Annotated in this window: 60 protein-coding genes, 1 tRNA gene and 1 other RNA gene (1 of these 62 cut by a window edge); 5 read left to right on the forward strand and 57 right to left on the reverse strand. The window is 44.6% G+C overall.

Annotated elements, in window-relative coordinates:
* From BC643_RS06085 to BC643_RS06150, 14 genes are all read right to left on the reverse strand, one after another.
* A protein-coding gene (locus tag BC643_RS06085; protein ID WP_170154474.1) for a FecR family protein crosses the window boundary here: on the reverse strand, nucleotides 1-725 show its 5' portion. Its footprint begins 349 nt before the window's first position; the window shows 725 of its 1,074 coding nt (coding positions 1-725); the start codon lies at nucleotides 723-725; its stop codon lies beyond the left edge, outside the window.
* 136 nt (nucleotides 726-861) lie between these two features.
* Entirely contained in the window at nucleotides 862-1,467 is a 606-nt protein-coding gene (locus BC643_RS06090) for an RNA polymerase sigma factor (RefSeq protein ID WP_120272251.1), read from the reverse strand.
* 166 nt (nucleotides 1,468-1,633) lie between these two features.
* Nucleotides 1,634-3,202 carry a GH39 family glycosyl hydrolase gene (locus BC643_RS06095; protein WP_120272252.1) on the reverse strand — a complete coding sequence of 523 codons (1,569 nt, stop codon included), beginning with the start codon at nucleotides 3,200-3,202 and terminating at the stop codon, nucleotides 1,634-1,636.
* Between the two features lie 11 nt (nucleotides 3,203-3,213).
* Nucleotides 3,214-5,553, reverse strand: coding sequence for a beta-glucosidase (locus BC643_RS06100; RefSeq protein WP_120272253.1), 2,340 nt, complete (start codon nucleotides 5,551-5,553; stop codon nucleotides 3,214-3,216).
* 173 nt (nucleotides 5,554-5,726) lie between these two features.
* A complete protein-coding gene (locus BC643_RS06105; protein WP_120272254.1) occupies nucleotides 5,727-6,998 on the reverse strand; it encodes a BACON domain-containing protein in 1,272 nt (423 codons plus the stop codon).
* Between the two features lie 70 nt (nucleotides 6,999-7,068).
* A complete protein-coding gene (locus BC643_RS06110; RefSeq protein WP_120272255.1) occupies nucleotides 7,069-8,673 on the reverse strand; it encodes a RagB/SusD family nutrient uptake outer membrane protein in 1,605 nt (534 codons plus the stop codon).
* A 17-nt stretch (nucleotides 8,674-8,690) separates the two neighbouring features.
* A complete protein-coding gene (locus BC643_RS06115) occupies nucleotides 8,691-12,083 on the reverse strand; it encodes a TonB-dependent receptor (RefSeq protein ID WP_170154475.1) in 3,393 nt (1,130 codons plus the stop codon).
* A 130-nt stretch (nucleotides 12,084-12,213) separates the two neighbouring features.
* Complete coding sequence (locus tag BC643_RS06120; RefSeq protein WP_120272257.1) at nucleotides 12,214-13,182, reverse strand: FecR family protein; 969 nt, start codon at nucleotides 13,180-13,182, stop codon at nucleotides 12,214-12,216.
* A 99-nt stretch (nucleotides 13,183-13,281) separates the two neighbouring features.
* Nucleotides 13,282-13,818, reverse strand: a complete 537-nt coding sequence (locus tag BC643_RS06125) for an RNA polymerase sigma-70 factor (RefSeq protein ID WP_120272258.1) — start codon at nucleotides 13,816-13,818, stop codon at nucleotides 13,282-13,284.
* Between the two features lie 999 nt (nucleotides 13,819-14,817).
* The gene (locus tag BC643_RS06130) at nucleotides 14,818-17,313 is read right to left on the reverse strand and encodes a sugar-binding domain-containing protein (protein WP_120272259.1); all 2,496 of its coding nucleotides are present in this window, start codon (nucleotides 17,311-17,313) and stop codon (nucleotides 14,818-14,820) included.
* 22 nt (nucleotides 17,314-17,335) lie between these two features.
* Complete coding sequence (locus BC643_RS06135) at nucleotides 17,336-19,540, reverse strand: family 43 glycosylhydrolase (RefSeq protein ID WP_120272260.1); 2,205 nt, start codon at nucleotides 19,538-19,540, stop codon at nucleotides 17,336-17,338.
* A gap of 194 nt (nucleotides 19,541-19,734) precedes the next feature.
* A complete protein-coding gene (locus tag BC643_RS06140) occupies nucleotides 19,735-21,588 on the reverse strand; it encodes an NPCBM/NEW2 domain-containing protein (RefSeq protein ID WP_147377152.1) in 1,854 nt (617 codons plus the stop codon).
* Between the two features lie 198 nt (nucleotides 21,589-21,786).
* Nucleotides 21,787-24,573 (reverse strand): RICIN domain-containing protein, encoded by a 2,787-nt coding sequence (locus BC643_RS06145; RefSeq protein WP_120272262.1) that lies wholly within the window; start codon nucleotides 24,571-24,573, stop codon nucleotides 21,787-21,789.
* Nucleotides 24,574-24,622: 49 nt separating this feature from the next.
* Entirely contained in the window at nucleotides 24,623-27,055 is a 2,433-nt protein-coding gene (locus BC643_RS06150; RefSeq protein WP_120272263.1) for a sugar-binding domain-containing protein, read from the reverse strand.
* Nucleotides 27,056-27,562: 507 nt separating this feature from the next.
* On the opposite strand from BC643_RS06150, the gene BC643_RS06155 reads away from it, so the two are divergent.
* Complete coding sequence (locus BC643_RS06155; RefSeq protein WP_120274169.1) at nucleotides 27,563-31,663, forward strand: hybrid sensor histidine kinase/response regulator transcription factor; 4,101 nt, start codon at nucleotides 27,563-27,565, stop codon at nucleotides 31,661-31,663.
* Between the two features lie 13 nt (nucleotides 31,664-31,676).
* Here the strand turns inward: BC643_RS06155 and BC643_RS06160 are convergent, their stop codons facing one another.
* From BC643_RS06160 to BC643_RS06230, 15 genes are all read right to left on the reverse strand, one after another.
* Complete coding sequence (locus BC643_RS06160; protein ID WP_120272264.1) at nucleotides 31,677-32,699, reverse strand: nucleoside hydrolase; 1,023 nt, start codon at nucleotides 32,697-32,699, stop codon at nucleotides 31,677-31,679.
* A gap of 173 nt (nucleotides 32,700-32,872) precedes the next feature.
* A complete protein-coding gene (locus BC643_RS06165) occupies nucleotides 32,873-34,348 on the reverse strand; it encodes a glycoside hydrolase family 30 protein (RefSeq protein ID WP_120272265.1) in 1,476 nt (491 codons plus the stop codon).
* A 138-nt stretch (nucleotides 34,349-34,486) separates the two neighbouring features.
* Nucleotides 34,487-35,542 (reverse strand): PKD domain-containing protein, encoded by a 1,056-nt coding sequence (locus tag BC643_RS23670; protein WP_120272266.1) that lies wholly within the window; start codon nucleotides 35,540-35,542, stop codon nucleotides 34,487-34,489.
* Nucleotides 35,543-35,567: 25 nt separating this feature from the next.
* Complete coding sequence (locus BC643_RS23505; protein ID WP_211337996.1) at nucleotides 35,568-36,983, reverse strand: DUF3823 domain-containing protein; 1,416 nt, start codon at nucleotides 36,981-36,983, stop codon at nucleotides 35,568-35,570.
* A gap of 34 nt (nucleotides 36,984-37,017) precedes the next feature.
* The gene (locus tag BC643_RS06180; protein WP_120272267.1) at nucleotides 37,018-38,832 is read right to left on the reverse strand and encodes a RagB/SusD family nutrient uptake outer membrane protein; all 1,815 of its coding nucleotides are present in this window, start codon (nucleotides 38,830-38,832) and stop codon (nucleotides 37,018-37,020) included.
* A gap of 15 nt (nucleotides 38,833-38,847) precedes the next feature.
* Entirely contained in the window at nucleotides 38,848-42,105 is a 3,258-nt protein-coding gene (locus tag BC643_RS06185) for a SusC/RagA family TonB-linked outer membrane protein (RefSeq protein ID WP_211337997.1), read from the reverse strand.
* 515 nt (nucleotides 42,106-42,620) lie between these two features.
* Entirely contained in the window at nucleotides 42,621-43,982 is a 1,362-nt protein-coding gene (locus BC643_RS06190; protein WP_120272268.1) for a glycoside hydrolase family 28 protein, read from the reverse strand.
* A gap of 188 nt (nucleotides 43,983-44,170) precedes the next feature.
* Nucleotides 44,171-45,781 carry a RagB/SusD family nutrient uptake outer membrane protein gene (locus tag BC643_RS06195; RefSeq protein WP_120272269.1) on the reverse strand — a complete coding sequence of 537 codons (1,611 nt, stop codon included), beginning with the start codon at nucleotides 45,779-45,781 and terminating at the stop codon, nucleotides 44,171-44,173.
* A gap of 14 nt (nucleotides 45,782-45,795) precedes the next feature.
* Nucleotides 45,796-49,227, reverse strand: a complete 3,432-nt coding sequence (locus BC643_RS06200; RefSeq protein ID WP_120272270.1) for a SusC/RagA family TonB-linked outer membrane protein — start codon at nucleotides 49,225-49,227, stop codon at nucleotides 45,796-45,798.
* A 143-nt stretch (nucleotides 49,228-49,370) separates the two neighbouring features.
* Entirely contained in the window at nucleotides 49,371-50,438 is a 1,068-nt protein-coding gene (locus tag BC643_RS06205; RefSeq protein WP_120272271.1) for a FecR family protein, read from the reverse strand.
* 80 nt (nucleotides 50,439-50,518) lie between these two features.
* Complete coding sequence (locus BC643_RS06210; protein ID WP_170154476.1) at nucleotides 50,519-51,112, reverse strand: RNA polymerase sigma-70 factor; 594 nt, start codon at nucleotides 51,110-51,112, stop codon at nucleotides 50,519-50,521.
* Between the two features lie 120 nt (nucleotides 51,113-51,232).
* Nucleotides 51,233-53,983, reverse strand: coding sequence for a beta-galactosidase (locus tag BC643_RS06215; protein WP_120272273.1), 2,751 nt, complete (start codon nucleotides 53,981-53,983; stop codon nucleotides 51,233-51,235).
* Nucleotides 53,984-54,024: 41 nt separating this feature from the next.
* Nucleotides 54,025-57,360: a DUF5107 domain-containing protein gene (locus BC643_RS06220; RefSeq protein WP_120272274.1), complete on the reverse strand. Its 3,336-nt coding sequence runs from the start codon at nucleotides 57,358-57,360 to the stop codon at nucleotides 54,025-54,027.
* Nucleotides 57,360-60,248, reverse strand: a complete 2,889-nt coding sequence (locus BC643_RS06225; RefSeq protein WP_120272275.1) for a glycoside hydrolase family 2 protein — start codon at nucleotides 60,246-60,248, stop codon at nucleotides 57,360-57,362. The genes BC643_RS06220 and BC643_RS06225 overlap by 1 nt, the downstream gene beginning before the upstream one ends.
* A 12-nt stretch (nucleotides 60,249-60,260) precedes the next feature.
* On the reverse strand, nucleotides 60,261-61,646 hold the full coding sequence (locus BC643_RS06230) for a sugar porter family MFS transporter (protein ID WP_120272276.1): 1,386 nt from the start codon (nucleotides 61,644-61,646) through the stop codon (nucleotides 60,261-60,263).
* Nucleotides 61,647-61,866: 220 nt separating this feature from the next.
* On the opposite strand from BC643_RS06230, the gene BC643_RS06235 reads away from it, so the two are divergent.
* The 3 genes from BC643_RS06235 to ppgK all read left to right on the forward strand — a co-directional run bounded on the left by BC643_RS06235 (nucleotide 61,867) and on the right by ppgK (nucleotide 64,103).
* Nucleotides 61,867-62,736, forward strand: coding sequence for an AraC family transcriptional regulator (locus tag BC643_RS06235; RefSeq protein ID WP_120272277.1), 870 nt, complete (start codon nucleotides 61,867-61,869; stop codon nucleotides 62,734-62,736).
* Between the two features lie 215 nt (nucleotides 62,737-62,951).
* Nucleotides 62,952-63,134 carry a helix-turn-helix domain-containing protein gene (locus BC643_RS06240; RefSeq protein ID WP_120272278.1) on the forward strand — a complete coding sequence of 61 codons (183 nt, stop codon included), beginning with the start codon at nucleotides 62,952-62,954 and terminating at the stop codon, nucleotides 63,132-63,134.
* Nucleotides 63,135-63,368: 234 nt separating this feature from the next.
* Nucleotides 63,369-64,103 carry a polyphosphate--glucose phosphotransferase gene (ppgK, locus tag BC643_RS06245; protein WP_120272279.1) on the forward strand — a complete coding sequence of 245 codons (735 nt, stop codon included), beginning with the start codon at nucleotides 63,369-63,371 and terminating at the stop codon, nucleotides 64,101-64,103.
* Nucleotides 64,104-64,206: 103 nt separating this feature from the next.
* On the opposite strand, the gene BC643_RS06250 is transcribed toward ppgK, so the two are convergent.
* The 25 genes from BC643_RS06250 to BC643_RS06370 all read right to left on the reverse strand — a co-directional run bounded on the left by BC643_RS06250 (nucleotide 64,207) and on the right by BC643_RS06370 (nucleotide 106,337).
* Complete coding sequence (locus tag BC643_RS06250; protein ID WP_120272280.1) at nucleotides 64,207-64,782, reverse strand: hypothetical protein; 576 nt, start codon at nucleotides 64,780-64,782, stop codon at nucleotides 64,207-64,209.
* Nucleotides 64,783-64,942: 160 nt separating this feature from the next.
* Nucleotides 64,943-67,759 carry a M16 family metallopeptidase gene (locus tag BC643_RS06255; protein ID WP_120272281.1) on the reverse strand — a complete coding sequence of 939 codons (2,817 nt, stop codon included), beginning with the start codon at nucleotides 67,757-67,759 and terminating at the stop codon, nucleotides 64,943-64,945.
* 221 nt (nucleotides 67,760-67,980) lie between these two features.
* Nucleotides 67,981-69,330: a thioredoxin family protein gene (locus BC643_RS06260; protein ID WP_120272282.1), complete on the reverse strand. Its 1,350-nt coding sequence runs from the start codon at nucleotides 69,328-69,330 to the stop codon at nucleotides 67,981-67,983.
* 22 nt (nucleotides 69,331-69,352) lie between these two features.
* On the reverse strand, nucleotides 69,353-70,681 hold the full coding sequence (locus BC643_RS06265) for a thioredoxin family protein (protein WP_170154477.1): 1,329 nt from the start codon (nucleotides 70,679-70,681) through the stop codon (nucleotides 69,353-69,355).
* Between the two features lie 38 nt (nucleotides 70,682-70,719).
* Complete coding sequence (locus tag BC643_RS06270; RefSeq protein WP_120272284.1) at nucleotides 70,720-71,955, reverse strand: thioredoxin family protein; 1,236 nt, start codon at nucleotides 71,953-71,955, stop codon at nucleotides 70,720-70,722.
* 185 nt (nucleotides 71,956-72,140) lie between these two features.
* Nucleotides 72,141-74,870 (reverse strand): M16 family metallopeptidase, encoded by a 2,730-nt coding sequence (locus tag BC643_RS06275; RefSeq protein WP_120272285.1) that lies wholly within the window; start codon nucleotides 74,868-74,870, stop codon nucleotides 72,141-72,143.
* 116 nt (nucleotides 74,871-74,986) lie between these two features.
* Nucleotides 74,987-76,456: a hypothetical protein gene (locus tag BC643_RS06280; RefSeq protein ID WP_120272286.1), complete on the reverse strand. Its 1,470-nt coding sequence runs from the start codon at nucleotides 76,454-76,456 to the stop codon at nucleotides 74,987-74,989.
* A 21-nt stretch (nucleotides 76,457-76,477) separates the two neighbouring features.
* Nucleotides 76,478-77,569, reverse strand: coding sequence for a hypothetical protein (locus BC643_RS06285; RefSeq protein WP_147377153.1), 1,092 nt, complete (start codon nucleotides 77,567-77,569; stop codon nucleotides 76,478-76,480).
* A gap of 35 nt (nucleotides 77,570-77,604) precedes the next feature.
* Entirely contained in the window at nucleotides 77,605-79,056 is a 1,452-nt protein-coding gene (locus BC643_RS06290) for a RagB/SusD family nutrient uptake outer membrane protein (protein ID WP_170154478.1), read from the reverse strand.
* A gap of 12 nt (nucleotides 79,057-79,068) precedes the next feature.
* Nucleotides 79,069-82,707 (reverse strand): SusC/RagA family TonB-linked outer membrane protein, encoded by a 3,639-nt coding sequence (locus BC643_RS06295; RefSeq protein ID WP_170154479.1) that lies wholly within the window; start codon nucleotides 82,705-82,707, stop codon nucleotides 79,069-79,071.
* A 144-nt stretch (nucleotides 82,708-82,851) separates the two neighbouring features.
* The gene (locus BC643_RS06300) at nucleotides 82,852-84,069 is read right to left on the reverse strand and encodes a FecR family protein (protein ID WP_120272290.1); all 1,218 of its coding nucleotides are present in this window, start codon (nucleotides 84,067-84,069) and stop codon (nucleotides 82,852-82,854) included.
* A gap of 90 nt (nucleotides 84,070-84,159) precedes the next feature.
* Nucleotides 84,160-84,717: an RNA polymerase sigma factor gene (locus BC643_RS06305; protein WP_120272291.1), complete on the reverse strand. Its 558-nt coding sequence runs from the start codon at nucleotides 84,715-84,717 to the stop codon at nucleotides 84,160-84,162.
* A gap of 427 nt (nucleotides 84,718-85,144) precedes the next feature.
* Complete coding sequence (gene bglX, locus BC643_RS06310; protein WP_120272292.1) at nucleotides 85,145-87,403, reverse strand: beta-glucosidase BglX; 2,259 nt, start codon at nucleotides 87,401-87,403, stop codon at nucleotides 85,145-85,147.
* 30 nt (nucleotides 87,404-87,433) lie between these two features.
* Nucleotides 87,434-88,903, reverse strand: a complete 1,470-nt coding sequence (locus BC643_RS06315; protein WP_211337998.1) for a glycoside hydrolase family 30 protein — start codon at nucleotides 88,901-88,903, stop codon at nucleotides 87,434-87,436.
* Nucleotides 88,904-89,091: 188 nt separating this feature from the next.
* Nucleotides 89,092-90,432, reverse strand: coding sequence for a DUF5125 domain-containing protein (locus tag BC643_RS06320; protein WP_245994873.1), 1,341 nt, complete (start codon nucleotides 90,430-90,432; stop codon nucleotides 89,092-89,094).
* A gap of 11 nt (nucleotides 90,433-90,443) precedes the next feature.
* On the reverse strand, nucleotides 90,444-91,940 hold the full coding sequence (locus BC643_RS06325; protein WP_120272294.1) for a glycoside hydrolase family 30 protein: 1,497 nt from the start codon (nucleotides 91,938-91,940) through the stop codon (nucleotides 90,444-90,446).
* A 3-nt stretch (nucleotides 91,941-91,943) separates the two neighbouring features.
* Nucleotides 91,944-93,332: a hypothetical protein gene (locus BC643_RS06330; RefSeq protein WP_120272295.1), complete on the reverse strand. Its 1,389-nt coding sequence runs from the start codon at nucleotides 93,330-93,332 to the stop codon at nucleotides 91,944-91,946.
* Nucleotides 93,333-93,365: 33 nt separating this feature from the next.
* Nucleotides 93,366-94,904, reverse strand: coding sequence for a RagB/SusD family nutrient uptake outer membrane protein (locus BC643_RS06335; protein WP_120272296.1), 1,539 nt, complete (start codon nucleotides 94,902-94,904; stop codon nucleotides 93,366-93,368).
* An 11-nt stretch (nucleotides 94,905-94,915) separates the two neighbouring features.
* Entirely contained in the window at nucleotides 94,916-98,128 is a 3,213-nt protein-coding gene (locus BC643_RS06340; RefSeq protein ID WP_245994876.1) for a SusC/RagA family TonB-linked outer membrane protein, read from the reverse strand.
* Nucleotides 98,129-98,268: 140 nt separating this feature from the next.
* Complete coding sequence (locus BC643_RS06345) at nucleotides 98,269-99,246, reverse strand: FecR family protein (protein WP_120272297.1); 978 nt, start codon at nucleotides 99,244-99,246, stop codon at nucleotides 98,269-98,271.
* Nucleotides 99,247-99,313: 67 nt separating this feature from the next.
* Nucleotides 99,314-99,931, reverse strand: a complete 618-nt coding sequence (locus tag BC643_RS06350) for an RNA polymerase sigma-70 factor (RefSeq protein ID WP_120272298.1) — start codon at nucleotides 99,929-99,931, stop codon at nucleotides 99,314-99,316.
* Between the two features lie 136 nt (nucleotides 99,932-100,067).
* Nucleotides 100,068-101,288: a mannonate dehydratase gene (gene uxuA, locus BC643_RS06355; RefSeq protein ID WP_120272299.1), complete on the reverse strand. Its 1,221-nt coding sequence runs from the start codon at nucleotides 101,286-101,288 to the stop codon at nucleotides 100,068-100,070.
* Nucleotides 101,289-101,550: 262 nt separating this feature from the next.
* A complete protein-coding gene (locus BC643_RS06360; protein WP_120272300.1) occupies nucleotides 101,551-104,658 on the reverse strand; it encodes a glycoside hydrolase family 2 TIM barrel-domain containing protein in 3,108 nt (1,035 codons plus the stop codon).
* A gap of 269 nt (nucleotides 104,659-104,927) precedes the next feature.
* Nucleotides 104,928-105,000, reverse strand: a tRNA-Pro gene (locus BC643_RS06365).
* 125 nt (nucleotides 105,001-105,125) lie between these two features.
* Entirely contained in the window at nucleotides 105,126-106,337 is a 1,212-nt protein-coding gene (locus BC643_RS06370) for an NAD(P)-dependent oxidoreductase (RefSeq protein WP_120272301.1), read from the reverse strand.
* Nucleotides 106,338-106,498: 161 nt separating this feature from the next.
* On the opposite strand from BC643_RS06370, the gene ssrA reads away from it, so the two are divergent.
* Nucleotides 106,499-106,896, forward strand: a transfer-messenger RNA (tmRNA) gene (gene ssrA, locus BC643_RS06375).
* 80 nt (nucleotides 106,897-106,976) lie between these two features.
* On the opposite strand, the gene porK is transcribed toward ssrA, so the two are convergent.
* The 3 genes from porK to BC643_RS06390 all read right to left on the reverse strand — a co-directional run bounded on the left by porK (nucleotide 106,977) and on the right by BC643_RS06390 (nucleotide 115,111).
* On the reverse strand, nucleotides 106,977-108,317 hold the full coding sequence (porK, locus tag BC643_RS06380; protein WP_120274174.1) for a T9SS ring complex lipoprotein PorK/GldK: 1,341 nt from the start codon (nucleotides 108,315-108,317) through the stop codon (nucleotides 106,977-106,979).
* Between the two features lie 71 nt (nucleotides 108,318-108,388).
* Nucleotides 108,389-109,318, reverse strand: coding sequence for a PorP/SprF family type IX secretion system membrane protein (locus tag BC643_RS06385; protein ID WP_120272302.1), 930 nt, complete (start codon nucleotides 109,316-109,318; stop codon nucleotides 108,389-108,391).
* A 63-nt stretch (nucleotides 109,319-109,381) separates the two neighbouring features.
* Nucleotides 109,382-115,111: a PKD-like domain-containing protein gene (locus BC643_RS06390; RefSeq protein ID WP_120272303.1), complete on the reverse strand. Its 5,730-nt coding sequence runs from the start codon at nucleotides 115,109-115,111 to the stop codon at nucleotides 109,382-109,384.
* Between the last annotated feature and the right edge of the window lie 232 nt (nucleotides 115,112-115,343).

A 115,343-nucleotide genomic window follows, 5' to 3' on the forward strand; every position in this document is an offset into this window, starting at 1 on the left:
TGTTCACCTGGAATCATTTCACAGACCTCTTTTGCGTCATCTTTGGAGCCATTTAAAATGATCACTTTCCCTGACTCCAGCGAAGTTTCAAACTTAAGATCCTCTCTAAATGACTTTACATTAAAGGAAGTTCCAACAGCCTTAACCGCTAAATTTCCGGCCTGTACGACAAAAGGAATTTCTTTATTTGTCGCAACTTCGAAATAAGCTTCTCCATCTAATTGAACAGATCTCGTACTTCCAACAAAATGATGAGGATAAGTCAGTTTGCTCCCCTGGTTCAACCACACGACAGTTCCGTCAGATAATTCAAACTGTGTCCTCGAATTGGGGGGAGCAACAACTTCATATTTCGAAGAGTCGCTTAAATAATCAAAGCGATCTGACTCAAAAAACTGAATGTAAACATACAAAGTTAACACTGGGAGCACCAGGACTGCTGCTACTTTTGAAACCAGCCGCACTAATTGCCGTGTCTTTCCGGATAGAGTGTGCTTTCTTTCTGCTAGTCTCTTTGATTGATTTAGATTTATGGTGTGGTGAACTTTATCTAGCCGAGACTGTGCTAACTGGAGATCTGGATTCAATTCAACGCCAATTTCATCCCAAACGCTGCGAAACAAATTGACATCGGTGTTCCCCTGAGTTATTTCAGCATAGAATTCATCAACTTCCGTCGCGTTACATTTATTTAATCGGAATTTATTTAAAAGGTCTTTTGTCATAGCCATTCATTTTCAATTGATCTTAATAAAGCTATTAAAATCACTTGACTAAACAGAAAATCCAAAGATGATTTCTGCGGTCAACTAATGGTTAGACGTCCAAGCTTAAAAAACCACTATTCCACTAGTGATTTTTTTATAAAAAAAGATGAATAAAGAATAGCATCGCCAAATATGACTTGCCCATATGCTCTTTCAAAAAGCGATGGGCTTTCACGATGTGATTTTCGACTGTATTTACAGATATATTGAGGGCTTCAGCAATCTCTTTGTAGGAACAATTCTCAAAATGTTTCATTTTAAATACCTCACGTTGACGCTCCGGCATTTTTTCCACTAGAACGTTCAGTGCTTCCCTCATTTCTTCGGTATCCAATTGCTCCACCAGATCAACCTCATCTGTCTCAACTTGTACTGACTTTACGTATTCGACATAGCGTGTATCGTGCACCCTTCTTCTTAAAAAGCTGATCGTCGTATTATAGCCAATCGTAAATAAATAGGAGTTGAATGCAGAATGCGCTTTTAACTTTTCTTTGTTTTCCCAGACCTTCACAAAAACCTCATGGACAAGATCTTCTGTATCTGTAGGATTCTTGACAAGAGAAAAAATAAATTTCTGCAACTTGTAATTAAACATTGAATAGATTTCATCAAATGCCTGCATATCTCCGAGAGTAAATCTTCTGACTAAAGATTCGTCAACGCGATGCATATTATCTTTCAGTGTTTTATCTGCCATAAAAAGTGAGACCAACTAGCAGACACGAATGTACAAAAGAATGTTCGTAAACCAAATTGCAATCACTATTTAGCCCCATCCATGGTTCGTAGATGTTAGTCGCCACTTATTCCGTCCGGGCATCCGGACAAAAAAGTGACGACTCTCCTTTAATAGACAAATATTTCTACTGCTCAAGCACGACAAGCTGTAATGTATTTGGTTCTAACTCCAAAGACATGCTATAATCTTTACCTCCGTTGAGATATCCCTCTTGAACCAATTGAAGATTGCAATTATCCGGATTTGCATGATAATTGCTCGTATTTCGGTCGATTCGATAATTTCTAACCGTTAATTTTTTACCTCTTAATGATTCGGGCAAATTCGAAATATTTAGTTCACATTTAAATCCTTCCGTCAATTTACCTTGATAATTCCAAACCATCACAGCAACACCTGAAGAATCCAAAGACGCCATTGAATACAGCCCTTTCCCTTCTGTCGGTTCAGAGGAAATCTCCGCAGCGACCCTCGTATCTTTCATTTTAGAAAGCATAACCATCATATTACCATAAGGGGTGAATTTTTCTGTTTGGACAAAAGGTAGTCCAAGATCAGTCCTTGTAACCAATTGGTCCTTCCTACCTTCACTGCGATGGCGCATTACCCAATTGAAAGGGTAAGTATTTTTACTTTCCATATACCAATACAGGATTGACGCCATCCCCGCCGCCTGACGGAGATGATCGTTTTTCATGGAAGTAAAATCGTCGAAAGCCGGGCCTGGGTACATCCCCATTTCTGTAATAAATACGGGAATATCAACACTGATATTCCTGCTCGCAAGTTCTTGATTCAAGATTGCACGCTGATCCTTTACGAGTGAAGGATCGTCTTTAAACAGAATATACGCTGCATCCGGTTTTGTATAATACCCATGAAACGATATAAAATCGATCCTTTTATCGGACGATGGATCTTCGAGATAGGCATCAAGAAAAGGTTGCAGCCATGTAAGCGAAAATTGTGAAATTGACGGTCCTCCAACCAACAATGGGGTTTCAGGATTCAAGTCTGCATTAACTTTATTTACGGCCTTATAATAGATTTTATAATACTGATAATAGTTTGCGGGGGTCACTCCCTCGTTGGCATAATCTGGTTCATTAGTAGCCTCAATATATTTTATCTTAGGGAAGTTCGTTTTTAATTCCTTCAGAATTCGAGCCAGACGTTCGATTTTTTCATCATCACTAACGTCCCATCCACGCACGACTCCAAGATGACTGCAATTGACCATCACATCATCCGAGATTCTACAGGCATCTGATAAGTAGTCCGACATTTCACGAATATCAACTTTACCCGTCGTATCATTGTAGTACTTGTTCCCAATAAACCAAACACGATAGATCGTTCCGTGTAATCCATTTTTGTTGTAAAAGTCAACATCTGAATCTCGCTGCTCGACAAACACGCCGCTACTTTCAAAGTTATTATATCTTTCTGCATGCAAGAATTCACCATTTGAATTCGCACAATTGACGTTCACCGTTGCATTTGTCTCGCGGGTTGCGAGCATTGGCACAATGGGTGCATTTATATCAATTCCTTGCTGCTTCAAATATTGTTTAACCTCTTCCGATATTGCTGGTTGACTCGTTTTTTGTTCTGGTTTCGATTGTTGAGCATTTGTACAGTTTGAAAAAGCCAACATGGAAAACAGAAATATTAGTATTTGTAGGTTTTTCATTTTTCAGATTTTTACAGTTCGTTTTTCATTTCGTTAATTTCAACTTTCGGCACGAGTGACTTGCTTACCGCCTCAATCAGAATATCATTTTTCAGATTGAATTTTTGTGACAATCTAATATCCTCGCATGAAGCACCGATTTTCACAGTATACTCTCCCGCATCAGCTATCCATGCAGACTTCTCGGAATAAAAAGACGCCAGTTTATTTCCATCGATGTTGAAGGAAATAGTTTGTGACTCACCAGGTTGTAACAATTTAGTTTTTGCGAAACCTTTGAGCTCTTCAGCTGGTTTATCGAGTTTATTTTTCGGGGCACTAATGTACAGCTGAACAACCTCTTGACCAGCCACTTTACCGTTGTTGCTCACTTTAATACTGACCTCAATTTGATTTTTAAATTTTGGAGAGCTCAATTTTAAACCGCTGTAGTTAAACTCGGTATAACTTAGCCCATACCCAAAGGGGTAAGCAGTTTCTACATTGTACGTATTGTAATATCGATAACCGACATAAATACCTTCTTCATAAACAACCTCTTCCGGCTTATAGGCTGGTGATCCGGGAAAATTTCTTGCAGAAGGAACATCTTCATATTTGACAGGGAATGAAGCAGGAAGCTTTCCCGATGGATTAATTCTTCCACTTATTATGTCTGCGACAGCATTTCCTGCTTCCTGTCCGGGCTGCCAGGCTATTAAAATAGCATCCGGCATATCTTTCCAACTTGTTGTTTCAATCACACCGCCGACATTCAACACAACGACTACTCTCTTCGCCTTTGCGTGAAAAGCTTTCGTTATGGTTTCAATATTGCCTACTTCTGTTTCCGTTAGATTAAAATCTCTTTCAATTTTTCGATCCTCCGTTTCGCCTGAATTACGACGAATGGTTATTAATGCTACCTCTGCATTATCTGCAATCATCTCTGCAAATTCCTTGGTCACAGGCATCTCTGCTGCTCTTTTTATCCGACCTCTTATAGCATCCATCATGTTTTGCTTGGGTGTGTTTTCTTGGATGAAGTTGGTATATGCCTGTTTAGATACATTCTCGATCGAATAACCGCTATTTATCAGGCCATCAATAATATTTACTGTTGGGCCTGCACGCATTACAAATCCACTACCTGAACCTCCTACATTGGTAACATACGATCCGTTTCCAAACAATGCAATGTCTTTGTCCTTGTCTTTTAAGGGCAGAGTGTTGACATCATTTTTCAATAAAACCATCCCTTCTGCTCCAGCGTTGCGGGCTATTTTAGCGTTATTGTCCAAATCAGGTTTATTCGAATAGTTGTATCCCCTGAATTTTGGTGACCTCATTGTATTTTTCAAAATCCATGCGATATTTTTATCCAACACTTCTTCTTGCAGTTTTCCACTTTTAACTGCTTGAATGATTACCGTATCCTGATATGGACCGGGCATTATCAGGTTCAAACCTGCCTTCATTTGTTCGACAGGATCTTTGCCTGTATCCCAATCCGACATGATTATTCCCTCATATCCCCAATCGTTCCTAACGATAGTTGTCAGCAAATCGTAATTTTCAGTTGCTGTCACGCCGTTCACCGAATTATAAGAAGCCATCAGAGTCCAAGGATCTGATTCTTTTAATGCAATCTCGAAGCCCTTCAGATAAATTTCACGGAGAGCCCGTTCACTAATTACAGCATCTACCGCTATACGGTTAGATTCCTGATTGTTTGCTACAAAGTGCTTAACCGAAGTTCCAACACCTTGCGATTGGATTCCGGTTACCATCGCTGCACCTATTTTGCCGGAGAGTAACGGATCTTCAGAATAATACTCAAAATTTCGCCCTCCCAACGGATTTCTATGAATATTCATACCAGGTGCCAGCAATAAATCAAGTCCGTATTCCAAGACTTCATTGCCCATACATTTCCCAATTTCACAGACAAGGTCGACGTCCCATGTTGAGGACAAGTTAATCGCTATCGGATATGCAGTTGTCCGTGAGCCAAAACTAGGGCCAGCGGGACCATCAACCATTTCAATGGTTGTAACACCCAAGCGTTGTATTTCCAGGGTTCTTCCCACTGCTCCTGAAACATAAACCTTTGTTTTATCAGCTAAACTACCGGGAATCGGTTGGTTGGGAATCTGAAAACCCATATTCTTTTCTTTCTCCCCCATTTTTAAACCAGTACCAACAACAAGTGCAGCTTTCTCTTCTAGCGTCATCGAAGCAATTACATCTTCAATTGTTGATTTCCCCAATTGAGAGAGGTTTGAGGCATCTTGTCCGTACATGTTTTCAAAAGGCACTAGATTACCTGTAAGCAAACAAAGACCGGCTATCATCAATTTGAATCGTTTCATTTCTTAAGTGTAAGATTAAACAGCCTCCAAGTCAGCTCCGAATAATGGATTAGAACCGTTTGGTTTCTGGCTAATGATAAAATTTGACATTGGATTGTTAAATTCTGTGTTTTAGAACTTAACAGCACTTTTGAAAAGAGGTGGCCATTCGACCACCTCTTAATTTATGACAGTTAATTGTGACAATGCATGCCGCTTACATCAAAGCCATCACGAAGGATGCCTGTAGTAATTCCTGAGGCCGCAGTGATTGTAGCTATTTCTTTGGTCCAAATAAAGCTAAACTCTCCGTTGACAGGACTTCCTCCTGCATATTCGGTATAGGTTGCATCTAGTAACGAAATGGTGCCGGCATCACTTGGACATTCAAGAACAACTGTTGCTCCAATAGGAATTTTAGCACATTCTTCAAGCGATACAGAAAAAATAGTATAACCACCACTTTCAACTATCGAATATTCAAGATCTGTATTCATGTCAATAAAGAATAGGGATGAAATGTCAAAACCGTCTCGAATAACTCCTGTCGATATCCCACCTTCAGCAGTAATTGTTGCAATCTCATTTGTCCAGCCGAAACTGAATTTGCCGTTGACCGGACTCCCTCCAGCATATTGAGTGTATGTAGCATCCAGTAGTGAAATCGATCCATCGTCGCTCGGGCAAGAAAAATTAACCGTTGCACCAACGGGTATTTTCTCACATTCTTCAGCAGTAACTGAGAATATTGTATACCCTCCTCCGGAAGTAATTGTGTATTCGAGGCTGGTTTTCGAATACAAGGCATAAGCACCTGAAATCTCAAATCCGTCACGAAGGACGCCTGTTGTTATTCCGCTCCCTGCGGTTATATTAGCAATCTCCTGGGTCCAAACAAAACTGAATGTTCCATCTACAGGAACACCTCCTGCAAATTCAGCATAGCTTGCATCAAGGAATGAAATTGATCCTGATTCTCCGCATTCAAAAACGATTGTCGAGCCAATTGGAATTTGGTCACAATCTTCGTCTGGCACACTTAGAATAGTATATCCTCCACCTGTAGTTACTGTATAATTTAAATCGACTTTGGTTACACTCGATGATGGGAAACCGTCCTGCTCCACATATAAAAATCTCATAACATCATCATTTATTATAATCAGACGACTTTTTCTCACAAGAGTGCTATCGTTTTGGATATATGAGACCTTAAGGGAATCTCCGCTCTCAATTATTTCATAAGTTAACCAATCTGTTCCGGTCTCATCAACGGTAACAGTATATTCGTTATTTGCTGAAACACCTATGGTAAAGCTTCCGGTTGTATACGGAACTATTGTTTCTGATGTCTCCAATTCAAGGGTGGCCTTAATAATTACTTCGTCATCGTCACTACATGAGGTAAAAACACAGGCTGATGAAAAGATTATTAAAACAGCTAATATTATTTTAATTTTTATCATTATGTTCAGTTTGATTTGTTAAAACTATATACTTAAAAAGCATCTCATAATTGTTTAACAATGGCTCTTATTACCAACCATTATTTTGTACCAAGTTGGGATTAAGAAGGGTTTCGGAATACGGATAAGGGAAAAGCTCATCACGCCCTGATTGAAAACCCGAAGCTCCTGCAAAATCCTCTGCATCGACATCGTAGTCGCTTGTTCCCGAAACATATCCGTAAAAAGTATAGGTTGTAATTCCTCGGTTTGCGAGTGCTGTGGGTGCATCCCCCCAACGTATAAGATCCAAATAACGTTCTCCCTCAAAGGCAAGTTCTGCTCTCTTTTCATCTTTTACGTCCTGAAGATCCAAAGATCCCAGCGCACTAAGGCCGGCACGGACACGAACCTGATTCAGTGCTGCCAATCCTTCGGAGATTTTTGTTCCTGATTCAGTACATGCTTCGGAATAGAGTAAAAGTACTTCTGCATATCTCATTCCCGGCCAATTGGTATAGGTATAAGGTAGCCCAGCTTCTCTTGAATCAGGCACCACTTCGTCGGACCAGGCAAGCATCTTACTTCTGAAATATCCCTGACAATTAATCATCGATGCATCCGTCTTCCAAAATTTAGAAACTGCGTCTTCTGCGTCAGTGGCTAAATCAAGATCAACGAATCTCTGCAGAATATCTTCATAATCCCAAATAGTCCCGAAGTAGCGAGATTTTCCTTTTTCGCCCCTGGCAACCATAAAGTCATAAAAGTCCTTATTCAGGTCAGCTCCGCTTACCCCCTGCTCCGTAATACCTCCAGGAACCGTAACATTGGCAGTATTCCAAGTAAATCTCATAAATCTGAAGTCTCCTTCATTCATATAAGTGCTTGCCGTGGAGTTATCGTCAACATTCCACTCCCACATATATTCATCACAAAAATCTGCAGACATATGGTACAACTCCGTAAAATCATCTATCAAGTCATATTTCCCCGAGCTAATAACCTTTTCCAGACTTGCTATTGCACCGGTATAATCTCCTTTAAGTAATTGTGCTTTACCCAAAAGTGCATGAGCAGAATGCAAGGTTACCCGGCCTCCAATCTCCTGTTGACCACCAAGTCCTGATTTTTCAGGCAGCCTGGTGATTGCCTCTTGCAAACTTGTTTCTACATAATTCCACAGCTCTTCCGTAGTTCCATTCTCAGGAGTCAATTCACTAGCGGTCAAAACATGATCTACCAATGGAGGGTTACCCCATAAGCGGATTAGGTTAGTATAGGCATATGCTCTCCAAAAGTATGCTTCACCAATAATCTGCGTCTTAACTTCTGAATCTGGTTCCAGCTTTTCAATTATCAGGTTACAGAGATAATTGATATTGTAAAAGTTCGTAAAATACTGGTTGCCTGTATGATTTGACGCATTAACATTAATGTTAGAGTAGAGTCCGCCTGTTGAAGGGGAATCATCAGACAAGGAGTTTAACAAGTTCACCCAAAAATATCCGGTTACATTATACACATCTGCATAGACATATGCGATTAGAGATTCCGCATCGGCGTCAGTCGCATTTGCATAATAACTGTCTAAGTTGGCAACACTTTGCTGATCAATATCCAAAAGATCCTCGTTACACATGGTAAATAACAACCCGGTAACCAGTAGTGCTACTATTGTATTGAATTTTCTCATTGTTGTAATACCTTAAATTAGAATGATACATTAAGACCAAATAACACCTGTTTCATTGCAGGATAGCGCACCCTGTCAACTCCCATTCCTCCACCTTGAGACATACCGTTTGAACTTCTTGGTTCATCTCCTTTTGAAAGGCCAGACATAACTTCAGGATCATTACCTGGATATTTCGTAAACGTGAAGAAATTATCCATTGACAAATAAGCTCGAAGTGACGACATCTTTAGTTTAGAGATCAACTTCCTTGGGAAGGTATAGCCCAGCTGTATTTGCTTAATCTTAAAATATGATGAATTAAATACGAAGTCATTCGATGAGCCGTAATAATATAAGCTCGTCGTATTATTCCATAAACTTGGAGCGGGGTGTACTCCGTCAATGTTATCCATCGACCAGTGATCTTTCGTAATTGCTGTCGGTAAATTGCCTTTGGGTTGGTCCAAACGTGCTATAGCCCAAAACAGTTTTGATCCTTGAACACCAGAACCAAAAACTTTCAAATCGAAGTTCTTATATTCTGCAGTTAACGTTATTCCGTATGTATAGTCTGGAATGCTTGATCCGACATAATCTTTTCCATCATCTGTCCCGAGTTCCTCACTTGTCTTATAAATTGGCTGACCGGTCAAATAGTCGATGTGGTCGATAATATTTGTTCTGAGGTACCATATCGGATAACCAACTTCAAAATAGGTAGCTTCTGTGAAAAAACCACCACCTCCAGGGTAACGACCTTCTTCATAAGGACTTTCCAAAACCTCATTATGAAGTGTGGAAATATTTCCTTGTATTCCATAGCTAAATTTACCAATTCGATCTTTCCAATCGAGTTCAAATTCCAAACCTGAGTTTTTTATTTTACCGAGATTCACCCATTGGCTTGAAGTTCCGGAAACTGCAGGAGCAGTCATCTCGGTAAGTAAATTCGTTGTTATTTTGTTGTAATAGTCGAATGAAAAAGACAAACGATCGCTAAAGAATCTAACATCAGCACCAATGTCATACTGTTTAGACTCTTCCCAGGTTAAATCCTCATTTGGAAGAACATCTGATGGTGCAGATCCGGCTATAAGCGCATCATTAAAGTTATAATAATCACTTGCTAGAGTGACATATGTTGTGTACCTGTAATTACTAAGTGAATTAACGTTACCGTTTATCCCCCATGAACCGCGAATTTTTAAATAGGAAAGTATGTCCTGATTCTTTTCCTGCATGAAATTTTCATTCGAAACAACCCAGCCGGCAGACACTGAAGGGAAATATCCCCAACGATTAGATTTCGAAAGTCTGGAAGCATCATAAGCATCCGCTCGGAAGTTAGCCTGAAGAATGTATCGATCCGCATAACTCCATCCAAGTCGCCCAAAGTAAGATATATTGCTCGTTTTATCGGAACTTCCACCAATAGCATCATTTGCATCTGTAAATGAACTGTCTAAATTATGGAAATTCGGTAAAGTACTAACTAATTCGTCCGTACTTGCCGACATGTATTCCATAAGATTCTGAGTATACTGCATACCTGCCATGGTCGTGAATTCACTATTGCCTCTGGAGAAACTGTAATTCGCAAAATTTTCCCATTGGTAATAAGTGGATTGATACATGCTCTCGCTGAGCGCTGGATTTATAAGGTATTTTGTTGCACTCCACCAATAAGGCTCCCGATAGGTTTTTGTATGTGTAGATCCCAGTCCATACCCCAATCTTGAGGTAAAAGAGAAATTTTGAAAAGGAGTCAATTCTGCATAAAGTGTGCCGCCTAATGAAGAATTTCGCTTCAAATTATCGGAGTTATGTATCATCCCCAAGGGATTCTGTGGTTCTATAATAAACCGGGAAGTACCGTAAAGTTGGTTCTTGTCATTTCGAAGAACGTTATAACCTGCGGCTTCCGCTTCCAACAAGTTGTAGCCGTTTTCCGTAGGTGCGTCGGCATCATTTTCATAGAAAGTGGGTACAGTCGGATCGAAAAAATAGGCACTTCCGATTACACTATTAACAGAATTATAGGCATTTTGAGATACTGATATCGTAGTGCTGTGCTCAATGGAGTTTGTTGTCCCTACCTTTATCCAATCATTTATTTTGTAGGAAGCGTTTAACTGTCCAATGTATCTTTTGTTGACATCCTTATCGCCAACAACCATACCGTCGTTTTTACTGTATTTAACAGATGCGAAAAACAAACCATCATCGTTACCTCCCTCAAATCCTATTATATGACTTTGTGTTTCTCCATTTTCAAAAACTTCGTTCTGCCAATCTGTATTAGCACTTTGAAAAGCACCTTGAGAAACACCTGCATCCGACCAAAACTGTTTAAATTCATCCGCATCCATCATGTCAACCTTATTTGTCATAGATTGAATGCCAAACTGCGTATTATAGAAAACACGACTTGTTCCCCTTTTACCGGTTTTAGTTGTTATGAGTACAACACCATTACCTGCTTCGGTTCCGTAGATTGCACCGGATGCAGCATCTTTTAATATTTCGATAGATCCGATATTTTCAGGATCAAGGAAATCAATATTATCTACTTTTAATCCATCAACAATAAATAAAGGATTAGATAAACCATTACTTGAATACCCCCTGATTCGAAAGCTTGTACCTGATCCAGGAGCTCCACTCAAAGCCATAATCTGAACTCCAGCAACTTTACCTTGAATCGCACGTCCAACATCACCTGTTGACCTATTTTCCAAAGCTTCTGCTTTTACCGATGCGATCGCTCCCGTGACATTACTTTTCTTTTGTGTACCATATCCAATGGCAACAACTTCATCTAGTTCATTAATTTCTTCATCAAGAACAATATTTATTTCTTTTCGACCTTCAACTAAGACCAATTGATCATTATACCCAATGAACTTTACGAATAACCGCCCCGCACCTGGAATATTGCTTAAATTAAACTTCCCATTGGCATCTGAAATTGTTCCTATAGTCGTCCCCTCTAAAATAATCGTCGCACCTGGCAACGGATCTCCTACGCCGTCTGTGATCGTCCCTTTAACTGAGATGTTCTTTGAAAGGTTCTCTTGGTTAGAACTATCTCCCCTCTTTAAAATCGTAATTATTTTGCCGTTTACTTTAAAGGTTAGATCATCAGGTAAAATCTCTCTAAGCAAGTTCTCTACGGACTGGTTACTAACTTTGACTGACACTTGCTTATTGACATCGATGTCACTATTGTTATAAAAAAAAGCACAACCACTCTGCCTTTCGACTTCCCGCAATAACTCCTTTATAGATATATTATCATTATCTATTGTTACACTCTTTATTTCCTGCGCCATAACGTTTAAAGAGAGTATGGTACAAATGAATAATAGAAATAAAATCCTCCCCGGCTTCTTAGCTGTAAAAGCCTCGAATAAAACGTTTTTTTTCATACAGATTAAATTAGGTTTTATTTTCATAGTTTAGATACTATTAAATTTATTAATTGGAATGGTTAGGTAAGTGAATTGTAAAGACTATGTTCATCGGCGTACTATTTAGATTATTCTGTATATAGATTTTCTATTCTGAATGATAGTAAACAACGTTATTTGAAATCTTGTACTTAAAAGGAGTCAACATCGCAATCTGCTCTAACACGTTATCCAAGCTTTCATTATAGACCACAAATGTAAGACGGGGACTCGGGTCAAATTTGCCGGTTACCTCAAACTCCACGTTGTACCAGTGCTCAAGGTTCACAAGAATATCTTTTAAAGGTAGGTTATCAATGAGCAATTGTTTACCCGTCCAACTGGTATAATTGGGCACATAGACCTCATTTAACTCAACTGATTTATCAATAACTAATCTTTCACCTGGAACCATTCGAATTGGCTTGAATATACTTTTCCCGGTAACTTCAACCAGTCCACGCTCTAGAACCACTTCAGCATATTCACTCGACGAATAAGATTTCATATTAAAAATTGTCCCTACAACTTTAATATCAACATGCTCTGAAGCGATATTAAACGCGTGATCCGGATCTTTTTTGATATTGAAATATCCTTCGCCATCGAGATGCACGTGTCTGTTATTATCGCTGAAATCAGCTGGCACCTCCAAACGGCTGGAAGCATTCAATATGACTTTTGAACCATCTGGTAACTGGAACTCTCCTTTTGAATGGGAAGAGGTTATAAAAACTTCATTGTTGGCTACAGCTGCATATTTAACAGTTAAAAGGTATGTGGAGACAATCAACACCAAGGATGCAGCAGCAATGGATGAAATCTGAATAAACAAGCGCTTGTTATAACGATTTTTTTTCCGGTCAATAGTCTCATTAACCTTTTGCAACTTTTCACTAAATAACTGATGATCAAACTCTGGATTTAATCCAGTAGCATATTTCATCAGCGCATCATCCTTCTCCTTCCTGTTCTGAGAATTCAAAATCCACTCCTGAAATTCGAGTTGAATCTCCTCCGGGTATTCATGATCCAGGAACTCATTCACAATATTCTCAATTATTTTCTCTTCGGCCATTTCTGATATATTTTCTTTTTATTCTAATTTCACACACCCAGCCAACATCGATTAGTATGCAGTAAAACCAATGATATTGATCTTTGCAAACACCCGATCTCAAGATATCACCCTACGAATCTCTTCTCTAGCCTGGGCTAAATGATTTTCGACTGTTCTCGTACTTATATTCAGTTTCTCAGCTATCTCCTTGTGCGATAAACCTTCCTTGCGGCTCATCAAAAACACAATCTTCCTCTTCGGAGGCATTCGGTTAATTGTCAAATCGATCAACATTGACAGATCTTTTGTATGAATCTCTTCTTCTGACTCAGTTCTTAGAACAGAGAAACTACCTTTGCTCTCAATTGACTTCTTATACCTCATTTTTATTAAATTATGATCAAAAAGGTCAAATACTGAATTCCGAGCCATCTTAAAAACATACTGATTAAATGAATTTACCTTTGATATAATGTCCTTCTTCTCCCAAACCTGGAGGAAAACATTATGGGTAATATCCTCTGCAGTTTCTTTATTCTTCACCAACTTCTCGACAAAAACTTCAACTTTAGGTGCATACATTAAATAAAGTAAGTTATATGCCTGTCGATCGCCTTTAGCCAAAGATTCCAGTAGATTACGTTCATTATACATTGTCGACGCTTTTTCTTAGTCAATTCAGTGAGTTCTTTTTCAACGATTCAATTATTTAGACGGCTGAGAAATAAACTTCCCCTACTCCACATTAAAAAATTGATAATATTCGCACTAATTGAGATCGTAAATTCGATTCAGTTTTGCAATAAGTTCATGCAGAATGAGACGCATAAATCTGGAATTCAGACTAATTACACGTTTGACAAAGAAGAGGCAAAACCATCCAACATCCGCATACTAATTAGTTAATCAACACTGCATCAACAAATTTTAGCGATGACATTGACAGTCGCGACAAAATGAATAAAAAATCAGCATTGAAGAATAGTACTGCATGTATTCACCTTATCCGCTGACATTTGAAGCTTTATTTTGAGCTGAAAAATTCTTGTCTCCATCTTGAAAATAACATTCAAATGATCTAACTTTTGTACCTTTGAGCGGAAACAATAAGACGTTCTTTAAATGTGAACAAAACGGTGAACCAAAGAATTCACAAGAATATAAATATTTGATATATAGACCATTTACAAGTCGGGTTCAAATTTTGTCATCCCGACAATTAAAAATAAAGGAGTTAAAGCAATGCTTTAGCTCCTTTATTTTTTGCACGAGGGCGTTTTGAGGGCTATTTCGTAAAACTAATGACAGCCTCTAATATCACTGTTTCTCAGCGAAAACACTACCCAATAGGGACTTTTGCTTAACACTACTTTGAAAAAAAATGACTCAAAATGCACAAAAACCTGAAAACGAGTTTTTTTCAAAAAAAGTGAATAAAAATCGTCCGAAAAGTGTTAATCAAAATCGCTTCTGAAGACAGATTGTTAACCACAATTGTTAATCTAGTTTACACTGGGGATAAACAAGAGAAATAAACTTGACAACATCACATATTAACAGCCCTAACAACAATAGAATTCATCTTCGAATTAGACTATACAACAAAAAATAACAAGATTACTTTTAAAACCTTGTTATTACTCTTTGTCTATTCTATTCCACTGTAAATTGTGTTTCAGCTGCCTTCAACCAATTGGCTGAGAATTTAAATTTCACCTCACCCGGTTGTTCGCCAGCACGGACATAGGCAATCAAGCGTCCGTGGAATACACGCTGCTTGTTATCGGTGTAATCACCCATATCTTCGTTGTTACTGGCCTCGAGACCGAGTAGTTTGGCATCACCCAAAATCTGGCAAGTAACATCGTCGTCCGACAACATTACAGGGACGCCATTTTCGTCAACAATCTGAATGGCAATCTGGGCTACACCGTTCTTGCCGACGGTTTTATCTCCTTCGATAACTTTGATGGCATATGGCCGGCCTGAAGATTGAATTGCATCGCTACTCACTTGTTGGCCATCGGCATCCAAACCAATCACTTCGAGCTTGCCATCCTGGTAAGGAATATCCCAGAAAATGATTCCGGTTTCGGAATTGTAGGGTTTCTTCTCTCCAACAACTTTACCATTCAGATGTAGTTCGGCTTGTGCTGCATTGGTATAGCAAACCACGCGAATCAATTCGCCTTTCGGGTAGTTCCAGATTGGCCAGGCGTCCATCGAAGGTACTTTCTCTTCGTAATCTCCGCTCACATTTTCAGCATCCAGTTGCGACCAAACATCTTTCATCTGGCTCTTGCTGCCATGTCCCGGTGTTGGGTAGGTTCCCAGGTAAGCCATGGGTTTGTCCGACCATAGCGACTGACGGTAATAACCACGAGGCTTAATGAAACCACCGAAATCGAGCAGTCCTGAATAGAAACCACGTGACGGCCAACTGCCGGATTCGCCGAGGTAATCGATTCCTGTCCACAAGAATTGGCCAAACACAAAATCACGAGATGTTACCGCTTTCCACGCCGCCAAATCATGACGGTTCTCGCTTCCAAACAACACGCGGTTCGGATATTTGGCGTGATCGTGATCGTACAAACTTTCGGTGTAATTATATCCGGTGATATCCAACGCAAATGGGTAGCCGGTTTGGTTTGACATGGCCACACCCGCTAAACCGGCAGTCGTCGGGCGCGATTGATCATACTGCTTCACCACTTTCACCAGGCGCTCGGCAATAACTCCAAGTCGCATGGCATCGGGTGCATCCTTCTTATAACCTCCGAAAATTGGTTGGGTGAAACCCGTTTCCGCACCGCCGGCCAGCACCGGGTGCGAATAAGGGTCATTCGGGTAATCGACTTCGTTACCAATGCTCCAGGCGAAGATAGAAAGATGGTTTCGATCACGTTTTACCTGATCCACTAAATCTTTCTCACCCCATTCATCAAAGAAATCGAACGTTCCCTCGAAACCGGGAGTACCAACATTCCAGCCTTGCAGCCATTTGCGTTTCGGATATTCCCACTCATCAAATGCTTCATCTAAAACAAGTAAACCAAGCTCATCGCACAACTCATATAAATCCGGAGCTTGTGGATTATGACTGGTGCGGATGGCGTTTACGCCAATTTCTTTTAAGGTGATCAGTCTTCTTTTCCATACTTCACGAGGAACGGCCGATCCCAACACACCGGCATCGTGGTGTAAGCAAACACCTTTCACTTTCATCGATTCGCCATTCAACGCAAAACCTTTATTCGCATCGAAGGTAAAATGGCGGAAACCGGTTGTTGTTTTAGTTTCGTCAATTAAATCTTTTCCGCGGTAAACGGATGTTTTCAGCGTATATAAATTCGGTGTATCCAGTGACCAAAGTTCAGGGCTTGCCACTTTCAATGCAGTTTGAGTTTTGCCCGACTGGCTGGCGTCAACCTTCAATTTGCCGGATGACCTGGCAACCAGTTTGCCTGCTTTGTCAAACAGTTCGTTTTTCACTGTCAAAGCAGAGGACTCAGAAGAACCGTTGTCAACGTTCACTTCAACCTGCAGCTGATAGCCTTTCCCTAGTTGCTCCGGGTAAGCATAAACGCCCCACTCGGCAATATGAACCGGGTTGGCATACACCACCCAAACGTCGCGATAAATACCAGAGCCGGTGTACCAGCGCGAATCGGCCGACTGGCTGTGATCCACCCGAACAGCAATCACATTCTCCTCCCCAAAATTGATGTAAGGCGTTGCATCGTACATGAAAGAAATGTACCCGTTGGGCCGCTTGCCCAGCGATACACCGTTCACGAACACCTCGCTTCTATTGTAAACGCCCCCGAAAAACAGGTATACTTTTTCACCTTTTTTATCGGCGGGAATTTCCACGTGCTTGCGATACCAGCCAATACCTCCTGGTAAATAGCCGGTAGCACTGGCCAATGTCGGACTTAACTGTCCTTTCACGCTCCAGTCGTGAGGCAGATCAATGGATTGCCAACGGCTATCGTCCAAACCGGGCTGCTGCCCGTTTTCGACATCCTTCAGCACAAATTTCCAATCTTTGTTTGTGAGCATCGCTTCGCCAAATCCGGGTTGAGCGTGCAACGAGCCAATGCCAAGCAGGCAAAGCAAAAGCGGGAATATTAATTTCAGCTTCATATCTTTTCGTCTATCTAGTTTCTTATTCAACAGGAGAAATTCCTTTTACAGTAGGTGATACTTGTTTAATTGTACCGTCGGCATTGAATTCCATTTTGTCAATGCAAACTTCGCGGTGGTATCCGGGACCATCACTTAAATGTTTGTTATTGATGCGGTGATAAACGATGTACCATTCATCTTTACCGGGAACCTTTACGACGGAGTGGTGACCAGTACCGTAAATGCCATTGGCGGCATCCTGAATCAACACAATTGGTTTTTCTGCTACTTTAATTGGCCCCATTGGTGATTTGGAAGTACCGTAGGCCACATGATAGTTTGCGGAACCGGTATCGTCAACCGACCACATAAAGTAGTAAGTTCCTTCGCGGTAAATGACGTATACTCCTTCACGGAAAGCATAGTCTTCGAGTGTACCTCCGTCGGGCGTTAAAACCTTGATTGTTTTTGGCTTTATCGAAATCATATCGTCATTCAGCTCAGCTGCTGCCAGGTAACCGTTGCCCCAGTAAATATAGGACTTTCCGGAAGCCGGATCGATAAAGGCGCAAGGGTCAATTTGCTGTCCCCAACCAACAGGAGATTCGGTAATCATAGGCTCTTTTTCAGCCACGAACGGACCAGTTGGATTGTCGGCTACTGCCACGCCAATTTGCTTCCCGCCGCCCGCAACATAGTTCCCACTGAAATAATAGTAGTACTTATAGTCGTCACCCACTTTCTTTTCAACAATGGTTGGCGCCCAGGAGCTGCCATCAGCCCATGGCACGTCGCCAGCTTTCATATCCAGGATTTTACCTTCATCTTTCCAGTTCACCAGGTCATCAGATGAAAACACCTTGAAGTAGTAACCTGACCATCCTGTAAAACCATCAGAAGTTGGATAGATGTAATATTTGCCTGTCTTTTGTGAGTACAACACTTGCGGGTCGGCATAAAAGCCAACCAATGCGGGGTTATGATCTTCTGCAGCTGTAAGCAAGTAGGTCACCGGATCCTGTCCGACAATGGTGAAGGTATATTCAACCGGACCTTTGGAGAAATCCTGCGGACCTTCCGGTGCAACAGTGATGCCTTTCCAGGCTGTGATCATTGGGTCGAACGCGGTTAGATCGGTTCCAACTTTCACCGGAAGGTGAATGGTCTTTTTCTCGCCGTTGATTGCCACATTGTTCTTTTTCAATTGATCAGAAGTGGCTGCGATAAACAAATCGTCCGCTTTGCCATAAGTTGTCATCAACCGGTTGTATTCTTCCGTAGTAATCGGCAATACCGTGCCGTGCCGCGGGTGAAAGTTCATCGAGATTTCTTCGTCAATTACAGAAAAGTGTTGCAGATCCGCACTCTTTGTAAACTGGTAGCGACCGCTGGTGTACATGTCGTACATCAGAATGTACTCGTTCGTATTATTCAGTTTGAAAATACCACTACCCTCAACAGGCACCGTTTGGCTATCTACACGTTTGTCGCTTACCAGCTGGTAACCTTCCGTCAGCTTATCGGAAATAGCCAGTTTAATTCCGGGGTCTCCATCTTCTGCCTTGTGAAACAGGTAGAATTTACCTTCATAAGGAATGATATCGCCATCGATACACGCTTTGGTATTGCTTTCAACTGGTGGGAAATACAGCTGTTTGGGTGCTTCCTCCAAGCCTGTAAAATCCTTGTTGGCATAAGCGTAATAAATGATATCCGGGTGATTGCCTTTGTCTTTCATCGAAAAGTAAACCATGTACTTGCCAGTAACTTCATCGTAAATGGTTTGTGGGGCCCAAACACGGTCCACATCAGCAAACTGATCGGGGTAAGTATTCGGAATGTTAATCACCGACGTTTCCCAGTTTATCAGGTCTGTCGATTTCATCAGGATCATGGCAAAATTGTTCCAGCCCTGTTCCGGCACGTACAAATCGGTAGCCACCATGTAAAAGGTTTTATCATCGGCACCGCGCAGAATATGCGGGTCGCGTACACCACCCGAGGTGCTGATTTTCTTTGAATCCAATACTGGTTGATTGTCATTTAATGCCCGGTAGTTGTAGCCATCGGTACTAACCGCATAGCGGATCGCTTCCTCACCCGGACCATTTCCGGTGAAATAAACAAATAAGTAAGCATCAGTTTGAAGGGGCTGTGTCTTGCACGAAACAAACGAAATAAGTCCCGCGAAAACCAGGAAACATTTTGTAATTGCAGTTATTAATCCGGTCTTTGATTTGTCCATTTGTATTTATTCTTTATTTAAACTTCATGATTGTCTCAAAGTTATTCAACAGATGTAATCAGCAAGGTCACTGATTTGTCAAAATAGGTAACAAATTCAACACTAAAACGGAAATGTCCGCTTTTAAAGGTCGATGGTTCTAATCCCAGTTGTATTTCGTTGCTATTCTACCGAATCCTTCATTCAACAATTTCTTATTTCGACAAAGGCGAGATGCGATACAATCCGGCACCATGATAGTTAATCGTAGGAGCAAATCCTGAACCGGAATAGGTACCCAAGTCCTTTTTCGCCCACAGGTCGCGAATTTTACATTCGCCTGTAAACCCGAGCTCCTCCATGTTAATCGGAATAGCAACCGCATCAACCTCTCCGGGAGCCGGGTCTTCTGTTGAGATCATAAACTCGACTGTGGCTCCTCCGTGCTGGCTGGTACCTCCCTGATCCAAGCCGGCAAAAGCTTTAAATCGCACCGTGTTCTCCGGAATCTTGTATTTGATAATCGATTGCGAATGCGTTCCAATTCCTTTTTCGTAAGTGGTTTCCTTGACCTGTAGTGGATTACCTGATAGACTTTTATTCAAAGCCACCTCTCCCCATCCAGCCGAAGCGAACTCCCAGTTCAGACTGGTCAGGCTGATCGAATCACCGTTATCCTGGTAGATTGTTGGGTTGATCCAATCGGCGTGGTCGCAGGCATGACCGTCACCGCCATCATTCACAATCAGGTATAACTGAGTACTTCCTTTAGGAAGATCAATATCGATCTTTTCTCCATATCCGTCGGTCAGCCTCGAAACGGTGCCGCTGCGATACAACAAATCTTTTGTTGTAATAAAACCATCGCCGGCACTATTGAATACGGCTACTAACTTATCACCGGTATCCGGATCGTCTGCCGTCCAGCCAATCAGGTCATTCTCGTTAAACCATTGCTTGTTGTTCACAGAGTGGGCATGTACATCCAGAACTTCGCGGTTGGTTAATAGTGAATTTGTGAATTCATCGTTATCCGGCATGTTACCACCAAACATCAATGGCGACTTGAACATCGTCCAAAGTGTCATCAACGTATATTGCTCGTCTGCAGTGAACTTTGTGTAACGGTCGGTGGCTCGTTCGCCACGAATGAATTTCCCCATGGGAAGCATATCTGCATCAGGCCAGGCACCGGGTTGGATGTAGGGTGCCCATTCGGCACATTTTTCAAATGAATAGTTCAGCTGCGCCCAGTTATCCCAAAAATCGTCGATGGTGCGCCACATGTTTGCATGCGCTGTAGCATGTTCATGCTCTTCAACGGGAGTTGCACCAGGTGACATGCTGAACACAATCGGACGTCCAGTTTGATCGATGGCTTTGCGAATCATCTCAATTTCATTTGCGTGGTAAGGGCGCGAAAGATCATCAACCTTGACGAAATCCAATCCCCACGAAGCATATAAATCGAAAATAGAGTTGTAATATTCCTGTGCTCCTTCTTTACCGGCAACAACGGTGTAATTATCCTGCAGCCAGGTACATTCCGTGTCGATCGAATAAATATCAGCTGCAGTTTTATCTGTTCCTTTGATTGGCATTTTATTAAAAACGGCTTCTTTCGGTACACCCCGCATAATGTGAATCCCAAACTTTAGTCCAAGGCTATGGATATAGTCAGCCAGCGGCTTAAATCCTGCTCCATTCGCTGCCGAAGGGAACCGTGTTGGCGACGGCATATAACGTCCGTATTCATCCAGAATAAAGGTTGAATTGTCGTAGGCGTTGTAATGCCCTGTCGTCTGGTTATCAACATACCAACGGATATCCACAACAACATATTCCCAGCCGTAATCCTTCAGGTTGGCAGCCATGTAATCTGCATTCGCTTTTACCTCATCTTCAACTACCGAAGGGCCAAAGCAATCCCAGCTGTTCCACCCCATTGGCGGCGTTATCGCCCATTGATGAAAGGAATCTGTTTTATCTCCTGGCGTTTTCGTATTCGAACAAGAGAACAGAGAAAGTATAATTATTAAAAACGTGCTTAAAAAAATAACTCTTTTCATTTTTATTTTATTTGTTTTCTGAATCCAAATCACGAAGAATCCAATTCAAAGCCAGATCTTTCCGACTTGTTCTAATGGATCTGATTTGATCTGCAAATCGGCCTAATTTTGCTTTCACTTGTTGTATAAAATATCTCATTGTTTTCATCGCAGTCAGAATAAAGTAACCTAGCTAAGTTGATACAGGTCTCGTGCCTGTTAATGCTTTATCACAATCTTCTTTGTGATTGTTCCTTCACTTGTCGTTAATCTGAGCAAGTAAACTCCGGTAGCAATATTCGACACATTCAAGTCGGTATTTCCACTCGACTGAATATCGATATTCATCACCACTGCACCACTCATGCTTAACAGTTGCAAGGTGGAGAAGTCACGTTTACTAAATTCCATGTAGTTGATGTGTAGGATATCATTCGCAGGGTTAGGCCATACTGAAAGGTCGCTCTCTTCCATCACCATATCGTACACATCGGTTGTGAGGTCGTTGTATAATTCTGTTACTTGCGTACCGGACAACTGATAATTGTATATTCTAAAATCGTCAATTGCTCCGCCGAATAATTTTTTGGTCGACGAATTGACTCCAATGTAATTCATGAAAGGGTTAAAATCGGATGGCCTGATTGTCATCGTTGCTGACTCCGCAACCAACGCACCATTAACATACATGGAGGCTCCGTTGTCTCCAAGAGTTACAACCAAGTGGGCCCATTCAGCAACTGGCAAAGTCGGAGCTGTCAAGGTTTGCTCTGTGCCATTATACTTGATTCCCAATTGCATTTGACCACCTGTTGCTTCCGACAGATACATGTATTCGTCGTTGACTGAACTAAATTCGAAAATATGTCGATCAACTGTATAACCATTTCTCTTCACCCAAGCTACAACCGAAATTTGAGGATGGTTGGCAACATCTTCGGGAAGCTGAACAAAATCGCTTGAACCATTAAGTGATAACGCTCCCGTACCTTGTCGGCCGGTAATAAAGGTCCCTCCTTTGGCGACGGCATGGTTAAGGTTTAGCGAATTATCCTTGGTATCACCCTCAAATTTGAGGTATTCAACCAAATCATTCTCGCCAGTAGAAGCAGCTGACGCTTCATCAGAATAACCGGAACGGTTGAGAGCCTTATCTACAGCTCTGATTTTATAGAAGTACGAAACACCAGCTAACGTTGTATTATCAACACAGGATGTCGCATCAACATTCCTGGCTATCGTTTTGTAGTCGCCACCTGATGAACTGGCACGTAAAATATCGTAACCAGCGACATCTGTATCCGTACTGGCTGTCCACTCCAGTTTTACAGAACTTGCATTTCCTGTTGCAGTCAAATTCGTCGGAACGGCTGGAGCAGCAAACTCAACGGTCGCATCAACCGGTAAAAAGCGCCAGAGTATATTATCATTAATGTTTTTTTCCCGCTGGACAATATTATTATCCGAAGATCCCTCCAGACACAGGGCACTATGGCGGCTTCGAATATAAAACCAACCATCACCGGCATACTCCAAATACCACTGTTGATTTGCGCCTTTCGTATAATCCCAGGTCGCAATGTTGTCGCCATCATTCAGCGACCAGTTATAAACATCGGGCGACTTACCACTGTGTACTGCTGTCATCGTGTAATAACTGAAATCGCCCCCAATCCGGGAATCGACAGGTGCCACATTCCACTGCTGGTAGGTGGCGTTTGCGTATGTACCTTGCTGCAAGTTCGCACCTGCAGTTGTTGAGCCATCTGCTACCTCGGCAACCTTTCCGCTGGCTTTATTCACCAGAATATATTTGCCGTTAATGGCTGGTTGTACATCCTCGCCCCTGGTGATATTGACAACACGTTCCGCATTGGTCTGTCCATTCTGATAGCCGGTTCCTCCCGGCATCACTACTGTAAATTGACGCTGCGGGCCATTTCCATCGTAGTAAACTTTTTCGTCCTCCGAGACAAAACGGTAAGTTGTGGTTACCGCTTGTCTTTCTGAACTTCCAACAAAGGCTTGTACTTTTCCGTCGGGGGCGCGATAAACTGATGCTGCTGTCCAGTTCGGACGATGTTCAGCATAGCCCAATCGGGCACCGCCAGATCTGCTGGCTTTGCAAAACTCGCCCCGTGCATATTCGGCCCAGCCCCACCAAATGCCGGTTTGCATGCCGTATTCAACACCAACCATCGCTTCCATCACATTGTGCAACTCATCGGCTGTCGCGTGATCGCCGTTGGCTCTAACTGCCTGAAAAAATGCAGCGTAATGATCGAAATCACCTGCGAGCTGGTGGGTATTTCCCTCGTCCAACCCCGCAGGATCCAGGTAATTGTACCATTCCAAAGCAACGTCATCATTCAGCGTGTTCCCTCCGGAAATGCGGATATTGTTGAAATTCGAATTCTTCTTCAACTCCAAAATGATATCATAAAAGTCGTCGATTGTTCCTTGACCGGTAGCCGAATAATCCGGCTCATTGAAGGGTGAAACTGTAACTACCGTTCGCCCTGCAGCTACGTGCATCACCCGGGTTACATCAAGGAGCTCAGCCCAGTTCTTTGCCTGGTCCGGATTTGACGGAGCCAGCGTTGGATCGATGGACGGATGATCTGAATTCAACACCACTTGAGTCGATGGATTGAGCCAGGTGTTGATGATATTAATCCGTAAATTGGTATTTGTGAGTGCAGTGCCTGTAAGCGCCCCATCCACGACCGGATCTGTTGGCATAAATGACGAACGCACCACATCAACGATGTCTTTTCCCATGAATCTGCTTCCGCGAATAATGTTGTTTTGATCGAGCCAGGCCAGGTCCAATCCCCAGATAATGGGCTTTTCGACCCCCGGGGCCGATAAACTATAGGTGACTGTGCGGTCAGGAATCGGTTGAGTAACCAAATTGTCAGCGGTACTGGCAGTTTGAGCATTGGCCAAGAATTGGCTGAATCCAATAATCAGCAAGGTAATTCCCAAAGTAAAGATGTATTTCATAGTTATGTAGGTTATCGTTTTATGCTATAAGGCGAATTTGAATGTGAAATCAATTTGAGCGAATTTGAATTTCGGCCCCCTCCAATCCGGGCGAACTTACATTGAGAACGAGTTCCCCCGGATTTTTAGGACTTCTAACTACTACTTGCGCACGGCCATTCCAAACCGTACATTGATCACTAACATATTGCTCTGTACTCTTCAGGTTGGCATTACCGACTCCGGCAATAACACCTTCTCCACGAATCGAAAATTCAAGTTTATTTTCAGCATTGGGTACAAGGTTGCCTTCTGCGTCCGTCACCTCAACTGTGACGTACGACAAATCCTGTCCGTTTGCTTTTAGTAATTGACGATCAGCTGATAATTTTAGCTGCGATGGTTCTCCCGCGGTTTTCAAAACGGTTGTTTCAACTTCATTCTTTCCACCATCGATACCGACTGCTTTTAAGGTACCTGGAGCATATGGCACACTAAAAGTTGCCTTGTATTTCTGTTCCAATCCGGTCTGTTTTTCACCGATTAACTTGTCGTTTAAATACAAGCGGACAATTGGATATTTTGAATACACTTCAACATCAATATTTTCATTTTCAAAGCCCGGCCAGTTCCAGCTTTCCCAAGTTGGCCAAACGGCCCACATGGTTGTTTTTATCGCTCCTTTGGCCGGATTGGGCTCACGAACTGCCAGGTAAAGTTTTTCCGTGTCGTTCCACAAAAGATTGCGATAATGCGAAATCGGCTTGCGCCATCCATTCAGATCAATATCACCGCAATACGCACCATGCCATGGGAAAAAGTTGCGTTCCCAGTGTTGCCCTTCCGGCTCCCACGGATAGTAGTAACGACCAATGCTGGATTCTCCCAGGTAGTCCATTGCCGTCCACACAAAGTCGCCAATAATGTAATCGTTATTGTGAACCATCTGCCAGTTGTAAAAAGCATCTTTCGGATACGACTCGGTTTGCAAAATTACCCGATTAGGAACCCGTTTGTGATCGGACTCAGATTCGTGCATCATGTAGTTATAGCCGCAAATGTCGTGTTCGGCCATCAGTGGATCGAAAATTTCCCAGCCCTGATTCCAGCTGCACATGGCCGAAGTGACTGGCCTCGTGGGATCGAGCTCGCGAATATGACTATTCAGCATGTGGGCAGTCTTAACCGCTTCAGGCGACGTGCGTTCCATAATTTCGTTTCCACTGCTCCACATCACGATCGACGGATGATTGCGATCCCTCAAAACCATAGCTTCCAGATCGCTTTGCCAATTTTCATCAAAAATAGTGGAGTAGTCATGCGGTGTTGGATCTTTGGCCTGTCTCCAGCCATCAAATGCTTCGTCAATTACCAGGAGCCCCAGTCGGTCGCAAGCATCCAAAAATGCTTCCGACGGCGGGTTGTGCGAGGTTCTTACCGCGTTGAAACCAGCGTCCTTTAACAATTCAACTTTCCGCTCTTCAGCCCGGTCGTAAGCCGCAGCTCCCAAAACACCGTTGTCGTGATGAACACAACCTCCGTTCAACTTGATGGTTTTACCATTGAGTTCAAATCCTTTTTCGGCCGAATAGTTGATGGTGCGAATGCCAAATTTGTTTGCTACTTTATCAATCTCATTCCCGTCTTTTTGAATGATTGAATTTGCCGTATAAAGTTCAGGACTGTCCGGCGTCCACAGCATCGGATTATGAACAAGAATACTTTGTGTTACCTCTTCCTGACTATTCGAGGCCATCTCAATGCTCAATTCGCCACTTCCAACCCTATCCGAATTTTTATCCATCAGTTCTGTCACCAACCGGATGGTTTGTTGTTTTCCCGTTTCATTTTTAACGATCGTCTTTATTTCGACGGTAGCACTATCCGTTGTAATCGCCGGAGCAGTGATCGCTACGCCCCAATGTGCAATGTGTACCGGAGTGTTCACTGTCAGCCAAACGTGACGGTAAATACCGGATCCGCTGTACCAACGGCAGTTTTTTTGCAATGAATTATCCACCCGAACCGCCAGTATATTTTCTTTTCCGAAACGGATAAAAGAAGTCAGATCGTAATCGAATGAAGTATACCCATAAGGATGCACTCCAAGCGATTTGCCGTTGATGAACACTTCCGAGTTCATGTAAACTCCTTCGAAATAGATTCCGATTTTTTCTCCATTCCACTCTTTGGGAATCGTAAAACTTTTCCGGTACCAGCCAATCCCTGCAGGGAAATACCCTCCATCATTACCCGTTGGGTTATCCGGTGCAATCTTATCCTCAATGCTCCAATCGTGGGGTAAATCCAGTTGTCTCCAACCCGAATCATCGAAATTCGAATTCTCGGCATTCGGCTGTTCGCCCAAAGCAAACCGCCAGTCGAAATCAAAGCTTTGCTTCCTTTCGATATTTCCGGATGCCTGGTTGCTATGCGGAGTACAAGCCCCCAAAAGGAAGACAAAAGACAACGTACAAATCAGAAGGTCTATTGATTTTTTCATAGATAAAGTTCTTTAAAAGCTTCGTGTCATTTTAGTTGATGGAAAACTGCGAACCGGAATTGGACGAACTTCCGACAACCGATTATTGAAAATAAAGGGTCTTTGCAAAATTACAGCGAATTCGTGGAAAGACATTTGGACTACTTTCTGAATCGCGGCGAACGAACGTGTTAGGATTCCGATTTTCCCTTGCACCGTACAAAACCAACGGTTCCTGAAATGCTCCCCCAAATCATCGAGGTTAATTTGAATTTTGGATGCCTTTCGGTTCCCCTGGCAGGCGAAAATTGGAAGGAAGTAAATGATCCGTTTCACAAGTATCGATTTAGTTTTACTGGTTTGTGACGTCCATTCAAACTCATTTTGAATCGCAGTTGATGAACCTCACTACAAAACTATTTTAAGACTATAAAATTGACGACTATAAATTCAGCAGAGGAGCTACACAAATTCGTCAAACGACATTTTTCCCGCAGAATTACTATGTTTGCAGAAGAACCTATCCTTATGAAACCGATATTATCATTGCTATTCCTGTTGGTCTGCTTGGGTACAAATGCTCAGTACCGTCAAATTAAAAAGCTTGGTATTGTAGACGGCCTGTCCAATAGTTTCATCATGGGGATCACCCAGGACAAAGAAGGCTTTCTTTGGTTTTCGACTGAATCCGGCTTAAACCGATTCGACGGAGAACAATTTAAAGTGTTTAAAAAAGGTGATGAGAATTCCGTTAGTGCCAATGAACTGAACGTAGTTTGTGCCGATCAATACGACAACAAAATATGGATTGCGACTCAGCGGGAAGGCTTAAATTCATTCGACTGCAATACCGGTAAATTCAAGCACTACAAACACGATCCCCTGGATCCAACTAGTATCCCAACGAATGATGTTACCAACATCATCAATTCGCGGGACAGCAACCTGTGGATTACAACTTACCACCAGGGTTTCGCTTATTTCGATAAAGAATCAGCATCATTTACAACTTACAACAAGACAACCATCCCGGATTTAGCCAGCAATACAATCTGGTCAATTGCCGAAGAAAAGGATGGTACCATTTACCTTGGGCACGAAAGCACCGGATTTAGCGTTTTCGATCCCAAAACCGGAGCCCTCAAAAATTTTCAAAACAAACCGAACGATCCCACCAGTTTACCCGGGAATAAAGTCAATACAATTTTTATTGACCAGCATTCAAATATTTGGCTGGGCACCGATAATGGGTTGGCCTTGTTTAACAGACAATTCTCCAACTTCACGGTCTTTAGACACCGACAAGGAGATCCCGGCTCGTTGATTTCAAACTTTATTTTCAGCATCACACAAACCCATAACGGCCAATTGTGGATTGGAACCGAAAACGGAGGTATCAGTATTCTCAATACAACGCAATACGTATCGCGTTCCGGAAATCAGATAAGTTTTGACAATATAACATCCGGCTACAACGATAACTCCTTGTCCAACCAAACGGTACACTGTATCTATCAGGATCGCTTTGAAAACATCTGGATGGGAACCTATGGCGGAGGAATCAATATCATCAGCCACCAAGCGCCTTTTTTCAACCAATGGACGTATTCTTCGAACCCGGAAGTCGCCAACAGGCTGTCAAACAAAACAGCTTACGGGATTTGCACAGATGAAGATGGTCGTATTTGGGTTGGAACAGACGGAGGCGGAATTGATGTATTTGAAAACGGGTTTAAAGTTAAGATGATAAACGAGTCCAATTCGAAACTCACCGATGATGCGGTACTTGCAGCATATCGTGATTCGAAAGGCAATCTTTGGTTTGGAACCTGGGCTGGCGGAGTCTCGATCCTAAAACAAAATTCGACAAAAGTAGAACCTTTTCCAATCGAGGGTATTGGCGATGTGCGTTGTTTTTCGGAAGACAGGTACGGAAGAATTTGGATCGGTAGCTCGAACCGACTTTACCAATACGATCCGCAAACTGACAAAGTAAATGCGTTTAACTCGACAAATTCTCCGTTAAATGGCGACTACCTCCGAAGTATCTGCCATACTTCCAACGGGCAAATGTGGATCGGGTATTTTGGTGCGGGAGTAGCTGTTTTTAATGAAAACCTGGAATTACTGAAGAGTTTTGATACAAACTCCGGACTTCCTTCAAATTTAATCAATCATCTTTTTTACGATCGTTCGGGTAATGTTTGGGCTGGATCCGGAGATGGCTTAATTCTGTTTCATCCCGAAGATCCGGATCAGTTTACCATTTTTAATGATAAGAATCTGATCAGTGATCCGCACATACGGGCAATTGCAGAAGATGCGAATAATAAACTCTGGTGCAGTACTACAAGCGGTATAATTTGTTACGACCAAAATTCAAATAAATTCTACAATTATCTCCCCCGGCAGTACGAAGGCATTCCATTAGGGAGCTTCATCTCAGGTTCTGTTATAAATGACAACAATGAATGGATCATGTTTGGGTCTGAAAACGGTCTCTGCTTTTTCGATCCAAGGCGCCTGCCCTCTGATTTGACACTTCCCCCGGTTGTAATGACCGACTTCAGTGTGTACGACAAAAAAGTTCGGTTATCCGAACAAGAGAACTCAATTCCGGTGAAGTCACATATTAACTTATCCTATCAGCAAAACACGTTCAAGGTATCCTTCAGCGTACTTGATGTCGTCACGACCGACCTCGTGGAATACAGCTACCAGCTCCAGGGTTTGGAAGAACAATGGTACAATGCCCGCGATGATCACTCAATCACCTTCCGTAATGTTCCTTACGGGAGATACAAATTCAACATTAAAGCAAAAATAAGAAACCAGGAAGGATCTGGAGAACTTTCGTCCTGGAGTATTTACATCCACCCTCCTTTTTGGCTGAGTTGGTGGGCAAAAAGTATATACGCGATCCTTTTCATCATCGCTGTTTGGTACACCTTACGTTTCTACAAGCGCAAAATGGATTTGGAAAATTCATTAATTATTGAGAAAAGTAACCACCAAAAAGATCAGGAGCTTCATAACGAAAGACTCCGCTTTTTCACCAATATTGCGCACGAACTGCGAACACCGCTCACCTTGATTATGGGACCATTGGAGGACATGATTTCCGATGAGGATTTAACACAAAAACAAAGCGGGAAACTGAATGCTATCCGGAAAAGTACAAACCGGCTTTTGAACCTGATTAACCAGTTGATGGAGTTCCGAAAAACGGAAACACAGAACCGACAATTGACTGTTCGCGAAGGAATGCTGGATCGTTTAGTAACTGAAATTGGCTTGAAATACCAGGATCTGAACACCAATAAAAACCTGAAGGTTAGTGTTGACATCGCCGACGGTGATTACCGCATGTATTTTGATCAGGAGGCCATCACAGTTGTTCTGGATAACCTCATTTCGAATGCTTTCAAATTTACCGACTCCGGCATTATCAATATCGCATTGCACAATTTCGAGGAAAACGGAACGAGCTACACCGAAATTTCTGTCGCAGACTCGGGCAAAGGCATTCACGCCGACGCATTGCCTAAAATCTTCGATCGGTACTTCCAGGAAAAGAAGAGTGCTCAACGTTCCGGTACCGGAATTGGATTGGCTTTGGCGAAAAATCTGATCACCTTGCACCAAGGTGAGATAAAGGTAGAAAGTACCCCCGGAACCGGTACAACCTTCCATGTTATTTTGCAAAAGGCAAACAATTACCCCGACGCACGCCACGAAATCATCGATGTTATTCCAAGCGAGGAAGCATCTGAACTGGACAAAGAATTGCTTGCCATCGCCGCCGATGTTGAGATGGATCCTGAAAACCAAACGGCAGAACTGGCCAGCCAGAAAAACAAACAAATCATACTGGTAATTGAGGACAATAAAGACATCAACAACTACATCGTTGAATCATTATCCGAAAACTACCGGATTATTTCAGCCTTAAACGGCACCATTGGTCTCGAGAAAGCACAGCAATACAGCCCCGACCTGATTATTTCGGATGTGATGATGCCTGAAATGGATGGATTTGAATTGGTCGGCAAATTGAAGGAAGACATCCGAACCAGCCATATTCCGGTGATTTTATTAACCGCCAAAGATTCGCTTGCCGATAAAACGACCGGGTACGAACTGGGTGCCGAATCGTATATCACCAAACCGTTCACGGCCAAGCTTCTGCTTAGTCGAATAAAAAACATCCTGGAGACCCGGAAAAAGATTGCCGAACAGTTTAAAGAATCTGTTGACAAGAAGAGCTTCATGAATGAGTCTCTGAACAATCTGGACAAGGAATTTATCGAGTCAATAGCCAAGATCATTGAAGATAACCTGGATTCGGCTGCACTCGACGTCAACTTCCTGGCCGAGAAAATGGCCATGAGTCATTCAACCTTATACCGTAAGGTGAAAGCACTTACCGAGCAAACGGTTAATGAGTACATCCGGACCATTCGGATTCGGAAAGCCGAGGAATTTTTGATTACCGGCCGCTACTCGATTTCAGAGATCGCCTACATGATTGGAATGAGCAGCGGCAACTATTTCCGGAAGTGCTTTAAAGACGAATTTGGCGAAACACCGAGTGATTACCTGAAAAAGATTGCAGGCAGGGACGAATAATCCGGCGTTGAATTTAACCAGGTGATCCACTGAATAAGGCTAGCTTGGCAAAAAAATCTTCAAACATGAGTCGAACATCCAGGTCGTAATAGACTCTTATTCCCCGGCCGTTGCGATTCTCTTCGAAATAGCCTTTTCCGTTTACTCTCGGCGCCTTTTTCACAGCATATTTGCTGGACGATGGGTCAACTTCCCATGCCGACTGCAGGGCTGTTAACAGCACCAACGGGCTATCGCCTAAAGCGTAAGCTTCGCCTAATCCCTTGTCAGCCCTTTTCATCAAATCGTCCAGGCGACTAACGAGAAAGCGTCCGGTATCTCCCATACCTTTTACCTTGTATGTGAGCTCAGCGTAGCTTGTCAAAGCCTGCCGGTAAGCATCGCGCGGCACTTGCCAAATCGGTATGTTCGACTGATTAAAGATTACCTGGCAAGCTTTTGCGTCAATTCCGGTATTGTACTCCCAATTCTTTGTTGCGCCCGGTGGTGGCGTTGCCAAGCCGTCATATTCGGTACCACCAATCCAAATCAAAATAATCCGTTCTGCAATTTGAGGTTCCATTAACCAGGCACTGGCAATATTTGTCAGACCTGCGCCGCAAACAACATAAAGAGGCTCCTTTACATCATCGCGCATAGCCTCCCGAACAATGGCTTTGGCCCCTTCAGACTCCATTGGTGTTAGGGTATCCTTCAACTCGGAACTGGAACCTTCGTATACGCTATATTTTTCGCTTAAATGCATAACCGCCAGTAACTCGCTGGCCATTTTAGCCGAATAGGTTGCATCTCCAGGGTAACCATAAAACCCGCCATCATAATGTTTAGAACCAATAATTGCCTTCACATCAACTGTCGGCGACAGCAGGTGGTGTGCCAACTGAAACAATCCGTCGGGATCTCCGCCGAAGTCATTATCAATAATGACACGCGTTCTGACTTTAATCACCTGATTATAGTCGACTGATTGTTCTTGTGCAAACGCTGAAGCCGTGAAAAGCAGTGCACTTAGCACCAATAATCCGAATCTTTTCATAAGTTGTAATTGTGTTGTAAAAATCCTCTCCTAAGTTAGTCAATCCAAGAAAAAACCCCGAAAATGAAACTGCATTTCCGGGGCAAACAATACTACATAACTAACTAAACGAACCTTTAGCCGGCTGTCCCAAAATGAATCAACCGGGAAAAGACAGTATCTTAATTTTCAATTTATTTCACTTCGAATGTGTTTAGTGAATGAGCTTTCAGCGAGACCTCTAAAAAACGCGCACCGAGTTTTACGGTCATTGATTTGCTTTCTTCATTAAAGTTTCCGGCAAAAACAACATACTGCCCCTGTGGATTTTTGACGACCATCACCGGCATTTTGTCTTCTTTCCCCTTTTTGAAAGCCATAATTCGACTTCCCGAACTCAGGAAATGCGTGTAATGCTTAACGGCAAAATATTCGGGCGTGTAGGTAGCTGTCTTTGCTTCCGAATCAACACGGATCAGCGCATTCTGTTTCCAGCCCCAGCCGCTCACGCCATCATCTGCCAGGATCGCATTCCAGAAAGTGTATTCTTCGCAACCATTTCCAAGGTAATGGTTGATGAGGTTGAAGGTATGCTCGGCCGCTCCCCAGTCGAACGAGCCCCAACCACACTCACTCTCGGTTTGCACGTATTTGTAGTTCGGGTATTTTTCGCGAATACGAGGAAGAATTTGTCCACCCTCCCACTGAAACCCGACCCCTTTAAAGGTTTCCGGCATCCGCGGATCGGAAAGGACTTCGTCAATAACTTCGTAATGGTTGGTATTAATGGTTCCAAAATACAAATCAACTTCCGGATGTTGCTTTTTTAAGGTCGGAGCAAGGTATTCGGTATTAAAGCGAATAATCCCGTCCGGAGTCCAGGCACAGCCTGGATAAGGTGTGTAACTCCAGGCTTCATTCTGGAACATTACCTGGTTAACCGGAATTCCTTCTGCTGCATAGGCATCGATGAACTTGCAGAAGTAATTCGCATAGGTCTGCAAATATCGAGGGTCCTGGATAAAATAATCGTTTACTGCCAATTTTGCCGGGAATACTCCCTCATATGTTTTTTCGCTGTCTTCAAAAAGCAGGTAATTTAGTTTTGGATCTAACTTATTGTGATCAGCATTGCTCACCACCGAATAGTAGTGATTGATTTTCATCCACGACGGTGGCGACCAGGGCGAAATCCAGAAAGTCAAATCCGGGTTCTTTTCCTGCGCTGCTTTGATGAATGGAATCAGTGTGGTTTTATCGCGATCGATGTTGAAATATTTCAACTGGAAATCGCCGCTTACTTCGTCGCAGCTGTACCAGTCGCGTGCATAATCGTTGGCATTAATGGAAAAACGGCCGATCGAAAACCGGAGATCACCATCGGGCGAAAATAACTGACTCAAAATGGTTTCTTGTTGATTGCGGGGAAGCAGATTCAGCGCATCCCAGCCACGTTCGTTAAAGCAGGTCCCCCAAGCTTTGAAGGTTAAAAGCTCTTCATCGCCGTTTAATTCTAAAACAGGACTTATCGCTGCTGCTTTTTCAAGTTTTAATGTCTTTTGTTCCCAGGTATTGTTTTCCGTACTACTTACCCAACTAACGGACTGCGCATTAAGCACAAAACTTGCTGACGCAAAGACCAACAGGGCAAAGATTTTCCTTATACACATGTTGTTTATTGTTTATTATCTGACAATCATTCAAATAAGCCCCAATGGCTTAAAACAGAAAGATGTTTAATTTCTTTTTAGTAGTAGAAGGCACGGGCTTTACACACCCGTGCCTTTTTTGATGATGAAATTGGAGATTTATCTAACGAATAATTTGACATTATCAAATGCTGTCCAACCATTGTTAAGCCAACCTAAATTGCCAATTGCATTGGCTTTCAACTGAATTCCCAAGCGCCCTCCCACTGATGCAGAAGTTGCCATGGTTACGAATTCGAGGCCCGTTCCCAAGGTTTCAAATGTGTGCGTTTCTATAACCTGGCGGATTCCGTCGCCATTGTTGTAGTACAATGTAACGGTAAAGTTATCACCACCTGACCAGGCATCCCATGCATCAAGGGTAATCTTGTATTCCTCACCTTCAGCAATCACATGGTTTGTCAACTGATACACTTCGGGTTCTTTATTCCACAAATAGCCCCAGAAGTTTCCATTACCATCCGGCCCATCGACACCCGAATCATTGACTTGCGTATCACTACTCCAACCCGGCACGGTTTCCCAGTTTGGTATTTTTCCGGTTCCCGGAAGTTGGAAATCTCCGTTCTCAATCGCAATCGCTGTAAACGGAACTTCAGACGGACTAACGGTTTTTGAGACGGATGAAGGATTAGATCCTGCGGCTCCTGTTACATTCAATGTCACGGTATAGTCGCCGGCAGCAGCGTAGGTGTGAACGGGATTCTCGTCTGTCGAGGTTTCACCGTCGCCAAAATCCCAGGAATATGAATCAGCATATGTGGTTGTATTGGTAAAGGTTATCATCATATATTCCTTTACAAAGGTAAATCCAGCCACCGGACTATCGACCACAACAACAGCCTGTGTAACTTTTGCGGGCGTTGAACCACTAGCTCCAAATAAAGTCAGCGTAACGGTATAAGTTCCACCTGCGGCATACGTGTGCACCGGGCGGATTGACGTGGACGTCTCTCCATCGCCAAAGTCCCAGGTCACTGCATCGGCATCAGCGCCAGACGCGGCAAAGGAAACCGATAGGGTATTATCCGAACTAACCGTAAAGCTAAAATCTCCGGTAGGATCTGCAGGGTCGTCCTTGCATCCCGCAACAAACAAGGCGAGCAGCGAAATAACCGCTAAAACTCTTAAATTGATTCTATTATAATATTTCATTTTCGTTGATTTAAAAGATTATAACCTACTTCGCAAATAATTCAACATTGTCGAAACTTGTCCAACTATCAGCGCCGTCTCCTGAAACACCCTTAAATTCGACTCCTAATTTTCCGCCAACAGATGTTGCGGTAGCAGTACCAACTAATTCAATCGATGTCCATTCATTTGAAACAACATCGAAAGTTTGTGATTTAATCACGTTTCGTGTTCCGTTGCTTGCCTGCGAAATGATGGAAACAGTAATCTTAGGGCCATTCCAGATATTGATGGCTTCCAAATTCATTTTGAAAATTTCACCGTCTAAGACAATGTGATCGGTAATGTTGTAGCCCGACGCATCAACATTGTAAAGCACGCCTTTGAAACTTTCGTTACCGGCTCCCCACCAGGTCCCCAAGTTCTCAACTCCTGAGTCTGTTGTCGGCGAATCACTATTCCAACCCAGAACATCGGCCCAGTTCTGAATTCTGTTACCACCTGTGCTAAGTTCGAAATTTCCATTCGTCATTGGAACGGCTACATATCCAACGTTTACAGAATGAGTAGCGACCGCAGTAATCGTTCCTTCTCCTCCCATTGCAGTCAAAGTAACCGTGTAGTCTCCACCTTGAGCATAAGTATGCGTCGGATTCTCTTCCGTTGATGTGTCACCGTCACCAAAATCCCACATGAAGGATTCAACATACTTTGAAGTCGTTGTAAACGTAACTTCCCGGCCATTGACTACAGATGTGAAATCAGCTGTTGGGTTTTTCGGCCCATCGGGATCACCTTGTAATTCCTCAACCTGGGAATAATAGAATTCACTTGATTGGTCGGAACGAACACCGACCCGTGCAAAATAATAGTATTCGGCATCCAGAATTTGGGGTAATGTCGCGATCATTGTTACTTCTTCACCGGACACGATCGTTGACACATCGGCCTTTAAAGCAAAATCTTTCTGATTTTCGTCAACAAGAATGTTTTTGCTGAGATACAGTTTAACATCTTGAAGGACAGCAGCGACATCAACCTGGTTAACTTTGAAAGTTGCCACAACGGCATTTCCTTTTACCTCGAACGAGGCATCAGTTACGGTAAAAAATGGTTGGACTTCCACATCCTGAACCGTATTACCACTAACGTTGATGACAATTGTATCGCTCGATTCGGCATCCCACGGTGCACCTGCCAGGCGAACCATTTTATATTCGCCGTTGAACAAACGGGCGGAATAAGTACCATCCTGAGCGATGTGAACTGCTATTTTTTCATTCAGCGCATAGCCGTCTTGCCACAATTCCAACTGCGTTCCGTTGGTGCGCACACCAACAGCGTTCCCGTTGTAGGTTACCGTACCCGTGAGCATCGACTCAGGAGCACTGAAGTTATCGATTTCGCAGCCCGTAAAAAAGATGCTAAAAACGGCTGCAAATAATATGATTAATTTTTTCATTGGTGTTCTTTTTAAGTTTTTAACCATTCAAATTCTATTGGAACGGGTTCTTCACGAGTTTCGGGTTGTTGTTCAACACGCCTTGATCGATCGAAGCATAGTAGTTCGCCATTCTGAAGAACCGGGGTTGTTTAAATCGGATCGGTGCCGTTCTTACAAAAATGTATTTACCATCGTCGCTACCCTTGTTCGTAATTTGATACGGATACAAACCCACAACCATTGCGTCCGGGTTGGAATTGTCGCCATCCCAAACCTGATCGGCTGTTCTCCAGCGTTTCAGGTCGAAGAAGCGCTGATTGCCTTCAAATGCCAATTCTACGCGGCGTTCCTTTTGAATCGTTTCAATGGTAAGGCTTGACAGGCTATTGGCGTCAAAACCACCGTGTACTTCCCGCACCTTATTGATGTAATCCACTGCATCTGATTGTCCCAGCTCGAAAGCAGCTTCCCCTGCATTCAGGTAGATTTCGCCTAAACGGAACCAAGGCCACCAGTTTTCACCCAATGTTGGGCGGATACCGGCATCAGGATCTTCAGAAACCAGCTTTCGAAGATAGAATCCGGAATTACTAACAAATTGAGCATCGTTAACCGGACCGTCCAAGCCAGTCAGCTTTCCTCCGTTGTCTGTGGTGCTCCCCAAATCACCCGTCTTCAAATCATAGCCCGAACCATTCCACTCGGCAACACCGGCCTGGATATCAACATCCTTCGAGCGGAATTGTGCACCTGGATAAACGACTGTTGCTTCCAGACGTTTGTCTTTATTGGCAAAAATGGCACTCAGGCTGCTATAAATGATGTAGTCACCATTCGCATCCACGTCTTTCAAACTTCCTTCAGATCCATCCAGGTAGTCGAAGCTTTCTACCAACCCCAGAGAGGGAGATACCATTGAGGAACCTTCAATATCGGTCCGAAGACTTCTGACAACATTGTCATAAGTGAATCCATTCAACTTTTCAGCATCGCGGGAATAATCTTTTGCGAAGATGATTTCAGAAGAAGATTTGTCCATAAACAGGTCATAGAAATCTTCGTCCAAACTATATCTTCCGCTTTCGATGATCTCGGTTGAAGCGTCGAGCGATTTCTGATAGTATTCAGTCGCTCTGCTCGCCGGGATACCAACTTCGCCACCAGGCAGGGTAATCGGAGTACTCATTTCGTTGTTGTACTTAGCCAAAGATGCAGCGTAAAGCATGGCACGGCTCTGCAAAGCCAACGCAATATATTTGTTACCACGGGTATTGCTACTCTCTGTTTTTGTGAAGTTCTCTTTGATATCCTGAATTTCGTCGTAGATAAAATCATACACTTCTTCCTCTTTGGATCGAGGAACTTGCAGCGATTCAACATCGCCGCTGCCATCGTAAATTAACTGCTCAGTTACCAGCGGAACACCGCCCATATTTTTAACCATGTTGAAATACACCAGGGCTCTGATCAGTCTCAACTCCGCATCATATTGCTGCACTTCTTCGATTGTCAAAGTGGAGTATTGCGCCAGATTCTCAATCGCTAAATTGATATCGCGGATAAATCCGTAATCCCAGTATCTGCCGTAATCGCCTCCAAATTGGAAATCGTTCACCCAGTTACCATCGTTGTGTCCCGAAAACATGGCGTCGTCCAACTGGCAATCAGCCGAAGTATTGAACACATCACCCGGGATACGATCGTAATAGTTTGACAATAAACTCAGGATAAGTTCGGGGTCGCCCCAAAGCTGCTCATCGTTGATCCGGTTTTTAGGCTGCCGTTCCAACCAACTGTCATTGTCGCAACTCACAAACATGCCGAGAGTTGCTGATAATACCAGTAATAAGAATATTTTAGTTTTCATGATTATCGTTTAAGTTTAGAATGTTAGATTAAAACCGACCATAATTGTGCGTTGCTGAGGATACACCACGGCAGAACCTGACTGGATTTCAGGATCGATTCCGAATTGTTTCACATTGTCGATGGAAAACAGATTCGATCCGCTTACGTAAAACCGGGCTTTTGAGAGGCTTGCTTTCTTAGCCCATGCCTGAGGCAAAGTATATCCGAATTCGGCATTCCGAAGTCTCAGGAAACGCACCTTGTGCAACCAGAAATCCGAGTTTCGTCCATTGTTGTCAGAGGTACCATTCCGAATTGCCGGGTAACGACCGGGAATCCATTCACTTGTTGCGTCGTAAGGATCGGCACGGTGCCATCTATCGGTAAGCAGGTATGCAGGAGAGTTACCGCCAGCATGGAAAGGATTCCGCAGCTCCCAATTTTGAAACCACGATTGCATGGCAGCGCCGGCAAAGTCCATGTTCAGGTCAAAGTTTTTCCACTGTAAACCAATATTACCTCCAAAGCTTAACATCGGAGCCCAACCATCCGGATAGCCGATCGGCGTTTCATCCAACCAGTTAATTACACCGTCGCCATTGACGTCTTTGTAAATGATATCACCGGGTAACTGTGTACGGTTGTTTTGTCCGTCGTTATCGATCGCATAGTTTCTGATTTCTTCCTCTGACTGGAAACGACCAATTGCCTGGTAGCCCCACCATACTCCACCCCAGCGGTCCTCATTTGAATAGCGCCATTCATTATAGGAGTTTCCGAAACGAGGCTTGTAGCTTTCAACATATCTGAAACGTGAATAAGTTGCATTGGCACTTACGTTGTACTTCAACTCGCCAATCTTGCTTTTAAACGAAATCATTCCTTCAGCACCACGATACTCGTTCTTGTTCAGGTTTTCGTTTGGCAAACTATAACCAACTTCACTTGGAATCAAAACGTCATAACGTCCGGCCGGGATTCCTGAAATCACTTTCCTGAAAATGTCGGCGGTCAGCGACAACTTATCGTCGAAGAATTTCGCATCGATCCCCGCGTCATACATGGTATGTTTTTCCCACGAAAGGTTAGTTACCGGAAGACCTTGCGGCTGCATACCGGTTACATATTCCCCGTCGAGAACTGATCCACCGACTACCGCATTGTTATCAAATCGACCAAAGCTGTATCCCGGAAGATATCCAAATACACCAACTCCGGCCTCCTGTCCTGTCTGACCAACAGAAACCCTCAGTTTCAAATCGCTGACAGTGCTTTTCAAACCATCGAAGAAACCTTCGTCAGAAATACGCCATCCGGCCGATACCCCGGGAAAGAATCCCCAACGATTTCCGGGCGCATACAGATAAGAAGCGTCGTAACGACCAAGTACTTCCAGCAAGTATTTGTCTTTATAGGAATAGTTGAAACGGCCAAGGTAACCGGCACGTGCCTGGTAAGTCCATTCGTCGCCGTAACCGGTAAGAATTGCCAGACTGTTCAACGGAATGTAGTTGTTGGTTGGTGCAGCAGCAAGCCAGGTCAAATTGCGGTCCCAGTCACTTCTTTCGTAACCCAATACCGCTGAAACCGTGTGATCTTCACCGAATGTATGAGAATAGTTCAACTGAAACTGGTGGTAATGCGACATCGATTCGATTTTTGTTTCAAACCGCCATCTTGCACTTTGTCCGCCTGTTCTGCTGTAACTATCATCCGCTTCGTTGTAGGTATACAAATCGTAGGTATATTGAAATCCGTCAAAATGTAGGTTCGTATAGTTTTGCGAGTAGGTATACTTCGCCGACAAACCAAAGTCGAACTTATATTCGGCAAATAAGTTCACGTTCACTGCCTTTGTATGAGTGTCCTTATAACCGACGATATCTCTGCTAAAAAGCGCCGGGTTCAGGTCAGGTCTGTTAGGCGTATTATTGATGTACTCGGGATTATCATGTGCATAAGGTCCAACAGTTGGGCGGTTGGCATATACAGCCAAAAGAGAAGAAAAGTATCCGTCGCCCCCCTGCAAACCAACATCCTGTGTTTCTTCCAGTTTTAAAGCGGTTTGTGTTCCCAGGGTGAACCCTTTCAGAATTTCGCTTGACAAGTTAACCTGGAAGTTGGTCCGGTCGTAATTGAAATCTTTCATTGTCGCTTCCTGACCAACGTGAGACAGCGACATGTAATATTTTGAGCGCTTTGTTCCCCCGTTCACGTTCGCGTTGATGTTGTACTGGGGAACATTTTTTCGCATAACAAGGTCGTAGTAATCATAGCTTTTGTAGCCCAGCTGATTGCCTGCTTCCCACTTCGCCAATTCTTCCGGCGAGTAAATAGTAGCAGGATCAATTCCGGCATTTTGGGCTGCTTCAACCTTACCGCGTACATACTGTCCGGCATTGGCCAGATCTGGAAAGCGAGTCAAATTTTGCCATCCATAGTATCCGTTGACATTGACAGTTACTTTGTCGCCGGTGTTTCCTTTTTTTGTTGTAATCAAAACAACGCCGTTGGCCGCACGCAAACCATAAATAGCTGCCGCTGCGTCCTTCAGGATGGAGATACTTTCGATATCTTCCAAACTCAACGAGTTGAACACATCATTACCCGAAACACGAGTAACTCCCAACCAGTCTCTGGAAGCATCACCGCCATAGGGAATACCGTCAACAACGTACAAGGGGTTTCCCATGTTACGGATCTCCAGGTCGATACCTCTACCGGGACGAGCATCTTTTGCACGAGTTGACAAGCCCGGCATTTTACCGGCCAAAGCACCAGCAGTTGTGGTTGAAGCAGAACGCGTCAATTCTTCAGAATCTACACTACTTACAGCTGTAGTCACTTTCCGTTTCGATTGGGTACCATAACCAACGGCAACGACTTCGCCGAGGCCGATGGATTCCTCAACCAGCGTAACATCAACAACAGTTTTACCTGTAACATTAATTTCCTGCGCTTTCATACCCACAAACGTGAATATCAATGATGCATCTGCAGGCACCTTGGTGAGTGAATAACTACCATCCGCATCAGTTATGGTTCCGATGGTAGTACCTTTAACAACAACCGTTACCCCCGGAAGCGGCACTCCAGCCGTATCGGTTACTTTACCTTTAATAGTATTTTCAGCTTGTGTGTTACCGGAGTCTTCTGTTGCAGATACAACTTGATTTTGCTCCGATTCAGAGGTTGTAGCCCAGGATTGGAGGCCACAAACAAATAGCAGAAACATCGTAATTTTCAGAACTTTGATAAATTTCAGGAAATAGGATATCCCTATCCTTTCCATTCGATTTTTTTTCATAAATCTAAGCGATTAAGTGGTTAAATTTTTTACTGATTTACAAATGAGGAGATGTGACTGACACCTTCCACTCCAAATTAATTGTCACCTTTTCTTGTCTATCTGTGTCTCATGTTTAGATTAGGTTTTTGAGAAAATTTCATAAAGCAAATCTATCTTCAGACATGCAATTTTTTGATCACAAATTCGTCAGTTAGAGATCACGAATTCGTCAAATACACCGTTATTAGCGGGTTATATGAAAAAAGGGAGCCAGATGTGTGTTGAAACATCTGGCTCCCTTTACAAAAATATTGGATGAAGAACTTCTTTGAAAAAGACCGATCTAAGGATCATTACACTCTATAAAAAAGAATTCCCGTTGTGAAAAAATTGATGCGTCGAAATATTCAGGGCTTATTTATCATTCGAATCGAATCTCAGGTCAATCGAATCCTATAAAACAAAAAATGCACCCCGAAACAAATTCGGAGTGCATTTTAGAATTTAGACTTTAATTTTTATTCTGCCCGGAAGTTGATCACATTTTCATGAATGTAAGGTTGCTCCCGGATGGTATCTGCCACAACGTTCGTCAAAAAGATATTCTCAACGGGTAGCTCCTTTTGCCCTAAAATTCGGGAAATAAACTTCGCGTTGTTGGCGTGTACATTTTCCAAATGGATATCCGAAATAGGAGTCAACCGGCGCTCAACTGTTGGAACCAAATCCCGCCACTGGTATAAAACATCGGTCTCAATACCAAAAACCCCCTCACGCATTTTATCACCTTTTACGTTGGACACATAAATACTCCGGATAAAACCGCCGCGACGTTCGTTCGTTTTCAAAAACACCAGGTGAAACATGCTGGCACCATCGGCAACAGTACAACTATCCATGTATACATTTTCCACTCCACCAGACATTTCACTACCCACAGCAAGCAGCTGGTGCCCATTTCTAACATAGCAATTGCGAATTACCAGGTTTTTAGTTGGTGTGTTCAAGCGCCAGGCATCCTGGTTCCGACCTGACTTAACAGCAATAGCATCATCACCCTGATCGAATTCACAATTTTCGATTAACATGTTTTGCGTCATTTCCGGATCAACGCCATCGTTATTGTGCCCGTGGGCGTATACATGCAAGTTGCGAAGCACGACGTTTTTGCACAAATAAGGGTGGATGGTCCAAAAAGGACTGTTTGTGATTTTCACTCCGTCGAGCAATATATTTTCGCTCCGGTTAAACTGAATAAAGTGCGGACGTAAGTTTGCCGTATCGTTCACCATCACCCGCTCTTCAACCGGAACATCGTCGACCATCATAGTATACAAACGTTTTAAGCTGTTCATATGTCCAGAAGGACGCGGAAACCAGGTGCGCCAAAAATCCATTTTAGCTTTTAGCTCGCCCTCACCGGTAATCGCCACGTTTTTACATTCATAGGCATACACTAACGGCGAGTAATTGTAACATTCTAAACCTTCCCACGAGGTGTGAACCGGCGGCAGGTAATCTTTCGGATCGTCGTTAAAAAGCAAAACTGCTCCTTTTTCAAGATGTAAGTTCACATTGCTTTTAAAGTGAAGCTGCCCCGTCAGCCATTCTCCTTCAGGAATAACAACAATACCTCCTCCAGCTTTATTGGCTTCATCAATCGCCGCCGCGATTGCCGCTGAAGTTTTGTCTTTATCACCTTTTAAGGCGCCGAAGTCTGTTATCAAAAACTTCTTACAATTGGTAAAATCAGGAATCGTAACGGCCGGCATCTTAAAAGGTGCTTCAACCTGAATAGTTGTTGTCGTTAATTTGGATTGTTTTGTTGAACACGAAAAGCAAATTAATGCAATGAGTAACGGTAGTAATAATGTTTTCATAGTCGATAATTATTCTTTTTTATTGAATTGATCCAGATCCGAACACTTAAGCAACACAATGCCATGAGCCGTAATCGTAAAGATTCCGGATTCGCCAACAGCGCCTAAATCCAGCCCAAGCCAAAATGGTCGGATACCGAAGCTAAAATATTCAGCCCGGTATCCGACTATTCATTCAACAAAACCTATTAGTTATCTTGACTCCAACCTTCGCGTTCAAAGGTTTGAGTCAACGTTTTGCCGTAGCTTTCAGCTTCATCAATCGCATAATCAGGAAGTGGAATATACTGATGAGTTGGCGTCTCGCCTTTATACAAAGTACAGTTGTGACGATACTTATTAAAACGAATCAAGTCGATTTTACGCTTGCCTTCAAAAAACAGCTCATGACCACGCTCCATCAACAGAGCATCCATAAAACCGTCGTAGCTTGCCACGGCGTCTCCGCTTAATGCATCCAAACCAGCACGGGCGCGTACATCGTTAACTCCCTGTAGTGCATCGCCTGTTGGAACCGACTGATTTTTACGGGCCACAGCTTCAGCATACATCAGCAACACATCGGCCCAACGAGCTAAAGGCCAGTCGGTCGGCTGGTAACTTTGATCAATTTCCTGTGGATATTTATTCACCACAAAGCCATTCCACTTGTCACCAATGTTATCCCGCGTAACCGTAGTATAATCTTTCTTCAGGTACGAGGTCAGAATTGTATTTTTTCTCAGGTCATCATCCTCGAAGGTATCATAGAAATCAGTAGAAATGTTGAACGCTTGTCTCCAACCATTTTTCATGAATGGAGTTGCATTCCCCTCAGCATCAGCCGTTGCCGCGTCATCAGGAACTAAGTAGTAAGCAATCGGGTTAAAACTGCCGTTCGCAGCACTACCATTTCCTGAAGAACTTACAGAAACAGCCATGATCACTTCCTGGTTAAATTTGTGGCCTTGCATAAACTGATCAGCATAGGCATCATCACCACCATCAGTATACAGGTCGTAACCGGAAGCTTTCAACTCGGTATACATTTGGATAGCTTTTTCATAGTAACCATCTACGTGATAGCCTTCATTCAAGTAATGTACCATCGCACAGTAGCGGGCATAATCTGCGGTGTAACGCCCATTCGGTTGCGAGTTTGACATATACTCCATCGCATATTCAAAATCCTCAGAAATATAAGATGTCATTTCATCCAACGTGGGACGCACCAGGTTTTGTTCGCCTTCTTCCGTTCCAACCAAATCAGGGTCAAGTAAAACGGGAACCGGTCCATACATATGAAATAAATTATACATCATAATTCCGCGCAACAAGCGCCCTTCTGCCACAAACTGCTGTCTCGTTTCATCCGACAAAAAGTCAACATCTTCGAGTGTTCCGATAATCGCCGTAAAACGGGTCACATCGCGAATCTTTTCCAAACTGTTTGGATTTGCATCACTCGGCGCACGACTCCAAAGGTGACAGTTTGCGTAATTGGCTTCTGATAAATCAGTCCAACCGCTCCAAACCTTAATAGTCCATGGTGCCATCAAATCCGATGTTGCATCAAAAATCTTCAGCGTACCACCGGTTGGAACATACCAGTTACGTTGTGATGTGCCCGATAAGTTATAGGCCCAATAAATGTGAAAAGGCTGGTAACAGGACATCAATAATCCCTGGCAGTCATCCTCCGACTGCGGAAAGTTGGTTGTACTCAGACTACCGTATATTTTCGGGTCGAAATTATCTTCGCACCCCGTAAACATGAAGGCTGCAGCGATAAAAAATGTGATAAATATCTTAAGTTTCATTGTGATCAGTTTTATTAGTTAAAATTGATTTTAGCGCCAATGGTGAAGGTTCTTGCCTGAGGATATTCGGCGGAGAAAGTTTTTTGGCTGCCTCCGGAGCGAACTTCAGGGTCATATCCTTCGAAATTGGTGATGGTAATAGGGTTTTGTGCATCAACATACAGTCGGATATTCTTCACCCACTTGCCAACTACAGATCCCAACTGTTTCCCACTCAGATTGTACCCCAATGTGATATTACGGAACCTCAGGAAAGATGCATTTTGATACATTACATCGATGCCAGCGCCCCCGGGTAACGATACGCTGGAAGCTTCGTAGGCATAACCGGGAAGACGACCACCCTGGTTGGTCTCAGAACTCCACAAATCGAATGCAAATTTGTTTTCATTGTTGGTTTGATTAGCCAACGATGCGGCATCAGCCCACTCCCAGGCATAGTTGTATTTATTAACGCCAAGCTGAGAATAAACGAATACATCCAAATCCCAGTTTTTATACGTGAACGTGTTACCAAAGCCAAAATAAATTTTTGGTACTTCGTTACTCATCACCACATCGTCAACTGTAATTTCACCGTCGTTATTATTGTCTACAATAATCGGGAAACCGGCTTTGGCGTAATCTTCTGGTTGAGAAGAAGGAATGTTGCTCAGATCAGCATTGATCATGCCTGCGGTTTTGTAGTAGTAGCGGGCATTGACTGGCTCATCGTCACGAATTTGATAATCGTTGTAATCGTAATTTGGGAAACGTTCTTTCCAAAGCGAGTTGTATCTAGAAAGCGTTAAAACCGATTTCCACAGGAAGTCTGTTGTTTTTATATTTTCTGTGGTCAAAGAAGCATCCCATCCCTGACGGCGAATATGGCCCCCGTTAATTGGGTAAGTACCGAACATGGACAGTCCTGCCGTATTGGCATCACCTAACATGTCTGTTACATCATTGCGAAATACATCAAAACTACCTGAAATTCTATTTTTGAATAAATAGAAGTCAAGACCAATATTTTTCATGACAGTCTTTTCCCAGGTCACGTTCGGATAATCAACACCATCCTGTACATACGACGAATAAACCTCGTTACCTTCGTCAAACTTAATAACTAAGCTGGGCGAATAGGTTCCGTACAAACTTGATCCCAGGTTATCGTCACCTGTTGTACCATAACTGGCACGCAGTTTCAGAAGGTCCAACCAATGAATGTTTTTCATAAAATTCTCGTTGGTCATTTTCCAGGCAACAGAGACAGATGGGAAATATGCATATTTCTTGTCCGGGAAGAATTTGTCGGTACCATCCCGACGCAGGGTCGTCGCAATTACATAGCGGTCAAGAATATCGAAATTGGCACGCAGGAATTGTGAGCGCTTTTCATCTTCATTTTTGTACGAATCCGGATTCATATTACCGGTTACGGCGCTCACATCGTCATTACCAATCACATCATTTTGCGTGTCGTAAGCAAAACTTAAACCTTTGGACGAGTTTAGGTATTTACCAACACCTACTACAACATCCATATTCATGAACTCTCCAAATTCCTTATTGAAAGCCAGCGTTGCCTCAAATGTTTGGTTCTCGCGTCCATCGTAAGCGATGTTACCACGCGACTGGTACATCTGGTCGAAATATACAGTGGAAGGAATATACACGTAACGGTCTGTCATTTCCTTGTTGTTTCCGTACACCAGTTTTGCATTCAACATGTCTTTCACCAGCGCAATATCAGCAATGAAATTCAAGTACGTTCCATCAGAATTTGTCGCATCATCAATATCCTGCATCGACACAGCATTCGGAATGTAACTGAACTGGGTATAATTGCCGTCTTCATCTTTAATTGGCAAATACGACGGATAAGACAATGCGGCAGTCAGTGCACCGGCAGCTTGCGATCCGCGCCCGCTACTGGCACCACCGACACTGGAGTTTCCATATTTGTTGCGGTTGACATTGGCGATGGTTGACAATTTCAGGAAGTCAGTCAACTGCAGCGACAAGTTACTTCTCATGGAGAAACGCTCCATGCTCGAATTCATTACCGTACCTTCCTGGTTGTAGTAGTTACCCGACACATAATAGGTAACCCTTTCGCTACCACCTCTGATTACCAGGTTATGGTTGTTAACTGCACCATTACGCAAAACTTCATCCACCCAGTCGTAGCTTTTTGCATTGGCTATCTCAGAATCGGAAAACGCGGGGGTCCATCCATTGTCGTAGGCATTGTTACCATAGGCACCCATATCGTGGTTATACAAATACTGTTCTTTACTGAAGGTGTTTACGAGGCCCATGTAATCGGTCGCATTCAACGACTTAGTATACGGATAGTTCTTTACAAATGAATAACTACCGCTGTAATCGATATTCATCGGTGATTTTTTACCCTTCTTAGTCGTAATTAAAATAACACCGTTGGCAGCACCAATACCATAAATCGCAGCCGAAGCATCTTTCAAAACCTCAACTGATTCAATATCTTCCGGATTCAAACCGGCTAAACCACCACGGTTAACTGAAGAAGGAACAACTGTTGTGGAACCACCCGATCCGGATTCCAGAGAGCTACTTGGCATAACAATACCATCAACCACATAAATTGGGTCGCCACCACCACGGATAGAAATATCAACCGCACCGCCAGGTTGTGCACTGGTAACAGTTGCCTGCAAACCGGCAGCACGACCAACCATCAATTGGCTCATATTTGAAGAGGCTGATTTTTGAATATCATCGGTTTCCACTTTCGAGATCGCTGTTGTCAGGTTCTTCTTTGATACCGTACCATAACCAATGGCAACCACCTCGTCGAGACCAATTGACTCTTCTTCCAATACCACGTCAATATTCGACTTTCCGGCCACCGGAAGTTCCTGCGCACGCATACCAACGAAAGAGAAAATCAAAATGGCGTCTGCAGGAACATCTGTCAAAATATATTCACCATTGCCATCAGTTACTGTACCTACAGTTGTTCCTTTTACGACTACTGTTACTCCCGGCAGCGGGAAACCAGTATCGTCGGTGATTTTTCCTGTTACCTTCGTCGGTTGCTGCACACTCCCCGACTCTCCTCCACCGGTTAAGACAATTACAGAGTTATCTAAAATCTTGTATTGAAAATGCGCCTGTTCCGACAGCTGATCCAATATATCCGTGATGTCGGCATTAGTCATATCGATACTGACGCGTTGCTCATGATTTATCGATTTAGCCTGGTACAGAAACGAGAAATTTGTTTGATTCTCGATTTCCGATAGCACATTCTTCAAGCTTTGGTTTGTAAGCTTAAAAGTCAGATTTGAATTCTGAGAATACACAGACCCGAAAGAGGTTATGATTCCCAAACAAATCATTAGAATAGTTAGCTTCATTTTTTTCAAAATTAAGGGCACATTAATCCTGTACGAATTGCTGTACCACAATCCATTTTTTTTCATAAATTGTCGATCTATTTTTGGTTATACAATTAGTAATCTGAATTCTTGGCGGAACGATTACTTTGAGTTAACTAGTTTCAGAAAGCTGAAAGCTTGGCTCTTTCGGCTTTCTGTTTATTTAGGTCTTAGCGCATAGGCAATTGTTATTTTTTGATAAACACTTCATCGTCTTTGATCACAAACTGAAATTCACTGATCATCTGCAGAGCCTTCAAAGCTTGTTCGAGCGATATATTTTTAATGGTTCCTGAATATTTGTTTGATTTGAGACTTTCATCTTCAATGTGAATTCGAACACCGTAGAAGCGCGCCAACTGCTCGGCGATAAATTCGAAGTTTTCCTCTTTGAAAACCAGTTTACCTTTCGTCCAGGAAATTGCATTCTGCGGATCAATCTCATCAGACACTTGTATCCGTCCCAACCTCAGATTTTGGCTGTAGTCGCGACCAACTGACGCGGATAGTTTCACGTCTTTATCGAGTAACAGAATTGCTTTATGATTTGGCGTAAGGTTCACCTCATCTTCTTCTCTGTATCGGTTTGTAAGATTTACTTTCCCTTCAACCAAAGTTGTTTCAACCAGGTGTTCATCTTTGTAAGCCCGAACATTGAAGCTCGTGCCCAAAACTTTGACCTCTATATTCGGAGTATTTACGTAAAAGGGATTCGACGGATTTTTTGTCACCTCGAAAAAGGCCTCACCCTCCAACCATATCTCCCGTTTCCCAACCATATCTTGCTTGGGCAACCGCAATGTGCTTCCCGCGTTGACCATGATTTTGGTTCCGTCAGGAAGAGTCAAACTTGATTTTTGGCCCATTGGCACATTAAATTCGTAGAAATTTTGTGCCATTTCCGTCGTAGTCGGCTTATTTCCGAGCATGTACCAAATTGCACTGCCAAGAGCGACTAAAATGAGCAACGATGCAGCGATTTTCAACATCGGAGTAGCCCACCACATCTTCCGGACAACTGCAGTACCGGAATCAGCGACTTTTTTTGCTGAAATCCGTTTTTCAATAAACGCCCAGTCGGTATCAACATCAATGGCCGCCAGCGCTTTAAGCTCGTCGATATTTGACCAAACTTTCGTTACTTTCGTCAAGTAATCAGAATTACTTTCATCCTTGGCAAGCCATTCTTCAACGCGTGTTTTCACGCTTTCATCCGAAGAACCTTCAATATATTGAATGAGTATTTCTAATTTCATAAGATATCGGTTTAATTACCCTTCACTAGTTAGAGTAAAAAAACAAGGGGTACCCTTATTCGATTATGAAAAAAATTGAATTATTTTTTTGTCATTAGCAAAATGACCAGTCCCAGCAGGTTACTATCGAACGATTTTTGAAGACCACGAAGAGCTTTACTAATCTGTACTTCGACCGTTTTCGGAGATATATTCAACACCTCGGCTATTTGTTTGTACGTCATTCGTTCAAAACGGCTCATCTTAAAAATTCGCTGACATTGCGGTGGAAGCGAGTCGATCGCTTCAAGAATTTGCTCCTGCAACTGTGCATATTCCAGCTCACTTTGAAAATCGACCATCACCTCTTCCTCGGGTACATCCGAAATTTCCAGTGTTTTCTCCCTACTGGCTTTTCGCTTGCGGATGCTGTTGTACCGAATAGCCGAAAAGATGTACGTTTTAATCGACTTTACTTCAGAAAGCCGTTGTTGATGTTCCCATAGGTAAATAAACAGCTCCTGAACAACCTCGCGTGCGTCATCAACATTTTGGGTGTATTGGTTAGCAAAAGCACAAAATTTCAAATAGTTGCCCTTGAAAAAGATCTCAAAGGCCTCTTTATCTCCATTTTGTATTTGGTGCCACAAAAAGGTCGTTATCTCATCCGATCGATATGAAGGTGTTTTTTCCAATGAATTGCAGTTTCGTCGATAAAGGTAATATTGACAAGCAATAATACAAATGCCAAACACCTTAATTCACGGGACTTTCACTCAACTTCTGCTCTGTCGAACCCGAGATAAATCCCCCGTTTAAAATTCGACTTCCACGCAATATTCCGGAACCAAATTCACCGATTTCACAGAAACGTTTGTCGCCGCTTCCTTAGCCGCCGCATCATCAAAATACACCCGAGCGTTGATTGGCAGCGGACTAATTTCCAATTTCAGTGGCTGACCATCCAGCGATAGGTGAAGTCGGTTGAGCCCAATCTCCCATAAATCGCCGCTGTAAAAGTTGTCGGCCACCAACAGTTGATTGAAATACAGCTTCCCTTTGTCGCCGGTATAGTCAATTTGCATGTACACATTATTCAGGCCATCGGCATAACCTTCGGGCAAACTGAATTCATAGTGTTGATTCGCCAATTGTTCCGTTCCGCTAATTTCAAGTCGATCAACCTGTTCCGGCGCAGAAAAACCTCCAAAGCCGGTTGAGAAACTGGGATAGATATACGAATCCCGCATCAACCAAGCCTGGTTCGTGGCAAACGTAACCCGATTCGAGTTTAAATGTTCCACCTGCAGTTCTGCCGCAAAGGCTTTATCGCCGGCTTCAAACGGAAAATCCAGCATCAGTTTATTTTCGCCTTTTTGCGTGTAACCGGTTACATCCAGTACCGTTAATTGCCCGGGCACTACCACTTGGTTCACCCAGCGATTGTTCAGCTGAACTTTGCACTCCGTTTCGGCATAAATCAGGAGTTCAGCGCGCTTTACTTCCGACGGATTATTCAAACTGAATTCTTTCAGGAAAAAACGGTGAAGCAGGATGCTTTTGCTGTCCAACTCATCTACAGCCGATGTTTTCAGGAAAGTCGCGTTCTTAAGTGGCTCAACTTTTTCAACTTCAAGCTGTAGCTTTTTCTCGGGTAGTTGATATTCGTATTTTTCGAAGTTTTGATCGCCTTCGGCATTCAGTTTCAACACAGAAATATTCGGGTTCGTATCGAAAGCGTAGACTTTACCTTGATTGGCATACAAATCAGCATCGGACACGAAAATAGCTTTTTCACCATTTTCGAGATCCAGCAGCCAGCTATTCAAAGCTTCCGCTTTCGACAACACAATAATCTTTTGCGTGCTTCCGTCTGCTCCTTTCATAGTAATTTCGCAATCAACACCCGGCTTCAGGCCGCTCACCACATAGTTACCATCTTTCTCTTTTACTTTACCCGTACTGGCAGTTACGCTGCTTAAGCCTGCAGCTTTCAGGCTAAATTCGGGCGATGCAGCGGCATCTTCTATAAAAATCCATTTGTCACCTACCTGGCAAAGTGGTTGCGCCGTGGCGTAGTTCAAACTGATATTTCCCAAGGCAAAATTCATTGGCCACATAAAAATTGCGCCATCCGAAATAGTAACGGGTTTCGATGGAAATGTTACCGTTCCACCGGCCAACTTCACTTCGAACTGAACACCTTTCAATGCCTCCAAGTCGTGATGGCGGAAATAGTTCATACCAAAAACGAAAGCTGATTCACCTGATGATCGAACCACATACTGAAAGTCCGCATTATCTTCGGGAAACACCGGGACCATGGGTGCCAAGCGGTCACCAAATTCATGCAAAAAGTAATGTAGTTTTTTCACCTCGTGGTAGGGGCTATTCAAGCGACCGGACTCGTTTATCGCCGCCTGAAAATCGTAGGAAATTACCGGGTTGGTATTGTAGTAACCACTTTCTTCGCGGTTTTCTTCCAGGGTTGTTAACTGCCCCAACGGGTTAGTGCCACCGGCAAACATGTAGTAACCGGGCAGGTTGCTCCCCGATCCCATTTTGGCCATAATCAGTGCCAAACCATCACGCGACCCGATTTGCAACCGGCGGTGATCGGTATTCATATTTCCAACACCTATTTCGCAGGTGAAGTACGGATAAGCGTCGTAATCAATGTAAGCCTCGCGGTCCTTTTGCACATTGTCGCCAACGGCATCGGTATCCCGGTATTTTTTGAACAGGAAGTCCTTTTTGTCTTCGTTGCGTCGCAGGTTATCGGCCCAGGGAGCATCCGGATACGCAGCCCACAGTGGAATTACTTCCATGGGAGGAACCGAGCCGTTTTGCCAACCGGTAACGGTGTACAGCGGGGTGTCGAAACCATATTTCTTCGCAGTTTCTTTCAACCATAGAATGTGCGCTTCGCCACCTTTTCCTTTGCGGTACTCATTTTCCAGCTGAACACCGATGATCGGGCCACCGTCTTTGTACATCAAACCTTGTAACTGCAGGCCAACCTGTTTGTACCATTCATCGGCATAATGCTGATAAACCGGATCGTTCGAACGATCTTTGATATTTTTTTTCGTCAGAATCCAATCGGGCGTACCCCCATTGCGCACCTCGGCATGACACCAGGGGCCAATGCGGGGGTAAAAGTACAAATCATGTTTTGCACAGAGTTTCGCAAATTCGCGGATATTTTTATTACCGCTCCAATCAAACTGCCCTTCTATTTCCTCATGATGATTCCAGAGGGCATAGGCCGCAATGATGTTCACACCACCAGCCTTCATCTTCAGCAATACATCTTCCCACTGTTCCGTTGGAATACGCGAGTAGTGCACCTCTCCCATCACCGGAATAATTGGCTTTCCGTTTAGTGTCAGGTAGTGGTTATTCACTTCCAGCGTTTTGCCTTCTGGGCCGGGATTTCCCATTTTTAGTTGCCCGGATACCACCTTTGAACTGGCCTTCGACGCATCGATGCGCTTCAGGTTTTGTGCTCCGCTGGTTCCGTATCCAATTAAAATCAGTAGTATCGAAAAGAAGATGTATCTCATAATGGTTCGGTTGAATAGATTTTAAAGCTTGTTTCAGGCAATCAATGTGAATGCACTTCGGCTAATTCCATAGCCAGATCAATTGCCCCAACATGCATTGAATTTAACTCCAATATTTCTTTCGTCAGCGCCATAGACGCTTTATGATTTCCAAGGCCCAATTCTGCCAATGCGATCAGAAACTTCGCATCGGTTGTATTTCGTTTTTGCAGATTGTCTTCAAAAACCAGCAGCAGTGGTAACGAAGTCGCAAAATAGTCAATCTGTACTTTCTCCTTCAGCTTGGCTTCAGCGAATGCTTTTATATTTTTCAGCAAATCTTCTGTTTCTGCCGCTTTACCCAGTTCCTTTAGCGAAAGTGCCTTGTAGTACGACAACTCGGAGTAAGCACTCACGGCCATGTCAATAAAGTCGCCCTCCTCTTCGGTACTGGCGGTAAAACGAGCTTGTGCACTATCTTTTAAGTTCAAGGCTTTCAGCGCCATTCCTTTCCAATAGTTGATGTGTGCCACTGCCTGCAAGGGGTGGTACTTCTCGCCCAGGTTATCCGGTGTTTCCACCGACTTCCGGAAATAGTCTAAAGCAACTTCCGCATCTCCTGCAACCAACGCTGTCTGCCCCAATTTCAGGCACGCGTAAGTATACTGCCGCAACACCTGGCCTTCACCACCTTCCCAGGGGTGGAAGTTGCGGTTCTCCATCAAATCCAAGGCTTTTTCATAGTCGCCATTGAAATTGTATAGCGCAGCCAGTTCAACAGAAAAGTCATCGCGGGTTGTAATTTGATCCAGAATCGGCAGTAAGCTTTCCAGGCGATCTTTCGGATCATCATTCAATTTTTTGCGCAACTGGTCGTATTCATACCGAACTCGCATATCGTTTGGAGCGAGCTCCACCGCTTTTTGGAACGCTTGTCTGGCTTTGTCTCCATCCTCAAAAGTATTCCAGTAAGCGATACCCAAGTTCCGGTATAAAGTTCCGTAACTGCTGCCGGCATCCGCTGCCATTTCCCAAACGCGAATGGCATCCTTGTGGCGTTTCAGGTTGAAGTAATAGTTCCCCAGCCCGAAAGCAGCAACCGTATTTTCAGAATCGACTTGCAAAGCCCACTCCAACACCAATTGCTCGTAGATGCGCGAAGGGAACACATAATCACAGGAAGCTGTTTTTGCCAATTTAAGCGTTTCAGCAGCATTGGAAGATTCGCCATTCTGCTGGTACAACCAGGCCAGAGTGAACTCTGTCATGACTGACTCGGCCATTGGATTCGGCACTGCACACGCCGGAATTTCTTTTTCGTGATGCAATTCAATCACAGCTATGGCCTCCGCATAGAAACCAGCCTCTGCATAATCAAAAGCAATATCCAAAATGGTCTGGGCATCATTGCGCGACGATTGGATAAAGTCTGCATATTCAACAGATTTATTGGCCAATTCAAATTTCGCCCATTGATCCAACGCATCTGTTTTGAAAAGCTCAGTCAATGCGCTTTGTGCGGCTTCCTTATTTCCCTGATGCTTCAACACAATGGCCTTTAAAATAGTCGCCTTGTTATTTTGACGATTGGTATCCAACGAAGCTTCCAAATGCTCCAAAGCGGTGTTATAATCGCCCTTTAGGCAATCTATAGTCGCCAATTGGTAATATGCAGCTGCACGCCACTCAAAATTCCAGGTCGATTTGTAGAACAGTCCGTAAGCTTCGTCTTTACGTCCTTGTAACGAGCAAGCCAAACCACAGAAATAATGCGCCTCGCCCGATGCCGGGTTGGGATGATAAGTGGTCATGATCTCCATTGCGGTTCGTAAGTTCTGCTCGGCTTCAACAAACTTACCGTTCTTCAATTCGACACGCCCCAATGCAATGTATGATTTGTAGCTTTTCGGATCTTTTTTGATCGCTTCGCGCCAGTAAGGTTCCGGGTAGCGGGTTGGGTGACGATACAACTCCAGGTGCTCACCAATTAATTCCAGCTCGTTGGCACTTTCAACCTCGTGCGGTTGCTTGGGCTCAAACGCCAGTTTGCGATTCCGCTCCTTGCTGATCTCACGATGGTGATAGGCAATTAATTCCTTTCCTTGTTCATCCAATACGATCAGGGAAATTGAATTTTCCTGCCCGGCTTCAATTTGGATGGAATTGTCTTTCCAGGGTTGTTCAGGTGATATGCTTTGTTTGTCGAATACTTTTTTCCCGTTTCCGATAAGCAGGATGAATTGCAGATTTTCAAATTTACGGCTACCGGCAACTCCCAAATCCAGTTTATTGCCTTGCTGAATTTCCAAACGGATTGCCAAATCTTTGTTCGCATTTTGGACCGGCCCCAGTTTTTTGTAGCTCCACCAGAATTGTGAGAAAGTCTTGGTTTCGTATGGCAACAGGTAGGTAAAGTCCGGTTGATTATCGGTATAAACTCCGGCCATCAACTCGAAATACGGGCCACCTTCGTCAGTCAACTCGCGATCCCAGGCACGACCAAAGGCTTCATTCCCCCAGGTCCACTGCTTTTTACCGGGAGCGATATGACGATTGGCAACATGCACAAATCCACCATCTTCTTTAAAGTCATAGCCGCCGAAGAAATCGTATTTAGTGTCGCAAACCATGTAACTGGTTGGCACCGGAATATTATTGTAGTTACGCAAATCATTTTTGCCTTGTCGTTCGTGATAAGGAATGCCGTAGTAATCGTTCTCCGCCAAAGGGAAACTACTTTGAGCACGCACCGCGTGGTCTGCCACGTAATGCACATCAGGCGGGAAAAAGCTCTGGTAATCGCCATGCACTTCAACAGCCACGTTGGCCCACCAAAGGAAAGTTTGCGTTAGCGGCGTGCGGTTAAACAGGCGTCCGCGCAATTCAATCAACGCGCTGTTCGGGCGAATCCGAATTCCGTGCATCCCTTTCAACCGGTACATCGGATCATATTCCGACATCCAGATTGTTTTGGCGCCATCAGCTTCCTCATCAATGTAAACATCTGTTGGCAAATAGGTTCCTGGACGGTGGTGCTGCGGCCAGTTAAACTCCACACCTCCACTGATCCATGGCCCGGCCAAACCAACCAAAGCCGGTTTGATCACCTTTTGCTGGTAGAAAAAATTGTAGTTATTGTTGGCTTTATCCTGAGCTTCGAAAATACGCCCCCCGATTTCGGGAAGCATCACCATTTTCACAAACTCATTCTCCAAAATCGCTGCCTGGTACTCTTTATCCACTTTGTGATCGTACACTTTGTCGATAAAAGGCACCGGGTATACTTTACCGGATGAGCCCTGGTAAACCCTTTTTTCGAAAAAAACCGGGTTAATTTCTGACTTTCCTAACTCGTAAGTTGGAATGATCAACTTCTCGAGCGATGCTTTTGCGTTCATTATTTCTTCTGAGTTTTTTGAGTAGTAGGTTTCAGTTCGTCAGGCGTTCCTTTGGTGTACAAATTCACACCCTGGCGATCTTTCTTTTCAAACAGTTCCAGGATCACTGCCGCATCCAATTCATATTTGGGCTGGAATGATGTGGAATTCATATAGTTCACAAGGCTTTGACGCAGCTGAGCTGACGCCGGCCCGTTAGTAGTTTCGATATTTAGCGTAGTAACAAGCAGTTTTCCATTCCCCACTTTGGCCTCGAACAATTGGGCTAGGCGGCGGCTCAAAAACCAGGTATCAATGGGTTGAACGATGGGACGGAACGCAGGCGGGAAACTGTCAATGCACATCACCTGCTGGCCGTTTACGATTTCCCACCACTGGTAGTCGCTATGGTAGGATGTTGGGAAGTCTTTCAAAGCCGGATGATCTTCCTGCACCCAAATTCCGGTGGTGTGCGGAGGCCGCATTTTAAACCAGGAAGTATTCCAAAATACTGGTGTGAAATTAGCCACGATGTCTTTCCCATTTTCAATTTTACCCGAGGCATCGAGCAACACAGAAGCTCCGGCATCCAGTTTTTCCATCGCAGCTTGATCCAGCTTATCGGTATAGTAAATATCATCTTTTTCAAGAGCCGATTGCTTGGCTGGGAAAACCCAAAAGTCCCAACTATTCATGAATCCAGCTACATCTACTTCCAATTTGCATTGAACGGCTTTTGACAGCTCATCCAACGGAAAATCAAGTGTCCCCAACGTGCTCAATTGCCCGATTGTAATGGTCTGTGTTCCAAAATCACCGGTTGCCAAAGTATCTCCGCTTACTGTTGCAATGCTATAAGTTGGTATCACATCTTTCAAGTCTTCTGCTCCGTAATGCGAAACTGAAACCGGGAAATCCAGGCTTTCGTCATTTGTAAATACGAATTTCGGGAACTCGGCCAATGGTACGGTTTCATTGCAGTAGCGACTAATTTCCTCTTTGGTAACATAGCCTTTTTCCTGCCAAAATACGTTGAGCATACCAATGATGGCGCTACCCTGTCCGGGGAAATCGTTCAGGCCTAACAATTGAAAACCATCCAGCGTTGTAGTCCGGAACTCGGCTTCAATTTCAGCTTTATAGCAAAGTGCCTGCAGCTTTCCGGAAGCCATCAGGAAATCGTGAGCCTGATCGCCCATATGATTGTCCTCCAGTATCCCTTTGAACATTTCAAAGTTCTTGGCTTTATACACACCTGTATATTTTTCGATCTCCGAGAAATCGGGGAACACACAGTACTGTCCCATTTCGTGCGTTACGTAGGGTCGGCTCTCGTCGGCAATGCGCTCGTCGTAGTTGAATGTTGCATTGGGTTGAAGGTTGAACGGAAGTCCGCGCGGAATAGAGCGCACCAGGTATTCACTTTCGGGGTTCACGCTCCAGCTACGCCCAATTGCGGCAGCCGTGTAGATCCGACGCGGATCTTTACTTTTCCATTTTTGCAAGTCTTTATCCAGAAAAGGCACATAGTTTCCGTAAGGTTCATTACAGTAGGCATACATCACAAAGGAAGGGTGGTTACCGTAGGCTTTAATGATGCGCTCGGTTTCGGCCACGATATAATCATCAGTCGGACGGCCATCGCCCAGCGAAGTGCCATGGTTGGGCCAACTAGCCGCTTCGGGCTGAACGTACATTCCCAACTCATCAGCAGCAATAAAAGCAGCTTCGGGCGGGCAATGCGAGTGAAAACGAATATGGTTTAAGCCGCTCTCCTTGCAGGTTTGCATGATTGCCTTCCACGACTCCACATCAGTTGGCGGATAGCCGGTTAATGGAAAGGTATTGCACTCCAATGTTCCGCGCATGAATACGGGACGGCCGTTCACCAGGATTTTGCCATCGGCAATTTCAACTTTTCGCATACCGAATGTTTGCTGAAGCTCATCGGTTTCCATTCCGGCTGCTTCAAGCGTTGCGGTCATTTCATACAAATTCGGGCTAAACTCGTCCCAAAGTTTGACGTCGTCCCCCATATCGTATTCCACTTCCAGCACTTTTCCACCAGCTGAAAATTGAGCCTTCTGGCTGACCATTGGCAATGTTTTCGCGTCACCAGTCTTCAGTCGGGCCTGCAAATGCACTTCAGCATCAACAGCGCTGCCATCTTCCGTTTTCAACTGAATGATTGCCTTAACCGTTTTCGTTTCGATATTCGGAAAAAGCTGCATATCTGCGATGTACAAAGGCGATCCGGCTTGCAAATATAGCTCGCCCACCATGCCATTCCAGTTGCCCTGCGTGTGATCTGAGACACTGTGTGAATCAGGGCCAACATTGATTGAATCGGTGCGATTGTCCACACAAACGGTGATGAAATTGCTACCGGTTTTTAGCAGCTTAGTCACATCGTAATCATGGGGCGTGGAAAGGCTATTTTCGTATCCGGCCTTTTGATCGTTCACCCAAACCGAGGTTTGCCAGTGCGGGCGTTCCAGGTGTAATACGACCCGTTTACCCGACCAGTTTTCGGGCACTGTAACTTCTTTACGGTACCAGGCTGCTCCTTTGTAATATTTATTTGGCGTCAACCAAAATGGAAATTTCACATCTCCTGGCTGGCGATACTTTTCCAAAGCCGGATTGAAATAAAACGAACTATCATATATCGTCCCAGTCCATGGGGTGTATAAATCGGGGATGTCTCCTTTATCATTTTCGGCCATAGAACCCGGCAACAAAACAGATTCCTTCAAATTTTCAGCATACCATTTTTCCGTTTTTCCCATGTCGGTAGGATCAGTTGCAAATTGCCATTCGCCGGACAAATCAATGCGATTGTCCGAGTTTGGAGCACAAGCTGCCAATACCAATAGCGGGAATAACCAGGCCAGGATAGATCGTTTCATGAGGTCGGATATTTAAAAGTTAGATTCAATTTCTTCGAGCGATTTACCTTTGGTTTCGGGCAATTTTTTCCAGATAAACAGGAAGCCTAAAAGGCAAATAAGGGCGTATAACCAGAATGTTCCGCCGGCTTTCAGCAGGTCATTCAAAATCGGGAACGAATAGGTGAGCACAAAACAGGCACTCCACAGCGCCGTAGTGGCAACCGCCATCGCTGCGCCGCGTAAGCGATTGGGAAAGATCTCCGAAAGTACCACCCAGGTAATCGGGGCCAATGTCATGGCATAAGTGGCAATGGCCAACAACACCAGGATCAACACAACAAAGCCTTGCAGTTCAAGAATGTAACTTCCGCCTAAAATAAAGTAGATTACAGCCAAACCACTTGAACCGATAATCATCAGTTTCCGTCTTCCCCAACTGTCAACGACTTTCATCGCCAACAAAGTGAAGATCAGATTAACAGCGCCAGTGATAATGATATTGAACAGCATATCGCCAACGGAATAGCCGGCGGCTGTGAAAATTTCTTCGGCATAATTAAAAATGACATTGATACCGCACCATTGCTGAAACACAGCCAGCACAATTCCCAAGACCAGAATTGGTTTGATTTTAGGCGATAGCAATTCTTTCGTATCCACCTTTGACGGCGTATTCTTTAAGTTTTGTTCTATATTCTTCTCCTCTTCGGCCGCATAAGCATCACCGCCAATCCGGCTCAAAATTGCTTTTGCTTTGGAAAGATTTCCTTTCTTAACCAGGTAGCGTGGACTCTCCGGAATAATGAAAGCCAGCAAAAAGAACAGCGATGCCGGAACCAACTCGGCCCAGAACATCCACCGCCAGCCCATTTGTCCATTCCACGAATTCAGGATCTCAACATCGGTAGCGCCCGCAGGTATGGCTTCAGCGATAAAATAGTTAACCGACTGCGCAGCCAAAATCCCGATCACAATCGTTAACTGGTTCACCGATACCAAACGACCACGAATAGCCGCTGGTGAGATCTCGGCGATATACATGGGTGAAATGGCAGATGCCAGGCCAATACCCAGGCCGCCGACTAAGCGATAAAAAACAAAAGGGGTAAACTGGTCTACCATTCCGGTACCAAAGGCTGAAATGGTGAACAAAGCCGCAGCAACCAGCAACGGAATTTTACGACCAAAGCGCTCGGCTAAATAGCCTGACGATACGGCGCCAAACAGGCAACCAATTAAGGCGCTGCTCATGGCCCAACCTTGGAGATACGGCGAATTGGCGATATCGAAAAATCGTTCGTAGAAAGGTTTTGCACCGCCAATAACCACCCAATCGTAACCGAAGAGCAGTCCTCCCATGGCAGAAACCAAGGTAATTCCTAAAATAAAAGGCTGATTAAATTTGTAGTGGTTCACAGTAGTTGATTTAGTTTTTCAAAAATAGCTTTCATCTGTTGGCCCGGAAATGAACTATCCTGCAAAAATATGGATTATTTTATCATTGTATATTTAGAACAACTGAATAACAACACAGCATAAAAATCAAACAAAAAGCTATATTTAAGGCCATTAATCGCCAAGTCGAGATCAAAGCGAAACCAGCAAACATTAACTATTCAAATCGAAGACTGACATAATGAAAAAACAAGATGGTTTTCCAGGACAACAAAGTTATGTTATTCCGGAGCGAATTGTCGACCAGCTAAAAATATCACCTTTATGTAATGACATCTACCTCACTGATATTGGTTATTACCCCGAAGCACGCCACCATTTCAGGGAAAGGCCGACCGGAAGTGACCAAACCATTTTGATTTACAATGTGGAAGGAACCGGGAACATCATCGTTGGAAACCAGAAAATGCAACTTCCTGCCGATCATTTCTTCATCATCCCCGAAGGAGTGCCCCACGCCTACTCTGCCGATGCCAACAATCCCTGGTCTATTTACTGGATTCATTTTGCCGGACCGAAAGCCAGGCATTTGGGGAAGCCAGGGCTCCAGGCAATACCCGTACCACGAAGCAGCAACTCGCGAACGAGCGAACGCCTTGAGCTTTTCAACGAGCTTTTTTACATTCTCGAGCGCGGTCACAGTTTTGAAAACCTGGAATATATCAGCCAGTCGCTTCCCCGCCTGATTGCTTCTTTCACTTACCTCACCCAATTTCGGTCAATCAACGAACAGTTCAGTAAAGATCCGGTAAGTCAAAGCATCAACTTCATGCTCGAAAATATCAACCGAAAATTTAAGTTGGATGAACTGGCCTCCGCCGTAAAGCTGTCAGCATCTCACTACTCACGTTTGTTTTTATACCGGACCGGACACTCACCCATAGACTATTTTATCCAATTGAAAATTCAACGAGCCTGCCGCCTGCTGGACTCTGATGACCGATCAATAGCAGACATTGCCCGCGATATCGGCTTTGACGATCAATTCTATTTCTCCCGCCAATTTAAAAAGGTGATGGGACTGTCTCCCCGGGAATATCGAAAACGGTAGCAACTGAATACCGAAGAACAAAATTATGCTTGCACATTGACGTATGAAGACAAACAGGAAACAATCCCTTCCATACGCGTATAACCTTTTAGAGATCTGAAAACATCGTCTTTCCGTTTGAAGCTTTCATGGAGACGAATCAGGCATCTGGAATCCTTATCAAGCAGAAAACAGAATCACGTTTATAAAAAGGTATTCAAATAAAATTTAATGTCATGAAAAACACAGATACAACTCTACTGACCGTAGAAGCCGTCGCCGACAAACTAAGCCTGACCAATAAGACTGTCCGCAAACACATCCGATCCGGCAAAATCCCGGCGCAAAAACATGGAAAGCGTTGGTACATTTCAACAAGTGATTTTTACAGAATATTTGCCGAATACATGACCACTTAAATAATAGCGGCTGTTGTTCAGACAATTTACCCCAGAGACAAATTAGTCAATTGGGAATATTCTGCAACTGTTGATCAGAAAAGTACTGGTTGCGAAGACTTTTCCAACCAATCTCTGATCTCTCCTGTTTGTCCAACCTGAAAATACCTTTCTGCCCAAATACCTGAATTTAGTCAGCTTTCGATTTGCCATTCCAAAATAATATTTGGTAAATTACGGCATAATACAACAAAGATGGATGTACTTGGAATAGACTTTGGCGGCTCCGGCATTAAAGGAGCAATTGTAGACAGTACCACAGGCGAACTGCGTACTGAAAGACACAGGATTGAAACACCACAGCCTGCAAAGCCCGATGCGGTTTTGGAGGTTATTAATGAGATCATCAGCCATTTCAATTGGAAAGGAAAAGTGGGCATCGGCATCCCGGGGGTAGTTAAAAACGGCGTTGTGCTTACCGCTGCCAATATTCACAAAGAATGGGTAGGCTACCCGATCAACAAAGTATTCTCGGAGCAAACAGGTTGCGAGGTTGTCGGTATTAACGACGCCGATGCTGCCGGAATCGCAGAGATTCATTTTGGAGCCGGAAGCGATGAAAAAGGCATGGTATTTTTATTGACCGTTGGCACCGGAATTGGTACGGTTATTTTCATCAATAAGCAACTGGTGCCAAACCTGGAATTGGGCCATTTGGAATTTAAAAGTAAAACCATCGAGACTTACACGGCCGATTCGGTGCGGAAGGAAAAAGAACTTACGTGGCCCGAGTGGGGCAAACGCTTCAACAAATCACTTGCCTATTACGAAAAGATGTTCAACCCGAACCTGTTTATCGTGGGAGGCGGTGTCAGCAAAAAGATGGATAAGTTCGAAGAGGAAATTACCATCGAAACACCTGTTGTTCCGGCGCAAATGGAAAACAATGCGGGCATCATCGGCGCAGCAGTTCATTTAGCGCATCTTTAAACCAGAATTTCGCAAAATATTTTGAAGGGACAGGAGCACCGAACTATCAAAGGTGTGACGTTCATTTTCAATCCAACAGAGGGAAATTTCCTCTGGAAATGTATTATTTATGCAATTTCCATTTCCACCAAAGCTTTGCCTCACCGGTGCTGAATCCATTGGCCCGAACCAAACAGGAATTGGTTTCACTGATCTCGTCAAACGATTCGTCCAACGAAACAAAACCCATATTCCGGTCTTTGATGTCGCAAAGAATATTCCCAACCATAGGTACTGCGCGTTTGGCAATCACCAGCCAAGGGACACTGGTTCCTAAGGCATCCGTTACAATTTCGAAGGCATCACCGCCTAATGTCGACTGTAAATCAGTTAAAGCTTCTCCAAGATGGCGCAGTTCCTTTCGACTTTGAAACAAGTACAAGCGAGTCTTAATCCTGTTATCTGCAGGTAACGGTCGCTCGAGTACAAATAGACCATCGGCTCCGGGACCACCCTCCGGCTCAAATGAAATCACATTATCCTGATTGGGTTTTAATCGAATATAAGGATCGGGGAAAGAGCTGACCAGCATTTTATCGTTATCGTCCGGATGTTCGGTAACCATGACAAAATAGAGTTGCCAGCGACGACGTTTTTTTGAAAGAGCCAGCTTCGTGAATTCAAGAGTTAAGGTTGACATTTAGGGTGTTTTTATAAGTGATTCTTTTCAAACGATATTTTTTGTAAAATAGTATTGCTCCCGGGATAAATGACGACCCTATAAAACAAAAGAGCCGCCACGGATTACTCCGGGCAGCTCTACCGAAACTTTATAATTATAAAGCAGAAATGGGTCCTTGTTAAATCTTATCTTCCGATAAGAAGACGACATCCAACACGTCGGCATTTTTCAGAAATTTCTTCGCTGCCTTGGCGATATCTTTAGTGGTCACATTTTCGATGATGGTTTCGTAGTACGCCGGATCCAGCTTATTCTCGCTGGTGGCATAGTACGTTTGAAGAACGGACATCCAGTAACCATTATTTTCAACCTGCTGTTCCAGGTTCTTCTTCATGTTCAAAACAACTTTATCCAAATCGGCTTGTTGAACATTCTTCTGAACGACCTTCAGTTCCTTATAAACCAATTCTTTTAAATAGTCTGCTTTAGTTGGATCGCAATCAAACTGAATACTCAATCCGTATTTCACATCCGGAATGCGCGTAAAGCTCGGTTTTACCGATACGCCGTAGGTACCACCTTCCTTTTCGCGAATATTTTCGGTGTAACGCAAATTCAGGATTGAACCTAATATACTTTGATACACCACCGCTTCTCTCGAGTAGTCGTAATCATTTCTGAATTTCAACACAACGGTTGCCTTCGGATCAGGCATTGGAAGCTCAATTCGATACTCGTGCTTGCCTGTCGGATAGTAATCTCCGGTATCCACCCACTTCTCCGTTTTTCCGGTTGAACGGATTGAACCAAGATACTGCTCCACCAATGGCTTTAATTCCTCTTCCGATACATCGCCAACAATGAAGAATGTGAAGTCGCCGGCGTTGTCAAAACGCTCCTGGTAGATTTCCTTCATCCGATCAAAATTGATCTGGTCGAGGTACTCTTTGCTAAACTTCAACGATCTCGGGTTGCCGTTACTCAAGATTGAACTTAGTGTGTCGCGCATGATCGACTTCGCGGTTTTCACCTCATTTTCCGCATTCCGGTAATTAATTTCCATCAGACGGTCGAAGTTATCCTTGTCGAAACGTGGCTCTTCGAAACGCATGTACACCAACTGCAACATGGTCTCCAGGTCGGCAACCTTCGTGCTTCCCGAAATTGACTCGGAATAGCTACCGATGTCGAAACCGCAGGATGCTGTTTTGCCCGTAGTTACTTTTTTGAATTGAATCGGATCGAACTCACCAATTCCGAAGCCACTAACAAAATCAGCAGCTGCATTGAATGACGGAATATCTTCCACTCCGTATAACGAACGACCGCCACTACTTTGTCCGCTCAACACCACCGCTTCTTTCACGTAGTCGTCGAACTTGTACACCACTTTCGCACCATTCGACAAGGTCCATTCGGTTGCATCAAATTCTTCGATTTTCTTTTCCGAGACGATTTCTCCGGCTTCCGGCAGGCTGCTCAACAGCTCGGTCGATACCGGCGCATTGTCGATGTAGGGCGCTAAATCGCTGCTTTGAACCCTGGCAATAATTGCCTCAATTTCCTTCGGCGAAATAAACACCGTACCTGGTTCGCGTTCCGGACCGGTGATCACATAAGAGCGATTCACGTCCGTTAAATATTTTTTTGCAACAGCCGAAACTTCTTCCGCCGTAATTCCCGGGATAATTTCTTTGGCGAACTGGTATTTAAACTCCGCGTCGGGAATTGACACCTGCTCCAGATAGGCTGTTTTGATCGCCTTGCAATAAGCTTCAGCACCAATTAAATCGCGCTTTTGGTAGCTGTTTTCCACACTCACCAACATGTTTGTTTTCAAACGTTCGAGCTCCGTATCGGTAAAACCGAAGCGAAGCACCCGCTCCAACTCGGTATAAACGGCTTCGAAAGCAGCTTGCTCTTTACCCGGCTCGCAACTCGCAAACACATCGAAGGTTCCGTAACCACGCTCCAGGCTACCCAAACCAACGCTTCCGCGCTTGAATGGCTGTGTCGATTCCTGTACCAGTTCTTTAATGCGGGAACTCAGCAGCGAATTGAAAAAACTATTGAGATAGTTCTCGCGCAAATCCGCGAAGCTATTATTGTTCCGTTTCTTGTAACGAATTTTTAGATCGACACTCACATTTTTATAGTCCGGATCCATCACCTGCACATACATGGGTTCATTGTTATCCGGAATGGCAACTACCGTCCGCGCCATCGGATTTTCAATGGCCGGAATGGCCGAAAACAGTTCCTTTACTTTTGCCTCGATGGTATCCACATCAATGTCTCCCACAATCGCTACCGCTTGCAAATCGGTGCGGTACCAGTTGTGGTAAAACGAGCGCAATTCTTTCGGGTCGAAATTTTTAATCACATCCAACTCGCCAATCGCATCGCGCTCAGCATAAATGGTATTGTTGAAGATGATTGGTGCTGTTTTGGCCTGCACGCGGAATGAAGCATTTCTGCGGGTACGCCATTCTTCGGAAATCACGCCACGTTCGGCATCAATCTCCGCTTCGTCCAGCGAGAGTTCGTCGCACCAGTCGCGCAAAATCAGCAAACACGAATCCACCAAACCTTCGTTCGCTGTCGGTACACGGCTCATGTTATAAACTGTTTCGTTGCGGGTGGTGTAAGCATTCACATCGCGGCCGAATTTCACACCATTTTTCTCGAGCATGTCCAGCATTGATTTTCCGGGAAATGTGGTTGTCCCGTTAAAAGCCATGTGTTCGAGGAAGTGAGCCAAACCATCCTGCTCATCAGTTTCGAGTGATGCACCCACGTTCTGGTAGATGTAGAAACTGGCCGCCCCTTTCGGATTCTCGTTATGCTTGATGTAGTAGGTCAAGCCATTTGGCAAAACGCCTTTTCGAATCGAGGAATCAAACGGAACTTCCTGCGACAAATCGGTAAACTGTTGCCCGAACGACAACGTGCCAATGAGAACAACTCCCATCAGCAAAAGAAATAGTTTTCTCATAGCTGATTCAATTTTCGGCTGAAAATTATTTTGATATTTATATTCTTGAAATGTTGAATTTGCGGGTTGCTGGAAGAAAAAAAGTATGTCTCACCTCAGAACCCGCAATTGAAGAAAAAGAGCGCCCGAGCCAATCTTCCAACTAAAAACTGCCCGATGGCGCTCGATATGAAGCTGTTAAAAAAATCCACAATAAATGTTTGGCTTGACTGATGCACGGATCAATTTTCATTCTGCACCATCAGTTCCAACTCATGCTGAAAATTGACTTTCTTCTTAACGTTGAACGGCATTTTCTCAATCGCTGCTGACTTGAGCGCAATCGCATCCTTTGTTTTACCTTCTTTGTAAAGCAAATCGGCTTTCAGGTTATCCACCCAGTATTGGCCGGGAATCAATTCGTAACAGTAATCAATCCACTTGTTCAGCGTTTTCGTTTCTTGATTACCCTCCATCACGGCTAAATAATTTTGGCCCACTTCTGTTATTGCATCCACCCGCGCGCCAGCCGTCATGCCTTCTTTATATCTTTCCAGCATCAAGTCGGTATAGGCGTCTTTTCCTGCGACTTTTCCTTTGGAGTATGATTTATAAAGCTCTGCATCGCTCTCGTGAATCTCCTTAACTGATTCCAAATTCATTAAACTATCCACATAGTTTTCCGCTAATTGCTTAAACGTATCGTAATCCTTTAAAAAGCGATAGTAGTCCATCTGAAAGGTTTGCAGGTTTTCGTTTGCTCTCGGCTTGATTCCATATTGCTGATAGCGATCAATCAATACTTGCATTAAGGAAGCACTTCCGCTTCTCTCTGCCTTTTTCAATGTACGTGCAAACATGCCTTGGCGAAAACGCTCAACATTAATCCTTTGGTTACCCGACACCAGGGTCAAGTAATGTTCATAGTTGGCATTGAAGATCTCCTCCGCCTTTGTTCCACAATACATGTTCTCCCGATTCTTCATCAAAAACTGCAGCATCTCTTCACTCGATTCATCAAATTCGGTTTGCACTTTCAGCCAGGCATCAATGCCCTCTGAAGCATCCGACCCAAACTCATCCATCTTCTGAAGATACAGTTTGAGGAAAGCCTCGTCATCCTGTTTGTTCGGATACATAGTTTGCAGCTTTTCCCAACTGTATTTAGCAGTTGCAGCATTCAAAGCTTCTTTTCCAAAGCCAATCATGTCGTAGCCTTTTGTTACGCCCACGCCCATGTGGACAATATCGCCATCACCGTTAACAAACAGCATCGTCGGGTAAGCAGTGACCTTGTAACGTGCGGCTGCCTCTTTGCCTTCTTTCTCTGCATCCAATTTCAGGCTGATAAAGTTCTGATTATAGAAATCACCATTGGCCTGCTCTTTAAACGGCCCAGCCGCCAGCTTTTTACATGGTCCGCACCATTCGGTGTAAAAGTCGATAAATATAAGTTTGTCCTGCTCTTTGGCTTGATCAAGTGCCACTTCGAAATCGATGTGCTTAAAATCGATTCCCTGTGCCAATGCTTGTCCGGCAAACAACACCCCAAAAAGCAAAACGGCTACTAGCTTATTTCTTGTTTTAATCATCGTTGAGTTCTTTGTGTGCAAATTAGCTCAGGTTAATTTCCTTGCCTTCCTTCATCAAATCGAGGTCGGCTTTAATTGAAACACCGCGTTTCATATCTTCTTTTTGCGCGATTTCGTATGCTTCTTCTGCAATTTTAATCGCCTGTTCCTGGTCGCCACCAAACTTGTACAGAATGTTGGCATACTGGCTCATCACCGTTGCATCGCCCGGAATCATGTCGTAAGCTGCCTTCATCCAACGAACCACATCGGCCTTGTCCTGCTCGGTTGTTACAAATTTTGAATACGCGAATACCATGCTGTAAATCTGTGTACTATTACGAATCGCATATGGATGGGAATAGAGTGCACGGCTATCGCCTTCCGCCCGGAGGCGCAGGTTTTCTTCGTAATCTGCACGCAATTTTGCCACATCCAAAGATTGAATATAGGCTTCGTTGTCGTCGTGCACCAAGGCTTTGTATTTTTCGCCCTGTTCCGATTTTTCGTAGTAGAAAATGTACAGGCGTTTACGCTGGGCTTCATCCACACTGGCTCCCGCTTCGCTTGCACGAGTCAAAACATATTCAAGGATGGTGGTATCGCGTTTTAAAATGGCGTAATCAGTTGTGCTTTCAACCATACTGCGAGGCAACTTCTGGAAGATCTCACGGATATCTTTGCGCACCCACAGCTTCCAGGCGTCCGAGCCATTGTTGCGTTGAATAATCTCGTCAGCTTTACCACCAAAAATCAGTTCCCCGCTGTGGTCGGCCAGGAACGTCACCATTTCCTTGCTTGCTTCCGGCATTGTTGTTTGAATGTCGAGGTAATGTTCCACGATATCGGTGTAACCGGTCGACTTCGCTTCTTTCAGCTTATCCAAATACATGCGCACGAATTGCTCGTTATCCTTTTCCTGAGAGTAGCGCTCGGCCAAACGTCCCGCGCTATTGGGATCCTTGCCGTAAGCCACTGCCAATGCTACTTCTTTCATAAATTTTTCAGTTGGCATCGATGCTTCGAATCGATAAACGACCACGCCATCTCCATCCAGAAAAACGTAACCCGGCAAACCTGAAATTCCATATTTGCGTTTGATTTCAGGCCCTTCTCCGCGCTCCACATCAACTTTCAAGGCAACAAAATTCTCATCGAAGTATTTTCCGACCGTATCTTCCAGGAAAACCGTTTTTGCCATGTGCTTGCAGGGTCCACACCAAACAGCGTAACCATCAATAAAGACCAGTTTGCTTTCGGCCTTTGCTTTAGCCAGTGCTTGTTCCAAAGTACCGTGTTCGAAAGTAATTCCCTGGGCCAGAAGAAGCATCGGTGCAGCCAGAAGAAGAATAAGTGAATATATTTTTTTCATTTTTTCTGTATTTATCGTGCGGTTAACGTTTTTCATTACTAGTTCTCGGTATTTTCCTTCTTACGAATCACATCCGCTCTAAGCTTTTGCAGATCCGAATTGCCCGGCATCAATTGATCGCCGTATTCAATCCAGCTAAGTACTTGCTTATATTCTTTCTTGTTCTCCGTGAATTTCAAAAATTTAGAACCGATTTTTACAATGGCGTCTTTTTGCGCAGTCGCTTCAACTCCCTCAGCCATTTTTTCCAAAGTCAGGTTTCCCATAATGCTGGGCGCATATTTTGTCGCTTTATAATCGTCGTAAGCCGCTTGATCTTCAGTACGAATTTGCTCCAACGTCTTAGCTCCCATCATGCTATCCATATAAGCCGTAGCCAATTGCTTGTAAGCTTCGCCATCATTTGCCAGAAAACAGTAGTTCAGCTCATAGCCTTTCAGTTCATCAGCTTTCTCCGCACTGCCCGGTAGTTCCTTCCAGCTTGTTATAAAGGCACGCATAAGTCTGGCATCACGGGTTTTATACGCGAGTTGCCGGGTATTGTAAACCATAGTTGCCTGAAGACTTTCCAGGGTCTTTTCTTCAGCACGTGTGGCAATATCAAAATATTCGTTGTAGTTCGTTTTCAGGATTTCCTCAGCTTTGCCATCAATCAACAGGAACTTCCGGTGATCGAACAGGTATTCCATCATATCCACATCGTTCTCTTTAATCTCGGTTTGAACCTTCAGCCAGGCTTCAATGGCATCGTAGGGTTCTTCCCGGTACTCGATCATCTTCGCGATGTATAATTTTAAAAACCGCTCGTCATTTTTCTTACCTTCATATTCAGCCTTCAGATCGGCCATGCTATAACCGTTACTTACAGCAGCAATGGCTTCTTTGCCCATGGTAATGGCATCCGGGATATCTCTGTATCCAACTTTCTTGTACACCATTTCGCCCTTACCGTTAATAAATACAGTGGTTGGATAAGCGTTTACGCCATATTTACGAGCCGCTTCCTTTCCTTCCTTTTCGGCATCCAACTGAATATTGATAAACTCCCGGTTATAGAGATTTCCTACTCGTTCGTTCGGAAAAACATTGTTAGCCATCATTTTACATGGGCCACACCATTCCGTATAAAAATCGATAAAAACCAATTTGTTTTCCTGCTGTGCCTGGGTTAACGCTTCCTCAAATGTGATCTGTTTAAAATCAATTCCTTCTGCAAATAACTGTCCCCCAAAAAACATGGCAAGAACGACTAGAATTGTCTTCAATTTGTTCATGAAACTATTTTTTAATTGCGATTAAGTTTTTCTAATTGAACGGTAATCAGTCTTTTCTACGACTTATTTACTATTAAGACCGAAAAACGGGGACCGAGAGTGACAACAGTATCAAAAAAAAAGTCAGTTCATAACTAAATGAACTGACTTCCGTCTCAATATTTTACTTTCTGTAAATTACGGGATTATCTTTCAGGCCAAAATGTTGTTCGAAAACAATGTTCTAAATCAATCATTTGATACAAACAAGATTCGAATTCCTTCTTTGACAGTTTCTTAATCATAGCGTCCAGTTCAGCCGGAGAATAAAGCTTGCCGTATTTGAAATAACTTTTCAGCCAGGCGTCCGAGATTCGATCATCTTCATAAAAGCTCATGACATACAAACTGCGCAACATCGCCCTGACTTTCGCGACATCAGTATCCGTCAACTCCTCCTTGCTTAGCGGTTTCAAAAGTTCATTCGCCATAATTTCATACGAGCGTTCGGCATTGGCCGTATCGGTCATATAGGCGAGGCGCAACATGCGTGAATTAACCGGATCAACCGAAATAGCCGAGCGTTTGCCAGTGGCGTAGACCATGCCGTATTTCTCGCGCAAAATCTTGACCATCCGCAGGTGTGCATGCTCCAAAGCCCCCTGCAGAACCAGTTCATCGCGCATCGTCAATTGGCGTGACGATGTTTTGTTGAACGCGTAAACAACCTTGGCCAAATCACGTTTCCAGCTTTCAATTTGGATTCCCGCCGAATCAACTGCAGCCGTGGTCGCTTCTTCTGCCATCGGCAACGGCGGGGTTGAAGCAACAAGGCTTCCGATATATTTCGAAACCAGCTCTTCCATATTTTCGGGCAAATCGCCTTCGATATAAATAATCGAATTGCTCAGGTTTTCTTTCAACAGGCGATCATATTGACACAATCGTTGCACGAGTTGATCGTCCCGCGCACTATCGGCCGTTGCTGGCGATTCGGAAGGATACTTTTTCGATTCATTCCGGCGATCCATCTTGTCCAAAAACTCCCGAACCGCTTCGTCTTCCGGATAGTTTGTTTCTGTCACCACCAGGTTGAAAACCTGAACCATTTGCTCCAGAAAATCCGATTTCCCACCGATACTCAATTCAAAATCCTGATCTTCGAAACCAACATTTTTGAACATCCTCATGCTCTGCTCCAACGAGTGGGCTTCCTTCGAATCGTACTTCCCATATGCTCCGTTTAATATTCGGATCGCTTTTCCGAAATATTCCCGGTCGGCCTCTGGCACCTGTTTCAACCCATTCTTTCCAATCAGTTTGATCTTTGCATTTTCATTCCCAGACCGGAAAAGCACAACTTTTACACCATTGGGGTACGAGAGCTCCACCAACTGATCGCCATCAAGTTGCCGCCTATTTTTGACCGGCACCAAGGGCTTTTCGGCAATCTGCACAGCCACAGGTTTCAATTCGCCCGTTATTGCAGCTCGCGGCCGTTCGAATACAAAAGGTTCGGTAACGATTGTATCCAGCTTGCTCAACCGCCCCAAAATATAATCCGCATTGAATTCCGGAGAACAGGCTGTTACTGTGCTATCGAACAGAATTGTCTTATTCAGCTCCAGCATCCGGCTGAGTGTTCGACTGAAATCGTCCGGGCTAAGCTCCTGAATCGCTCGTTGGGTTAACTCTTTCCGTTGATCACTATCCATCGGAATGTCGCCAGTCCGAAAATACTTATATACACTTCCTACTACGGCCGAGTTATCCAAACGGGCACGATTAAAATAATCCATGCGAAGTTTACTGTAATAGTTGATTTCGTCCTGCGAAAAGCCATGCTGCATGGCCTGTGCCAACACCCGGCAGAACTGATCCAAAACCGTTTCATAACTGGCGTCCGTCGCTAACTTCAGGCGAAAATTGTAGATCGAGTTGCCCGTGATCATCGATCCAATATTTACCGACGCGTTCGAAATGGAACCGGCCATTTCATTTTCCAATCTGCGCCCGAACATGTCGCACAATAATCCATCGATCAGATCCTGCTTAAACGCAGGGTAGTTGTCGATAACAACCGGTGCCGTTTTAAACAACACAGCCAGGGTAACATCGTCCGTTCTTGAGGATGAAGCTTTGCCACTAACAACTGTGGTCGAATTCACATCGAGGTACTTATTTCCGTTTTGGCTGGTATTTGCCGGAACGTCGCCAAAAATCTGTCTGATGGTCGTTTCGGCGAATTTCTGATCCATTTTTCCATAGACGATGACCGCCATATTTTCGGGCACATAATTGTCCTTGTAAAAGCGATACAACCCTTCGCTGGTTGCCGAACGAACCGACTCCTTTGTTCCCAACACATCGTGTCCTTCCAAACTTGTTCCCAACAGGTTAACGGAACCCGAGGTTGCCGAATTTCCACCGCGGTTAATCTCTTCAACGATGACTTTCTTTTCGTTTTCCAGCTCCTCCTCGTCCAGTTTCAGGTAAAACATCCAGTCTTTCAGTATCCCCAGGCTTCTGCTGAAATAATCTTTGTCGTTCTCGGGAATCGTCATAAAATACTGTGTATCCGTCTTCCCGGTAAACGCGTTATAATCGAGGGCAATGCGCATCCCCATCAACTCCATTTCTTCCAGACAGGCGCCTTTCGGGTAATGCTCACTCCCCTGAAACAACATGTGCTCGATGATATGCGCGTAGCCGTGTTGATCGGGCCGTTCCATGAAAGCACCAATATTAGTGTAAATTTTGACCACGACTTTTCCCGGATCACCGTTTGGTATGAGGTAGTAGGTCATTCCGTTGGCGAGTTTTCCAACTTCAATATTTTTAGGTAATGCTAACTGCTGTCCCATGGCCAAGCTTCCATTAAGTGCCAGGAGCAGCAATAAGCAAAATTTTTTGATTCCTGTTGTCACTGTTTTCATCACGTCTTCTGTTTTTTGGCTTCTAAAAATGCTTCTTCCACTTCATTCATAAAAAAGAAGGGACTGACAAAAGCCAGCCCCATCATCTTACATTCCTCTCTTAAGCATTGAGATTTCTATTCGTATAAGAACGTGTACGTCTCATTAGATCCGGCAGCCGGATAGCCACCGCCGATATACGTCTTAACAATCGATGTAATGTTACCATCGTTGTCGGTTTCGTACTGATAAACCGGAGTGTACAAATAGGCATATGAGCTGGCACCAACCGTTTCCAACGGAATATATTTGTTCCACAACAGATCACGATAAACGTTCAACATGATGGAATTATCCATGTAGAACTGCGGGAAGCCTTCAACGTAGGTTGGCATCAATACCGGGTCAAATTCAACAAACTGCTGACGACGAGAGCTGTTCTTGGCATAGGATGCTGACTGCCAGTATTCGCTGAAAATGGTCTCTCCTAAATTAAAGGGATCAGAATAAGTTACATCGGCAATTTGTTTTCCTTCGTAATAGAACTGCTCTACAGAACCATCTTCACGGTAAACAAAGCCATCAGCTAACACTTCAACATCAGACTCTGAGACTAGCTGGCCAAGATCATCATAATCAAATTCCTGCAACTCCAATGAAGCCAACTGCGTTGTTCCGTCTGTGTAGTAGAAACGGTAACGCTTGTCGTAAGAAAAAGTACCTGCAGTAGTCACCGATCTGTAAATGATCGAATCGAGCATACCTGCTTCATTGTAATAGAAGTTGTTTGTATACGACGAACCAGTTGGGAAAATGTATTCAAACCAACTCAGGCGATCTGTTCCTGCTTCATATTCCAGGTTGATGGTGTAGTTGATGCTGTTGTAGTTGGTATAATAAATCCGGTAAGGGTGTTTAATTTCGTCGGTTTTATGCAGGGTAATTTTTGTTGTTGAAACCTGACCGGTTTGATCGGCAATCACAATGTCGATCACATAGTCCTGCCCTATCTGCATATCACCGAGAAATACCAATTGCTTGAGGGTCATCTCGTAAATGGTCGTATCAACCGGGCTGAAGAAATACTGCTCTTCACCTTCAAATTGAATACTAATCGATTCCAGCGCATTCAAACCAGTTGATACCAAACCTTTCACGATATAAGCCGGAGCGGCTACCGCCAGGTTACTACCACCAACCAGTTTGATCTCGGGATACGACAGTCGTTTCACGCTGATGCGAATTCCCTGGTTGAAACTACGTGAATCGTTATCGATTACTTTTACAATGTAATTCAATACTGTGTCGTTTTCAAACTGAGTCAGGTCGACCTCGTAAGTAAACAGGAAGTTCTTCAAACCATTGAATTCGTTGATTTCCTCCAACACAGTATAGTCAACCGCATTGATCAATTCAATTACTTTCACACCGTTTGGTACTTCCATCTCCATCGAAATGTTGTAATAATCGGCCGTATCACGTCGCACTTCAACACGCTGATCAGCGATATCGAAACCGGGATCCGGGAAAGCAGGGTCGTCCTGGCACGACTGGAAACCCAATGCTCCAGCGACGCCAATCAATAGGATATATAAATATTTTTTCATGATAATTTCAGATTTTTACCGTTATTCCTCGCTGTTTAACACTTCCAAGTCCGGGTTCAGACTTTTAAAATCCACACCCCATGAGGTGAACAAATTGTACAGGGTACGCATGTTATCCTGAATGTTTGCCGGGAAAGCTGCAAGCTCGTCTGCATCGCGGTGCAACATTTCGTTGACATAACTGCGAACATCAGTTTCCAAATCAGCTACAAAGTCATAGGATGGTTTAAAGGCTTTGGTGTACTTTGTACTTGGACTGGTAGAATAGTCGTACACATTACCTAAGCCTGACGGAGAATTGTAAAAATATTGGGCATCAACAAACCCTTTTGAATAGACCCAATCCTTGTCGACAACATAAACCGTTGTTTCGTCATCGATTCCCATGTCTGTACGGTAAAGCGAATCCATTTCCTGATCGTAGTAAGCATCTTTACCTTCTGAGAATGACTCCGGAATCAGCGAGAACAGGTCATTCATCTCCATGACACGGTTAAAGAACACATAGAAATCGTCCAGAATATAGGCATCCAGATCGCGTTCCACTTCATCCGGATTGTACGCAATAACAAACGAATGGCTGTTGTACACCATCGACAAAGCACCGTAATAATAACGAGAACTTCTTGATTCAGACTCAATTAACGGATAGAGATATGTTTTACTTTCTGCGTAGATCGATTCTGCAATCAACACCTTCTTTGGGAATCTGGTGATCACTGTACTCGCCGGATCAAAACGCTGGAAGATCGCCGTATCTACGAAAGCAATCGCCGCGTTCACGTATTCTTCGTAATAGGCAACAGTATCCGGACTCATATTTCCCAGCGAGTCCAGGTAGATTGATTTGATCTCCGGAATTTCAACCGATCCCCACAAGGCCGAAACATCAGCTTCCTGGGCAGTATAGGCGAAATCCAGGGTATCATCATATTCGTACAGGACGCCCACGTTGAATTTCTCGTAAATATCCTTAACAGTCGCATTGGTCAAATCAACTTGTGAAGCAACGCGGTCAACATCAGCATAGGATGGTTCCAGGATATCTTCATCCTTTTGGCAAGAATACAGAATCCCCACCAACAGTATATATAAAATCCAATTCTTAGTCATAATCATTTACTTTTTTGGGTTACTGCTTTTACGCGTTACGGAATAATAATTTCTTCATCAATGGTTGGTATTTTTTCATACCGTTCATTATTCCGGATCAAAGGGTTGTTCTCACGTTCCTTCAGCGGAATTGGCAGCGTGTAGTTCGGATCGTCCGACAACAGCGTATAGGTCTCAGTTCCCAGTTTAGCACCACTGGCGTTGATTAATGTAAATACGTGTTTAATCTCGGGGCGGTTAGCCATACGGCGCAGGTCGAACCAGCGGTGATGATCTTCAAAACACAGTTCTTTCCGGCGATCAGTCAATACAAAGTCCAGTACTTCTGCAGCATCAGTCGGGTAAGATACCACCGACGGATCGCTGTAACGTACGGCATGTAGTGCTTTCATGTCGCTCACAGCGCTGGCAACATCGCCCATCTCGGCGTAAGCTTCAGCTCTGTTCAGGTAAGCCTCGCCAACACGCAGGTTTGCAAACCCAAGTGAAGTGTAGCTTCCCTTTTGATATTTTAGCGTGAAATAGTTGTATTTACCTGTACCATCGTCAATTGCATCAAAGAAGGCATCTTTCCGATTATCTTCGTCATCATACAAATTAATTAACTCCTTGCTGGCGTGGTACGAGTACTCCTGAACTTTACCAAACGAGTCGTAAAGTGAAAACACGGGATTCGTTGCATAGTATGAATAAAGAATTTCTTTGTTCGACGTGTCAACAAACGGGCTCGAAGCCGACACCTTCGACAAACTACCGCTGGCAATTACACGGCCTGCATATTCAATACATTCGCTCCATTCTTGTTGGTAAAGCTTCACTCGCGACATCAACAAGTCGCAGGCAGCAACACCCGGGTGCCAGATCGACGTTGTCAATCCACTTGCTTCCAACAGCTGGCGTGCTTCGGTCAAATCAGCCTCAATTAAGGCGTAACCTTCGGCTACGGTGTTACGGTTGTATGTTTCTTCAACACCAATATCGTCGCGCAACGGAACGCCCAAATCAACGTCGGCAGATGCAGCATTAAAAGGCTGTCCGTAGAGGTTCAACAGGTTGAAGTACGACAGTGCCCGAATGAAGTAGGCTTCACCTTTCACCTGATCGATTTCGGATTGCTCACCCATAGCATCGTCGATCAATTCGATGACGTAGTTTGCGATGGCAATATCTTCGTACATATACTGCCAGGCTTCATTGATGTAGGTTATTTCATTTCCTTCTTCATCAATTTCAATCTCGCGCTGCCAGGTATAAGTCGTTTTCTGGTCAAATTTATCCAAGGTAGTCATTTTCGAATCTTCGACCATATTGTCTGTCATGTAGTCGATTTGGTCAAAAATCGGATATTGATAGTTGAATTCGTTCAATAACAGGGCGGCGTAGTGATCCGTTTTTTCCGGCACCAACAAATCCTGATCAACTTCATCGAGGAAGCCGCTACACCCGAAAAACGGGACAAGGATTAATGTGTATAATAATTTTTTCATCATTCTCTTGTTTTAGAAAGTCATGTTTAAACTGAAACTGTAAGTTGGCAAGTTCGGCATACCAATACCGCTCACCTGATCCGGATCCTGGCCTTTCAATTTTTTGTCGAATGCCCAAACAGCCAGGTTACTTCCCTGCACGCCAAGGTTCAGGTTTTTAATTCCTGTTCCGTTCAATAGTTTCGTTGGAACATTGTAGTTCACCGAGATTGACTTCAAGCGGATATGGTCTGCGCTAACAGTTCTCACATCGCTGTAGTCGTACATCCACCAGGCATTTTTACCTTCCGGTACTGCATAACCATAGTTGGTTACATAAACCTTATCGTATCCGTCAGCCGCTGCTGTATTCGATCCGGTAAAAGTCATGTTGTTATCAGTTAATGCCGGAATGTCGGTGAAGTTTTCGTCGCCAGGTTGCTGCCATCTGTTGTTGAACTCGCTGTTCATATTTTGGTAGGGCAACGGCAAGCTTTGGTTTCCGTTGTAAAGTTTCAGCAAACGGGTTTTGTAACCCAATTTATAAGTGAAGTTGGCTGTCAAACTCAGGTTACCGTATCTCACCTGCGTTCCGAAACCACCGTAGTACAAGGGGACGCGACTTCCTTCGTAAACCAACATGGCTTCCAATTGCTCTTCACGAGTCATGTTCTCTTCAACCAGATGTTTGAAGGTTGGCAAACCTTCCGAGCTCAATCCGTCAAACTGGTACGAGAAGAATCCATTGGTCGGGAAGCCTTTGCGGTAAATAGAACCCGCCAGGTAATCCGTTGCTGTCAACGATTTTTCTGCTCCGTCTTCAAAACCTTCCAACACACGGTCGTGGTCGTAAGAGAAGTTGGCGTTCGTGCTCCAGGAGAATTTATTGTGTTTGATATTCACGGTACGAATACTGAATTCGTAGCTGCTTACATCTTTACTTCCCGAGTTGTAGTATTGAACTGAACTACCGTTAACCAGCGAAACCGGACGGCTTTGAATCAGGTCTGTACTTTTCGAGTATGCATAGTCAAACGCACCTGACACCCGGTTATCCAGAACACTGAAGTTCAACCCAAGGTTAAGCGTTTCCGTCTTTTCCCAACGCAGGTTAGCGTTCGGGAACTCCGACAAAGATGCTACGTTCTCCGGGTAATAAACTGAATTGAAACGTCCGTAGTCACTAATCAACAAATAAGGACTGGCTGACGGCATGGTTCCGCGAACCCCGTATGATGCACGAAGCGCCAGTTCACTGAACAATTGCATATCGTTCATGAACGATTCGTTGTGGATATTCCAACGGGTAGATGCCGACCAAGCCGGTTTGAATTTGTAACGTTCGTATTGTCCGAACGTATTTGAACCATCACTACGCATGTTGAAGTTGAAAACATAGCGATTGTCATACACATAGTTGGCAATACCAAAGAATGACAAGGAGTTTTTGGTCTTGTCCGTGATCGTTGGGTAAATAGAAACGCCACCGCTGTTAGTCAACCAGGCGAAAGCCGCATCGTAATCGTAGTTTGCAAAATCCAAGCCTCCAACCGATGTTGAACTAGATGGCTGATCCAGCGTGATAAATCCACGGCCCTGGTAGTGATTGTATCCGGGCACCGTGAAACCGGTAGCTCCCCAGTAGTTTACCGAACGGGCTTCCTGCCCCAGGTTCACGTTCAACACATGCTTCTCGCCAAAAACACGGTTGTAGTTCAACTGGTTGGTAATACCGTAAGTATCCTGGCTTACCATACCGCCTGAATAAATTCCTCCGAAAGGAACGTAACCGGCATCATCCGTATTTTCAGCGATCATATCTTCGAACTCGTCATAGGTACGAAGCTGAGCGATGTAATAGGTATCTTCTGTAATCCATTGTTCCGTTAAGTTGGTCGTGTTGCGATAACTTGCCAACGAAGTCAAACGGAAGTTTTTCAAAAAGTCCCAACGGATTTGGGCTGAAACCGCAAAATCTTTGTTGGTGATATTGCGCTCCGAGTTATCCAATTCACGCAAAATATTGTAGCGACCATACACGTCATTTCCGTAAATCGCTTTTTGCTGGTAGAAATATTCACCGTCCTGATCGTAGATCGGAACCGTGCGGGCAGTATAATAAGCTTCGTCAAATACGTTGATAGAAGTGTGGTTGTAAGTTGCTTTTTGAACCGAGCCACTCACTTTGAACTGCAACAAAATATTCTTTCTCAAATCCAGGTCGAGGTTTGAACGAGCTGTGATACGATTCAAGTCTACACCTTTCTCAGTACCTTGCTGATCATCGTAACCCATCGAGAAATAATACCGGGCAGTTTTGCTACCACCACTGGCGCTTACAGCATGTTGCTGACTGATAGAAGGACGGTACAATTCTCCGAACCAGTCGGTGTTCAAGGTTTCCAGGTACGAAACCTGATCCTGGAAAGCCTGGAAATCGTAAGTACCATCCCAGTAGTTCATTAAAGCACCTTCGTAGCCTAAGCGGTCAATGTTTTCGTAGTTCGAGCCGAAACCAAGGTTACGCTCGTACATTTCGCGCGAAACGGCGATACGATCTTTCGAGTTCATCAATTTAAAATCAGAATACTGCGGTGCTTGCACAACACTTAAACCACCGGAGTAAGAAATTGAAGCAGAACCTTCGTGGCCCCGTTTAGTCGTAACTACGATTACACCGTTGGCAGCGCGTGTACCGTAAATTGCAGTTGCCGACGCATCTTTCAATACGTCAATCTGTTCAATATCACTTGGGTTAATACCGGTTAAGGCATTACCGATCAGGTTGATATTATCGAAACTGTTGATTTCGTCAGCAGTCAAAGTCACCGGATCTTCGTAGATCACACCATCGATTACCCAAAGCGGGCTTTGGTTTCCGGTGAATGTACTACCACCGCGCACACGAACTTTTGTAGCAGCTCCCGGAGTTGCAGAGATGTTTGAAATCATCAAACCGGTTGCTTTACCTTCCAGCATTTGATCAACATTCAATGCACCAATCAGTTCCATGTCTTCCGCTTTAATAGTAGAAATAGAACTGGTCAGTTCGCGCTTGTCAATCACCTGGTAACCGGTCGCCACAACTTCGCCTACCTCGCGGATATCCTGCTGCATTTTGATATCAAATTCAACAACTTTTCCTTCTCCAATCGGAACTTCCTGAGTCACATAACCAATAAAAGAGAAAATCACAGCCTCCTTGCGTTCAGGAAGTATCAAGCGAAATTCACCATCCTGGTTTGTTGCTCCACCGAGGATACTGTTTTTGATGACAATGTGCACGCCGGGCAGGGGTTCGCCTGTTTCGGCATCCGAAACTTTACCCGAAATCGTCACTCGTGTGTCTTGTTGCGATTCCTGGTTGGAGTCACTCTTCGTCTTGATCACAATCACGTCATCAACCAGGGTGTAGGTGATATTGGTGCCCGAAAAAACTTCGTCCAATACCTCCTTTACGGTGACATCTGATTTACTCAGCGTGATCTCGCTCAGTTCCGACAGGTTATCTTCGTTGAAGAAGAAACTGTAATCACACTGTCGTTTGATCTCATCAAACAATTGAGATGCCGAAGCATCTTTTACATCCAAGGTCACCCTTTTGTTCTGCGAGTAGGTGCGAGCTGACACCGACATCGCAACGCAAAAAACAAGAATGAAAGTTAACCTCATAATACGCCACATTTTTTTTGGCACACCTGTAGCCAGGAGAGCCATAGGTAATCTCATTTTTTTCATAGATTTGTATTGCAATTAACTAATAAAGTATTCGTAACAGGATGCTTTTCGGGAAGGTGTGCCACCACCTTCCTTTTTTTATTTTGTTACGGTAAGTATTTTATCATCTGACATTTCCACATGCACAGAAGTCTCTGTTTCCAATATCTTAAGCAAACTATTCATGTTTTTATAGCGAGGTAAATCGCCTGTGAAGTGAATAGCCTTCACCGATTCATCTTCAATCTTAATTTGAACATCGTACCAGCGTGCAACTGTTTTCAACAGCGATTCCAGCGGTTCGTTGCGAAATACGAAACGACCGTCCTTCCAGGCAGTGTAAACATGCGTATCGACCTGGCTGATTTTTGCTGCCGAAGTTTCGGTGTTCAAAACCAGCTGATCGTTGGGCGCCAAATAGGTCACCTCAGTGCCTTTGTCCGAGTTCTTATATTCTACTTTTACTTTTCCTTCAACCAGGGTAGTTACAATACTCTCATCGTCAGAGTACGCCGACACATCAAATTGCGTGCCCAAAACCTCAATTGTCTGAGACGGAGTCGATACGGTAAACGGTTTGTCCTTGTTGTGGGCAACTTCGAAATAGGCTTCCCCTTTCAGATTTACATGACGCTCGTTAGGTGAAAAAGGCACCGTATAGGTCAATTCCGACTCAGAGTTCAGCCAAACCCGGCTGCCATCAGGCAACACCAACTGGTACTCGCCACCGCGAGGAATGCTCAGGCGGTTTGTTACATATTTAGCCTTTGCCGCTGTCTCTTTATTTTCGGCTACCTGGCTGTCGTTGTAAACCAGCACGCCTTCGTTGTTCTCGATCTTTACATCTCCTTCGTCGATTGACTTGGCGTCTGCTGCTTTAAGGTCGATCACCTGCCCGTTATCCAAAAACAACTGCGCATTTTTCGATCCGGGCTCGATGCTCACTTCTGCCAATGCCAGCTTTTGCGGCTTTTCAGTAGTCAACTTCCAAACAATACCGATACTCACAGCCAACACCAACATCGCTGCAACAGCAGAAACTGTCCGGATAATATTAAGACGGATTACCTTCTTCCGGGTTGTCGTTCGCTGCATCCGGTTTAAGTACATTGTCCATTGCGTCGAAACATCCAAATTGTCCATTTGCTTGTTCCACGCATCAAACGCCCCGGGTTGAAGAATATCAGCTTCAACTTTCCGGTTATCGCCCGCTTCTTCCCATTTTTGCAAATCTCGCAGTTGCTCTTCAGTAAGCATTCCCAGCATTTTTCGAGCAAGTAATCCTGCGATCTTTATTTGTTCCTTTACTTTTGTCATCACACGATCAGGTTAACTAACAATTTGAGACCTTTTGCATGTAAGACCGAAACAACCGCAAAGGCGGGTGACAAGAAATGTAAATATTTTTTAACGGAAGTTAATGAGATTGAAATAAAGGATCATAATCAACTCATCATCAAGCATATCCCGAAGTGAACGATAGGCTCTTTTTTTTACAGTTTTTACCGTATTAATTGTAATCCCCATTTGATCGGCGATGTCCTGGTTGGAAAACCCCTGTAACATGAGGTTCATAACCTCAACGGCCTGCGGCGATAGCTCACTGATGGCGTATCGAAGTATTTGGTAAGTTTCTTCGCGAAGAAGCTCGTTTAGAAACTCTTTTTCAGGAAGATGCAGAGCGGCATCCACCGACGAATTCTGGACCTTGTTTTCCTTTTGAATGAGATTCAGACAGGCATTTTTGACCAAAACATACAAATAAGCACGCAAAGCATGCTCACTGCTAAACTCCTCCTGATCTTTCTCCCAAAGTTTTACAAAAGCATCCTGGGCTACGTCCTTGCCCTTGTCCTCGTCCTTTAATATCCGGGAAGCCAACATGCACATAGGCGGAAACAGGCGTTCAAACATTTGCTTAAACTCCTGGCTATCATATGCTATAACTTTACCGGATACTTTCATAAACGAACATCAAACAATCTCCAATCTTCAATTCTTATAAAATCAAAAACATCAGAAATTGTTTTCAATTGGATTATTTATTCGAACGCGAAGATAATATTTACGAAACTACCTGCAATTTGAGATAAAAAAATAAAACCTGCCACCGGAAACGATACATATTTCTGCAAAAGCTTTCAAAATGTTGGAAAATTGTGCAAACGATTCGTGTAAAATACAGAGCCCATTAACCATCCGGTTTCACCAATAAAGAGCAAATCGTGATTCTCAACTTTAATAGTTTAGAAAAAGAGCTCTGACATCGGCGACATCAGAGCTCTTTCATTTTTATGCAAAATTAACACCTCTCCTTTTAACGAAAAACGACCACCCCGAATCGGAAGAATCGGGCATGGTCGTTTCGGGAAGGTTTGTTGGTATTGATCGGTTATTTCAATTCAAATGAAGTGTGTAATCCTTCGGCCGAACTCGGTCCTACCCAAAGATCGAAGTCGCCGGGCTCCGCCAAAAATTTGCCTTCGCCGTTGTAAAAGCCAAGTTCTTTTTGTGTAAGCACAAAGCTTACCGCAATTGTCTCCCCTGCCTTTATCATTCTTTTCTCAAAGCCTTTCAACTCTTTTACCGGCCGCACAATGCTGGCTACCCGATCCCGGATGTAAAGCTGCACGACTTCCTCGCCGTCAACTGCGCTCACATTGCTCACCTGAACGGTTACCTCAAATTTACCGGGTTCAACTTCGTGAACTTCCAGGCCTGAATATTCAAACGTTGAATAGCTCAAACCAAATCCGAAAGGATACAGCGGAATATAAGACTCGTCCATGTAATGCGGCCAAAAGACCTCTGTTTTGGGGCCGGGGCGACCGGTATTGAAATGGTTGTAGTAAACAGGGATGTGTGCCGAACTTCGCGGAAATGTCATCGGCAATTTTCCCGACGGGTTGTAGTCGCCGAACAGTACCTGCGCCAAAGCATTGCCTGTCTCGGTTCCCAATTGCCAGGCCTCAACAATCGCAGGAATATGATTATGCGCCCACTCGATGGTCAGGGGACGGCCATTCATCAGCACCAGAACAATGTTCGGATTAACCTTGTAAACCGCCTCCAGTAATTCTTCCTGCAAACCCGGCAAACCCAGGTCGGCTCTGGAGCGGGCTTCGCCTGTTTGCAAACCATTTTCGCCAAGCACCATCACCACGACTTCCGATTGTTTGGCCAGATTGATGGCTTCGGCAAACTTGCTCCGATCGGTCGTATTAATCTCCAGTTCGGTTGCGAAAGCTTCCGGGCCGGTCACTAGCTTGACGCCTTCTGCATATTTCAGATCAGCGTTGTATTTCTCCAGACCTTCCAAAACCGAAACGGCTGTATTTTCGTCACCAGCCATGCGCCAGTTGCCCAACGGACTGTTCTTGTCGTTGGCCAGCGTTCCGATAATGGCCAGTTTCTTTTGTGTTTTCGACAAAGGCAACAAGCCGTTTTCATTCTTCAGCAGAACAATCGACTTTTTTGCCATGTCCAAAGCCGCAGCCAAATGATCGGGGCTATAAATCTCTTTTTTCTCGCGCTCCTCGCTGCAATAGCGATAAGGATCGTCAAACAAACCAAGCTCGTATTTCACGCGGAGGATACGCCGAACCGCATCATCCACAACACTTTCTTTTACTTTACCGGCTTTCACCACATCAACCAAATGCAAAACGTATGCATAAGATTCCATGTCCATATCCGACCCGGCGTTTGCAGCCAGCTCAGCCACCTGCTCCAAATCCCTGGCATAGCCATGATTAATCATCTCGGCGCCGCTGCTCCAGTCGCTCACCACAAAACCGGTAAAGTCCCAATCACCTTTCAGCACATCCCGCAACAAAAAACTGTTGCCCGTAGATGGCACGCCGTTGATAATATTGAACGCATTCATAAACGTTCGCACATTAGCTTCTTCCACCGCCGCTTTGAACGGCGGAAAAATAACATTGTACAAAGTCGTGCTGCTCACATCCACCGTGTTGTAGTCGCGACCGCCCTCAACAAAACCGTAGCCGGCCCAGTGTTTGGCGCAGGCTGCAATTGTATTGTCAGCACTCAGGTCGTCTCCCTGAAAACCTTTCACACGGGCTATGGCAATCTTGCTTCCGAGGAAAGGATCTTCCCCGGCACCTTCCATCACACGCCCCCAACGAGGATCATGTGACACATCCACCATTGGGGCGAAGGTCCAGTTTAGCCCCTCGGCCGAAGCTTCGATGGCTGCAACGCGAGCCGATTTCTCGATTGCCTGAAGATCCCAGCTGGCAGATTCTGCCAACGGAATCGGCGAAAGTGTTTTATGCCCGTGGATAACATCGAAGCCAAAAATCATCGGGATTCCCAAACGGGAACTGTCCACCGCCAGCTGCTGCATCTTGCGCACATTCTCAACGCCTCTCACGTTCAGCATCGAACCAACCAGCCCTTGTTTGATGTGTTCGTACTTGTTTTTGGCGTTCCCTTCCGACGGCGCCGGGCCTGTCAGATCGTAAAAACCAGTGTACTGGTTCATCTGTCCAACTTTCTCTTCCAAAGTCATTTTCGACAACAACTCCGTTATTTTCCGGTCGATATCGTCAACCGGCTTTTGCTGCTGTTGTTGACAAGCCGAAAAAAGTAGGAGAATAGCCGCTCCTGCAAATATTTGTCTAATCATCGTTTCCAATTTTGTCGTTCGTCTGTTCTTTTAATAAATCAAAGTTTGAATGGCATGTGCCGGAATTTCCAAAACCGCCTCGTAGCCATCAACCAGCAAACTGAATTTTTCGTCATGTTCTGACTTGTTCATCACGATGGTCGTAATTTTTCCTTCCGAGTCGACAAACGAAGTGCTCAACAACGAAGAGTAGCTCGTGGCTGTGCTCACGCGTTTTGCGCCGGGATGAACAAACTTCGAGAAGTGCCCGATAAAATAGTAGGAAGGCGTGTAGATTAACTCGCCTGTTTTCGTATCGGCATGAATTGGCGCAAAACAGAAATTGCCAACGTGGTTCGGGCCTCCGTTCTCGTCCAACAGGATGTTCCAGTCCGTCCACCCAACCGCGCCGTTGTTGAAATCGTTGATCATCGATTCGCCGTAGCGTTCCCCGTTCGACCAACGCTGGTAAGCATCGGCACTGAAACGTTCGTTACAGCCTTCGGTAAACATCAAATTCACATGCGGGAATTCCTCATGTACCTTCTGCAGGTTGCGCCACATCGCGTCTCCACCACGCCAGGTTTCGTACCAGTGAAAACCGACGCCCCAAACATATTTGGCCGCTTCCGGATCGTTCAAAATAGTATTCGCCCGGTCAACAATCAAATCACGATTGTGGTCCCAAACAATGATTTTCTTATCACCCATTCCGGCTTTTTGCATTGTTGGCCCCAGGTAGTTTTTCAGGAAATCGCGCTCGTCGGCTGCCGTATATACGCATGACTCCCAGGTTTGCACTGCCATGGGCTCGTTCTGAATGGTCAATCCCCAAATCGGGATGCCCGCTTTTTCATATTCCTGTATAAACTTCAGGTAGTAATTGGCCCAGGCCTGGTAGTATTCGGGCAACAATTTGCCACCGCGCAGCATGTTATTATTGTCTTTCATAAAGGCAGGCGGGCTCCAGGGACTGACAAACAAAGTCATCTGCTCCCCTGCTTCAGCCATCGCCCGTTTAATCATCGGAATCCGGAATTGTTGGTCGTGCTCAATCGAGAAGGTTTTCAAGTCCTTGTCGCCCTCTTCAATATAGGTATAACTGGCACTGCTAAAATCGCAGCTGTTGATGTGCGTGCGCATCAACGAATAGTCAATTCCTTCCTTCCCGTAATAAGCATCCAAAAACTCTTGTTGCTTTTCGTCGGAAAGCTTGGCAAAAACCTCTGCAGAAGCATCGGTTATAGCACCGCCAATCCCCAAAACCGACTGAAATGTTTTTGCCGGATTTACAAAAATGGAAAGGCCGGTTTCCAATGGCTGTTCAGCTTTAGAAAAGTTCTGTTCTCCAGTTCTGGTTAGCCTGAGGTACGAATCTTTTGCACTGGTGTAAATTTCAACTTTCCTTCCCTCACCCGCAAAATTCGAGTTAAATGCAGGCTTCTCCTGCTGCTTTTTCGAAGACGATGCACAACAGTACATCATCGCCCCTGCAAAAAAAATGAATATTTTTCTTTTCATAGATAGGTAGTTCTTAATGCTTTATTTTATTCCCAAACAAAGCTCCGACTTCACCAGCCTGCAATAGCTGGCGTTGATGAATGGTTTCACCTTACAATGAAGGATACTTTTGAAGTTTATTGTAAGAAACAAAGGCCGTGCATCGCTTAAGTTGCAGATACACGACCTTTGTACTCTCCCTTTTCTAACTATTGTTTGATAACTGTCAGCACAGCCTGATCAATACCTGCTGATACATCAACCGTAAAGACATAGGTCGCGCCAGTTTCTAACGTCACTCCGGACACTAACCCGAGGTTACCGCTATCGCGTCCATTGGTACCGTCGCCGACAAATACTAGATCGCTGCTTGTGGAGATCGTCGTACTTCCGAATTCACCACCCCAACCTTTTTGGTGGAAAAACTTGAAGTTAATTGCATCGGTACTGATGTTTTGACCTCCAACAACAGTCAACTGATATTTTTGGTCAGCAATTGGAGCCATACACAAAGCGTTATCGGTATTCCAGCCCACTACGTTATCGGTTAACGATGGCTTACCAACATTGTCGCCAATAACCCAGATCGCTCCGGTTCCATCCGAATTAAGCGAAGCAACTGAACTACCGTCTAACACTTCAACTCTGAAATATTTCAGTTTCAAATTAGCCGAAATACGGTATTTACCGGTAATGGGAACAAAGGTATACACACCGTCTTCCTGTTTTGTCAGGTAATCAGCATCAATCCACCAGTCTGCAATATCATCTAAACCGTCAATGGTCAATATTTGTCCCTGGGTCAGGTCAACATCAATCTGATAATTCTCTTTATCAACCATTTCCATGTTTACGCCGTCAACGAGGATTTCGAAAAAAGGAGCAGCTTCATAAGTCAATATATTGAATGTCACTGAGTAGGTACCTCCAACCGGACTTACAAACGGAATTTCAGTTGTAATACCCTCGGTAACAGCCCCAGACTCCCATCCGAAAACGATTTCGGTACCTTTATCATCGAGCACCGGAGTTTTAATATATGCAGGAAGATCTGTTGACGGGAAAGCTGCAGTTGCAGCATACTCGTTTGCCTCCCCGGTAGGCAACATCGGATACGAAGCATCAGCTGTAACCAATATCAAATAGGGATATTGAGCGCGCGTAATTGGCACATCGAAGGTTTGAGTCGCTTGTTTAAGTGTTGTGTTCGTCAAAACGAATTCCAAGGTGGCTGTTCCGTCAGGAATGTCTTTGGAAAAGGGCACTTCAATTGTACCTGAGTATTCCCCGTCTTCTTTCGTACGGATAGTCGTTCGTTCCACTTCTTCTTCTCCAAAATAAAGAATGGCCGCAAGGGTTGACAGAGAAAGTTCGTCGCTTACGCTAACGGTAAACGGCACTACATCGCCAAAATGAACATCGGCGAACTGGTCATCAACTGTCAGAACCGGATTTCCGGATTGTTGGATTTCGCTTACTTCATCGTCGGTACACGCGTTGAAGGCAACTAAACCCATGAACATAAGTATTAAATATTTAAAGTTTTTCATTGTATTCGTTTTTATTTTTTCCATTGATATGAAATAACAGATTCGGCGGGCACTTCATACGCGAAGTGATGCGTACCATCGTCGAGGGTAATCAGCTGAGATGTTGACGAACTGTTGAGAAGAACCACGGCATAGGTTCCATCGGTATTCTCGAAGGCCGCCATGGTAAAGTCACTATCCGAAAAGCCTGATGTTCCGATACGCACTGCTCCTGGTTTCACGACAGATGACAAGTGCCCAATGATGTAATAGTGGGAGTTACGTGTAATGGACGAATAATTAGAGCGATCAATATCGACAGCTCCGTAACAGGTTTGACAACCCCCATCGCGATTTGGCCCACGTTCGCTATCCAGCATCAGGTTCCAAACGATTACGCCTTTACACCAGTTATTAACGGTACCCAAAGCAACCTCGCGCATGTCCTCTATCAGCCGTACTTCCAGATTATGACCATCATTCCAAGTTCCGATTGACGTTTCGGTAAAAAGGAGTTCCCGATCAGGTGCCTTATCGTGAATATCCACCAATTCAGATTTATCGCCTCCGTAATTGTGATAAGCGGCACCAGCTACCAAGTCATCATCCATACCTGCATCATAAATCTGCACCGGGTAATCGTTCTGATCAGCCATATTATCGTAGTTATAGTTGTGGTCAAACAGATAGATCTTTGTCGACAAGGACGCAGATTTCAACGCCGGCACCAGGTGGTCTTTAACGAATTCGTACTGCTCGACCCAACCCATAAATAGAGAAGCTGAATTGCCTCGATTTAATGGTTCATTTTGTGGAGTTACAGAATAAATCGGAATGCCCTGCTCGGTGAAAGCTTGAATCCATTTCACAAAATAAGTGGCATAATCATCATAATAAGCAGGGTTCAATTGCCCACTTGTCCACGAGTTGTAAGCTTGCAAATCGCTTAGATTATTCACCTTCATCCAGCGCGGGCATGTCCAGGGTGAACCAAGGATTTTGAGCGACGGGTTAATCGCCAGAATCTCCTTCAGTATCGGTATAACGTAATTATTTTCTTCGGAAGTTAAACCGAAATTCTCAATTCCCGGAGTATCACAACAAGTGTACTCGCTTAACGAAAAGTCGGAACAGCCAATAGAAATACGAGCATAACTATAGCCCATTCCATCGGTGGAAGAGAAAGTCTCCGTCAGAAATTTTGTGCGGTTTGCCTGCGTCATTTTCATCAGGTTGTAGCAGGTTGAACCCGTTATGGCTGCTCCAAAACCATCCATTGTCTGGTAACGCGTAGCAGGTTCCAGTTTAATGGTTGTCGGCGACATGTTACTCTTGCTGCTGAAGTCAACCGTAGTTTTCTCAAAGTCCCGGGTCCGAGTGGCGTTTGTCACGTAAATAGTTACATCACCCGCCTCTGTTACCGGAACATCTCCTCCGGAGTTATCGTCATCACTTGCCTTACTACACGAACCAAAACTCGTGAGTAATAGGGATAGAAATAATATTTTTAAATTGAGTAATACCTTCATCTTTTAGAGTGTTACTTTTTCAATGTTCACCGTATTCGTATTCAGATCAATTGTAAACCGGTAGTTTGCGGATTCAGTTCCGGAATCACTGGCAATGGTCCAGTCGTTATCTCCGGTAATAATCTGTTCACCGGTAAAGGTGAAACTACCGGCTTTCTTCTCGTTACCCCACCCTGTATTTTCAAATGGTTTGAATCCGGCATAATTATCGTGGTCGCCCGGAGTGAAGAAAGTTCCCTGGTAGACACCACTACTGATCTGTCGAAGCAGCACATAATTCAGTACGTTTCCAAATCCCCAGCTGGTATGTACTTTATGGTGTCCGCTGTATACAGCACCAATCTCGTCAGAGCTGACGTTGGTTGGGTACCCTAATCCGTAACCGCAGGCCAGCAGGTATTCCGGATATGCAGGATTATCGACACCCACTATTATATTTTTGCGAACCGAATTGTAATAAATGGTGTACTCGCCGGTTTCGCCAAGGAAAGTTACCTGCGAATCTGAAATACGTTCAAAAAAATCGGGATTATAAATATTAAGCGGATCACCCAAACTGCCGAACACGGTATAGGTTTTTCCATTCTCCAAGGTACGTGTCAGCGCCATTAGCGTTTCGCCATCTGCATCCACATCGGAAAAAGCTGTTAGTGATATGTCATCGGCACCCAATGTGCTTCCGGTAGTAGTTATTTCGAATGAATAGCTGTCAAAAACAAAACCCTTTGTGTAATCGGCGTCCGCCGTGTAAACAAATCCGGACTCGCCGTCCTCCGCGATCATCTCCAGCTTGCCGTTCACATTACCAAACACATCACCGCTGTAATCAATGGTGTTGTCGTCATTCAGTTTCTCGGCGATTTTGAAACTTATTGTTGGATCCAACGTGAGATTGTCTCCTTCAAATTGGTATTCATCAGAGGAAAGAGGACTCAACACTGCGACTGTGCCATTGTCTGTTACCAAGTATAGCTGACTATAAGCCGGACGGTTTCCTGTCAGTCCTTCAACTTGATACGAGGCAGCCCCATTCAGTACGTTTGTAACAACAATGTTTACAACCACATCCGCGTTATCAGTTTCGTCCTTAACCAGGGGAACAAAGAACGTTTCCGATGAATCGTAACTATCGCCGCTAAGCGGTATTTCGCCCGTCGTGAGAACCCGACCGGATGAAACCACTTCATATGTCAGCGTTGTGAGCGTTGTTGCAGGATCTATGATTTGAGCATCGAGCGTAATTGAATCACCAAAGGTAAAAGTGGTGGGACTAATCGTTGCCGACTCAATAACAGGGGTGGACTCCTTTCGGGGACCAAACTCGTCTTCGCAAGAAATAAACATTGCGAAAATTCCCACTGCCAAAATGAAAAATCTATATATTGAATTCATACTTGTCTTTTTATATGCGTTTACTTTCAATAATTAATAACCAGGATTTTGAACGAGATTCGGGTTCTGATCGATCACGTCCTGCGGAATGGGTAAAATGTATGACAGACTGGTAAACGGATAGACTTGAGCTGGTCGGCCTTCATCTTTACTGAAAACAGCATTCATCACCTCTTCTACTTTGTCCAGACGCACCAAATCAAACCAGCGTTGACCTTCAAATGCCAATTCAAGTCTCCGTTCTTTCAGGTATGCTTGTGTAATGGCTTCCTCGCTGGCACTTGCCGAGGAAGGGAGGTTACTCAACCCGGCTCGGTTACGCGTTTGATTAATAATTGCCGCTGCTGCGGAATATTCACCTTTACCAATTAAAGCCTCGGCTTTCAGTAATAAAATATCGGCGTAGCGCAATTTGATGATACTATTGTAGGCACTGCGGCATTTGTACATAAAGGCATAGTTATCAGCCGGGTAATAGATATTCCAATCGCATTGGTAAAAAACAACAGACTGCTCATAGCGTGTGTCTCCCACTTCGCTGTTAAACGCCTTAATTAAATCGCGCGAAGGTGTAATCCATTTAACCCAGGTAAAATAGAAGGTCCAATCGTTCAACTCACGACCAAACATCCAGGTTACCCAGTTGGTATTTCCGGTGAAGTACTGTGCCTCATAAATCGTTTCAACGGTATTACGGGCCTGGGCGTCGATGGCTTTGTTGGTTTGCGATGCAGGCAAACTGGGATCGGTTAGCTGAACGCCAAACAAATCGCTAAAATCCGAAACGAGTTGAAACCCATCAGCAGTTAGTTCGTCAGCATACTGAATGACCTTGTCGTAGTCGCGCAAGGGTTTTTCGGCATATACTTTGGCCAGCATCGCGCGGGCAACCGATTTCGAGAGCTGCGTTTTATCCTGGGAATTATTATCAGGTGCATATTCCAGGCCTTCCAGCAAATCGGTTTCAATTTGTTGGTAAATCGTGAGTGCATCAGTTTGCGGAGGGAAATAGGCCGGATAAACATCAACTATTGTTTCTGAGGTAATATCACCTGCGGTTGTTAAAACTAAAGGAACATTCCCCCAAATTCGAACCATATCAAAGTATACCATGGCCCGAAGTATCTTGGCTTCAGCTTTATATTGTTGTCTTTCAGTCTCGGTTAACGTTGCATCATCCACGTCATCAATATAGTTTATCAGCTTGTTTGCCTGTGCTACATTGCTCATGTGGGCATTCCAGTCGCGTTTTAAATTGGTATTCGAACCTTCGATGGAGTTTACTTCGAATGGAGTGGTTTCTGAACTGGGTGCACCGGCATAAGCGTTATCTGAATGAGACTCAGCCAAAAGTAACATGTCCAGATACCAGTGCTCTTGTCCGTTTTTAAAAAGGTCGAGAAGTGTCTGGCGGTGCAACAATACAGCTGCTTTATCTTTAAATACTGCTTGTAGGCTGTCCTGACTTACTCCTTCGGTTACATCTGAATAAGTATCAATCGGATCGTAATCAAGCGAGCAGGCAGCAAAAAGACAGGCAGTTAGGATAGAAAAAATATATCTTGTTTTCATTTCTTACAGTATTAAAATTCAACATTCAACCCAAAAACGAAGCGTTTACTATGCGGATAAGTTCCCCAGTCGATGCCTTGAACTGCACCACTGTTTCCCCATTGGTTAACTTCCGGATCCATCCCGCTATATTTGGTAAAAGTCAGCAAGTTTGTTGCTGTAAAGTAGGGTTGTAAGCGCGAAACACCGGCCCGGCTCAGGATCCCACCTTTAAAGTTGTACGAGAGGGTAACATCTTTAACACGCAGATATGTACCATCTTCAATAAAATAGCTGGACGGTTGCATGTTGAATCCGGCTTTTGGCACGTCTGTAATCTGACCAGGGGTACGCCAGCGTTTCAACACTTCTGTTGATTGATTTTTCAAATCATACATCCCTTGTGTATCTCCTTTGGAAGCGTTGAAAATATCGTTACCGACAGATCCTTGCATAAAAACATTCAAATTGAATCCTCTGTATGAGAAAGTATTGGTAAGTCCAAAAGTGAAGACTGGATTGGGGTCACCAATGTAGGTTTTGTCTGAAGCAGTAATCTTACCGTCTTCATTGATGTCGCGATACATTAGCTCGCCGGTTTCAGGATCTACCCCGTCACTGATATACCCATAAAAACCGCCAAGCGATCTGCCTGGTTCGTTTCTCACAACACGTGTCTGGTGGAATGCATCCGTTGTCTCAGCATCGTAATAAATCTGTTGTAACTCCAGACTCTTCAGTTCGTTCTTGTTGAATGAAATATTGAAATCCGTATTCCAACTAAAGTGGCCGGTTAAGTTGCGGCTGCTGGCCGAAAACTCGAACCCATTATTCATCATTTCTCCTTCGTTTCGCACAATACTGGTAGCCGCAGCAGCACCAGAAGGCAACGATACGTACATCAGCATATCTGTGGTATGTTTTGAATAATAGTCCATGGCAATGGTAAGCCGATCGTTCAATAGTGTCGCATCCACCCCGACATTCACCTGGCTCGTGGTTTCCCAAGTCAGATCCGAAGTACGTAGGTTTGCCTGTGTTATTAATGGCAGTGCGTCTTCTTTTCCGGTTTCAAACCATGCCTGACGGGTAATGCTGTAGGTTTGCAGGTAGGCATAGTCGCCAACACCCGATTGGTTACCGGTTTGCCCCCATCCACCCCTGATTTTCAAATCACTGAGCCAACTGGCACCTTTCATAAAGTTTTCTGAAGAAAGTCGCCATGCTCCTGAAAACGAAGGAAATGTTCCCCAGCGGTGATCTGGATGAAGCTTAGACGAACCATCCTCGCGGACGTTAAAGGTGAAAAGGTATTTACTTTCGAAGTTATAGGAAAGGCGGCCAAAGAACGACATAATTCCCCAAGCAGAGGCATTCGAACCGGTAGTGCTCCAATCAATTTCATTGGCGGCATTCAAGGTTTGAATTGAGCTGTCCCTGTAATGAGAACCACTGATGTAACTTTGCGACCATTGTGAATCGGTCCATGAGGTACCGGTCATGGCTTCGAAATTGTGTTTCTCGGCAAAGCTTTTTTTGTAGGTCAGTACGTTATCAAATACCAGCAAAGTATTCATGCTCCGGGTGTCCCAGGCACTCCCCCAATCGTCTCGATCGGCTCCGTGAACGGGAGGAGTAAAACCAGTATTCTTGCCGTTACGTCGATCTAAGGTAAATGAGCTTTTCAGTGTTAATTCCGGAAGAAAGGTGATGGTTGAGCTAGCTGATCCAATCAAACGGTTTTCAAGATTCTTGTTATTTTTCCCGTTTTCGATTGATTCCACCGGGTTGGTAATGTTTTGTCCAAAAAATACGCGGTTATACAATCCGGTCTCCGGATCGATAACGCTCGCGGCAGTTGGTAAATTCACCACTGCAAGTACTACTCCTCCGCGGTTGGAACCGGCTCCTGTTGTTACTCCGTTGCTGCTATTATCCGAATACGACAGGTTGATGCCAAAATGCAACCATTTACGTACCTGGCTTTCAATATTACTCCGGAAGTTATACCGGCGAAAGAATGCCGAGCTAAGGACACCTTTTTCGTTCAGGTACCCTGCCGATACAAAATACCGTGTTTTCTCGTTACCATCAGAAACCTGTAATTGGTAATTCTGCGTAATGCCAGTCCCGTATACTTCATCAAACCAATCGGTTTGATCGGTGGTTCCTTCAGGTATTGCGCCCGGTCTGATTTCGTCAATCAGTTCTTTATACTGTGCTGCGTTAAGCGAGTGAATTTGATTGGCAACCTCGCTGACACCGAGCTGTACATTGGCCGCGACTTTTGCACCTCCACTTGCTTGTTTGGTCGTGATAAGGATAACTCCGTTCGCTGCACGTGATCCGTAAATTGCTGCCGACGAAGCATCCTTCAGGATCTGCATACTGGCAATGTCTGTTGGAGACAAGAAATTCAGGTTATCAACAGGAACACCATCAACAACATACAACGGATCATTGCTACCATTGAAAGAAGTCGTTCCGCGCACACGAATAACCATTTCTCCTCCCGGAGTTCCGTTGGGTTGATAAACATTTACACCGGCTGCTTTCCCCTGAATAGCCTGTGCGGCAGAAATAATTGGCCGCTCTTCAAGATCCTTTGTTGAAACTGTTGAAACCGCGGTGGTGACATCTTTTTTTGCAACGGTACCATAGCCAACAACGATCACCTCATCAACGCCGATCGTTTCTTCTTTCATCACGACGTTAATCGTAGGCTGTCCCTTTATTTCTATTGTTTGAGGTGCCATACCAATAAAAGAAAACTCCAGAACCCCATTATCCGGAGCTTCCAGGGAGTAACTGCCATCCACTGAAGTAATGGAGCCCGCCGTTGTTCCTTTTAATACTACCGTGACGCCAGGTATCGGAGCACCCGACTCATCCAAAACCCTACCGGTTACCTTGTGCTCTTTTTGCTCGTTCGTCTCAGGAGCAGTGCCGTCGGGAACAATCAGAATAATTTTCCCTTTTATATTGTAACTGAGATGCTCTTCTTTTAACACATCGGTTAAAACATCCAGAACATCTTTATCTAAATAATTGCCGCTCTTCAGTCGGGCATTTTCAATCAACTCATTTTTATACAGAATGGAATAATCGGTGTTTTGCTCGATGTAACTGAAAATTTCCTCCAGACTTTGGTTCTTAAAATCCATGGTAATTTTCGATGACTGAGAGAATCCGATTGCACTCACCTGCATGAAAGTGAGCAAAATAAGAAAGGTGGTTAACTTCATAATAGTTAGGAATTTTTTCAGCATAAGGCCTTTATGCAGCCTTTGCTTCACATCTTTTTTTTCCATAATTTTGGTTTGCATTTGAATATTAATTTATTTATGCCCGGCGATAGCGGAAGGTAGGAGCTCCGCTTTCGCCTTTATTTTTCTTTCACATAGAGTTCGATTTTTCGGTTATCAATTTTCTTGTATTGAATAGGCAAGTAAACATTCAGCGCATCAAGCACTTGCCAGATTGTTTCCTCGTTTTTAAATGTTCCGGTGAATTCGGTTTTCGCAAACCGCTTGGTGTCATAAATCAAATCAACATCGTACCAGTTCTCCAGCCGCATGACCAGCTCGCCAAAAGGAATCTTTTGAAAATTCAGCTTATTTTCAACCCAACTGTGTGTTTGTTGCAGGTTGGCCGACTCGATGTACTGCTGGTCGTCGGAAATAAAAAACCGCTGCCCCACTTTCAACACTGCAGACTTTGTTCCAGCCTTCACTTCAACGCGCCCTTTAAACAAAGTCACTTCGTTGCGATTGAGCAGATCGTAGGCCATCACGTTAAACTCGGTTCCCAGCACTTTCACATCGCAGCGCTTGGTGCTGACAACAAAAGGAATATTGTCGTCGTGTTTTACTTTGAAGTAGGCCTCACCCACAAGTTTTACTTCGCGCTGATCTTTTGAAAAAGAAGGATAGCTGATGGACGAATTGGCATTCAACCAAACTTCGGTTCCATCGGGCAGAAAGACTTTTGACTTTTCGCCGCGTGGCGTTTCAATGGTGGTGTAACCGGTGATAAACCGGTCGCTTTTCAGATAGAAAAATGTAGTGGAAATAATCAATCCGATGATCAACACTGCGGCAACAGCTGAAATCCAGTAAGTCACCAAATTCCGGGGTTTGGCTTTGGCAGGAACACTGGTGGTCGACATGCGGTAGGACAATCTTCTCCAGTTTGCGGCAGAAGAAAGATTTTCGCCGGGCTGCCAGCCGGACTTTAGCTGATCGAAACGGGCAAGCTTGTCGCTTTCCTGCAACAGCGCCGTGAAATCATCGTATTCACGACCTTTCAATTTACCCTCGAGGTAACGATAAGCAAGTTCATCAAAAGACGATTCTCTATCCATAGTTTAGGTGTTACAACTTTATAACTCCCAAACGATAGATTTACCCATCATCGAAAACTCACTTTTTTCAAAAAAAATTTTTCAGGACAAGAATAATGATCGCGAGAGGAACGTCATTCGGGAATCGTTCCTTGAAAGTTTGCGCTGCCCGAGCCAAATGCCGCTCGACATTTTTGATGTTTATCTCCAGTTTTTCGGCAATCTCCCGGTTCTTCAAGCCATCCATTTTACTGAGCAGGAAAACCTCTTTACAACGAGGAGGCAAAGATTCGATCGTCCGTTCAATCTCCTGTTTTAGTTCCTCCTGGATTAAAAGATAGGGCTCGTCGCGGATGAAATCAATCCGGTAAAGCTCCTCAAATTTCCGAAGTGAATTGAGTTCGAAATCCTTTTCGCCGATGACTTTTATGAATTTGATGTAGTCGAGACATTGGTTCCGAACCATGCGAAAAAGATAGCCCTCAATATTGATACTTTCAATTTCATCCTTCTTTTCCCACACTTTTATAAACACATCCTGCAGGATATCTTCCGCAACCTGCGCGTCTTTGGTGATCTTCGAAGCGAAATCGACCAAACGCGGAAAGGTACGATGGAACAACTCCTCGAGAGCTTTCGGATCGCCTTTTTTGAATTGTTGGAAAAGTAAAGTAGACTTATCGGTATTGCTTGATTCGGAAGTCACTGGCTAAATTTCGTTTGCCACAAATATATACAGTTTATCCTCTCAATAAAAAAGATGATCAATCTTCCTGAAACAAAAAGCTCTGACATCATCGACATCAGAGCTTCGTATTTTTACAAAACGAGACTTTCCTGTTTTAACGAAAAACGACCCCGCTTTTTTCGATTCCCATTTCGAGACCTCGCAACTCGGCTTGTCCTCGCAACAAACCAATTGCTGAATACCCCGGGTTGGTTTTCTTTTTCAGGTCGTCCAAAATCATGTGACCGTGGTCAGCGCGCATCGGAATTTCGTCGTCGCGACGATTCATCGCATGGCGTTTCCGCTGTTCTTTCAACACGGCTACAATGACGTTGTACATGTCCACATCGCCGCGCAGGTGACTGGCTTCGTGGAAACTGCCGTCGCCATCACGTTGGGTACTGCGCAAGTGCAGGAAATTGATTTTATTTCCCATGCGTTCGATGATTCCCGGCAAATCGTTGTCGCCACGAACGCCAAGAGAACCTGTGCAGATGCATAGTCCGTTGTAAATTGAATCGACAACATTGACGATGTACTGCAAGTCGTTTTCGGTGCTCACCACGCGAGGCAGACCAAACAACGGAATTGGCGGATCGTCGGGGTGAATCGCCAAACGAACGCCTGACTCGATAGCCACCGGAACAATTTGCTCCAGGAAATACTTCAGGTTTTCGCGGTATTTTTGCGAATCAATCTCTTTGTATTCCGCCAAACGCGCGCGGAAATCTTCGATGGTGTAGCCTTCCTGTCCGCCCGGCAAACCGGCAATAATATTCTTTTGCAGGATGTATTGCTTTTCCGAGCTCATTGACTCGAACTTTTGCTTGGCCAGGTCGATCTGCTCTTTCGTGTAACAAGCCTCAGCCCCTTCCCTTCTCAAAATAAACAAGTCGAAAGCGATAAATTCGCTCATATCAAAAGCCAAAGCTCGGGCACCGTCGCTCAACTCCATCTCCAGGTTGGTGCGTGTCCAGTCCACAACCGGCATCCAGTTGTAAGTCAGCACCGGAATGCCAACTTTTCCCACATTGCGGATTGACTCTTTATACTTTTCAATCCAGGCATCACGGCTCGGTTTTCCTTGCTTGATATCTTCGTGTACCGGAATACTTTCAATTACACTCCAGTTTAATCCGCGTGGTCTGGCCGGGTTGACAGAACTGTCAAATTCAATCATTTTCTTGCGCTCTTCAATCGCCTCAACAGTCCACACCTCTCCAATCGGTACTTCGTGTAAAGCAGTCACAATTCCGGTTGCACCGGCTTGTCTAATGTCGGTTAACGTTACAGGATCACTCGGCCCATACCAACGCCACGTTTGCTCCATTCCCATATTCTGGTTTTTTAAATTTAATTTGATTGTTAGTTGATCTTTTCCAAAGTCGCACCTGAGCTTGACTTCTCCGTAAAGGTCGCCATAGATTTCATTTTTAATTAGCGCCCGTTAACGAAAACGTGACGCTTTAATGATTGCTTAATAGTGCCAAAAAGGAATCGAAAATCATGGACTCCTCATGCGCCTATAAACAAGCGGGGTGAACCTCCGAAAAGAGATTCACCCCGCTATATTTATAACTTATCCAATTGATTCGTTCCTAGTAAACGGTGAAAACGTGCGCCACCGGTTTGATCAGGAAGTTGAACTCCATGTCCTGGTAAGGAATACGGTATTCCGGACGAGGAACCGCTCCCCAACTGGTTACACAGCCCATCCCCATTTGCTTCTTGTCGATGCAGATCGTGACAAAATCGCTTTTTCTCACTTCAGGGAAATGACGCTGATCTTTTTCCAATCCATCATCCAGCGACTCCACCGAGTAGTTCAGTGCTGAGATCGAGTAGGCAGCATCCGATTTGAAGCAAAGTCCTTTGCCACCCGCTGCTGTTTGTGCCCACCAGCGAACATCGGATTTTGTACCGGTTTCCTGCGGACGAATGTAAGCGTAAGGTTGTTCGCAAACGCTTTGATCGTACAAGCCGATGAACTCCGAATCCTTGCGGTCGATGTAGTTTTCACCCGGTCCGCGACCGTAATATTTAATGTGTTGGTAATCCTGTGGCATTTCCAGTTTCATACCGAAACGGAACATCTCCGAAACTTTGTCTCCCGATCCAGCCGTCAGCTTTTGGCTAACCGCCACAGCCCCTTCATTATTGATTTGGTAGATCAGTTGCAGTTTGCCGCCGACTTCAGGCATATCGTAATCAGCTTTTACTTCAACCAAACCTTCTGATGTTGTTGTGACATTCAGTGATTTCAACTCAATTTTCGGATCTTTCCAAACTGCATATTTTAACTGCAGTTCAGCTCCAAGGTCATTGTCTGTCGGCGACCGCCAGAAGTTGGGTTTCAAAACCGTTCCTGCTTCCAACACCGGTTTTCCGTCAACCAGGTAGCGGCACAGGTAACCAGATTTGCGATTAAAGTCAATCTGGAAGTTCTCTCCTGTTACCAGCAGGTAGTTCAGATCGTTTTCAACAAGTGTCGGCTGGGCTGTCTTTTGATTGACCAGCGTTTTGTTCTCCAATCGAATTGGCTCAAACGCCCAGTCTTTTACAGCCAATTGCTGACGAGCCAACGTATAATCTGCCGGCAACAGTTGCTCTGCATCTTTCAGCTTGTAAGCTACATTTACAAATACTTCTTTTGCCTGAAGATCTACCGGAACTGTCAGCCCCAGGTCAACCTTCGTTTTCTCGTGCGGCAAAACAGCCAGATTATCTACCAAACCCGTTTTGATAACTTTTCCGTCGGCAACCAGTTCCCACTGCAGGTAGAAGTTGGAAAGGTCGCGGAAGAAATACTCGTTGTAAATTTCCACTTGTCCGCTGGCCAAATCAACCGGGCTTGTCCAGATAGACTGGTAGTAGTAGCCAACTTCGTAATAATGCGGGTTTGGTTTGCGATCCGGGCTAATCAAACCGTTATCCAAAAAGTTATTATCGGATGCATCGTAAGGGTTGAAATCGCCACCGTAGGCATAAATCAACTGGCCATCCTTGTTTTTCCAGTGGATGGATTGGTCCACAAAGTCCCAGATAAAACCACCCTGGTAAAGCGGGTATTTGCGAATCAAATCCCAGTATTCTTTAAAACCACCTTCCGAGTTACCCATTGCGTGCGCATATTCACACTGAATGAGTGGTTTCTTCTTGTCTGATTGGGCATACTTCTCGCTGTTATTGTAGTCGTAGTACATCGGGCAGAAGATGTCGGTGTAGTCGTTCTCTTTCGCTTGTTCGTACTGCACCGGGCGCGACGTATCGTACCCTTTAATCCATTCATAGCAAGCCTCGAAGTTAGGACCGAAACCGGCTTCGTTACCCATTGACCAGATAATTACAGCCGGGTGGTTGAAATTGCGGAGCACATTGCGTTCGTTACGTTCCAGATGCGCCTTTGCATATGCCGGATTCTTAGCCAGTGTTTCCGGGCCATAGCCCATTCCATGCGATTCGAGGTTAGCTTCAGCAACCACATAGATTCCGTATTTGTCGCACAGGTCGTACCACAACGAGTTATCCGGGTAGTGACAGGTACGCACCGCATTGACATTGAACTTTTTCATCATCTGGATGTCCTGCTCCATGCGTTCAGGAGATACCACGTAGCCACCATCGGGATCCAGCTCGTGACGGTTCACACCCTTAATCAGTATTGGCTGACCATTCACACAAAGTTGGTTGTTTTTCATTTCCACTTTGCGGAAACCAACTTTTACCGGAATAACTTCCTTCACCGAACCCGATTGCGTCAGTGTTGCCGTCAAATTATAAAGTACCGGTGTTTCGGCTGTCCACTTGGCCGGATTTTCCACTTCAATTTCTGTGGTAACTTCACCCGAGCCTGAAACTTGCTTTTCGGCAACCGTGTTCCCTTGTTGATCTGTCAGTTTCAATGAGACTGATGCTTTGCCTGTCAAATCAACTTTTACAGTCAAAGTACCGTCCGTATAATCATCCACCAAATCCGGTGTTACTTTCAAATCGCGCATGTGTGTTTTCTCGCGGGCAAACAGGTAGCAATCGCGGCCCACGCCCGAGAAACGCCAGAAATCCTGGTCTTCCAGGTAGCTGCCGTCGCACCAGCGAAAAGATTGGAAAGCAATCAGGTTTTTACCGGGCTTCAGGTATTTGGTCAGGTTAAACTCGGCTTCGAGCTTGCTGTCCTCACTATAGCCGACAAATTTGCCATTCACATACAGGCTGATATTGGAAGTTACCGAACCAAAATGAGCGTAGATTTCTTTGCCGCTCCAGTTAGCCGGAAGCTCGATTTCTTTGCGATACGAACCAACATGGTTATTTTCCTCGGGAACAATCGGCGGGTTATTTTTGTACTGTTCACGCCATCCGTAACCAATATTCACATACTGCGGATCGCCGTAGCCATTCAGTTCCCATAAACCGGGAACAGGCATTTCGCCCCAGCCTTTGTCATTCAAACCAACACTGTAAAAGTCGGTTGGACGTTGCCGGGCATTTTGAACCCAGTTAAATTTCCAGGTTCCGTTCAGGCTCATAAAATTCGTTGAACTTTCTTTTACTCCAGCCTCCGCTGCATCTTCCGACTCGTAAGCGAAAAACGCGCTGTGCATGGGTTCTCTGTTTACTTCATTGACTTTGGGATCCTGCCATCGTTCCTGAGCTTTCACGCTGAAGCTAAGCAACATCAAGGCAAGAGCTGCTAATTTTATTTTCATGCTTTTGTAAGTAAGATTTAAAACTGTTATTTATTTGAAGAAATGTGGTTGTCGAAAAGTTTCTCAAAATAATCAATTCAATCAGAAATATTGCATTCCCGGAACAAATCCGAAGAAATCCCAACAGAAATGATTCTACGATTAAGACGCACAAAATCGGTAAATCCCCCAAATAAAAATGAAAAATATGCAGGAATGATCAGGAGCGAAAGGAGCGAAAACAAGAAAGTCCGCAAATGACAACATTTGCGGACTTTCTTAGCATTTAGTCGGGATGACCTGACTCGAACAGGCGACCCCCACGTCCCGAACGTGGTACGCTACCAACTGCGCTACATCCCGATCGCTTACGGCATGCAAAAATAGTATTTTCATTTAAAAACAATAAAACAGCTATGGAATAATTTTAGCATTTGCTCTATTTATTTCCATTCTTTATTTTGCAGTCGAAAGCCAATCCCGTTATATTATTCTTTTAATGCATCTTGCAGAAATTTCTCTAAATATTGATATTTTGAAGTCAGTTCACCGTTCTTCAAAATGGTCGCCCGTTCAATGATTCCGTCCGCATCACCGCCAAACAAAGCGGGGAAAACAGAAGTGTACATGTCGCGGGCAAATGTTCGCGAAGCATCCAAAGGCAGTGCTGTTGGCAGGTTATCAACTGCCATAACGGTAACATGCTTCGGATTGCTGAATGCTGTCGCTTCCGACAGGTCAGCAGGATTAACATCGTAATAAGGTTCTTCGATTGAACTCGTGCGAATTGTGGTCGGAATCGGGCCATCCAAATCGCAACTAATATCTGCAATGAGCGAAATGCCGAATTTTTCGTCTTTCAACTGCTCCTTCGTGAAAAACACAGGGGAATTGCTGTTCCAGAAATGACAGGCAATAAACACGTCAGCCGCTTCCAAATAAGGTTGAAATTTGGATTCGTAATCCGACGGATCGGTGTAAAATTCTTTTTGATTGAACGTGCCGTCCTTTTTCTGCACGTAATCTTCCGGATCGAGCCGGGTAAACACAGCATGCTCGTAGGTCTTTGTTTGAAAGTCCCAGGGACTGACCTCATCTATTCCCAACTCGCGAATAATCTCCAATGCTCCGGCGGCTACCCTCCCGCCACCGGTTAGCACGATCTTCAGCGCCGGCATGCGGAATTGCTTCAGTTGATGATGAAGTTCTTTTAAATCGCGGCACTCGTCCGGGCCAGGCAAGTCAACCTTTACGAAACGTTTGGCAATTCCCTTAAAGGCGTAATAGGTACCAACAACACCCGCCCAAAATCCGAAAGCCACCACACGATTCTTTTGCGCGTCGGTAAAATATTCGTAGTCAATCAGGGTGATTTTCTTTTTGGCCATCGCAGCGAAGAACGATTGATTGTACCCTTGTTTCTTCGCCACGTGTGCAAACATGATGTAAGTTTTGCCATCGGTCATAGTTGCAGGGTCAACTTCCTTCACACCAATCAGTACATCGCAATGCGAAACATCCTCAACGACCGGAATACCGATCTTCAGGTATTCGTCATCGGTGTGAACCCGAACCGAACTAGTCTGCACAAACAATTCAACATTCGGGTAATTTTCTTTGATCCAAACGGCCGTTTCGGGCGTAATAGCCACTCGCCTGTCTTTCCATCTCCGGGTCTCACGAAGTATTCCGATTTTCATAATTGTAAATTAGGGGTATCACTCCGAAGATAGCTAAAAAACCAGCGGGAATCAAAAAGGAACTGGAAGAACGAATCCCGCAGTGCAAAAAATTCGTCAACCCAAATGAAAGGGAATTCGTGAAATTCCGAAAATTGTGTAGTTTTGTACCCCATTCTACCGGGGATGACTGGTTTTGACAGCGGGTAGAAGAGGTATGTAAGCATGCTGAGCGTTGTCTGTTGGCTCAATAATCTCAACGGGCAAACTTTTAATTGGCGAAAATAACTACGCTCTTGCTGCGTAATTCTACTAAGTAGATTACACTTTATCCCGACACTAGGTGTCGGGACGAGACATTACCCGGGTGCTATTTTCCTGAAGCGGCCCGATCCGGTGATGCAAGTAAATCGGGAATAGTGAAAGTTTTGCTTCGGAGCTTTTGCGAAAATTTAGAAGCTAAGGCAGTGGTCGGTGGCCTTGATCCAGCTCCTGCTCGAAAATTAAGTCGAGGCTAAGCATGTAGAAAGCATATTGCTTCCTCGTTTGGACCCGGGTTCGATTCCCGGCATCTCCACGACAGAAAATCTATCAACCTAAAAGCGAGCACACTAACAGTGTTCGCTTTTTATTTTAGACCAATATTGGGTCATTCTTTTCCTATCGCGCAGACGCACTAAAATCCTCACAGAAAGTCGTGCGAACACATCGGAAACCGATGTACGATTTTGCTGAATCCTGGTATTCGTAACTGCGGGTGCCGACCTGCTGATATGAAGCAGCATCTTTCCACGATCCGCCACGAACCACTTTTCGCTTCAAAACAGCCGGATCATCCGGGCGGGCGTTATACTCGTAATTGGGGTTAAGGTCGTGGATAATCTCGTAGGCTGATTCGTCGTAGGCGTTGCTGGTCCATTCGGCAACGTTTCCACCCATGTCGTACAAGCCGTAATCGTTCGGATCATAGCTTCTGATTTCCGCTGCTGCCATTCCTCCGTCGGCGACGTAATTTCCTCGCAATGGTTTAAAGTTGGCCTGGAAATCCCCGTTCTGATTTCGGGCGTAATAGCCGCCCCACGGATACATGGAAGCCAGCCGATGTCCCCGGGCAGCGTATTCCCACTCCGCTTCGGTCGGAAGCCGGTAAGCCTGCACATCAGCGTCTCCAATGGCCCTCATATACGAATTCTTTAACTCGGTTCGCCAGGCACAAAAAGCTTTGGCCTGCTTCCAGCTTACCCCAACAACAGGATACTCCTCGAAAGCGGGGTGATAGAAATAGTAGCTTGTGCGCGGGTCGTTGTAGGAATAAGTAAAGTCGCGCACCCAGCACAAAGTATCGGGATACACGTTCACCATGTCTTTCATGATAAAAGAAGCACGGTTGACAATGCGATTGCTGTTTCCTTTCTCATCGAAAACAAAGCCGTCGTAAGCGGAAGAATTGAAATTATACGAATTGGCTCGTTTCGCTGCTTGCTGCAAATCGATCCATTCATAGCTGTAGAAAAGTCTGCGTGCATCAATTTCGCGGCGGTTGCCAAATCGTTCTTCATCAGGAATAAACAAAGGCTGCAGGGCTTCCTGCTGATCGAAATCACCCCAGCCAATCTCTGGTTTCCAATTTAGCCGCGGGCTACTCAACGGATTTCCCTTCCGGTCTTCGGTAATCCTATATTCCGGGAATCGCTCCGCCAGCAAGGTGCGCGCAATCGAATCGCGAACCCAATTCACGAATTGCCGGTACTCGCTGTTGGTCACTTCTGAATCGTCCATCCAAAAGGCATCCAACGAAACCGTTTTGGTCATTTCGTTGGAAAAAGCAACTTCCTGGTCATCGGGCCCAAGGTTGAAAGCACCCTGGCGCACAAATGACATTCCGTAGGGAGTTGGCTCGTGAAAGCTTTTGGATTTGACACCGGAAAGCTCACCAAAACGTGCATTGGAGCACGACTGCAACAAGGCAATTAGCGAGATGAATAGCGTAATTTTTTTCATTGCTTTATTCCTATTTTGTGTAATCGCAGCACCCAAGCCGCTGATTATCTTCGTACAAGTTACAACACAAATCAACGCAGGAACTCCTCACACTCACAGTTTTTGATCTTGCCAAACTTCCAGATCAACTGTACCTCAGGGGTTCCGTACGAACTGTGTATAATACCGCTGACATTGTAGTCGTAGCTCAATGCCAGCCTCAGATTCTCGTTTAAATCCATCCCCAACAGCAAGCCAAACTCTTTCCTGGTGCGGTAAAAAGCACCGACTTCCACATCGGGGAAACGTCTTGATTCGGCCAAAACCGACAATTTAAATTCGGCCTGGTAAATATTTTTGTTGTTGATTAAACACAGTCCGCTCAACAGGCTGAATGTTCGGTCCAGCTTGCCCTTGTACATGGCATAAGCAAAATTCGTGTTCGACTGGTATTCGTCGTCTCCGTTAAACAGGCTGATGAGGTTAACCACCGAAACGCCAAACAAAACCTTGTAGCTCACCAGTTCAACGCCAACATCAACATTGTGCACTGTCCAGCTTTGACGGGCATTGCTGATTGCCGGATCATTGGTGACATCCGTAGTCGCTTCACCAAAATCGTAATAGTAATTCTGCACCTTATAAGCAGCCCCCATGTTGAGCGCCCAACGCAGGTTCAGGCGGGCCGAATAGGAATAGGACGGCGAAAGGTTGATTAGATCGGTGTAACCAATCCGGTCGTGAAAAACCTTGATCCCCAATTGGCCGATCTGGGTTGAATGCGTCCGGTTGGTAAACAGTTTCGCCGTGAAAGTCAGATATTCGGTAACCGGAGCACCGGGGAAGTTCATCCATTGCTTGCGGGCAGCGGCACTACCCACAAACTGGTACTCGCTTATCATCGCCCCAGGGTTAATCTGGTAAGTATTCTCCCAGTAATTATTGATGCGAATATTCGATTGAGCCGAAACATGGACACCCAAACAAAAGCAGGCAAACAAAAGCAGGAGGATTCTACGCATATACGTTTGTTTGGAGTCGGTTACTTACTGAGTTGATATCGTTGTTTGTTTTTACCATCGGGCTTATCGGATTACGGTGACGTATTGGGTCTTTTTCACGGTTCCGCGCTGGGTCGAATCATAAATTACAACGAAATAGGTGTCGCTGTCCACCGGCTTATTTTTGTACCTGCCGTCCCAGCCCTCGGAACCTTCGTACATCAAAATCCCGTTTCGGTTATAAATTTGAATCCGCCAGCCCTGCAGGTAGAGGTCGTTAATCCCATCGCCATTCGGGGTGAACGTATTCGGGACATCTTCCATACTCGCCCAAATCGTTTGATAAGCATATTCGCGACAGCCGTTCGGATTAACCACTTCCAGCACGATATTGTACGAACCATCCTGATCAACCTGGTAACTGTGAATCACATTTTGTCCGTAACGAAAACTTCCGTCCCCCATATCCCACTGGTAATAAGAACCGGAGATGTCGGTTGCCGACAGCTGAATTTCATTATCGCTGCCCGAAACCTCGGTTTTATCGCTTGTGATCAGGTAATTAAACGGATCATAATAAGCCAGGCTGAAAGTGAACGTATCGCGACAGCCAAATTCGGAGATGCCGATCACCCGGTAGTCTCCTTCCAAATCAAGCAGAATCTCACTTCCGCTGGTCGATGCGTTCCATTCGTAGCTGGCAGCCCCGCTCGACTCCACCAGGATCGAATCACCCGGACAAATCATCAGCTCTTCTCCCCGGCTGATTTCGCCATCATTCAGAAAAACCACGGGATTTGGATTGATGGTAACCTGCGAAACCTCAGAAACCAACGTGTTACACCCGCCCGAAGGGAAGGTCACCACGCAATAATAGTAGCGGGTGTTAGCCAAATCGTAGGCCGGCTGATATTCCGGATCAGTTGCTCCCGGAATCGCCACGCCGTTATCCACATTATTGGAGCCAATGGAATACCATTGGTAAGTAGGCGCTGTCAATCCACTGGTGTGCAACACAACCAGGGGGGCGGGCACTTCACCCAGACAAACCATCCGCGAACTGGGTTGGCGAGTAATAACCGGAGATGCCAATACGGTGATTTGAAAAGTCTTTTCTTCACCCAAACAGGAACCAATTTGGGGCTTCACCCGAATAGTCGCGACAATCGAATCGAGCGCATCATTAATTGCAGTGAAGGCCGGAATATCGCCCTCCCCCTGCGAACTCAGTCCAATGGACGGAACATCAACCTCCCACAGGTTTTGAACCAGCGGCGAACTGCTGATAAACTGGATGGCTTCCGTTAACCGGCCATTGCAGACAGTCTGGTTCGCAGGTTGGAACACATTGATTTCGGGCAATATCCGAATCGTGAATACCTCCTGCGATCCGGTGCAGGATTTCAGGCTATCCTGAAAAGTCGGCACCACCGTAATTTGAGCGGTGATAATGCTATCTGTTGTATTGGTTGCCTCAAACGAAAGGTTGCCCTGCCCGCTTGCCGGCAAACCAATGTCGGGGTTTGTATTGGTCCAGCTATAGCTGTTTGTTTCATCCGTACTGCCAGCTCCGAAATTGACTTCCGCCAATTCGCCAAAACAAAATGCCAGCTCGCCGGGGTTGTTGATAAAGCCCGCCGGATTAACGGTAATATTAAATTGCACCGCCGCACTCGAGCAAGCCTGATTTCCCAATGCGTTTCGGGCAATAACCGTAACCACGCCAACCAGAGGCTCTGTCCCTAAATTTAGGGCCTGAAACTGCGGAATAGTGTTAACTCCGGAAACCGGCTGCAGTCCGATATCCGAACGATCGATCGTCCACTCAAAAGTGGTTTGTGAGCCGGCTGGCTGAAGCTCGATGGCAGTGCTGAGGTCGCCGCTGCAAAGTACCAGGTCTTCAACCGGGTTGGCAACGGGATTTGGGATAACGTACACTGTTGCCGTGAATGCTTCGCCCTCACATCCATTTGCTTCCGGCGTGATCGTATAGGTCAGCTCAACCAATTGGCCGGACTCGTTGATCAGCAACTGGCTGATGGTCGTTTGCGGCGTTGCTTCGCCCTGGGCTCCGGTAACCGAAACGGCAGGGCTGATTGTCGGCGCAGCCCAGGTGTAAGTTGTTCCGCCGGGCACCACCTCTCCGTTTCCGTGCGTTGGATTGATATTGAACGATTCTCCCGAACAAATGGTATCACTGTAAAAAGCTGTGATAACCGGACTTGGATTGACAGTAATACTGAAACTTTCAGAACTGCTGTTGCAGGCAGCACCTCCCAAATCATTTTTGCCCGAAACGGATACAGAGACCGTCACCGGACTTTGGCCGTTGTTGATGGCCAGAAACGGAGCAATCGAATCAACTCCCGCCATCGGCAAACCGATCGTGTTGGCATCTGCCATCCAGTCGAAAACAAACGAATTCCCTTCAAAATAAATTGGGCCGATGGAATCGCCACTACATACAACCAAGTCGCCGACCGGGTTGACACTCGCCCCGGGAATCACATAAACTTCTGCCTCAAAAGGCTCCCCGGTGCAACCATAAGCTGCGGGAATGACGGTATAAACTACTTTAGCAATCTGGCTCGATTCGTTGTAAAGGGTCTGGCTAATCGTACCGGAATCACTAGTGCCTGCTTCCGCACCCGCCACGGCAATAACCGGACTAACCAGAGGATCATCCCAACTGTACGTAATTCCGCTCGGCACAACATCGCCGTTGCCATGAACCGGGCCGAAGCTGAACGTTTCACCGGAACAAATGGTGTCACTGAAAAGCGAGTTGATTACCGGACGCGGATTAACCGTGATTGTAAAAACTTCGGTGTTGGTTTCGCAGCCCAACGAACCGGGGTCATTTTGCGCAGTCACTTCCAGTGTTACGACAATCGGCTCTGTTCCCTGATTAATCGCTTCAAAACGAGCGATGGAATCCTGACCGAAACCAGCCAAACCAATGCTGGCATTGTCCGCAGTCCAGGAGAAAAATGCTGCCTGCCCGTTAAAAATAATCGGCCCAAGCGAATCTCCGCTGCACACTGTAAAATCTTCAACCGGGTCTACGTGTGCCCCTGGCACCACATAAACAATCAACTCAAAAGGATCGCCTTCACAACCGTAAGCAGTTGGCGTAATGGTATAAACCAATTGAGCGATCTGCGTGGATTCGTTGACTAAAGTCTGATTGATGATGGCTTGTGGCATGTTTTCAGCTACCGCACCAGCAATCGAAATTACAGGAGAAACAACCGGTTCTGTCCAGGTGTAGGTCGTACCGTCCGGAACGAGATCCGTCATATTGTTTTCGGGTATCAACTGAAAGCTTTCGCCGCTGCAAATTGAATCGATAAATGTTGTGGTAATGACCGGCTTCGGGTTAACCACAACGTGATGCTCGAACTGCTGCCCGGAACAGGACGAATTGGCAACCAATGTCGCGCTTGCCTGATAGACGAGTTCAATTGGCAATATCGTTGTATTGGTAAGTTTTTCGGCAGGAATCCGGTTTGTTCCGCTCAACGTGATCGCTTCGGCAATACCTGCCGGTTGTTCTACTGTCCAAAACAGATCTACACTGCTGACCGAGCTGGTGAGCGAAACGGCCTTGCTGCTATCGGCGGAACAAATCATCTGGTCAGGTTCTGAAAAGCTGATATCAACTGCCGGATTAACTTTGATTGTAAAGGATTGTGTGGCGCCCGGGCAACCGTTGGCAAAGGGCGTCAAGGTGATCACGGCATCAACGGGTTCTGCTGAGAGGTTGGTTGTTTTGAAGGAAGGAATTGAATCAGTGCCCGATGCCGCCAGCCCAATCGAGGTATTTGAATTGGTCCACTCAACGGTTACGCCGAGAGCTGTATCGGCTAACATGATCTCACCAACTGAGTCGCCGTTGCAGGATTCATAATCTGCGAGCGTCAGCTCTGCAGGCGGACTATTGATATGGATGACCACAGAATCGTTTAAAACTGCATCGCAGGACTCGGAGCTGCGATCCTGAATCCCCAGCAACTTGTAAACAAAAGTCCCGGCCGCAGATGTCGAAATATCGATTGAAGCACTGTTCCCCGGACTACTGGTAATTTCAAGCACCGCGCCATCATTTATGGTGTACTGAAAAGTAAACGGACCGGTTCCGTTCGTTCCGGTAAACGTGACTACCGGAGACGGATCATTCAAACACACATCCGCATCCGACTCGATGATTCCGGCAGGAGTAGGCAGCACTACAATAACGACTTCCCCGGCCTGATCCTGCGAGCACATTGCCTCACTCGATTCAGTAACAGAGATGAGTTCGTAGGTAAAAACCCCGCTTATAGTCGTCGGAACTTCTATGCTTACCGTATCGCTATCGTCCTCTGTTTTTATTGTTTGAACCGTTCCGCCATTTATCCGATACGCAAAAGTATAAGGCGACTGCCCGTTGCTTCCTGTAAAAACAATAACCGGTGCAGGCGCTTGCTGGCAAACCGTATCGCCGCCTACCAGCGTTCCTTCGGGTAAAGGATTCACGACAATGGGCATAGAATAGATGCTGTCGCCGCAGTAGTTTTCAAGCGACAAAGTCACCGTATAGGTGCCGGGATTGGTAAACACATGCGTTTGGCCACCACCACTGGTCGTTACCGGTGGTGTACCATCGCCAAAATTCCAGGTATATTCAGCATCTTGGTTACAATTCGGGTTATAACCGGGAAAGGAAATATTTTCAAAACTGACCGGATTGAGCATACAAACAATCGTGTCTGCATCGAATTCGGGCTCGGGTACAGCAATTACGGTGATGTTATTGACCGAAGCCGTGGTAGAACTACAGCCGTTATGGGCGTTGATTGTCACCACAAACTGATCGCCGGTTCGGCCGCAACTGGACTCGATGTACGAGTGCGGAATGGGGTAATTTTGTGAGTTCTCCGGATCGGCGGCGTTGTAGTAGGGCGAGGCCATCATTTCCTCCTGGGTAATCTGCATGGTTTCGCCATCGCCAAAAGCCACGGCATAAATAGTTCCGGGCGAGTTGGATCCCCATTTGGCAATCTCAAACTCCAGCTCATCAGTTGGCGCGCAAAGGTTGGTGGTAGTCCCCGGGCTGGTAATCCCAACCGATGGATTGGTCACGTTCTTTACCGTATAAGTAATACTGTTGGAGCAGCCATTATCTGCAATTGCCGTTATCTTAAGTTGAAATTCACCCAAACTGGTGTACACGTGATTTAGTGGAAAACTGACACCGGATTCAACAGAAGTTCCATCGCCCCAATCAACCTGGTACGAAAGGACACAACCGGGTACCGGAGAAGAATTGCCCAGATTGACCGTAAACTCGGGCTCGTAGACCGAGGCATCGGCACAATTATTGAACGGACTGAAGGGACGATCGACATCGTAAAACGAAATCTCGGGAGCCTGTTTCACAACCACCGGCTTGGTAACCGGAGTTAGTATGCTATCACCATGCGTGATCTCCAGGGTTACATTGAAAGTCTCCTCCCCACAACCTAAAGAGTTGAAATTGTGACTGGGATTTTTTTCAGAAGAAGTAGAACCATCACCAAAATTCCAGGAATAAACGATTTCTCCTTCCGGCAGTTCTGTCGATGTAAACTGAACAGAAGTTCCGGAGCACTGCTCATCGGTAAAGCTGAAATCGAAGGCCAAACTGTCCGCGTCGGCCACCGCCGACTGCCCGCTAACCGACACGCCGGGATTGGAGTCCAAATCAGTGTTGTAGCGCGCGGTAATAGCTACGCCATCGAACGCATTGATCAGAACAATAAAAAAGATCACGAATCCAGAACACTTGTTCATTTCAATTTTCTAGTAGGTTTAGTGACAAGCAAGCCCTTCTAACAAAAATAGGGAATTGGAAAGAATAAAGAAAACATAAATATATTATCTTAATTCAATGTAAATTCTCCGTCTGAAAAGCGTTGCTATTACACTCATAGTAGCCTACTTGCACAGCCGATAGAGAAACACACGCCCCCGTTCTATGATAAGAACTCATAAAAATCGACAAAAAACTGATATCAAATCCTGC

Source organism: Mangrovibacterium diazotrophicum (genome assembly GCF_003610535.1).
Classification (GTDB): domain Bacteria; phylum Bacteroidota; class Bacteroidia; order Bacteroidales; family Prolixibacteraceae; genus Mangrovibacterium; species Mangrovibacterium diazotrophicum.

Bases quoted from the DNA above. Each gene is read 5' to 3' on its own strand.
- BC643_RS06090 (WP_120272251.1), bottom strand. From the start codon at position 1,467: ATGGCAGATAAAACACTGAAAGATAATATGCATCGCGTTGACGAATCT.
- BC643_RS06095 (WP_120272252.1), bottom strand. From the start codon at position 3,202: ATGAAAAACCTACAAATACTAATATTTCTGTTTTCCATGTTGGCTTTT.
- BC643_RS06100 (WP_120272253.1), bottom strand. From the start codon at position 5,553: ATGAAACGATTCAAATTGATGATAGCCGGTCTTTGTTTGCTTACAGGT.
- BC643_RS06105 (WP_120272254.1), bottom strand. From the start codon at position 6,998: ATGATAAAAATTAAAATAATATTAGCTGTTTTAATAATCTTTTCATCA.
- BC643_RS06110 (WP_120272255.1), bottom strand. From the start codon at position 8,673: ATGAGAAAATTCAATACAATAGTAGCACTACTGGTTACCGGGTTGTTA.
- BC643_RS06115 (WP_170154475.1), bottom strand. From the start codon at position 12,083: ATGAAAAAAAACGTTTTATTCGAGGCTTTTACAGCTAAGAAGCCGGGG.
- BC643_RS06120 (WP_120272257.1), bottom strand. From the start codon at position 13,182: ATGGCCGAAGAGAAAATAATTGAGAATATTGTGAATGAGTTCCTGGAT.
- BC643_RS06125 (WP_120272258.1), bottom strand. From the start codon at position 13,818: ATGTATAATGAACGTAATCTACTGGAATCTTTGGCTAAAGGCGATCGA.
- BC643_RS06130 (WP_120272259.1), bottom strand. From the start codon at position 17,313: ATGAAGCTGAAATTAATATTCCCGCTTTTGCTTTGCCTGCTTGGCATT.
- BC643_RS06135 (WP_120272260.1), bottom strand. From the start codon at position 19,540: ATGGACAAATCAAAGACCGGATTAATAACTGCAATTACAAAATGTTTC.
- BC643_RS06140 (WP_147377152.1), bottom strand. From the start codon at position 21,588: ATGAAAAGAGTTATTTTTTTAAGCACGTTTTTAATAATTATACTTTCT.
- BC643_RS06145 (WP_120272262.1), bottom strand. From the start codon at position 24,573: ATGAAATACATCTTTACTTTGGGAATTACCTTGCTGATTATTGGATTC.
- BC643_RS06150 (WP_120272263.1), bottom strand. From the start codon at position 27,055: ATGAAAAAATCAATAGACCTTCTGATTTGTACGTTGTCTTTTGTCTTC.
- BC643_RS06155 (WP_120274169.1), top strand. From the start codon at position 27,563: ATGAAACCGATATTATCATTGCTATTCCTGTTGGTCTGCTTGGGTACA.
- BC643_RS06160 (WP_120272264.1), bottom strand. From the start codon at position 32,699: ATGAAAAGATTCGGATTATTGGTGCTAAGTGCACTGCTTTTCACGGCT.
- BC643_RS06165 (WP_120272265.1), bottom strand. From the start codon at position 34,348: ATGTGTATAAGGAAAATCTTTGCCCTGTTGGTCTTTGCGTCAGCAAGT.
- BC643_RS23670 (WP_120272266.1), bottom strand. From the start codon at position 35,542: ATGAAATATTATAATAGAATCAATTTAAGAGTTTTAGCGGTTATTTCG.
- BC643_RS23505 (WP_211337996.1), bottom strand. From the start codon at position 36,983: ATGAAAAAATTAATCATATTATTTGCAGCCGTTTTTAGCATCTTTTTT.
- BC643_RS06180 (WP_120272267.1), bottom strand. From the start codon at position 38,832: ATGAAAACTAAAATATTCTTATTACTGGTATTATCAGCAACTCTCGGC.
- BC643_RS06185 (WP_211337997.1), bottom strand. From the start codon at position 42,105: ATGGAAAGGATAGGGATATCCTATTTCCTGAAATTTATCAAAGTTCTG.
- BC643_RS06190 (WP_120272268.1), bottom strand. From the start codon at position 43,982: ATGAAAACATTATTACTACCGTTACTCATTGCATTAATTTGCTTTTCG.
- BC643_RS06195 (WP_120272269.1), bottom strand. From the start codon at position 45,781: ATGAAACTTAAGATATTTATCACATTTTTTATCGCTGCAGCCTTCATG.
- BC643_RS06200 (WP_120272270.1), bottom strand. From the start codon at position 49,227: ATGAAAAAAAATGGATTGTGGTACAGCAATTCGTACAGGATTAATGTG.
- BC643_RS06205 (WP_120272271.1), bottom strand. From the start codon at position 50,438: ATGAAATTAGAAATACTCATTCAATATATTGAAGGTTCTTCGGATGAA.
- BC643_RS06215 (WP_120272273.1), bottom strand. From the start codon at position 53,983: ATGAGATACATCTTCTTTTCGATACTACTGATTTTAATTGGATACGGA.
- BC643_RS06220 (WP_120272274.1), bottom strand. From the start codon at position 57,360: ATGAACGCAAAAGCATCGCTCGAGAAGTTGATCATTCCAACTTACGAG.
- BC643_RS06225 (WP_120272275.1), bottom strand. From the start codon at position 60,248: ATGAAACGATCTATCCTGGCCTGGTTATTCCCGCTATTGGTATTGGCA.
- BC643_RS06235 (WP_120272277.1), top strand. From the start codon at position 61,867: ATGAAAAAACAAGATGGTTTTCCAGGACAACAAAGTTATGTTATTCCG.
- BC643_RS06240 (WP_120272278.1), top strand. From the start codon at position 62,952: ATGAAAAACACAGATACAACTCTACTGACCGTAGAAGCCGTCGCCGAC.
- ppgK (WP_120272279.1), top strand. From the start codon at position 63,369: ATGGATGTACTTGGAATAGACTTTGGCGGCTCCGGCATTAAAGGAGCA.
- BC643_RS06250 (WP_120272280.1), bottom strand. From the start codon at position 64,782: ATGTCAACCTTAACTCTTGAATTCACGAAGCTGGCTCTTTCAAAAAAA.
- BC643_RS06255 (WP_120272281.1), bottom strand. From the start codon at position 67,759: ATGAGAAAACTATTTCTTTTGCTGATGGGAGTTGTTCTCATTGGCACG.
- BC643_RS06260 (WP_120272282.1), bottom strand. From the start codon at position 69,330: ATGATTAAAACAAGAAATAAGCTAGTAGCCGTTTTGCTTTTTGGGGTG.
- BC643_RS06265 (WP_170154477.1), bottom strand. From the start codon at position 70,681: ATGAAAAAAATATATTCACTTATTCTTCTTCTGGCTGCACCGATGCTT.
- BC643_RS06270 (WP_120272284.1), bottom strand. From the start codon at position 71,955: ATGAACAAATTGAAGACAATTCTAGTCGTTCTTGCCATGTTTTTTGGG.
- BC643_RS06275 (WP_120272285.1), bottom strand. From the start codon at position 74,870: ATGAAAACAGTGACAACAGGAATCAAAAAATTTTGCTTATTGCTGCTC.
- BC643_RS06280 (WP_120272286.1), bottom strand. From the start codon at position 76,456: ATGAAAAAATATTTATATATCCTATTGATTGGCGTCGCTGGAGCATTG.
- BC643_RS06285 (WP_147377153.1), bottom strand. From the start codon at position 77,569: ATGACTAAGAATTGGATTTTATATATACTGTTGGTGGGGATTCTGTAT.
- BC643_RS06290 (WP_170154478.1), bottom strand. From the start codon at position 79,056: ATGAAAAAATTATTATACACATTAATCCTTGTCCCGTTTTTCGGGTGT.
- BC643_RS06295 (WP_170154479.1), bottom strand. From the start codon at position 82,707: ATGAGGTTAACTTTCATTCTTGTTTTTTGCGTTGCGATGTCGGTGTCA.
- BC643_RS06300 (WP_120272290.1), bottom strand. From the start codon at position 84,069: ATGACAAAAGTAAAGGAACAAATAAAGATCGCAGGATTACTTGCTCGA.
- BC643_RS06305 (WP_120272291.1), bottom strand. From the start codon at position 84,717: ATGAAAGTATCCGGTAAAGTTATAGCATATGATAGCCAGGAGTTTAAG.
- bglX (WP_120272292.1), bottom strand. From the start codon at position 87,403: ATGATTAGACAAATATTTGCAGGAGCGGCTATTCTCCTACTTTTTTCG.
- BC643_RS06315 (WP_211337998.1), bottom strand. From the start codon at position 88,903: ATGAAAAGAAAAATATTCATTTTTTTTGCAGGGGCGATGATGTACTGT.
- BC643_RS06320 (WP_245994873.1), bottom strand. From the start codon at position 90,432: ATGAAAAACTTTAAATATTTAATACTTATGTTCATGGGTTTAGTTGCC.
- BC643_RS06325 (WP_120272294.1), bottom strand. From the start codon at position 91,940: ATGAAGGTATTACTCAATTTAAAAATATTATTTCTATCCCTATTACTC.
- BC643_RS06330 (WP_120272295.1), bottom strand. From the start codon at position 93,332: ATGAATTCAATATATAGATTTTTCATTTTGGCAGTGGGAATTTTCGCA.
- BC643_RS06335 (WP_120272296.1), bottom strand. From the start codon at position 94,904: ATGAAAACAAGATATATTTTTTCTATCCTAACTGCCTGTCTTTTTGCT.
- BC643_RS06340 (WP_245994876.1), bottom strand. From the start codon at position 98,128: ATGAAGTTAACCACCTTTCTTATTTTGCTCACTTTCATGCAGGTGAGT.
- BC643_RS06345 (WP_120272297.1), bottom strand. From the start codon at position 99,246: ATGGATAGAGAATCGTCTTTTGATGAACTTGCTTATCGTTACCTCGAG.
- uxuA (WP_120272299.1), bottom strand. From the start codon at position 101,288: ATGGGAATGGAGCAAACGTGGCGTTGGTATGGGCCGAGTGATCCTGTA.
- BC643_RS06360 (WP_120272300.1), bottom strand. From the start codon at position 104,658: ATGAAAATAAAATTAGCAGCTCTTGCCTTGATGTTGCTTAGCTTCAGC.
- BC643_RS06370 (WP_120272301.1), bottom strand. From the start codon at position 106,337: ATGAAAATCGGAATACTTCGTGAGACCCGGAGATGGAAAGACAGGCGA.
- porK (WP_120274174.1), bottom strand. From the start codon at position 108,317: ATGAAAAAAATTACGCTATTCATCTCGCTAATTGCCTTGTTGCAGTCG.
- BC643_RS06385 (WP_120272302.1), bottom strand. From the start codon at position 109,318: ATGCGTAGAATCCTCCTGCTTTTGTTTGCCTGCTTTTGTTTGGGTGTC.
- BC643_RS06390 (WP_120272303.1), bottom strand. From the start codon at position 115,111: ATGAACAAGTGTTCTGGATTCGTGATCTTTTTTATTGTTCTGATCAAT.